We start from the raw sequence: 101,634 nt of genomic DNA, 5'->3' as shown, positions 1-101,634 counted from the left end.
CCGACGCACCAAAAAGCCACACCACCGCCCCATCAAGCATGACGGCCCACCCGCAGTGCACATCTTCAGCCCAACCAGCCTTAAGTAAGCGGCATTGCCCTTCGGGCAGGTCATACGGTGGGGAACACGGAGGCCCCTTGTGGCTGGGAGCCCAGCCGAAAAGCATGCCGCTGCGCGGCGAAGAGCGCCGCGTGCGGGAGCTACTCCGCGGCCAGTTCCTTGACGATCGGCGTGATGTCCGAAGCGATCACCCCGACCAGGAACACCGCCGCCACCCGGTGCTGCTTGTCCAACACGAACGTCGACGGCACGGCATTGGGCGGCAGCCCCTTGAACACCAGGATCGACCGGCCCGACTCGTCGTAGATCGACGGATAGGACAGCTGTCGGTTGGCGAGGAAATCGCGCGGTCCGTCCGGGGAGCTTTCCTTCACCGCCACGCCGAGCACCTGGACGACGTCCGCCCCCAGCTCGTCCTGCACCTTTTGCAGCTCCGGGGCCTCCGTCCGGCAGGGTGGGCACCACGATCCCCAGATGTTGACCACCACGACCTTGCCCGCGTAGTCGTCCAGGTTGACCGTCTTGGCGCCGTCCCGCACGTCCGGTCCGCTCAACCCCCGCACGACCTTCCGGTCGTCCGCGTCGTAGCGGATGCGGACCTGGCCCGCCGGGGCCACCAGTTGGAAGTCCGAGCCGGCTACCACCGCGTCGTCGCCGGTCGAGCAGCCCGTCAGCACCAGCAGCGCGACCAGGAGCAGGCGCCTCATGCCCCGGTCACCCTCGGGTTCGTCGCGCCCACCGGCTCGGTGTAGACGACCTTGACCAGTTCCTCGCCCTCGAACACCAGGCTCGTCAGGGACGCCAGGGAGCACTCCCGCCGACGCGGGTCGTGCCACATGCGCTTGCCCTCCAGGAACCTCCGCAAGGTCCAGATCGGCAACTGGTGGGACACGCAGACCGCCTCGTGGCCCTCCGCCGCCAAGCGCGCCCGTTGCACGGCGCCCAGCATCCGGTGCGCGATCTCCAGGTACGGCTCGCCCCACGACGGGCGGAACGGGTTGACCAGCTTGGGCCAGTGCTTCGGGGACTTCAGGGCGCCGTCACCCACGGCGACCTTCAGGCCCTCGAACTGGTTGTCCGCCTCGATCAGCCGGTCGTCGGTCGCCAGTTCCAACCGGTGCGAGTCGGCGATCGGGGCCGCGGTCTGCTGTGCGCGGTCCAAAGGGGACGCCGCGACGTGCGCGATGTCGTGGTCCCGCAGGTGTTCCGCCACGGTCAGGGCCTGCTTCTGGCCCCGTTCGGACAGCTTGAAGCCCGGCAGGCGGCCGTAGAGGATGCCGGTCGGGTTGTGCACCTCGCCGTGCCGGAGCAGGTGGACGACGGTGCGGCTCACTGCTTGGCCTCCGCTGCCGCGCGGGCGGCGTGGGGCAGGGCTTCCGCGATCACCGCGAAGTCCTCCTCGGTCATGGCGGCGTTGACGAACCACGCCTCGAACGCGCTGGGCGGCGGGTAGACGCCGCGGTCCAGCAGGGCGTGGAAGAACGGGGGGAAGCGCCAGGTCTGGGCGGCCTGGGCGCCGGCGTAGTCGGTGACCTCGTCCTCGGTGAAGAACACGCTCACCAGGTTCCCGGCGAACTGCACGCGGTGCGCGACGCCGGCCTCGCTGAGCGCGGTGGTGAACAGCGCGCCGAGGCGGGTCGCGTTGGCGTCCAGCCTCAGGTACACCTCGTCGGTCGCCGCGCGCAGCGTGGCCAGGCCGGCCGCCACCGCGACGGGGTTCCCGGACAGCGTCCCGGCCTGGTAGACCGGCCCGGACGGGGCCAACCGCCGCATGATCTCGGTCCGGCCGCCGAACGCCGCCGCGGGCAGCCCGCCGGACATGACCTTGCCGAACGTGTAGAGGTCGCCGGGCACGTTCTCCAGCCCGAACCAGCCCGAGCGCGACACGCGGAACCCGGTCATCACCTCGTCCATCACCAGCAGCGCGCCGTGCGCGTGGCACAGCTCCAGCAGCTCGGCGTTGTGCTTGGGCGCGACCGCGCCCATGTTGCCCGCCGCCGCCTCGGTGATCACGCAGGCGATCTCGTCCGGGTTGTCCGCGAACGCCGCCCGCACGGCCTCGATGTCGTTGTACGGCAGCACGATGGTGTCGGCGGCCTGGGCGCCGGTGACGCCCGGCGACGTGGGCAGGCCGAGCGTGGCCACGCCGGACCCGGCCTGGGCGAGCAGGGCGTCCACGTGGCCGTGGTAGCAGCCCGCGAACTTCACCACCTTGCGCCGGCCGGTGTAGCCGCGGGCCAGGCGGATGGCGCTCATCGTCGCCTCGGTGCCGGAGTTGACCAGCCGCACCTGGTTGACCGGCGCGACCCGGTCGACGATCTCCTCGGCCAGCTCGATCTCACCCTCGGTGGGCGTGCCGAACGACAGGCCGTGGACGGCCGCCGAGCGCACCGCGTCCACCACGGCGGGGTGGGCGTGGCCGAGGATCATGGGGCCCCACGAGGAGACCAGGTCGACGTACTTGTTGCCGTCGGCGTCCCACAGGTGCGGGCCCTCGCCGCGCACCATGAACCGGGGCGTGCCGCCCACCGAGTGGAAGGCCCGGACCGGCGAGTTGACGCCACCGGGGACAACCGCCGCCGCGCGCTCGAACAGCGCCTGGGATCGCGTCGAAGTCACGCCCCCCAGTCTCACACGTCCGGCGGATCGACCTGCTTCCGACCACGGGCACGCACCGCGAGCACCACCTGGCGGCCCGCGTCCAGCAGCAGCACGCCGGCCAGCGTGGCCAGGCCGATCGCCGCTCCGACCCAGTTGCCGAGGTACCGCGTGGACTCCAGGGGCGCGCCGTCGGCCACCGGGTAGCTGTAGCGCAGAACACCCCGGTTCCAGCACCACACGACCGCGAACGCGAGCGCCACCACCGCGACCACCTCGACGCCGGCGACGATCGCGCGCTTGGGCTGGTGCAGCCCGGGAACAGTCGTCACGGTGCGCAAGCCTCTCACGTCCGGTGCGACAGCAGGCGGTGGACGGCCCCGCGCAGCGCGTCGGGGTCGCGCGCCCACGCGGTGACCACGGTCCCGTCGGCGAGGCGGACGGGCACCTCGGTGGTGCCGCGCGGCACGGTCCACCCGCCGCCGAGCACCTTGGCGCCCGCGCGCGGCTCGACGCCCTCGACCTCGGCGATGTCGCGGACCGGCAGGTCCTCCTGGCCCAGGCGCAGCGCCACGGGCGTGAGCCGCACCCCGTAGACGCGCCGCCGCCCGGCCACCCACAGCGCGGCGCTGCACGTCAGCACGAACCCGACGACCGCCCACAGCGCGAACCACACGCCGCCGGTGACCGCCTCGACCAGCACGCCGACCAGCACGAACACCGGCCCCCACAGCAGCGGCCACCAGGACGCGCCGGGCTCGGAGTACAGGACGGGCTGCTCCACTAGCCCAGGTTCCCCGCGAACCAGTGCCGGGTGCCCGGCAGGAAGCTGACCACGGCCGCCACCGCGGGCAGCACGAGCCGCGCCACGATGACCACCCACGACAACGGTTCGTCCAGGCCGTCCCGGGCCGCGACCAGGGCCGCCGCCAGCGCCAGGACGCCGACCACCAGCGACCCGCCGCACAGCGCGATCCGGGCGTAGTAGCTGCCGCCGAAGAACGAGATCGCGCCCCACAGGCCCGCGAAGAACAGGCACCCGGACACGAACAGCGACATGATCGGGCCGAAGCCCTCGAACGTGCCCTCCTCGACACCGATCCGGACGATCGAGCCCAGCGGCCACGCCAGCGAGGCGAGCAGCCACAACCCGAACGCGACGACCACCACCCGGGGCCGCTCGACCCGGGTGGTGTGCTGGTCCACGCCGCGCATCGCGGGGAACCCGTGCTCGACCGGCGCGGCCTGCGGGTACTGCCGCGGGTCCCAGGGCTGGTGCCCGGGTCCGTGGGGCGGCTGGGTCATCGGGTGCTCACCGCTCTCACGTAGGCGTTGGCCGGCGGGACGAACATCGCCACTATGCCCAGCAGCACGGCCGCGAGGAACAGGAGTGCCCAGACCGTGCCCACGAGCCAGTTCACGTACGGCACCGAGCTGGTCGAGAACACCGCGAGCATGATCAGCCCGAACACCACTCCGGCCGCGCCGAGCACGGCGAGCAGCACGCGCGGCCAGTTCCGCCCGCCGCGCAGCTTGATCGCCGCGATGGCGTACGGGACGGCGAGCACGGCGAAGACCAGCACGAAGAACATCGGGGTGAGCTGGGCGACGACCTCGGACTCGGCCCGCGTCATCGGCTCGACCTCCGCCTGGGACTCCTCGTACAGCTCGTTGGCCAGCACGTCCGAGGACACCAGGAACATCCCGGGCAGCACGAGCACCACCAGCACGGTCGCCACCAGCCAGCTCCACGACGACACCAGCAGCGCGACCGGCCGCTCCAGCACCGACATGTGCACCGCGCTCGCCGACACGTACGGGTGCGCGACCGGCAGCCCGTAAGCCGGGGCCGCGTACGGGTCGGCGGCGTACGGGTTGGTGGCCGGGTACGGGTTCTCCGTCGCGTACGGGTTGCCGGTCGACTCGGGCGCGTCCGGCATCGGGCCGGGGAAGCCGTAGCCGGTGGTCGGCTCGGGCTCGCCGGGCAGCCGGACGTGGTGGAACGGCGAGGAGAACGGGTCGGGCTCGGGCATGGTCGGCTCCGGGGGCTAGTGCTGCCCCACCCACTCTGCCGTACCGCGCAGCCAGGTGAGCGCGGTTCCGACGGCTATGAGCAGCACCACCACCAGGTTCGCGCTCGCCGAGCCGGACAGCAGCAGCCACAGCACGTGCAGCAGGGCCACTCCGGTCAGCGCGCGCCGGGCCCAGCTCCGGCCCAGCCGCAGCATCCGCCCGAACGCCACGTACCCGGCCCCGAACACCACCGCGACCGCCGTGAGCTGCACCAACAGCGTCGTCACCGCGCCGGTGTCGAAGCCCTCGCGCGCCGCCGCCTCCTCCAAGGCCGCGCGCCGCACCCACAGGTAGGCGACGTTGACGACGCCGAACACGGCCAGCGCGTACCAGACCGCCACCGCGGCCCGGGCGGTCCCGGGCGGCTGGTCGCTCACCGGTTCCGCTTCACCGCGTCGAAGTAGGCCTTCGCGCCGGGCAGGTACAGCAGCACCACGGCCGCCACGCTGATCAGCGCGATGAGCAGCCCCCACGGCGACGGCCCGAACAGCACGAACAGCAGGACGACCGCCGTCAGCACGGCGAGCACGACCCGCGCCCAGCTCCTGCCCGCGCGTGCCTGGAACGCGAAGAGGACGAACAGCCCGGCCATCACCGCGCTGGCGATGATCGCGAGCATCCAGCTGGCGGTGACGGCGGCGTCGAACGCCTCGGGCGTGAGGTCCCGGGCCTCGGGCGTCTGCCGCACGGCCTCGACGAACTGGTCCCGCTGCGCCACCGCGACCACCGCGCTGACCACAAACATCGCCCCGACCGCGAGCCACAGGACGAACGAGATCCGGACCTCGTTCGGCAGCGGCGGCCGAGCGGCGAACGCGGCGCGGGCCAACTCGGACTCGCTCAACGGCGGCGGCGGGGGAACGTGCGGCGGCACGTTCGGCGCGGGCCGGCCCTCGTCGGGGTCCTCCGGGGTGGTCACGATTGAGAACGCTAGAACCACGAAAGGTCGCTGTCCACCGCGACAGGCGGTGGACAACGACCTTGTGACCGGGCGGCTGGGGTCAGCTCGCCTTGAAGTAGTGGTTGGCGTCCGGCTTGAACATGAACACCAGCGCGCCGATGGTCAGCGCCAGCTGGATGATGCCGAACAGGCCCTGGATGACGCCGAAGACGCCGAGGCTGAACAGCAGGCCGATGCCGATCAGGCCGATCAGGCCGAACAGGATGCCCAGGCCACCCAGGACGGTGAGGGTGATGCGCGCCCAGTTCTGGCCGTTGCGCATCTGGAAGACCACGGCGATCCACACGGCGAACAGGATCAGGCTGAAGATGGCGCCGCCGTAGGACGGCTCGACCGCCGCCGCCGACGTGTCGAAGCCCGCGTCGCGCAGCGGCTTGAGGGCCGCCTCCGCCGCTTCCTTCGCCGTGATGAAGCTGAAGATCGAGGACAGGATGCCGAGGCCCGCGCTGATCATGAAGAGCAGGAACGCGGTGTCCACGGACTTGGGGCGCGGCGGCCGGTGCATCTCGTGCGGGGCCAGCGGCGGCGCGGCCGGCGGGTAGCCGGGCTGCTGCGGGTACCCGCCGGGCTGCTGGGGGTGCCCGCCCTGCTGGGGGTAGCCGCCCTGCTGCGGGTAGCCACCCTGCTGGGGGTACCCGCCCTGCTGCGGGTAACCGCCCTGCTGGGGGTACCCGCCCGGCTGCTGCGGGCCGCCCGGCCCACCCTGGCCGTACGGGTTCTGAGGAGTGGTCATGCGCGGACCGTAGAAGCATGTGCGCGTCGCGTCGACCTGAAATCACAATCCGTTAGCTACCCGTGGTGCACCGCCGCTGACGGAACGCTGTGATCCGGAGGTCCCCCGAACTGTCGAACCAGACATTTCCCCCGGCGGCCCCGAGTGCAGGGACAATGGCCGCGGACCCGGCGGCCGGCGCCCGCGGGAGGCCCGCCGGGACCGGCCCGCGAGTGCGCCACGTCACGCCGGCCCGGTGGCCGGAACCTGCCGCGCGGTCAGCTCGGTTGGAGCTTGTGCCTGGGCGCGGTGAAGTGCGAGGACACCGACGGCAGGTACATCAGCACCAGCGCGACGCAGTCCAGCACCATCGTGATCACGCCGAACACGACGTCCTCCGGCCGGATGGCCAGCTGGAACGCCGCCGCCAACCCCGACGCCACCGCGACCAGCCGCACGACGCCGAAGAACACGCCGGCCGCGCCGAACACGGTCAGCACGATCCGCGCCCAGTTGCGGCCCTGCGCCATGCGGTTGGCCAGTAACGCGTAGACCAGCACCAACAGCCCGCCCAGGAGCAGGCCGAACATGACGCCGCCGCTGGCCGCCGCGTCCAGCTCGTCCTGGGACAGCGTGGGCTGCTGCTTGCGCAGCTCGCCGATCAGCATCTCCCGGTCGGCCAGCTGCACCAGGAACCGGCCGAGGCCGACGACGGCGCTGCCGATCCACAGCCACCGCGCGATGTCGACCAGCCGCGGCGGCGGGGTCACTCCCGGTCGAGCCACCGTGCCGCCTCCACCGCCCAGTAGGTGAGCACGATGTCCGCGCCCGCGCGGCGGATCGACGTCAGCGTCTCCAGCACGGTCCGCTCGCGGTCGATCCAGCCGTTGCGGGCGGCGGCCTCGACCATCGCGTACTCGCCGGAGATCTGGTACGCCGCGACCGGCACGGTCGAGACCTGCGCGACGGCCGCCAGCACGTCCAGGTACGGCAGGGCGGGCTTCACCATGACCATGTCCGCGCCCTCGGCCAGGTCCAGCTCGACCTCGCGCAGCGCCTCGCGGGCGTTGGCCGGGTCCTGCTGGTAGGTCTTGCGGTCGCCGGACAGCTGCGACTCCACCGCGTCCCGGAACGGCCCGTAGAGCGCGGAGGCGTACTTGGCGGAGTAGGCGAGGATGCCGGTGTCGGTGAACCCGGCCTCGTCCAGCGCGGACCGGATGAACCCGATCTGGCCGTCCATCATGCCGCTGGGGCCGACGACGTGGGCGCCGGCGCGGGCCTGGGCGACGGCCATCTCGCCGTAGACCTCCAGCGTGGCGTCGTTGTCGACCTCGCCGGTGGCGGTGAGCACGCCGCAGTGGCCGTGGTCGGTGAACTCGTCCAGGCAGCAGTCCGACATCAGCACGGTGCCGTCGCCCAGCTCCGAGCGCAGGTCGCGCAGGGCGGCGTTGAGGATGCCGTCGGGGTCGGTCGCGCCGGAGCCGACGGCGTCGCGCGTCGCGGGGACGCCGAACAGCATGATGCCGCCGACCCCCGCCTGGAAGGCCTCGACGGCGGCTTTGCGCAGCGACTCGCGGGTGTGCTGGACGACGCCCGGCATGGACGCGATCTCGGCCGGGGCCTCGGCGCCTTCCTTGACGAACATCGGCAGCACGAGCTGGCGCGGGCGCACGGTGGTCTCGCTGACCAGGCGGCGCATCGCCGGCGTGGTGCGCAGGCGGCGCGGGCGGTGGGCGGGGAACACGGGTGGCACTCCCTACGAAACAGGTCGGGGCCACCGGAAAGTGGCCCCGACCGAGCTGCTCTTACGAACGACGCAAACGCTTGGTCTTGCGAGGGGGCGGCAGTGCGCCCTCCGCGCGGAGACGGGCCGCGTGCTGGGCCAAGGCGTCGACCAGGGCCGGCACGTTGGCGTCCTCGGGCTGCACGTCCACCCTGAGACCGAACTCGCGCGCCGTCTCCGCCGTCTGCGGGCCGATGCAAGCGACGAGCGTCCGGGCGTGCGGCTTGCCCGCGATGCCGACCAGGTTCCGCACGGTGGACGACGAGGTGAAGCACACCGCGTCGAACCCGCCGGACTTGATCATCTCGCGGGTGTCGGCGGGCGGCGGGGCGGCGCGGACGGTCCGGTAGGCCGTCACGTCGTCGATCTCCCAGCCGCGCTCGCGCAGGCCCGCCGCGAGGGTCTCGGTGGCGATGTCGGCCCGGGGCAGCAGCACGCGGTCCACCGGGTCGAGGATGTCGTCGTAGGGCGGGAAGTCGGCCAGCAGGCCCTCGGAGGACTGCTCGCCGGAGGGCACCAGCTCGGGGATGATCCCGAACGAGCGCACCTTCGCCGCTGTCGACTCGCCGACGCACGCGATCTTCACGCCGGAGAACGCCCGCGCGTCCAGGCCGAACTCGCGGAACTTCTCCCACACCGCGCGCACGGCGTTGGTCGAGGTGAACACCACCCACTGGTAGCGGCCGTCGACCAGGCCCTTGACCGAGCGCTCCATCTGCGCGGGCGAGCGGGGCGGCTCGACCGAGATGGTCGGCACCTCCACCGGGATCGCGCCGTGCGAGTGCAGCCGGTCGCTCATCGCGCCCGCCTGCTCCTTGGTGCGCGGCACGAGCACCCGCCAGCCGTACAGGGCGCGCGACTCCCACCAGGACAGCTTCGAGCGGTTCGCGACGGCCGCACCGACGGTGACCACGAGCGGTCCGCCCAGGTCACCGGCGTCGGCGGCGAGCGAGGCCAGCGTGGTGTCCACGGTGCGCTGGCCGAAGCCGGTGCCGTCCGCGGTCACCGCGACCGGGGTCTGCGGGGCCAGGCCGTGCTCGACCAGCGAGGACGCGGCCTCGGCGAGGTGGCTGCCGGTGGCGTGCAGCACGAGCGTGCCGGGCGCGGCGGCCAGGCTCGCCCAGTCGGTGACGCCCCGGACGTCGGCCTCGGTGTGCACGGCGCCCAGCGCCACGCCCGCGTACGCGGGCACCGCCGTGCCCGCCGGGACGCCCGGGACCACGTCGAACGCGATGGTGGTCTTCGAGACGGCGTGCGCCTCCTTGACCACGGAGTCCAGGGTCAGCGGGTCGCCCGCCACCAGCCGGACCACGGCGTGGCCGTTCTTCGCCTCGGCGACCAGGTCCTTCGCCACGTCGGCCGGGTCGCCGACCGCCGGGCGGGTCTCGACGCCGTCCGGTACGAGGGCGACCACCTCGGCCGGCACGTCCGGGTCCGTCACCACCAGCTCGGCCTTGGCGAGCAGGTCACGGGCACGGACCGTGAGCAGGCCGGTGTCGCCGGGGCCGGAACCCACGAAGGCGACGCGGCCAGGGGTCTTGCGTGCGCGGGTCATCAGGGCACTCCCCATCAACTACGCCCTTCCGACCGCGCAGCGGCGAGGCCGGAAAGGTCGAGCAACTCGGCGGCCAGCGCGCGGCCGAGTTCCTCTGCTGCGGTCAAGTCACCGGTGGCGGACGCACGGAGGAGGTCGCCGTCCTCCGCCGCCATGACCCCGCGCAGGGACAGGCGGAGGACAACCGCTCCCTGCTCGTCGAGGTCTTCCACCACATCGGCCAGTGCGCCGACCGGCGCGCTGCAACCAGCTTCGAGCGCGGCCAGCAGCGCGCGCTCGGCGGCGACAGCGGCCCGACTGGCCGAATCGTCCAGAGTGGACCGGAGGAGGTGCTCGGTGTCGACGTCGTCGACCCGGCACTCCACCGCGAGCGCGCCCTGGGCGGGCGCGGGGAGCATCTGGATGGGCTCCAGCGTCTCGGTGATCTCGGCGGTGCGGCCCAGGCGCGCGATGCCCGCGCGGGCCAGCACGACGGCGTCCAGCTCGCCGTCGTTCACCTTGCGGATGCGGGTGTCCACGTTGCCGCGCAGCGCCACGACCTCCAGGCCGAGGCCGAGGGCTTCGAGCTGGGCGGCCCGGCGGGGCGAGCCGGTGCCGACGCGCGCGCCGGCGGGCAGCTCGCCCAGGGTCAGGCCGTCGCGGGCGACCAGCGCGTCGCGCGGGTCCTCGCGCGGGGGCACGGCGGCCAGCGACAGCCGGGGGTCGCGGGCGGTGGGCAGGTCCTTGTAGGAGTGGACGGCGACGTCGATCTCGCCGTTGGCCAGCGCGTCGCGCAGCGCCGAGGTGAACACCCCGATGCCGATCTCGGCGATCGGCGCGGACGACCGGTCGCCGGGGGTGGAGATGGTCACGATCTCCACTTCGGCGCCGGCGGCGCGCAACGCGTCGGCCACGTGACCGGTCTGCGCGAGTGCCAGGGCACTACCGCGCGTGCCGATCCTCAGGGTGCGGTTCACCGCTTCTCACCTTTGGTCTGCGTCGGGTTCTGCGTCGAGAGGGGGGTGCTGACGGCGGCCGGTTTCTGCGGGTCGAGGCCGAACAGCTCGCGCAGCGCGTCGGCGTAGCCCTCGCCGCCGGGCGCGGCGGCCAGCTCCTTGACCCGCACGGTGGGGGTGTGCAGGAGCTTGTCGACCACGCGGCGCACGGTCTTGGCCAGCTCGTCGCGGACCGCGCCGTCCAGCTGCGGCAGCCGGGAGTCCAGGCGCAGCAGTTCGGCGTCCACGACCTCGGCGGCCCGCTTGCGCAGCGCCGTCACGGTGGGGGTGACCTCGGCCTTGCGCTGGCCCGCGAGGTAGGAGCGGACCTCCTCGGCCACGATCTCGGCGGCGAGGCCGGCGCCCTGGCCCGCGGGTGCGTCGGACAGCCGGCGCTGGAGGGTCTCCAGGTCGACCACGCGGACGCCGGACAGCAGCGCGGCGGCCGGGTCCACGTCCTTGGGCAGGCCCAGGTCGCACACGACCAGCGGGCGGCCCGGCTCGCGGTCGCCGATCAGCTCCGCGCCGACCACGGTGTCCACCGAGCCGGTGCAGGCGAACAGCACGTCGGCGCGGGCGACCTCGTCGGCCAGGCCGGCCAGGCCGGTGGAGCGGGCGGGCACGCCGTCGGAGGTCAGCGACTCGGCCAGGCGCGCGCCGTTGACGGCGGTGCGGTTGGCGATCACGACCTCGCCGATGCCGGCGCGGCGCAGGTGCGCGGCGGCCAGGCCGCCCATCGAACCCGCGCCCACGATCAGCGCGCGCCGGCCTTCGAGGCCGCCCAGCGCCCGCGCGGCGTCGGTCAGGGCCTCGGAGACCACGGACGCGCCGGCCTGGTCGATGTCGGTGTCGGAGTGCACGCGCTTGCCGACCCGCAGCGCCTGCTGGACCAGCTCGTGCAGCGTGCGCCCGACCACACCGGCCTCGTCGGCGCGGTTGTAGGCGGTGCGCAGCTGGCCGAGGATCTGGGCCTCGCCGACGACCATGGAGTCCAGGCCGCCCGCGACGGAGAACAGGTGCTCGACGGCCGCGGCCGAGTAGTGCACGTAGAGGTGCTCGAACAGGTCGGCGGGCTCGGCGGCGGCCTGCCGCGCGAGGACCTCTACGACCTCGTTCATGCCGCCGTGGAAGGTCTCGACCACCGCGTACACCTCGACCCGGTTGCAGGTCGAGAGCAGCACGGCCTCGGACACGCTGGGCGCCTTGAGCAGCTGGTCGAGCACTTTGCCGAGGTCGGAGTCGGCGACGGCGGCGCGTTCCAGCACGGGAACGGGGGTGGTGCGATGCGAAAGACCGACGACGAGGACACTCATACCGGGACCCTGCCCGTGGTCGGTCCCGCCGACGTGTCCCGCAGAGCCGCCCGGCTCACAACCCGCACGATCACGGGCGAATCACCACCCCGTCCACACCGACACCGTTGACGACGTCACCGGCGGCTTCGTCAGCCCGTCGCGCGACGTGGAACGACAGGATCTGCATCTCGACCGCCAGGTCGACCTTGCGCACCTCGACGTAGTCCGGCACTTGGAGCACAACGGGTGCGAAGTTCAGGATGCACTGCACTCCGGCGGATACCAAACGGTCGCAGACGGCTTGAGCGGCCTGCGGCGGCGTCGCGATGACGCCGATCGAGACCTCGCGTTCGGCGCAGACGGACGTGATGTCGTCGATGTGGTTGACAGGTATGCCACCTACGGGCACTCCGGTCAGGTCCGGGTCGATGTCGAACAGCGCGGCGACCGGGAAACCGCGGCTCGGGAAGCCCCCGTAGTTGGCCAGCGCGTGACCAAGATTACCGATCCCGACGACCGCCACGGAGTGCTTCCGGGTCAGTCCGAGGATGCGCTCGATGTGGCTCACGAGCACCTCGACGTCGTAGCCGACGCCCCGCGTGCCGTACGAGCCGACGTAGGACAGGTCCTTGCGCAGCTTCGCCGAGTTGACCCCGGCGGCGCCCGCCAGCTCCTCGCTGGAGATGGTCGTCACGCCCTGCTCGGCCATGCCGGAGAGCACCCGCAGGTACACGGCCAGCCGGGCCACGGCGGCCTCCGGGATGGCCCGCGCGCGCTCGCGGACGTCGGCGGCGGACTCGGCCGCGTCGGCGGATCTCTTCGCGGCGGCGGTGGTCACAACCTCGTCACCCGCGCCCCGCCGATCCACCACGCTGGCTCTCCTCGACTTCCGACCGATTGACCCGCCGGGCACCGTCACCAGCGGGGTGATACGCCCACCGTACCGCTTGTGAACGGATGCACAAAGTTGATGGGCGGCGGCCGGCTCGACCGGCTGATCTCGGTCAACCCCCATGGAACATCCCCCCGCAACGAAAGGGGGCCGAGCGCGGGCGTGGATACGCGCCGCACTCGGCCCCGGGTGGTCAACGGGCGTTCTTCCAGCACCGTTCCACCATCGAGTGAACCTCGTACGAGGTCCGCTCAAGATCACGCCGCGGGAGGCGTGAGCACCTTGCCGATCACGAAGACGGTGGCGTTCTTGGTCGGGATGTTGCCGCACAGGACGGGAGCGCCGTTGACCGTCATGGTCTCGCCGGAGCCCTCGATCTTCAGGTCCTGACCGGTGAGCGCCTTCACGGTGCCGGCCTGGCGCAGGCCGTCGGCGTCGTAGCGCTTGCCGACCACGTGGAACTGGAGGATCTTGCCCAGCGTCTCCGGCTGGCCGGCCAGCTCGGTGAACTTGGCGTCACCCAGCTCGGCGAAGGCCGGGTCCGCGGGAGCGAACACGGTGATCGCGGACTGCGAGTTCAGCGTGTCCACCAGGTTGGCCGCCTTGACCGCCGCGACCAGCTTGGTCAGCAGCGGGTTGTTGCTCGCGGCGGTGGCCACCGGGTCGTCCACCATGCCCTGCAGCGAGCCCTCGTTCTGCGCGTCCTGGGGGACGCCGGCGCAGCCGGGGCCGAAGACGTCCGTGGTCTTGGTGACGCCGTCGGCCATCGCCTGGGTGGTGGTGGTCGTGGTCGTCGTCGTGGTGGTCGTGCCGGTCGCGGTGGACGCGGTGTCGTTGGCGCTGCACGCGGTGAGCGCGAAGGCGGCGACGGCGGCTCCGACCAGGGCGAGCTTGCTGTTCCGCACGGCGGATCACTCCTTGGTTTTACCGGGTTCGGTATTCACTGAGGTGTTCGAACCAGGACCGGATCCGGTTCGACCTATTTCGCGTGAATCACTCGACCGTGAAGAACAGGGAGTGCCAGCCGGTCGCGCCGTCGGGGACCGGGGCCACGCGGGCCTGCGGTTGGGTGAACCCGGACTTGTCCGTGGCGCGGCTCTCGACGGTGTGCCCGCCGGGCTTGAGGTCCAGCGGCAGCCGCCACATGCGCCAGGTGTCGTCGCCGGCGTCGGCGGACAGCTCGGCGACCCGCCACGGGCCGCCGTCCACCCGGACCTCGACCTTCGCGACGCCGGTCGGCTGCGCCCAGGCGACGCCGGCGACGGTGACCCGGCCGCCGGTCCTGGACAGGCCCTTCGGGGAATCGATGCGGGACATGGTTCTGATCGGGGCGCGCTCGGCCCAGCCGCGCTCCAGCCAGTAGGCGCGCTTGGCGGCGAAGGTCGTCAGTTCGAGGTCCACGACCCACTTGGTGGCGCTGACGTAGCCGTAGAGGCCGGGGACGACCAGGCGGGCGGGGAAGCCGTGCTCGACGGGCAGGGGTTCGCCGTTCATGCCCAGGGCGATCAGCGCGCCCCGGTCGGGGTCGAGGACGACGTCCACGGGCGTGCCGGCCGTCCAGCCGTCGGCGCTGGTGGAGAAGAGCTGGTCGGCTCCCGCCCGGACGCCGGCCTCGCGGAGGACCTGGTGGAGGGGGACGCCGATGAAGGTGGCGGTGGAGACGTACGGGCCGCCGACCTCGTTGGAGACGCAGGTCATGGTGATCGTGCGTTCGACCAGGTCACGGCCGCGCAAGTCGGCGTAGTCGAGGGTCAGCTCCCGGTCGACCAGGCCGTGGACGCGCAGCGCCCAGTCCTCCGCGCGCAGGCGCGGGACGCTCAGGGCGGTGTCGATCCGGTAGAAGTCGCGGTTGGGCGTGATGAACGACGGCGTGCCGTCCCGGGCGAAGTCCGCGCCGGCGGGGACGGCGGGCGCCTTCACGGCCGCCTCCAGCTTCCCCACGGCCGCCCGCGAGCCCTCGACGTCCGTGCGGGAGCCGAGGAACTGCCCGCCCAGGCCCGCGACCACACTGGCCCCGGCCGCGATCAGGAAGCTCCGCCGGCCCTCGACCCGCCGCTCGGCGAGCGCCTCCCGGTGCAGCCACCGGAACACGCCGATGCCGACCGCGCCGGCCGCGAGCGGGGCGAGGACGCCCAGTTGTCCCAGGTCGGGCCGGTAGAGCACCGCCGCGACCCCGACCACGCCGAGGACGGCGGCCAGCACCGTGCCGGGCGTGGGCGTGCGCCTGGACAGCAGCCCGGCGGCGACGGCCAGGCCCAGGAGCACCAGGGCCATGCCGATCAGCAGGACGAGCTTGTCGTAGGTGCCGAACGCGCGGACGGCGAAGTCCTTCAGCGGCGACGGGGTGAAGTCGATGAACGTGTTCCCGACCGCCAGGAAGGGCGAGGCGGAGGGCCCGACGAGCGCGGCGACGAGGTGCCCGGCGGCCAGGGCGGCGGCCACGCCGACGATCCCGACCAGGGCGGCGGTCCAACGGCTCATACCGGTGATTCGACACCCGCCGCGATCCGGTTCGGCGATTCCGTAAGAGGTCGGTAAGTCAGGCGAGCGCGGCCCGCAGCCGGTCCTCCTCGACCTTCCAGTACCCGTGCTCCTCGCCGTCCACGAGGATCACCGGCACGCGGTCCCCGTACTCGGCGCGCAGTTCGCGGTCGGTGTCGACGTCCTGCACGTCCCAGGTGACCCCGAGTTCCCCGCAGATCCGCTCCAGGTCGGCCTTGGCCTGCTCGCAGGCGTGGCAGTCGACCCGGCTCATCAGTGTCACGTGGTGGCTCACAACCGCGATTCTCGCAGCACGCGCGGGTGGGGCTCAGGTCGGCGGGAGGGGCGGGCGCGGGGTCGAGCCGGCTCAGGCCGGCGGGAGGCGCAGGCGGGCGCGGGGTCGAGCCGGCTCAGGTCAGCGGGAGGCGCAGGCGGGCGCGGGCGAGCTTGCCGGTGGGCGAGTGCGGCAGGGTCGGGGCGAACTCCACCACGGTCGGCACCTTGAACTTGGCCAGCCGGGCCGCGCAGTGCTCCTTCACGGCCTCCTCGGTCAGCGCCGCCCCGTCGGCGACGACGACCACGACCTTCACCGACTCCCCGGTCCGCTCGTCGGGCACCCCGACCGCCGCCGACTCCGCGACCCCCGCCAGCTCGGCCACCACCTGCTCGACCTCGTGCGGGTAGACGTTGAAGCCGTTGACGATGATCAGGTCGCCCGCCCGGTCCACCAGGTGCAGGTCGCCGTCCTCGTCGAAGAAGCCCACGTCACCGGTCCGGAACCAGCCCTCCGCGTCCGGGCCGTGCGCGCCGTCCGGCCAGTAGCCGCTGAACAGGTTCTCCCCGCGCGCGGCGACCAGGCCCGTCCCCGGCTCGTCCTCCTCCAGGTCCAGCGGCCGGCCGTCGGTGTCCACCAGGCGCACCTCGACGCCGGGCAGCGCCCGACCCACGGAACCGCCCTTCGGCACCCCGCCGACCAGCGTGGACGTCAGCACGGGACCGGTTTCGGTCAGCCCGTAGCCCTCGTAGACCGGCAGGCCCACGGCCTGGCGCACGGCGTCCAGCACCCCCGCGGCCAGCGGCGCGGCGCCGGAGGTGAACAGGCGCACGGTCGCCAGGTCCTCGCGCAGCCGCTCGACGGGCTGGTTCAGGATCGCCTGGTACATCGGCGGCACGCCGACCAGCGTCGTCACCCGGTGCTCGTGGATGGCGTCCAACGCCGCCGAAGCCTCGAACCGCTCCAGCAGCACCGCCGTCGCCCCGGCCCCGGCTACCTGCAACAGCCCCGGCCCCAGGCCGTAGACGTGGAACAGCGGCAGCGCCAGCAGCACCCGGTCGGCCGCCGTCACGGGAGCGGGCCGCAGGGACGCGCACTGGTCCACGTTGGCCAGCAGCGCCCGGTGCGACAGCATCGCCCCGCGCGGCTGGCCGGACGTGCCCGAGGTGTACCCGAGCACGGCGATGTCCTCGCCCGACCCGATCGCGGTGAACTCCTCGCCGGGCGCGAGCTCGGGCTCCGGCAGCGCCTCGACGTCCGTCCCGTCGGCGTCACCCACCAGCAGGCGGGCGCCGCAGTCCGCCAGGACGCGCTGCAACTCGCGCGCGGGGTGCCCCGGCCCGACCGGCACGGCGATCGCGCCGGCGCGCAGCGCCCCGAACACGGCGACGCAGAACCCGACCCCAGTGGGCAGCCGCACGACGACCCGGTCACCGGGCTCGACACCGGAGTCCACGAGCCGGTGAGCCTCGCGGTCCACGAAGGAGTCGACTTCGGCCCAGGTGTAACTGTTCGCAGTCGTGACATCCACCAGTGCGACGTGCTTGGGTCCACGGTGCGCGGAGGCGCGAACCAGGTCGGCGACGTTGCGAGCGGAAGCGGTCAAGGTGACCTCCTGGTGAACACTGCGGACCCTCCGCGCAGTCTGTCACGCACGGGCGGCGTCACGCAGTGCCTCCGGACGCGTCGCAGATTCGAGACCGGTTGCCGCTACCTACTACGGAGTAACAACACGTATGCTGCCCGAACGGCGACTCTGTGGAGGTGCCGCGAGCCGATGAGCGCAAGGGCGAGCGACAACACCATCAGGACCAACCGGACGCTCCGCTCGATGTGGAGCACTGGAGGGCAGTCCAGCACGATCGAGAGCGTGGGAACCGACCCGGCGGAAGAGCCGTGGGACCTCGTGCGTGCCGCCCAGGCGGGCGACACGGACGCGTTCGGGCTGCTCTACGACCGGTACGTGGACGTGGTCTACCGGTACGTGCTGTTCCGGGTGGGCGACCGCACGCTGGCCGAGGACGTGACCAGCGAGACGTTCCTGCGCGCGCTGCGCAGCATCGGGTCCATCAGCTACCAGGGCCGGGACGTCGGTGCGTGGTTCGTCACGATCGCGCGCAACATCGTGTTCGACCACGTGAAGTCCAGCCGCTACCGGCTGGAGGTCACCACTGCCGAGCCGGACGACAACCGCGAGGTCGCGAGCGGTCCCGAGCAGGAGGTGCTGACCGACGCGGCCAACGCCGAACTCCTCCGGTGCGTAGCCCAACTGGGTGACGATCAACGGGAATGCATCACTCTCCGTTTCATCCAGGGCTTGTCCGTGGCCGAGACCGCCGCGAAGATGGGCCGCAACGAAGGCGCGATCAAGGCCCTCCAGCACCGCGCGGTGCGCCGGCTCGCCCAGTTGCTGCCGAACTGGCTGCGCTGACCCGCCGCCGAGGTTCCCCCGATCGCCCGGTCGTGCCGCGTAACTCCGGAACCCCCGGCTTCGTTACTCGGGTCAGGTACTCCTCCACGAGTCGGTGCGGGATGGTGGGCAGAAGGATCACGCCGCTGGGGCGTCGCAGGCAGCACGAGCGCTTCGCTCGTGCGGTCGACGCGCAAGCCGAGCACGGACAGCCGGCCGACGCTCCGCCCGGGCCGGGACGACCGGCGCGGCCCGAGCCCGGCCGCCCCGCCGACGCGCGACCCCCGGCCACCGCCGACGCCGAGTTCGCCGACGAGCTGGCCGTCGTGGCGCTGCTGCGCGCGGCGGCGGCGACGAGCGGTCCGGACGACGCGGCCAGGGCGCGGATGCGGGAACGGGTGCTCGGCGCGAGCCCGTCCCCGCCGACCAAGCTCGACCGGCGCGGACCCCGGGGCGGGGCGCGGGGGCGATTAGCCGTCGCCCTGGCCGCCGCGTTGTGCCTGGTGCTGTCGCTGACCGGGATGAGCCTGCTGCTCTCCCGCGACGCGCTGCCCGGCGACGCGCTCTACGGCGTCAAGCGCACCGCCGAGTCGGCCTCGCTGGGCCTGACCTTCGGCGAGGAGTCCAAGGGGTACAAGCGGCTGGAGTTCGCGGCTGCCCGCGTGTCCGAGATGGAGACGCTGGCCGACCGCTACCGCGACTCCGGCGGCGGGCCGCTGGGCGGGTACCTGACCGCGCTGGCCGACTTCGACGCCGACGCCGCGGCCGGTTCCCGCGTGCTGGCCGCGTTCGGGTCGAACTCGGACCAGCGCGCCCTGACCGGGCTGCGCGACTGGGCGGTGTCCCAGACCACCCGACTGGGTGACTTGCGCGGTCGCCTGCCCACGCAGGCCGCCGACCGGGCCGGCACGTCCCTCGACCTGCTCGACCGCATCGCCCGGCGGGCCACCGACCTCGCCGCGCGGACCGCGTGCGCCACCGTGACCACCGGCCAGACCGACGACGTCGGCCCCGTGCCGGCGACCGGCGAGTGCGCGCCGCCGTCCACCGCGCCCAGCCCGTCCCCGACCGAGCAGCCGTCGGTCCTGGTGTCCACCCCGGGTGGCGGCCCGACGACGCCGGGCGGCGAGTCCCCCGCGCCGCCCGCTGCCACGCCCGGCACCCCGGGCACGCAGGACCCGTCGCTCCCGCTGCCGCTGCCGACCGTGACGACGACCGTCACGCCACCCGTCCAGCTGCCGACACTCTCGCTGCCCCAGCTACCGCTGCCCGGTCTCACCGGCTGATCGCTACCCTGTCCCCATCGGACCCCGGGAGGCGCTGACGTGGTGAAAAGGCGTGTGGTGGAGGGCTCTGCCGAGCGCGAACGGCTCGCCGAACTGGCCGGTGCGGCCTCGGCCGAGGCCGCGCTGGCCACCCCGCTCGCGCCGGAACCGTCCGGCGCGCCCACCGACCTGACCGCCGCCGCGTTCTTCGACGTGGACAACACGATGATGATGGGCGCGTCGATCTTCCACTTCGCCCGCGGCCTGGCGGCCCGCAAGTACTTCAAGAACTCCGACCTCATGGGGTTCGCCTGGCAGCAGATCAAGTTCCGGGTCGGCGGCCGGGAGGACCCGCAGAGCGTCAAGGCGTCGCGCGAGCAGGCCCTGAGCTTCGTCGCGGGCCGCTCGGTGGCGGAGCTGGTCAGCCTCGGCGAGGAGATCTACGACGAGCTGATGGCCGACAAGATCTGGACCGGCACGCAGGCGCTGGCCCAGATGCACCTGGACGCCGGGCAACGGGTGTGGCTGGTCACCGCGACCCCGGTGGAGCTGGCGCAGATCATCGCCCGGCGGCTGGGCCTGACCGGCGCGCTGGGGACGGTGTCGGAGAACGAGAACGGCATCTACACCGGCAAGCTCGTCGGCGACCTCCTGCACGGCCGGGCGAAGGCGCACGCGGTCCGCGCGCTGGCCGCGAAGGAGGGCCTGGACCTGCGGCGGTGCACGGCGTACTCGGACTCGGTCAACGACGTGCCGATGCTGTCGGTGGTGGGCACGGCGGTGGCGGTCAACCCGGACTCGGGCCTGCGCGAGACGGCCCGCAAGCGCGGCTGGGAGATCCGCGACTTCCGCACCGGCCGGAAGGCGGCGAAGATCGGCGTGCCGTCCGTGCTGGGCGCGGGCGCGGTGGCGGGCGCGATCGCGGCGGGCATGGCGTACCGACGGCGCGTGTAGGCCTCGCCCGGCGTCCGGCGAGGCGCGCCCCGGCGGCTACCCGTGACAGGCCCGACAACGCCGGATCCGCCGCCCCCCAACGACGGCAGCGGTCGCCGGGCTAGCCCAGGAAGACGTTGCGCCGCTGGGTCAGCAGCCGGTACAGGGTCTGCTGGATGGTCTCCCGCACCTGGTCGGTCAGGTTGAACACCAGCATCGGGTCGTCCGCCGCGCCCTCGCCGTGGACGTCGGTGCGGATCGGCTCGCCGAACTCGATGTACCACTTCGACGGCAGCGGGATCGCGCCCAGCGGGCCCAGCAGCGGGAAGAACGGGGTCACCGGGAAGTACGGGAAGCCGAACAGCCGCGCCAGCGCCTTGATGTCGCCGATCTTCGGGTAGATCTCCTCCGCGCCCACGATCGAGCACGGGATGATCGGCACCCCGGTCCGCAGCGCCGCCGACACGAAGCCGCCCCGGCCGAAGCGCTGCAGCTTGTACCGGTCCTTGAACGGCTTGCCGATGCCCTTGAAGCCCTCCGGCCACACGCCGACCAGCTCGCCGGACCGCAGCAGCCGCTCCGCGTCCGGGTTGCACGCCAGCGTCTGACCGGACTTGCGGGCCAGCGCGCCCAGGACCGGGGTCTTGAACACCAGGTCCGCGCCCAGCATGCGCAGGTGGCGGTGCGCCGGGTGCTCGGCCCGGATGCCGTAGGCGGTCATGGTGGCGTCCAGCGGCAGGGTGCCGGAGTGGTTGGCCACCAGGAGCGCGCCGCCGGTCGCGGGCACGTTGTGCAGGCCGATGGTCTCCACCCGGAACCACTTCTCGTACAGCGGCTTCAGCGGGGGCATCAGGACGTGGTCGGTCAGGTCCGGGTCGAAGCCGAACTCGTCCACCTCGTAGTCGCCCTGCACGCGCCGCCGGAGGAAGGCCAGGACGCCCGCCAGGCGCTCCTCCCACTCCGACGCCGCCGGCTGCGCCTCCCGGGCCTCCGGGCCCGGGTCGACGGGGTCCGGGACCCGCGCCAACCCGCCGCGCCGGTCCGGTGTCCGCAGGGGGATCACCCTCGCCTCTGCCACGTCCACCTCCTCAGCGGAGCTTCGCCGCCGCGTCGAGCACGCCGCGCTCGACCGACGCCACCAGCTCGGGGTCGATCAGGGGCCGCATGCCGCGACCGCTCACGTAGTCGTCGAAGGCCTGCTGCGTCGTCCAGCGCGGGGTGAAGCCGAACTCGCGCTTGAGCAGCGTGGTGTCCACGACGCGGCCCCAGTTCAGGAACCGCATCTGGTCCGGGGAGAAGTCCACCAGACGCGCGCTGCGGAACAGCCGGCCCACCGTCGGCACGGCGGCCGTGGGCACCGGGAGCGGCAGCTTGCCCGCGCGGCGGATCGCCTGGGACAGCAGCAGCACCCCGTCGCCGCCGACGTTGAACACGCCGGGCAGGTCGTGCAGGGTGGCGCGTTCCAGCACGGCCAGCGCGTCCTCGGAGTGCAGCAGCTGCACGCGGGCGTCGTAGCCGAGCACCGTGGGGACCACGGGCAGGGCGAAGTACCTGGTCAGGACGGTGTCGATGCGCGGGCCGATGAAGTTGGTGAACCGCAGCGCGGTCACGTCCACGTCCGGCCGGCGGCGGGCGAACCCGCGCACGTAGCCCTCGACCTCGACGGCGTCCTTGGCGTACCCGCTGGACGGCAGGTCCTTGGGTCCCATGTCCTCGGTGAACACCGCCGGGTCGCGCGAGGAGGACCCGTAGACGGCGCTGGTGGACTTCACGACGAGCTTGCGCACGTGCGGCGACTTCTGGCACGCGGCCAGCAGCTGCATCGTGCCGATGACGTTCATCTCCTTCATCACCGTCCGCCCGGTCGGCCCGGCCGGGTTGGCGGTCACCGAGGCGTGCACGACCGTGTCGACGTGCGCGGTGGCGATGACCTTGGCGATGAGCGGGTTGCGGATGTCCGCGCGGACGAACTCGGCGCGCCCCATGCGGCGCAGCAGGTCACGCGGCGGCGGCTCGGTGTCCACGCCGAGCACCCGGTCGATGTCCGGGTTGGCGGCGAAGCGCGCGGCGAGGTGGCCGCCGAGGTAGCGGCTGCATCCGGTGACGAGAACGACCTTGGGCGCCATGCGACTCCGAGACGGTTGCGACCTGCGCGGACGGCTGCGACGTGGACTCTACCCACGGATTCGGGTACCCGATCGTCTCGCGGTCACGCTCTTGACGCAGGTCACCGCGCCGTTCACCCGGATGGCCGCCGGACATGCCGGTGCCGGCGCCCCGCGGGGGGACGCCGGCACCGAAGACCAGGGCTTACTTGCCGCGCTTCCTGCGCTGGACGCGGGTCTTGCGCAGCAGCTTGCGGTGCTTCTTCTTCGACATGCGCTTGCGGCGCTTCTTGATGACCGAGCCCATGCGGGTTCCTCACTCACTAGACGAAGGTGTTTCTCCACGCGCCGGTGGAGACACCCGCCAAACTCGGGCGCGCCGACACCAGGCACGAACGGCCTGTCAGTTTACCCGGCTGCCGGCGCCCGCCCTCACCCGGCGTCGAAGTAGGCGTTCCGCAGGTACTCGTGGACCGCCTTCTCGGGCACCCGGAACGACTTGCCGACCCGCACCGCGGTCAGCTCGCCCGAGTGCACCAGCCGGTACACCGTCATCTTCGACACTCGCATCACCTGCGCCACCTCGGCGACGGTCAGGAACTTGACCTGGACCAGGGGTGCTCGATCGTTGTCCTCCGGCATGGATCACCGCGTCCTTCGACACGCGTCGTGCCGTCGGCTTCCCCACCGACGGTTCGACACGCACGTGCTCCTCCGAGAGTAACGGGACACGTGGGACTGGTGCGACGGCCAATGGCGGTATCAGTGGGCCTCGTGGGCCTGTCCCAGTTCCACCGAACGGTCCCGAGCAGCCTCGATGGCCGCCAGCATGGCCGCGCGGACCCCGTGCTTCTCCAGTTCGCGGATGGCCATGATGGTCGTGCCGGCGGGCGAGGTGACGGCCTCGCGGAGGATCACCGGGTGGGTGTCGTTCCGGCTGAGCATCTGCGCCGCCCCGACCGCGCTCTGGATGATCAACTGCGTGGCCAGGTCACGCGGGATGCCGAGCAGGATGCCCGCGTCGATCATGGCCTCGACCAGGAAGAAGAAGTAGGCGGGCCCCGACCCGGACAGGGCCGTGACGGCGTCCTGCTGGCTCTCGGGCACCCGCGCGACCTTGCCGACGGTGGCGAGCAGCTCCTCGACCAGGGCGAGGTGCTCGGCGGCGGCGTACCGGCCCGCGGAGATGGCGCTCATGGCCTCGCCGACCAGCATCGGGGTGTTGGGCATGACCCGGACGACCGGCGTCCCCTCGGGCAACCGGCGCTCGAACAGCGAGGTCGGCAGACCGGCGCACAGCGACACGACCAGCGTGCCGGGCTTGAGCACGGGCGCGAGCTCGTCCAGGAGCGGCTCGATGTCCTGCGGCTTGACCGCCACCACCAGCACGTCGGCCCGGCGGGCGGCCTCGGTGACGTCGAGCCCCTCGACGCCGTACTCCTCGGTGAGGGCGGCAGCCCGATCCGGGTGCTTCTCGGTGAACACCAACTCCTCGGGCGCCCGCCCACCGCGCAACAGCCCGGACAGCAAGGCCTCCCCGATCTTCCCCGCCCCCAGCACCGCGATCGTCGTCATGGCCTTAGCCTGCCACTCCCCCACCCAACCGCTCCCCAGGGGCGCGCTCCGCGCGAAGCGCGGCCAACGGGCTACCAGCACAGGAAGGGCCTCGGTTCGTCCCCGTACGGCCTGGGCGCAGCCCAACCACGGATCGCCGGGGTCGGCCTGAAAAAGTTTCGCGAGGAACGAGCGAAAGTTTTTTGGACGACCCCGGCGATCCGTGGTTGCCTCCGGCAGGCCGTGCGGGGGACGAACCGACGCCCTTCCACCCCCCCGGGGGCCTGCCCGCCGGCGAGGCGCTTTTGGCTTTCGCTCTGAATCTTTCACTCTTGATCTTGGTAGCGTTGGTGCCACAGCCCGAAGCAAGAAGCTCACGAAGATGCAGGAGTGAGCGCGAGCTGCCGAGCCTGACAGACCAACCGACCGGAAGCGTCGATGACAGTCGCGTCCTCGTCGAACCACTGCCCGTGCACAGCGGAACAAGCGACCCGCACCCGCAACCACCCACCCACCGGCCGAGCCCGCAGCAACGCCGTCAACTGCACGGTCGGCGACCACCCGAACCGCCCCAGGTTGAACGTCACCGGCATCGAGATGTCCCCGACCACCAGCGCGAAGTACGGGTCCGGCTCCTCGCCCGACGGCCGCGCCCACAGCGTCAGCACCAGCGGGTCGCCGACCCGGCCGGTCAGGAAGCCCGCACCCGCCCGGTCCAGGCGGACGTCGCACACCGCGCCCAGCTTGTAGACCCCGCCGGACCCCAACGTCGCCAGGTCGACGGCGTCCGGCGGCGGGGACGCGGCCACCAGCGGCAGGTCGGCGTAGTCCGGCTGTTGCGCGGGCATCCGGCCGACCGTCACCACCGCCTCGACGCACGCCCGCCCGCGCTGCTCCAGCACGACCGCCACCACGGTCGCCGTCCGCCCGGCCTTGCGCACGGACGTCCGCAACAGCACCGGCCCCACCTCGGGCGCGTGCAGGAACTGGGCGCTCACCGCCAACGGCTCCCGCTCGTCCCCCGGCATGGCGACCTGCGCGGCGTCGACCGCCGCCCGAGCCGCCAACGCCAGCAGGAACCCGCCATGCGGCTTGGGCCCGATGGTCCACTCGCCGGGCAACGACGCCGTGTACGTGCCGTCGCCCAACGGGCGCACCGCGTTGGCGACAGAGAAGACCACCGGAGAACTCACCGAACCCCTCACGAGCGGCTGACCAGGGACCGCAGGAAGAACGCCACGTTCGCGGGCCGCTCGGCCAGCCGCCGCATCAGGTAGCCGTACCACTGCTCGCCGAACGGCACGTACACCCGCACCACGTGCCCCTCCGCCGCCAGCCGCCGCTGCTCAGTCGGCCGCACGCCGTAGAGCATCTGGAACTCGAAGTCCTCCACCGAACGCCCGTACCACCGCGACCGCTCGCCGACGATCTCGACCAACCTCGGGTCGTGCGTGGCGAACATCGGGTAGCCGCCACCGCCGAGCAGGACGTTGGCGCACCGCACGTAGTTCAGGTCCACCTCGTGCGGGTCGACGAACGCCACCGACGCGGGCTCCGCGTACGCGCCCTTGCACAGCCGGACCCGGGTGCCGGCCAGCGCGACGCAGTCGTCCAGCGTCCGCCGCAGGTACGCCTGGAGCACCGCGCCCGTGTCCGGCCAAGCCCGGCGCAGCTCGGCCAGCACCCGCAGGGTCGAATCCGTGGTGGTGTGGTCCTCCATGTCGAGGGTGACCGTCGTGCCGCACTGCTCGGCCGCCGCGCACACGCGGGAGGCGTTGTCCAGCGCGAGCCGCTCGTCCAGGGCCTGGCCGACGGCGGACAGCTTGACGCTGACCTCGGCGTCGGCGGCCAGCCCCACGTCGTGCAGCCGGTCGAGCAGGGCGAGGTAGGCCTGCACGGTCCGCTCGGCCCGCGCGCGGTCCGTGGTGTCCTCGCCCAGGTAGTCCAGCGTGACCCGCAACCCGTCCTCGACCAGGTCACCGGTCACTTCCACCGCCGAGGCCACGGTCTCACCAGCGACGAACCGGCGCACGACGTCGCGGCTCACCGGCGCCGACGCGACCGCCCGCCGGACCGCTTCGTTGCCCGCGGCGGCGAGGATCAACGAGCGCAACGGATTCACGATCAAGACCCTAGTCGTTGGTCGGCGGGAAAGCTCGACTCAAGCGACGGGCGCTCACAGGTGCAGCCGGGCGAACAGCAGCGACTCGGCCAGCAGGTCCCGGCGGTCGGCGTCGGTCTTGGCCTTGCGGGTGTTGACCTCCAGCACCACCTGCCCGGTGAAGCCGGCCGGGGCGAGCGACTCCAGCAGCTCGGCGCACGGCTGCGTGCCGCGCCCCGGCACCAGGTGCTCGTCCTTGGGCAGGCCGCTGCCGTCGGCCAGGTGCACGTGGGTCAGCCCGTCGCCCATCCGCTTGGCCAGCTCCATCGCGTCCATGTGCGCGGCGGAGGCGTGGGACAGGTCGAGCGTGTAGTTGCGGTGCCCCACGTCGGTGGGGTCGATGGACGGCCGGAACGCCGTCACCGCGACCGACCGGCCGCGGCCGAGCTTGCGGCGCACCGGGAACATGTTCTCCACCGCGATGGCGACGCCGCTCTCGTCCTCCAGGCCCGCGACCAGGTCCGGGAACGTCTCGGCGTACCGGCGCTGCCACAGGAACGGCGGGTGCACGACGACGGTCCGCGCGCCCAGGTCCTGCGCGGCCCGGACGCTGCGGCGCAGCCGTTCCACCGGGTCCGGCGACCACACGCGCTGGCTGATCAGCAGGCACGGCGCGTGCACGGCCAGCACCGGCACGCCGCTGCGCTGCACCAACCGCTGCAACGCCCGCACGTCCTGGCTGACCGGGTCGGCCCACACCATGACCTCGACGCCGTCGTAGCCCAGTTCGGCGGCGGCCTCGAACGCCGCGCCGACCGGGCGCGGCCACACGGCGGCCGTGGACAGGCCGACCGGGATCAAGACTTCACCAGGAGCATCGCGGCCGGGGACACGGTGACGATCAGGCCGACCAGCACGGCCAGGACCGTGGTCTGGAGGTCGTCGGCGCGGCGGATGCGGCGCACCAGGAGCACCAGGCCCACGGTCACCGCCAGCGCCACCACCAGGGCGGCCGGCGCGAGGGTGCGCCACAGGAAGTTGAAGCCCAGCCACAGCGCCGCGCCGCCGAGCACGCCGACGGCGAGCTGGCCGATCATGACCAGCCACTCGCGGCCCGGTGAGCGGTCGCCCGCCTCCTCCTCCACCTCGTCGGCGTCGGCGAGGCCGGCCGGCTCGTCGTCCTCGGCGGCGACGGGGCGGCGGAAGTCGTCGTCGTCGTCGTCCTCGTCCAGGTCGACGTAGGGGTGGAACTGGGTGCTCTCCGGCTCGACCACCGGCATCTCACCGGAGTCGTCGCCGAACCAGTCCTCGGCGGTCTGGTCGGGCAGCGGGTCGGGCATGGGGCCCGGCGCCGGCGGCACGATCAGCACCGACTCGGTGGGCAGCGACTCCAGCGGCACGTTCGGGGTCAGCTTGTCGGCGATGCGCGGCAGCACCTCGGTGACCGGCTCCCGCGGCGGCACCGGGCGGGCCAGGCTCGCGCGGGACGACTCGGGGTCGGCCTGCGGCGGGCGGGGCCGACCGGCGTCCGGCGGCGCGCCCCGGCCTGCGTCCGGCGGCGCGAGACGACCCGCCTCCGCCCCTGCGAGCCGACCGGCATCCGGCGGCGCGAGGCGACCCGCCTCCGCCCCAGCGATGCGACCGGCATCCGCCCCAGCGAGACGACCGGCATCCGCTCCAGCGAGGCGACCTGCATCCGGCGCGGCGAGCCGAGCCGCGTCCGGCGGCGCGAGGCGGGCCGCGTCGGGCGCGGGCGTGAGCCGGGACGACGGGTCGGGCGGCGTCGGTCGCGGCGGCTCGGGGTAGTCGTCGGCGTAGTCGTCGACGATCGGCGGTACCTGCCGGGTCTCCTCGGCCTCGGTCGGCGCGGGCACGCCCCGGCGGGGCGGTTCGGCGGCCCGCGGCGGGGTCCGGGTGAAGGCGGCGTCCAGGCGGGACCGCGGCGGCTCCGGGGTGAAGGGCGGTTCGACCGCGGGCGGCGCGGGTCGGGCGGCACGTCCCTCGCCCGGCGCGAACGACTCGGCGGACCGGGACCCGCGGCGGGCGCCGCGGCCCTCGAACGGCGGCTCGGCGGGTTCGCGGCGAGCGTCGAACGGCGGCTCGGCCGGGTCGCGGCGGCCGTCGAACGGCGGCTCCGCGGGTTCGCGGCGCCCCTCGAACGGCGGCTCGAACGGCGGCTCGGCCGGCCGGGCGAACGGCTCGGGCGTCACCGGCGGGGTGTAGGCGGTCTGCTCGGGGGCCGCGCGGCGGCCGGTCGGCGGCGGGTCGTCGTCGCGCACCGGCAGCAGCCGGCCGCTGTCCGAGTTGACCCGGTCGATGATCGCCTGCGGAGCGGTGTCCGAGGCGTCCTCGGCACGGCGGCGTCGCCGACGCGGCGACACCTCGCCGGAGCCCCCGCCGTACTGGGCGAGCAACTCCGCGACCGTGCGCTGGGTCTGCTCCGACTCGCTCTCTCGACTCATCAACTCCACCGTGCCCCGTGGCGGCCAGTCCGTCCAGTGTCACCCGACCGGCGGGTGCGGGTCGCGGGGGTGTCCTGGTCTGCGCCATCAGTGTGGTCCAGGCGACGCAGGATGACACCTTCCCGCAGCGCCCAGGGGCAAATCTCCAGCTCACCGAGTGACAGGGCTCGCATGGTGGCCTCCGCCACGAGCGCGCCCGCCACGAGCTGGTGGGCCCGGCTCGCGCTGACCCCCTCCAACTCCGCGAGGTCGCTCGCCGACATCCGGGAGACGAACCCGATGAGCTGCCGCAGCCCGGCGTGGGTGAGCACCCGGCGGGCGCGCGGTCCGGCCGACGACGGGGCCGCGCCGGTCAGCCGGGCCAGCGTGCGGAACGTCTTGGAGGTGGCCACCACCCGGTCCGGCGCGCCGACCCGGCGCAGCTTCTTCGCGACCGGCGCGAGCTGGTCGTCCAGCCACTCGGTGGTCTCGGCGACCTCCTGGCGGCTCGGCGGGTCGTGGTGGAACCGGGTCCGGGTCAGCCGACCCGCGCCCAGCGGCACCGAGAACGCCTCCTCGGGCTCCTCGTCCACGCCGACCGCCAGCTCCAGCGAGCCGCCGCCGATGTCCAGGCACAGCAGGCGGCCCGCGGACCACCCGTACCAGCGGCGCACCGCCAGGAACGTGTAGCGGGCCTCGTCCTCGCCGGACAGGACCTTGAGGTCCACGCCGGTCTCGGTGCGGACCCGGTCCAGCACCTCGGCGGAGTTGCCCGCCTCGCGGACGGCCGAGGTGGCGAAGGCCATCAGGTCCTCGCAGCCCAGCCGGGCCGCGGAGGCCTTGGTGGCGGCGACCGCCCGGACCAGCCGGTCGGCGCCCGCCTTGGTGAGCAGGCCGTCGCCGTCGAGCTGCTCGGCCAGCCGCAGGACCGACTTCTCCGAACTCATCGGCGTGGGGTGGGCACCCCGATGAGCGTCCACCACCAACAGGTGGACGGTGTTGGACCCCACATCAAGGACCCCGAGGCGCACGGCGTGCACCGTACCCGGTCGGGGCGGTCAGGACTCGAACTTGTAGCCCAGTCCGCGCACCGTCACCAGGTGGCGCGGCGCCGACGGGTCCGGCTCGATCTTCGAGCGCAGCCGCTTGACGTGCACGTCCAGGGTTTTGGTGTCGCCGACGTAGTCCGCGCCCCACACCCGGTCGATGAGCTGGCCGCGGGTGAGCACCCGGCCGACGTTGCGCAGCAGGTACTCCAGGAGGTCGAACTCCTTCAGCGGCAGGTTCACCTCGGCGCCGTCGACGGTCACCACGTGCCGCTCGACGTCCATCCGCACCGGTCCGGCCTCCAGGACCTGCGGCAACAGCTCCTCGGACTCGCCGCCGCGGCGCAGCACCGCCCGGATGCGGGCGATCAGCTCGCGCGCCGAGTACGGCTTGGTGACGTAGTCGTCCGCGCCCAGTTCCAGGCCGACGACCTTGTCGATCTCGCTGTCCCGGGCCGTGACCATGATCACGGGGACGGCGGAGCGGGCGCGCAGCTGCTTGCACACGTCGGTGCCGCTCATGCCGGGCAGCATGAGGTCGAGCAGCACGATGTCGGCGCCGTTGCGGTCGAACTCCTCCAGCGCCTCCTGGCCGGTGGCCGCGAGCGCCGCGGTGAAGCCCTCCTTGCGCAGCAGGAAGGCGAGCGGATCGGCGAAGGACTCCTCGTCCTCCACGATGAGCACCCTGGTCACAGCTCTCCTCCGGGTTTGCCCGCGCTGGTCGGCACAGGGACAGCGAGTTCCGGCTTGGGTAGGTCGGTGGTCTGCTCTTCCCGGTCGGGGTGCGCCGGGATGCGCAGGGTGAAGGTCGAGCCGGTGCCGGGCAGGCTCCACAGCTTGACCTCGCCGCCGTGGTTCGCGGCGACGTGCTTGACGATCGCGAGGCCGAGACCGGTGCCGCCGGTTGCGCGCGAGCGGGCCTTGTCCACGCGGTAGAACCGCTCGAACACGCGGGTCTGCTGGTCCTCGGCGATGCCGATGCCGCGGTCGGTGACCGCGATCTCGACGAACCCGTTCACCAGCTTGCGGCTGACCGAGACGGGGCTGCCCGGCGGCGAGTAGGCGACGGCGTTGTCGAGCAGGTTGCTCAACGCGGTGACCAGGAGGGTCCGGTCGCCCTCGACCTCCAGGCCGCTGGGCTCGTCGGTGGTGATCTCGATGCCCGCGGACTCGGCGGCGAGCTTGGAGCGGCCCAGCGCCTCGCTGACCACGACGTCGATCCCGACCCGGTTCAGCTCGGGCAGCTTCTCCGCGCCCTGCAACCGGGACAGCGCGATCAGCTCGGTGACCAGGGTGCCCAGGCGGGTGGCCTCCTGCATGATCTTCGCGCTGAACCGGCGCACCTCCTCCTGGTCGTCGGAGGCGTCCAGGACGGCCTCGGCGAGCAGGGCGAGCGCGCCGACCGGGGTCTTGAGCTCGTGGCTGACGTTGGCGACGAAGTCGCGGCGGGTGGCCTCCAGCCGGACCGACTCCGACTCGTCGGAGGCCTCCACGACCACGAACCCGTCGGTCAGCACCTTGACGGTGGCGTGCACGGCTTCCGGCTGGCGGCCCTTGACCTCCAGCGGGGAGACGTCCACGTGGACGACCTCGCCGGTCTGGCGGGTGAGCTCGGCGGCGCGGCGGGCCCGGTCGTCGACCCGGTTGTTCCGGACGACGCCGAGCTCCTCGGCACGCGGGTTGTGCAGGACGACGTCGCCGAAGACGTTGAGGACGACGATCCCGTCGTGGGAGGACTGGACCACCATGGCCATGAGGTCGGCGACGGTGAGCCCGGCCGGCCGCTGCGCTTTGTTGGTCCCGGTCGCACGCCCCACGAGGAACGCCGCACCGCCGATCAGCAGAACGCCGATCGACAGGACGAGGTAACCCGTTGCGGTCACGGAGGCATCGTAAGCAGGTCAGGGCGGGTACGGCCTAGCCCGCAGGCGTGGTTCGTGACTCCTGCGACACCGTCTGGCACCGATGTTTTCTGGTAGGTCAGCCGCCGTTCACCCAATCGTGTCCAAGCGGGTGAGGTCCTGTTCGGACAGGCGCAGTTCCGCGGACGCCAGGTTCTCCTCAAGGTGTCGTTCGGACGACGTGCCGGGGATCAGCAGCACGGTGGGTGAGCGGTGCAGGAGCCACGCCAGGGCGACCTGGCGCGGGGTCGCGTCGTGGGCCGCCGCGACCTCGTCCAGGGCCTGGTCCTGAAGAGGCGTGAAGCCGCCGAGCGGGAAGAACGGGACGTAGGCGACGCCCCGGGCGGCGGCGGCTTCCAACGTCGGCTCGTCGTCGCGGTGGGCGATGTTGTAGTGGTTCTGGACGCAGACGACCGGGGTGATCGCCAGCGCCTCCTCCAGCCGCGTGGTGTTGCTGATGCCGAGGTCGCGGATCAGGCCCTCCTCGCGGAGCCCGGCGAGGGCGGTGAGGGGTTCTTCGAGGGGGACGTGAGAGCCGTCCACGCGCAGGTTGACCACGTCGAGGCGGTCCACCTTGAGGTTGCGCAGGTTGTCGTGGACGGCTTGGCGCAGGTCGTCGGCGGTGCGCGCGGGGACCCAGTCCTGGTCGGCGGTGCGGCGGTAGCCGACCTTGGTGACGATCGTCAGGCCGTCGTAGGGGTGCAGGGCTTCGCGGATCAGCTCGTTGACCACGTGCGGGCCGTAGTAGTCGCTGGTGTCGATGTGGTCGACGCCCAGCTCGACGGCCCTGCGCAGGACGCGCTTGGCGGCCTCGCGGTCCGGCGGCGGGCCGTAGACGCCGGGGCCGGTGAGCTGCATGGCGCCGTAGCCGACGCGGTTGAGGTTCAGCACGCGGTCCACTGTGGTCGGGCTCCGGAACCGCCGCCGGGATTGGCAACTAGCTGCCAAGCTGGACACGTGAGCGGTGTCGTGGTGGTGCGGGGCGAGGCGGAGCTGTACGCGCGTGCGGGGCATCTGTTCGAGGCGGCCACCGAGGAGTTGGCGTGCGCGGCCAACGCGCTGCGCACCTGGATGGGCACGCACCCGAAGATCCTGCCCCGGCAGCGGGCGGAACGAGTGCGCAAGCTGTTCCGGCTTTCGACCATGCTGGAGCCGACGTGGGCCGAGCACGCGCGGGTCATGGCCTCGCACGGCGCGGACGTGCGGATCAGCGCCCACGAGGTCAACGAGACGATCCTGCTGGACGACCGGGTCGCCATCCTGGCCGGCGACGAGTCCCGGGGCGCCCGCAGCTACAGCGTGATCACACAGGTCGAGGTGGTCCACGGCGTGCGGTCGCTGTTCGAGGCGGCGTGGCGCGGCGGGACGCCGTTGGCGGTGCACGAGGCGGACATGGCCGAGTTGCGGGCCGTCGTGCCCCGTGTGGTGGAGGCGCTCAGCGGCGGCGCGACCGACGCGGCGGCGGCACGCGCGCTCGGGATGTCCGTGCGCACGTACCGCCGCCGCGTGGCCGAGCTGATGTCCGCGCTGGGCGCGTCCTCGCGGTTCCAGGCCGGGGTCCGCGCCCGGGACCTGGGGCTGGTCTAGCGGCCCTGGTTGGCCACGGCCTTGATCGCGTCCGCGGCGGCGTCCGGGTCGAGGTAGGTGCCGCCGGGCGTGACCGGGCGCAGGTCCTCGTCCAGGTCGTAGCGCAGCGGGATGCCGGTGGGGATGTTCAGGCCCGCGATGGCCTCGTCGGAGATGCCGTCGAGGTGCTTGACCAGGGCCCGCAGCGAGTTGCCGTGGGCGGCGACCAGGACGGTCCTGCCCTCGCGCAGGTCCGGCACGATCGCGGACTCCCAGTACGGGACCATCCGCTTCACGACGTCGAGCAGGCACTCGGTGAGCGGCAGGTCCGGGCCGAGGCCGGCGTAGCGCGGGTCGGCGTCCTGGCTGAACTCCGTGCCCGGCTCGATCGGCGGCGGCGGGGTGTCGTAGGAGCGGCGCCAGAGCATGAACTGCTCCTCGCCGAACTCCTCCAGCGTCTGCTTCTTGTTCTTGCCCTGCAACGCGCCGTAGTGGCGCTCGTTGAGGCGCCAGTCGCGCTTGACCGGGATCCAGTGCCGGTCGGCCGCGTCCAGGGCCAGGTTGGCCGTGGAGATGGCACGGCGCAGCAGGGACGTGTGCACGACCTCCGGCAGCAGGTTCGCCTCGCGCAGCAGCACGCCGCCGCGCTGCGCCTCCCGCACGCCCTTCTCGGACAGGGGGACGTCCACCCAGCCGGTGAACAGGTTCTCCGCGTTCCAGACGCTCTCGCCGTGGCGGAGCAGCACCAGGGTTCCGACAGCCATGGCCGCAAGCCTGCCAGATGACCGGCCGCGGGTCGCATCCGCTGTGACAGCCGACGCTGGATCGTTGCAGTTGACCTCTAGTTTGGTGGAGATCCTAGCGTCGGGAGCATGACTTTTCTGGTGACCGGCGCGACCGGTAAGGCGGGCCGTGAGGTGGTCGCGCACCTGCGGCGCGGGGGACACCCGGTGCGCGCGCTGACGCGGGACGCCCGGCGGGCCGGGTTGACGGGGGTCGAGGTCGTCGAGGGGGACCTGACCCGGCCCGAGACGCTGGAGACGGCGTTCAAGGGCGTGACCGGCGTCCACCTGCTCACGGTCGGCGGCGACGACTACGCCACGCTGACCACCGGGCCGGAGATCGTCCGGTTGGCGACCGAGGCGGGCGTGCGGCGGATCTCGGTGCTGTGGAACGGGTTCTGGGGCCCGGTGGAGCAGGCGGTCGCGAATTCCGGTCTGGAGTGGACGGTTCTGGAGGCGACGGACTTCCACGCCAACACGTTCACCTGGGCCGAACGGCTGCGCGCGAGCGGCGTGCTGGACGAGCCGTTCGCGGACGTGCCGACCGCCGGGGTGGACGAGGCCGACGTCGGCGCGGTGTCGGCGGCCGTGCTGGCGTCCGGGGGCCACGGCGGTCGGCGCTACCCCGTCACGGGGCCGGAAGTGCTGTCGCCACGGGAGAAGCTGCGGATCCTCGGGGACGCCGTCGGGCAGCGGTTCGCCTTCCACGAACTGACCTACGAGCAGGCGCGGGACCGGTACGTCGCGGGCGGGATGTCGCCGGACATGGCCGAGTTCCTGCTGGACTGGCACGGCCACCCGCCCGCTGCGGCGACCCGCGTGTCACCGGTGGTCCAGGACGTGCTGGGCCGCCCGCCGCGGGACTTCGCCGCGTGGGCGGCCGAGAACGCGGCCTCCTTCCGCTAGCCCGCGCGCGCTTTGCGCTTCTTGGCCCGGTCGCCGCAACGCTCCATGGAGCACCACCTGCGCAGGCCGGGCCTCGACGCGTCCACGAACAGCAACCCGCAGTCCTCGGCCGCGCACACCCGGACGCGGTCGCGCAGCGGGGAGGAGAACAGGTCGATCGCGTCCCGGGCGAGCGTGGACAGGGCCTGCGGCAGCGTGCCCGGTGTGAGCACGACCCGGCCGTCCGCCAGGCGCGGGACGAGCGGCGGGGTCGCGGCCACGGTGTTGATCACGGCCACGTCGGCGTCCGAGGGCGGGATCCCCCGCGCCGCGCCGCGGGCGGCGTTGGTGAGGGCGGCGCGCAGCGGTTTCAGCGCGGCCACGTCCGCGTCCACCACGGACAACTCCACGTCGAGCAGCCCGCCCACGTACAGCGCCACGTCCTCGGGCGTGTGCAGCAACTCCCACACCGCGTAAGGGCCGTCGCCACCGGTGTGCGTGAAGTCCAGGCAGGGCCGCCCGGTGCGGAACCGGCGGCGCTGGTCGCGGGGGATCCGTTGACTCACCGACATGGCACCACTATAACTGGTGCCATGTCGAGCGTCACGCATCTCAACCCGCCCGCACTGCACGCCAACCCGGCCTTCAGCCAGGCGGTCAAGGTGGACGGTCCCGGTTCACTGCTCTTCGTCGGCGGCCAGAACGGGGTCGACCAGCACGGCCAGGTCGTCGGGGACGACGCCTTCACCCAGTCCGTCCAGGCGTTCCGCAACCTCGAAGCGGTCCTCGAAGCCGCCGGCGGCACGCTGGAGAACGTCGTGAAGTGGACGATCATCGCCACCGACCGCGCCCACATCGGTCCCGGCTTCGGCGCGTTCCAGCAGGTGTGGGGCGGACGCGCGAACCCGCCGGCGATCACGGTGCAGATCGTGTCCGGCCTCGCGAACCCGGCCTACCTGGTCGAGATCGAGGCCGTCGCCGCGCTCTAGCGCGGTTCGCCCAGACCGCGCTCGCTGCGCCGGACCTCGCGGTCCACCTCGGCCTGCTCGCGCTGGGCGCGCCGGGCGGAGGAGTCGAGGGCGGCGGCGGCGCGGTCCAGCCGGGCCTGGGAGCGGCCGATCGCGTCCTGGGCCAGCCGGAGGGCATCGGCGCTGCGGTCCAACTGGTCCCGCCCGCGGAGGGGCGAGAGCCGGGCGAAGTCGTCCGCCCGCCGCCGGAGCCGGTCCTCCCGCAGGTCGGCGCCCTCCTCGCGCCGGTCGGCCGCCCGGTCGCGCTCGTCGGCGGCCCGGTCCCGTTCATCGGCGACCCGGTCGCGCTCGTCGGCGGTTTGATCGCGCTCGTCGGCGGTTTGGTCCCGCTGGTCGGCGGTTTGGTCCCGCTGGTCGGCGACCCGGTCCCGCTCAGCCGCGGCGCGATCGCGCTCGTCGGCGACCCGGTTCCACTCGGCCGCGGCCCGGTCCCGCTCGTCGACCACCCGATGGCGTTCGTCGGTCACGCGCTCACCGTACGCCCGAACGCCGCGCCGCGGGACGGCCCGACGACGGAGCCCCTCGGACGGCTCATCCGCCCGAGGGGCTCGCGGTCGAGCGCGGTCAGGCGTTCTCGCGCGCCCGCAGGTCCTTCCGGAGGATCTTGCCGGACGCGGACTTCGGGATCGCCTCGATGAACTCCACCACCCGCACCTTCTTGTGCGGGGCGACCTGGGCGGCCACGAACTCCATCACGCCCGCCGCGTCCAGCGACGACCCCGGCTGGCGCACGACGAACGCCTTGGGCACCTCTTCGCCCTCCTCGTCGCGCACGCCCACGACGGCCGCGTCCGCGATCTCCTCATGGGTCAGCAGCAGCGCCTCCAGTTCCGCCGGCGGCACCTGGTAGCCCTTGTACTTGATCAGCTCCTTGACCCGGTCCACGATGCTGACCAGGCCGTTCTCGTCGATCACGCCGACGTCGCCGGTGTGCAGCCACCCCTCGTCGTCCAGGGTGACCGCGGTCGCGTCGGGGTTGTTCAGGTAGCCCTTCATGACGTTCGGGCCGCGGCACCACAGCTCGCCGCGCTCGCCGACGCCCACGTCCTGCCCGGTCGCCGGGTCCACGAACCGGCACTCCATGTTGGGCGCGATCACGCCGACCGTGCCCACGGAGATGTCGTCGCGGCCGTCCGGGATGGCGTGGCTGACCGGGCTCATCTCGGTCATGCCGTAGCCCTGCGACACCCGGCAGCCCAGCCGCTTGGCCACCGCGGCGGCGAGGTCGACGTCCAGCGGCGCGGCGCCGGAGAAGACGGTGTCGATCGCGGACAGGTCGTACTGGTCGACCAGCGGGTGCTTGGCCAGCGCCACGGCCACCGGCGGCGCGATGTAGACGCGGTTGGTGCGGTGGTCCTGGATGACCCGCAGGAACTCCGGCAGGTCGAACTTCGGCATGGTCACGACGGTCGCGCCGACGTACAGGCCGTTGTTCATCAGCACCTGCATGCCGTAGATGTGGAAGAACGGCAGCACGGCGAGGATGCGGGTCTGCCCGTCGACCTTGAGCAGCGGCTGGCACTGGACGATGTTGGCCACCAGGTTGCGGTGGGTCAGCATCACGCCCTTGGCCCTGCCGGTGGTGCCCGACGAGTACGGCAGGACGGCGAGGTCCTCGGGGTCCACCGCCACCTCGGGCACCGGGCCGGTCGAGGCGAGCAGCTCGGTGAGGTTGGGGTAGCCCTCGGCCTGGTCGAGCACGACGACGTCGGTCACGCCCGCCTTCTCCGCGCCCGGAGCGGCGTTCGGGAGCAGCACGGACACCGTGAACAGCATCTTCGCGCCCGCGTCGGCCAGCTGGTGCGCGACCTCGTCGGCGGTGTAGAGGGCGTTGATCGTGGTCGCGGTCGCGCCGGCGCGGAGGATGCCGTGGAAGACGACCGCGTAGTACGGGGTGTTGGGGCTGAGGATGCCGACCACGTCGCCCTTGCCGATGCCCCGCTCGGCGAGCGCCGCCGCGAGCCGGTCGACCGCACCCGCGAGCTGCCGGTAGGTGAGGGAGGCGCCCGACGAGCCGTCGACCAGGGCCACCCGGTCGGCGCGGTCGCCGAGGTCGGCGAACAACAGCTCGTGCAACGAGACGTCCGGGACCTCGACATCGGGGAATGGACTGCGGAAGACCATGCGGCGACCCCACTACTCGTAAGTAACTGCGATCCCGCCATCGTGAGCCACGGCACAGGCCGGGTCAAGGCACGCACCTGGTCACGGAGACGTTACTTAACCCGGCTAAGAACACTCGAATGGCGTAACGCGGGGTCTTGTGGTGATCGCCGGCGATCTGCCAAGTTGACAGGGCCCAACGGGTCGGCTCCCACGCACTCCGACGACTCGTTCGGCGCCACCGCGGTTCGCCATCCCCCCGTCGAACCGCGGCCCGCTGGGATCATCGGGCTCCCCCCGCCCGGATCCCCAGGTAGCGGGGACTGACGCGGGGCGGCTTGAGCTCGCGACTCCCCCTCTCTCCCAAGCCGCCCCGCGCTCCACGCGCATGCGCACTCTCCGTGGGCGTCGGGTCAGGAGACGCTCTTCCGGGTGACCACCGTCCGGCGCGAGCGCCGCCACGCCAGGTAGGCGACCACGGGCACGCCGAGCACCACGGCGAACGGCAGCACCGCGCCGAGCACGACCAGCAGCCACGACACCGCGCCGACCAGCGCGTCCCAACCGCCGCCGAACGCGCTGAGGAACGTCGGGTCCTCCTCCTCCGGCATCACCGGCGGTGCGGTCTTCTGGTTCACCGTGACGGTCAACGTCGACATGGCGACCTGGCCCTTGAGCGTGTCGTACCGGCGCTGGAGCGACTCCAGCTCGGACTGCCGCTTGGTCAGCTCCGCCTCGATCGTGGTGATCTCCGAGGTGCTGCCGGCCCGTTCGAGCAGGCCGCGCACCCGTTCGACGCTCGCCCGCTGGTTGGCCAGCCGCGCCTCGACGTCCACGACCTGCTCGGTGACGTCCTCGCTCTTCAGGTCGCGCCGCGCCACCTCGGTGTCGGGCAGGGTCTCGAAGTCCTGGAGCACGGCGTCGAGGCGGTCGCCGGGCACCCGCAGGGTCACGGTGCCCTGGGTCCTGGTGGCGTTCTCCTGCGCCGGGTAGCCGCCCTTGGCCAGGGCGGACTCCTTGACCTGGCGCAGGACGGCGGTCACGTCCCCGGTCCGCAGCTCCACCGAGGCGGTCCGCACCAGCTGCCGCTCCTGCTGCACCGCGCCGGTGTTCTGCACCTCGCCCTTGGCCGGCTCACCCGGCTTGCCCTGCTGCGGTGTCGGCGCGCCCTGCTGCGGCGTGAGCGCACCTTGTTGCGGCGTGGGCGCGGCCAACCTCGCGTCGGCGGCTTCCCCCGTGGTGCTGCCCGACTCGGCCGAACACCCGGCCAGCGCGAGCACCGCCAACGCCGCTATCGCCAACCCCGTGCGTCTGCCCATGTCCCCTCCCTGGATGGCTTGCGTCACCCGGCAGACGGAACACCGGCGAAGGTCAGTTGCGCCTCACGCGATCACGATTCGGACACCAGGTGCTGGAAGGCCTTCAGGTTCGCCAGGGACTCCCCGCGCGAGACCCGCCAGTCCCACTCCCGCTGGATCGCGCCCTTGAACCCGATCTCCAGCAACGTGTTGAAGTCGCCGTCCGCGGCCTCCACCACCTGCCCGAGCACCCGGTCCAGCTCCTCCGGCGTCACCGCGTGCAGGGCGATCCGCCCCACCAGGTAGATGTCGCCGCGGGTGTCGATCGTGTAGTGCACGCCGTAGAGCTTGGCGTTGCGGCGCAACAGGAAGCGGAACACGTCCTCGTGCGCCTCGTCGGGGTTGCGGCACACGAACGCCTCGACGACCAGGGCGTGCCGGCCGACGACCAGCCAGCAGTTGGTCTGGAGCTTCTTCGTGCCGGGCAGGGTCACGAAGAACTTGCCGGGCTGGTCGTGCCGGTAGACCAGTTCCCGGTCGTCCAAAGCGGACGCGATGGTCTCGTCCAGGCTCAAGCGAACACCTCCTCGCGGAACACGTCCCGGGCTTGGGCGTACCCCGCGAGAAGTGAATCAGTCGTGCGGTCCCAGGAGAACCGGCGGGCGTGGCCCACGGCGTTGCTCGCCAACTCCTCCCGGAACGCGGGGTGCAGCACGACCTGCGCCAGCGCCCGCCCCCACGCGGCCGGCTCGTGGCCCGCGACCAGCAACCCGGACACGCCGTCGCGCACGGCCACCGGCAGCCCGCCGACCGCCGCCGCGACCACGGGCGTGCCGCACGCCTGCGCCTCCAGCGCCACCAGCCCGAACGACTCGTTGTGGCTGGGCACGGCCACCACGTCCGCCGCCCGGTACACGCGGGCCAGCGCCGCGCCGCCCTGCGGCGGCAGGAACCGCACCACGTCCGAGATGCCCAGCTCACCGGCGAGCAGCTTGAGGTCCTCGGGGGTCTTCATGCCCGACCCGGACGGCCCGCCGACGACCAGCACGACCAGGCGGTCCCGGACGCCGGGCGCCCGCGCCAGGAGGTCCGCGGCGGCCTTGAGCAGCACGTCCGGGGCCTTCAACGGCTGGATGCGGCCCACGAACGCGAGCACCACGGCGTCCGGTCGCAGGCCCAGCGCCGCCCGCGCCGCCTCCCGGTCGCCGGGCGTGAACCGGTCGAGGTCCACGCCGGGCGGCACGACCGCGACCTTGGCCGAGTCGGCGTCGTAGAGCTTGATCAGCTCGCCCGCCTCGACGTCGGTGTTGGCGACCAGCAGGTCCGCCTCGGCGACCACCTGCTCCTCGCCGATCACCCGCATCCGGGGCTCGGGGGTGTCGTGGGAGGCCAGGTTCGCGTTCTTGACCTTGGCCAGGGTGTGCGCGGTGTGCACCAGCGGCACGCCCCAGCGCTCCCGGGCCAGCCACCCGACCTGGCCGGACAGCCAGTAGTGCGAGTGGACGACGTCGTAGTGGCCGGGGTCCTGGCGGGCCTCGGCGCGCAGCACGCCCGCCGTGAACGCGCACAGCTGGCCGGGCAGCTCCTCCTTGCCCAGGCCCTCGAACGGCCCGGCCACGACGTGCCGCACGGTCACGCCCGGCGCGAGTTCGGCGACCGGCGGCAGGTCCGAGGAGGTCGCGCGGGTGAAGATCTCGACCTCCACGCCGCGCCGGGCCATCCGGACGGCGGTCTGCACGATGTAGACGTTCATGCCGCCCGCGTCGCCCGTGCCCGGCTGCTCCAGCGGCGAGGTGTGCACCGACAGCACGGCGACCCGCTTCACGGCGCGACCCCGGCGTTCTCCGCGCCGCGCGCGGTGCGCGCCACGAAGGCGGTCAGGTCGGCGGCGAACCGCTCCGGCTGCTCCAGGAACGGCGCGTGCCCGGTGTTCTCGTAGTGCCGCAACTCGGCTCCGGGGATCGTGGCCGCCGCGTACTCCCCGGCGGCCGGGTCCACCACCTCGTCGGCGGTGCCGTGCACCACCAGTGTCGGCTTGTCCACGGCCCGCAGCACCTCGGCGGAGTCCACGTCGCGCCGGAACAGCGCCCCGCGCACCCGCGCGGGCACCCGCAGGGCCGTCCCGAGCATCCACTGCCGGGTCGGCCCGTCGAACCGCCCCTGGCGCTCGTAGAACTCCGCCAGCGCGGGCACCGCGACCGACGGGTCCTCCGCCAGCGCGGCGGGCAGCGCCGCGCGCATCGCGGGCCCGGTCGCGCCACCCGGTCGGCCGCGACCGATCTCGGTGACGGCGCCCACCAGCACCAGCCCCCGCACGCCGGCCGTGCCGTGCGCGCGCAGGTAGTCGGCGATCACCAGACCCCCGTACGACCAGCCGACCAGCACCGCCGGACCGGTGTGGTCCAGCACGGCCCGCAGGTCGGCCGCCCACGCCGCCGAGTCGCCGTAGCCGTCCGCCGGGACGTCCGACGCGCCGTGTCCGCGCAGGTCGGGGGCGTACGCGCGGAAGGACGGGTCGGCGAGCTGGTGCGACCACACCTCCCCGGACTGCGCCCAGCCGTGCACCAGCACCACCGCCGGGCCTTCGGTCCCGCCCTGCCGGACGGCGAGCCGCACGCCCTCGGCGGTGAGGAGAGAAGTCAGCACGACGTAGGACAACGCTGGGATGACCCCATCGCTTCCCAATGCGATCCGACGTCACAGCCGGCTCTGGTAGCGTGGCGGTGAAGTGGATCTTCGAGAGCCGAGGAGCTGGTGAATATGGCTGCCCGCAGCCGTGTTCAGCCTGCCCTCAGCCAGCGGACGCGCGCCTGAGCGCGCTCCTCTCGAAGAACCCGGAGCACATCCTTGATCACCACTGATCGCCTCGCCCTGCCCGCGTGGACCGACGCCGACCTGGCCGCCGTCGCGGCGGGCGACCACCCGGACCACTGGGCGGAGGACTTCCCCGCCGAGGGCGACCGCGTCATCGCGGGCCTGCTCGCCGACCGGCCGGCCGGGCGGGGCGGGTTCGGCCACCGCCTGCTCGTCGAACGCGCCACCGGCCTCGTCGTCGGCTCGATCGGGCTGTTCTGGCCGCCGGTCGACGGCCGCCTGGAGATCGGTTACGGGGTCGTTCCGTCACGCCGGGGCCTCGGGTACGCCACCGAGGCGACCCGGGCGCTGGCGGCGCACGCCCTGACCGCGCCGGGGGTGACCGTCGTCCACGCGGGCGTCGACCCGGCCAACCCGGCGTCGGTCCGCGTGCTGGTGAAGGCGGGCTTCACGCTCGTCGACGCCGGCGCGGAGGTCCACCGGTACGAGTTCACCGGGTGAGCGAAAGGCCCGGTGGCTCGTCGCTTGGGTTCCAGGAGTCGTGGGCCACCGGGCCTTCCCGGGCGTTCTAGAGCGCCGACATCGCGTTTTAGAGCGCCGACATCGTCTGCCACTGCGCCCACGGGATCTGCCAGTCGTACCAGTCGAACTGCGGGGGCAGCGTGGTGATCGAGCCGGTGACCTCCACCGGGTCGCCCACCAGGGCGCTGTCGTAGTACGCCTTGGCGTCGGCCTCCAGCAGGTTCGCGCAGCCGTGGGAGGTGTTCGCGCGGCCGATGTTGGCGGCGTTGTCGTTGTTCTCGTGGATGAACTCGCCGTGGTTGGAGAAGCGGACGGCCCACTTCTTCAGCACGTTGGTGTAGCCGTAGCGCGGGTTGTCGAAGCTGAACTGCGGGTCCTTCTGCATGACCACGAACGTGCCGTTCGGGGTGGTCAGCTCCGCGTCCGCGTCCCGGCCGAAGGAGGCCGGGTAGCTGGCCACCTGCTGCCCGTCGCGCTCCACCACGAGCTGGTGCGACGGCGTGTGGATCTTCACCACCTGGTGGCGGCCGATGGTGAAGTCGCTGGTCACGTCGGCCTTGCCGAACGCTCCGCCGCCGTAGGGCACGCCGTAGAGCTTGGCCTCGACGTGCACCTTGGTGTTCGCGGGCCAGTACGTCTCCGGCCGGTAGTGCACCTCGCGCGGGTTCAGCCAGGCCCAGCTGCCCTTGACGTTGGCGGAGTTGGTGACGGTCAGGGCCTTCTCGGCACTGGCGCGGTCGGTCACGTCCGCCTCGAACTTGACCATGATCGGGACGGCGACGCCGACGGTCTGGTCGTCGCCGGGGAACAGGGTGGCGCGGACCTGGGAGGCCGGGGTGAGCGTGGTGAACGCGCCCTTCAGCTCGACCTTCTTGCCGTCCGTGCCGGTGGCCCCGCCCGCGTAGGTGTAGCTCTTGCCGTAGCCCAGCGGCTCGGTGCTGGCCCAGGACTTCTTGTCCTCGGCGACCTTGCCCTCGACGGCCTCGCCCTCGGGGTTGGTCAGCGTGACCTGGTCGATGGTGCCCTCGGCGACGGTGACCTTGACCGGCTGGTTGACCGGCACGTCGGTCGCGCCGTCGGCGGGCGCGGTGGTGAACTTCGCCACCGGGGGCTTGTCGCCGCCCTCCGGCTTCGCCGACCCGGGCTCGACCTCGGCGGAGCACCCGGCCAGCACCAGACCCGCCAGCAGCAGGGCCGTGACTCTCTTGCGCACTTCGACCTCCCTAACGAAAGGACGCCCACCGCGGCTTTCGGTGCGGGTGACTCGCGTCACAGCCCTAGGATCACCGCTGTGACCCGTCCCATCGCAGTAGTCACCGGAGCCAGCGCGGGAATCGGCGAGGCCACCGCGCGCAGGCTCGCCGCCGAGGGCTTCCACGTCGTGCTGGGCGCCCGGCGACTCGACCTGCTCAAGACTATCGCGGACGACGTCGACGGCACGGCCCTGGAGCTGGACGTGACCTCCGCCGAGTCCGTCGCCGCCTTCCTGGACGCCGTCCCGTCCGCGCGGGTGCTCGTCAACAACGCCGGCGGCGCGCGCGGGCTGGACCCCGTGGCGTCGGCGGACGAGGACGACTGGCGCTGGATGTGGGAGACCAACGTCCTGGGCACCCTGCGGATCACCAAGGGCCTGCTGCCCAAGCTGATCGAGTCCGGTGACGGGCACATCGTCACGGTGACGTCGGTGGCCGCGTACGAGGCCTACGACAACGGCTCGGGGTACACGTCGGCGAAGCACGCCCAGTCGGCGCTGCACCGGACGTTGCGCGGCGAACTGCTCGGGCAGCCGGTGCGGATCACCGAGGTGCTGCCGGGCATGGTGGAGACGGACTTCTCGGTCAACCGGTTCGCGGGCGACGCGGAGCGGGCGGCGGCGGTGTACGCCGGGGTCGAGCCGCTGACGGCGGACGACGTGGCGGACGTGATCGCGTTCGCCGTGACCCGGCCGTCGCACGTGAACCTGGACCAGATCGTCATGAAGCCGCGGGCGCAGGCGTCCGCGACCCGGGTGCACCGGTCCTAAGAGGACCCTTTCGCGGGGTTCGGCGCGATCAGGTCCACGTCGAGCTGGTCGAGGACGTCGGCGATCGGGTTGGCGAAGCCGCGCTTCTCGCTGCCGCCGCAGTAGAGGCCGACCACCCGGTTGTCGTCGTCCAGCAGCACCGCGCCCGAGTCGCCGTGGTCGGCGAACGGTCCCTCCACGCGGATCTGGTGTTGCAGGGTCCGCACGCCCAGGCCCGCGCCGAAGTCGAGCGTGATCGTGGCGTCGGTGGAGGCGACCACGCCTTCCGTCAGGGCGGTGGTCCGGCCGCGCTTGCGCACCCGTTGGCCGACCTTCGCCTTGCCCGGCCCCGCGACCGGTCCGACGCCGAACACCTCGGGCCGCACGCGGGGTGTGGTGAGCAGGATCGCGGCGGCGTCCACGCTCCCGGCCAGCGCCGCGCGGGCGAGCACGCCGATCTGGTCGCGGTAGGGGTGGCCGCCGTCGACGCGGGAGGGGTGCACCATCGGGTCGCCGACCGCCCAGGCGTCGTCCACGCAGGCCACGTGGAAGGCGGTCAACGCCATGGTGCGCCGCCGGTTCCGGGGTGTGACCAGCGCGCCGAGGGTGCCCGCGACCAGGTAGTCGTCGGCCTCGGGCACGTCCGGCGGCACGAACCGGATCGCCCGGCTCGGTCCGATCCCGATGCCACCCGCCAACACGTCGTGCCGCTCGGCCCCGCTCACGCCTTCGGGGGAGGCGAGGGTGTGGTGCGGGTGGAACACGTCCTCTACGACATCCGTTGGCACGCCGAGGACTTCGGACGGGATGGTGAACTGCGCGGCGGCGTGCTTCTTGCGCACGAAGACGAGGACGGCGGGAACGCCCGTCCCGCGCCCGCCGACGACCTTCTCCCCGACATCCACCCCGACCACCCCGGGCCGACCGAGGAAGTCGCCCTCGACCAACCGCTTGATGGCCGACACCACCCCACGCCCGCCGCCCGCCATGACGACCTCCCACAGGGAAACCCTGCTTCCATGAAACGCGCGGGGTGAGGTTTCGTCACACTTGGTCACCCGTTCGGCCGTTCGGCGGCGACCGCGGCGGGTGCGGCTCGCCGGTGGATCAGAGGGTGCAGCCGACCAGGACCGGTTCCGGGTGGAGTTCAACGCCGAAGGCCGTTCGCACGCCGTCCCGCACCTCACGCGCCAGGTCCAGCAGGTCCTCGGTGGTCGCGCCGCCGCGGTTGGTCAGGGCCAGGGTGTGCTTGCCGGACAGCGCCACCCGGCCGCCCGGACCGCGGTGGCCCCTGGTGAAGCCCGCCCGCTCGATCAGCCACGCCGCCGACAGCTTGCTCGTGCCCGGCCCGCCCGGGTAGGTCGGCACGTCCACGTGCCTGCCCAGCCGCTCGGCGATCCGGATCAGCACCCCGCTCAGCGTCGAGCCGTCCAGCACCGGGTTGGTGAAGAACGACCCCGCGCTCCACGTGTCGTGGTCGGCCGGGTCGAGCACCATGCCCTTGCCGCGCCGCAGGTCCAGGACCGCCTTGCGGGCCGCGTCGGCGGGCACCCGGTCGCCCTGCGCCACGCCCAGGACGCGCGCCAGTTCCGCGTACCGGATCGGCGCGGACTGCCCGCCGGAGGTCAGGGCGAACCGCGCCCGCAGCACCACCGCCTGGTCGGTGCCCTTCAACACGCTCGTCCGGTACGCCAGCCCCAGGTCGTGCGCCGGGACCTGGTGGACGCGGCCGGTGCGGCGGTCCAGGAGGTCGACCGACGTCAGGACCTGCGAGATCTCCACGCCGTACGCGCCGACGTTCTGCACCGGCGTCGCCCCGACCAGGCCCGGGATGCCGGACAGGCACTCCAGCCCGCCCAGGCCCTGCGCCACGGCCTCGGCCACCACCGAGTCCCAGTCCTCGCCCGCCTCGACGGTGAGCTGCACGAGCCCGTCGCCCAACGGGTCCAGGCGGCGACCGCGGGTGGCCACCTGCACGACGGTGCCGGCGAAGCCCGCGTCGGACACCACCAGGTTCGAGCCGCCGCCGAGCAGCAGCAGCGGTTCGCCGGACGCGTCCAGCGCGCGCACGGCCTCGACCAGCTCGGCGGCCGTCGTGGCGCGCGCGAAACGGGCCGCGGGGCCGCCTAGCCGCAGCGTGGTGTGCTCGGCGAGCCGCACGTGGGTGCTGGACAGCGGGGTGGTCACGGGCGTCAACGGTAGCCTCCGCGGCATGGCACGCCGCATCGAGCACCTGACGACGTCCCGTTGGCCCGCTTCGGACGTCTACTCCGCCCTCGTGGACGAGACCTACCTGCGCGACCGGCTCGACGTCCTCGGCGGCACCGGTGCCGCGCTGCTCGCGTTCGACAAGGCCGAAGGCACCACGTCCTACCAGCTCAAGCAGGGTGTGCCGGCGGACAGGCTGCCCTCGGTGGCCCGTGGCGTGCTGGGCGGCGACCTCGTGATCACGCGGGCCGAGTCGTGGACCGACGCCGGTTACGCGGGCACGGTCGAGGTGACGCTCAACGGCGTCCCCGGCCGCCTGGACGGGACGATCACCGTGGCCGACGCCGCCGGCGGTGGGAGCGAACTCACCCTCGTGGGTCAGGTCAAGGTGAGCATCCCGCTCATGGGCGGCAAGCTGGAGTCGCTGATCGCCGAGCAGGTCGTCCTCCTGCTGGACAAGGAATCCGAGTTCACCGCCGAATGGCTCGCACACCGCGCCTAGCGGCGGGCCGGGCCCGCGCGCTCGGCCTGCCGACCCGGGGCACCACCAACCCGAACCGCCTCCGCCGCGTGGACCGCTGGGTTGAACACGCCTACGGTTCACTTGTTCAACAATCCAACGATCCCCTTGTAGTGGACCTCGGCTACGGCTCGTCCCCCGTGACCACGGTCGAGATGGCGACCCGGCTGCGCCACCTCAACCCGGACCTGCGCGTGCTGGGCCTGGAACTGGACGCCGAACGGGTCGCGGCGGGCGAGGCGGTGGCCGACCCGCCGCGGCTGGAGTTCCGCCGCGGCGGCTTCGAACTGGCCGGCCGCCGTCCGCTGCTGCTGCGCGCGTTCAACGTCCTGCGCCAGTACACGGAGGAGCAGGCGACCGAGGCGTGGGCCACGATGGTCGGCCGGCTGGCGCCGGGCGGCGTCCTGGTCGAGGGCACGTGCGACGAGATCGGCCGCCGCTGCTCGTGGGTGGCGCTGACCGCGGACGGGCCGCAGACGTTCACCCTGTCGTGCCTGCCGAAGGACATCGACACCCCGAGCGACCTGGCCGAACGCCTGCCCAAGGCGCTGATCCACCGCAACGTCCCCGGCGAACGCGTCCACGCGCTGCTCGCCGAACTGGACACGTGCTGGGCCACCGCCGCGACCTTCGCCCCGTTCGGCCCGCGCGCCCGGTGGGTGGAGGCGGTGCGCTTGCTCACCGCCCGGTGGCCGGTGCTGGACGACCGCAAGCGCTGGCGGCTGGGCGAGGTCACCGTGCCGTGGGAGTCGGTCCGCCCCTGATCCGGGGAACCGCCCCTGATCCCCGACCCCGACCCGACCCCGGAACGCCCTGAAACGCCCCGGAACGCCGGCGCATCACACGGCGGCCCACGCCCACCGAGGCACCCACCACGGCCCCCGCCTTCGACTGCCCGAGAGGCCGGCGGGCCCGCCACGGCCCTAGGCTCGGACGCGTGCAGCACCACGACTACCTCGCGCACGCCCGCGCCGAGTACCAGGCCCTGCGCGCCCTCGTCCTGGCCGTCGGCCCCGACGTGCCGGTGCCGACGTGCCCCGGCTGGACCGTCCGCAAGCTGGTCGACCACCTGGCGGGCGTCCACTCCTGGGCCCTGAACGCCCTGCACACCCCCGCCGACGGCACCCGTCCCAAGGCCACGCCCCGCCCTCAGGACTGGGACGACCTCCTCACCTGCTGGGACGACCGGTTCGGCGACCTGGAACGCCTCCTGACCAGCCTGGACCCGGCCACCCCGACCTGGACGTTCGTCGGCCCCCGGTCGGCCGGCTTCTGGGCCCGCCGCCAGGCCCACGAGATCGCCATCCACCGCCTGGACGCCGAGCACGCCGTCCACGGCCACGAGGTCCCCACCCTCCTCTGGGACACCGACTTCGCCGCCGACGGCGTGGACGAGTACCTGACCCGCCTGCTGGTCCGTGCCGCCGAGGTGCACCCGATCGAGCGCGCGGGCCGGCTGCTGTTCCACGCCGCCGACGCGGGCCGCACCTGGGAGCTGCGCATCGCCCCCGGCCAGGTGCCCGAGACCGGTCCGCCCACCGACTCCGCGACCGACGAGGACACCACCGTCGCGGGCACCGCCGACGCCGTCTACCGCGCGGTGTGGGGCCGGCCGAGCGGGGCCATCGTGTCGGGTGACAGGTCGCTGCTGGACTCCCTGCCGCGACCGTGAATACTTCTGGACCGTGGTAGAGCGACGCTATGTGATCACCTTCGGCTGCCCGGACCGCACCGGCATCGTGGCCCGGATCTCCTCGTTCCTCGCCGAGCACGGCGGCTGGATCGTCGAGGCCGCCTACCACACCGACCCGGCGACCAACTGGTTCTTCACCCGCCAGGAGGTCCGCGCCGACTCGCTGCCGTTCGGGGTCGACGAGCTGCGCGCCCGGTTCGGGCAGGTCGCGCGGGAGCTGGGCGCGAACGCCAACTGGCGGATCAGCGACACCGGCGAGCGCAAGCGCGTGGTCATCCTGGTCTCCAAGGAAGGCCACTGCCTGTACGACCTGCTGGGCCGGGTCGCGTCGCACGAGCTGGACGTGGACGTGACGGCGGTCATCGGCAACCACGCCGACCTGGCGGGCATCACGCGGGCGCACGGCATCCCGTTCCACCACGTGCCGTTCCCGGCCAACGACCCCGAGGGCAAGCAGGCGGCGTTCGCGCAGCTGCGCCAGCTGGTGGACGCGCACAAGCCGCACGCCGTGGTGCTGGCGCGGTTCATGCAGATCCTGCCCGCCGAGCTGTGCGCGGACTGGGCGGGCCGCGCGCTGAACATCCACCACAGCTTCCTGCCGTCGTTCGTCGGCGCGCGGCCGTACCACCAGGCGCACAGCCGGGGCGTGAAGCTGGTCGGCGCGACCTGCCACTACGTGACCGCGGACCTGGACCAGGGCCCGATCGTCGAGCAGGACGTGATCCGCGTGGACCACACCGACTCGGTCCCCGACATGGTCCGCAAGGGCCGGGACATCGAGAAGGTCGTGCTGGCGCGCGGGTTGCGCTGGCACCTGGAGGACCGCGTGCTGGTGCACGGAAACCAGACGGTGATCTTCTAGGCGGACGTAGGCTGCGCCCGTGCGCACCGCGATCACCACCGCCGAACACGCCGCCGCCGCAGCCGACCTGCGCGGAGCGGTCCTGGTCGGGCTGGACCTGGCGGACGTGGACCTGCGGGTGCCGCTGGACGGGGCGCTGTTCCTCGGCTGCACGCTGTCCGCGCCCACGCGGCGGCGGGCGGACGCGGCCGGGGCGCTGGTGTTCCCGGACATCCCCGACGTGCCGTACCAGGTGTACCGGTCGTCGCTCTACACGCCGGCGGAGCTGTTCGCCGGGTTCGACCCGGATCGGCCCGCGTCCTACGCCGACACCCCCGACGCCCGGATCTACCGGCACAGCAAGCAGCAGGGCCACCACCCGGACCCGTTGCACGCCCTCGCCGAGCGCCTGCACGACCACGCCATCACCGAGGCGCTGGCCGAGGTCCTCGACGGCGCGCCGGTCGCCGTGATGGGCGGCCACGCCCTGGGCCGCGACACCGCCGGCTACCGGCGGGCCGTCGAGCTGGGCGCGCGGCTGGGCGAAGCCGGGTTCACGGTGCTCACCGGCGGCGGTCCGGGCGCGATGGAGGCCGTGCCGCTCGGGGTCCGGGTCGGCGTGGACGAGGGCGTGCTCAAGGAGCTGTCCCGCGCGCCGAAGTTCGGCGGGGACGCCGAGTCGATCGGCCGCTGGGTCGCCGCGTGCCCGACCGACCTGCCGACGTCCGACCGGCCGCGCACGATCGGCATCCCGACCTGGTTCTACGGCCACGAGCCGCCCAACCCCGCGTGCGAGCTGCACGCCAAGTACTTCGCCAACTCGGTCCGCGAGGAGGGCCTGCTCACCGTCGCCACCGGCGGCATCGTCTACACGCCGGGCAGCGCGGGCACCGTGCAGGAGGTCTTCCAGGACTACACCCAGAACCACTACGGCTCGGTCGGCCCGGCCGCGCCGATGGTGTTCCTGGGCAAGGACTTCTGGGTCGACGAGGTCCCCGCCGCGCCGCTGGTGCGGCGGTTGGCGGCGGGTCGGGAGGCGGAGCGCTGGATCCTCGTCACCGACGACGTGGACGAGGCGGTGGAGTTCCTGCGCGGCTACCCGGCCTGACGCGCCAGGTCCGGCACCACCTCCGCGCCGGGCAGCTTGGCCAGCACCTCGCCGGGCACGAGCAGCTTGCTGCCCCGGATGCCGCTGCCGATCACCAGCTCGGGCGCGGCGGCGACCTCGGGCGACAGCAGGACCGGCCAGTCCGCGGGCAGCCCGACGGGCGTGATGCCGCCGTACTCCATGCCCGTGAGCCGCACGGCGTCGTCCATGGGCGCGAACGACGCCCGCCGCGCGTCCAGCCGACGCCGCACGACCCCGTTCACGTCGGCGCGGGTGGTGGCGAGCACGACGCACGCGGCGTACCGGACGGCGTCACCCCGCTTGCCCGCGACGATCACGCAGTTCGCCGAGGCTTCGAGCGGCGAGCCGTAGTGGGCGCAGAACTCGGCCGTGTCGGCCAGCCCGGGGTCGATCTCGCTGACCGCCAGCCGCGCGGCGTCGGCCAACGAGCGCAACGCGGCGGCCACGGGCTCGGCGACCAGGTCGAGCCGGTCGAGAGCGGGGACGGGGTTCAGGGTTCCGGCGATGGTCCACACCCGCCCCATCTTGCCCGCACCGGGAAAGTCCGTTTGACGTTGACGTTACGTCAACCCCTACCGTCGTTCCAGCAAGGGGAGGTGACGGGGATGGCCTGGTCGATCGCCGAGGTGGCGCGGATGTCGAAGGTGACGTCGCGGACGCTGCGGCACTACGACTCGATCGGTCTGCTCGAACCGGCGTGGACCGGCAGCAACGGCTACCGGTACTACGAGCGCGAGCAGCTCCTGCGGCTCCAGCAGATCCTGCTGCTGAAAGACCTGGGGCTCAACCTCGACACGGTCGCCGACGTCCTGGACGGCCGGCACAGCACGGTCGACGTGCTGCGCAACCACCAGCGGTGGTTGCGGACGGAGCAGGAACGGCTGGCCCGGTTGAGCGACACCGTCGCCAAGACCATCAGGGAACTGGAGGGGAGTGAGCACACGATGAAGATGGAAGAGCTGTTCGAGGGCTTCGACGCCGACCGCCAGGCCCGCTACGAGGCGGAACTGGTCGAACGCTTCGGCGAGGGCGCGCAGGAGCACATCGACGAGGGCAAGCGCCGGATGCAGGGCTGGACCAAGGCCGACGCCGACAACTTCATGGCGGAGTGGCAGTCCATCGCCAAGGCCTTCGGCGAGTTGTTCGACGCGGGCGCCGCGCCGGACTCGCCGGGGGTCCAGGAGGTGACCGACCGGCACTACCGGTGGATCCAGCTCAGCTGGACGCCAAACCGCGAGTCGTACACGGGCTTGGGCCAGCTGTACGTGGACGCCCCGGACTTCAAGGTCCAGTTCGACGCCCACGCGGAGGGCTTCGCGGAGTGGGTGCGCGACGCGATCGCAACCTACGCCCAAACCCGCCTCTAACGGCAAGCGCACTCCAGCACGCAGCGCCTGCCTCCGGGCGCGCAGCGCCTGCTTTTGGGCGCGCAGCGCCCCCGCTTTTGGGCTTTTCCGTCCTCCCCGTATGGCCTGCCCGAAGGGCTACCACACTTTCCCGGGGTCGGTCCAAAAAGTTTTGCGAGGAACGAGCAAAAGTTTTTCGACCGACCCCGGGAAAGTGTGGTCGGCTCCGCCAGGCCATACGGGGAGGACGGAAAAGCCCCCTCTTTTTCTTTTCCTCCCCCGGCGGCCTGCCCGCCGGCGAGGCTCTTTTACGCTTTGAACTGGACGCTCACGCTCTCAAGCCCACGCTTCGCGGGTCCTCACGGGACGCGCTCCGCTCTCTTGACCTCGAACGCGCTTCGCGCTTGGGAGCGCTTCGCGCGTTGAAGGACGCGCTGGCGCGCTCTAAAGACAAAAGCGGCTGGGGAGGCCTCCAGTGGGGGAAGGGCCTGCGTGTTCCCCACCGCATGACCTGGCGGAGCCAACCACAGATTTCCCGGGTGCCGCTAAATTTTTGCTCGTTCCTCACAAAAATTCGGCTGCACCCGGGAAATCTGTGGTAGCCCTTCGGGCAGGTCATACGGTGGGGAACACGAAGGCCCCTTGTGGCTGGGAGCCCAGCCCGCCGCTGCGCGGCGGGACGCCGCGCTTCGCGCGAGCGTGAAACGGTGAGCCGCGCGTCGCGCGAGCGGGGAAGCGGCGGGCCGTGCTTCGCGCGTGTTGGACGTGGCGGAGGCCGTGTGAGGGTCCGGCTAGAGGCCGAAAGCCTTCAACGCCTCGCGGTTGAACGCGGGCAGGTCGTCCGGCTTGCGGCTGGTCACCAGGTCCCACCCGTTCATGTGGCAGACCTGGACCTCCAGGTCGTCCCACTGCCCACCCGCGTTGCGGATGTCCGTGGCCAGGCTGGGGAACGACGTGAGCATCTTCCCCCGCACCACGTCCGCCTCGACCAGCAACCACGGACCGTGGCAGATCGCCGCGATCGGCTTGCCCGCCGCGACGTGCGCCTGCACGAACCGGACCGCGTCGCGGTCCATCCTCAGGAAGTCCGCGTTCGCGACGCCGCCCGGGATCACGATCCCGTCGTAGTCGGCGGGGTCGGCGTGGGCGAACGGCACGTCCACCTCGAACTCGTCGGCCGGGGTGAGGTGCTCGAAGGCCTTCACCTTGCCGAGTTTCGGCGCGAGCAGCCTGGGGACCGCGCCCGCCTTCTCGACGTGGGCCCAGGGATCGGTCAACTCGACCTGCTCGATGCCCTCCGTGTCGACCAGGAATGCGATCTTCTTCTGTTCGGCCATGCCGTTCGGCTACCCGTGCAGGAAGTCGACCAACCACGTGCGGACGTCGGCGCGGTGCGTCAGCCACGACGGGACCAGTTCGAGTCGCCCGTTCGGGAACGCGGCGGCCGTCTCCTTCGCGATGTTCTCCGGGTGCAACGGGTCTTGCGTCGCGCCCACGACCAGCACCGGGATCCGCACGTTCTCCAGCACCGTCCGATCGGCGACGGCGACCTTCCCGGGCAGTTCGGCCAGGGCGTCATCCAAGCGGGTGAAAGCCTGCCGACGCTCGGCCTGGTACTCCGGCGGTCCGCCGATCACGGTGATCGCGAATTCGCGGGCCAGCAACCGGCGTGGCTCGTCCAGGACGGCCGGGAGCAGCAGGGCGACCTTCTCGAACGCGTCCGGCTCCTCAGCCAGCAGGGCGACCAGCGCGGCCGAGGTCAGGGAGACGCCGATGGCCCGCGTGGCACCCGTCTCGCGGGCCACGGACTTCAGGTCGGCCGCGATGCGCCGGTAGTCCCAGTAGCCCGGCGGGGCGTCGGGGGTGTCTCCGTGCGACGGCAGGGTGACCACGACCTTCGTGCCGCGCAGGCCGGTCGTGGGCAGGCGCGCCTCACCGGGGGTGGCGCCGAGGCCGTGGCCGACGAGGGTGACCGGGGCGCCGGACCCGAAGGTCCGGTACGTCACCACCGCGGGCCGCGCTGGACCTCGATCAGGCGGGGCCGCACGTCCACCAGGTAGACGATCACCGCGACCAGCCCGGCGAGCCAGAACATCAGCCCGGGGCCGGCGAGGCTGAACAGCAGCAACGCGAACGTGCCGCCGCCGGTGATGCCCAGCCAGGCGGGTTTGGTGAGCCGTTCCGCCGCGGTGAAGGCGTCCGCCCGCTGCGACAACGCGTGCGCGAACGCGAAAACACCCGTGATCAGCCCGGCGTAGTACGCCAGGAACATGACCCAGACGTCGAGCAGCGACAGGTCCAGGGGCGGGATGGGGAACAACACGACTCCCAGGCTACGTGCTGCGCGGCGGCGGCGTACAGCCGAAACGGGGCGTCCCCTGCGGAACGCCCCGTGACCTCGGGTCTTACTTGGTGGTGCCGGGCTTCTTCGGCGTGGTGGCGCGGGTGGTCGCCGGCTTGCGGGCCGGCTGGGTGCGCGCGGCGGCGGTGCGGTTCGCGGCCTTGCGGGTGGTGCTGCGGACCTCGTGGGCCACGTCGCCGCCGACCTCCACGACCGCCTCGGCGAGCTTCTCGCTGGCGTCGTCCACGTCGCTCGCGACCTTCTCGCCGATCGACCGGGTGCGGCGGGTGACCTTGCCGAGCACGTCGTCGGCCAGCTCGCGGGCCTCGGTCGCGGCGGCGCCGGTGCGCTTCTGCGCGGTCTCGACGGCCTCCTCGACCTGGTGCAGGGCCTTCTGGACCTGCGGCTGCGACTTCAGCTTGTCCAGCGCCTCCTGGCCGTGCTCGGCCAGGAACTGGTACAGGTTGAGCGCGGACTGGGTGTAGGCGTCGACGACCTTGCGCAGCTCGGCCGGGTCGAACTTGTCCTTCAGGCCGGTGAAGTCGGTCGACTCGGCGGCGTTCTTGCCCGCCTCGACGCGCTCCTTCGCCTTGTTCAGCGCCTCGATGACGGCCTTGGCGGCCAGGTCACCGGCGCCCAGCGCGGCCAGCAGCGGCGTCCGGGCGGCGGCCACGGCCTGCTCGCCGGCCTTGCGCAGTTCCTCGGTGGTGGGCAGGTTCGGCATGGAGATCACTCACTCCTCGGTGTGGTCTGTGTTCTTCGCGGCGTTCTCCCGCCGGAACGACTCGTAGACGTCGAGCAGCACCTGCTTCTGCCGCTCGGTCAGGTCCGGGGCGGTGACGATGGCGTCGGCCAGCGCGCCGCCCTCGCGCTGTTCCAGGATCCCGGCCTCGACGTACAGCGCCTCCGCCGAGATCCGCAGCCCTTTGGCGATCTGCTGGAGGATCTCCGCGCTCGGCTTGCGCAGTCCCCGCTCGATCTGGCTGAGGTAAGGGTTGGACACCCCGGCGAGCTTCGCCAGTTGGCGCAACGAGATCTTGGCGGTGTTGCGCTGCTGGCGGATGTACTCGCCGATGTCGCGACCCAGGTCGGCGACCGCCTTGTCGATGGACTTGTCCACGTCTCGCGGCACCTCCTCGTCCCGCCTTCGACGGTACGCGCGGGTGCTAGCAGTTGCAAGCGCTCTGCTAGCGGACCGCACGTGGGCTCGCCCACAGCGCTACCGTGGGGCGGTGGACCCGGCCGTGAACCTCCGCGACGAGCTGGTCGATTCGCTCCTGGCCGCCGGCGTGCTCGCCGACCCGCGGTGGGTCTCGGCGTTTCGCGAGGTCCCGCGGCACGTCTTCCTGCCGGGGTTCTTCGCGCCCGGCCCCGGCGGCACCTGGCGGGCGGTTACCGCCGATGCGCCGGAGCACCTGGCGCTGGTCTACCGGAACCAGGTGCGCGTGACCCAGCTGGACGGGTCGGACGCGGCCTGGGAGCAAGCACTCCGCTCCGGCCCCGTGCACGGTGTACCCACCAGCTCGTCGAGCATGCCGACGATCATGGCGATCATGCTGGAGGCTCTGGACGTGCGGCGCGGGGACACCGTCCTGGAGATCGGGACGGGAACCGGCTACAACGCGGCCCTGCTGTGCCACGTGCTCGGCGACGACGCGGTGACGTCGGTGGACGTGGACCCGGGCGTGTCGGCGCGGGCCGTGGCGGCGCTGGCGGTCGCGGGCCACCGGCCGCACTGCTCCGCGTCCGACGGCGAACTGGGCTTCCCGGCGCGGGCGCCGTACTCGCGGGTGCTGGGGACGTGCGCGGTGTCGCGGGTGCCGGTGGCGTGGCTGGAGCAGGTGGAGCCGGGCGGGGTGATCGTGACGACGTTCAACCGGGCGCTGGGTGCGGGCCTGGTGCGCCTGGTGGTGCGCGACGGCGTGGCGACCGGCCGGGTGCTGCTGGACGACGGCCGTTTCATGCCGCTGCGGGCGCACAACCACGCCTGGGCGGACCAGGCGCTGGAGGACGCCCTGCACGCGCCGGCGGAAACCTCGCGCACCACACCGCTGCCCGCGCGGACCGTGGTGGACCCGGTGTCGGGCTTCGAGTTCTTCGCCGGCTTGGCGCTGCCGGGCGTGGTGGCCGCCGGCGACCCCGTCCGGCTGGTGCACCCGGACGGATCATGGGTGCGCCACAACGGGTCGGTCGTGGACCAGGGCGGTCCCCGAGAGCTGTGGACGGTGGCCGAGGAGGCCTACCGGACCTGGCGCGGCCTGGGCCGCCCCCGCCGCCAGCACTTCACGTTCACGGCGACGGGGGACGCCCAGTGGTTCGCCCTGGACGGTTCCACCCGGACCTGGCCGATCTAGTCGAACAGCTCCTCCAGGAAGCTGCGCCGGCGGCGGTGCGGTTGGTGCTGCGGCTGGTGCCGGTAGTCCTGGTAACCGCCCGGGTAGGCCGGGGGCGGCGCGCCGGCGGGCGTGCCCGGCGGCGGCTGGTAGGCGGGCGGCGTGCCCGGCTGGGCGGGCGGCACACCGGGCTGACCCGGGTACGGGGGCGGCGCCTGGTACGCCGGTGGCGCGCCGGGCGAACCCTGGTAGGCCGGAGGCGCGCCCTGGTGCGCCGGCGGCACGCCGGGCCCGTCCTGGTAGGTGGGTGGCGCGCCCGGTCCGTCCTGGTAGGCCGGGGGCTGGGCGTCGTAGTGCGCCTGCTCGGCCGCGATGATCTGTTCCAGCTCACCGCCGTCGAGGAAGACGCCCTTGCAGTTGTCGCACTGGTCGATGTGCACCGACCCGCGGGTGATGGTGCGCATCTCCTGCTGGCACTTGGGACAGGTCACACACCCGAGCGTACGCACGACACGAGGGTGACCGCGTCACCACCAGGGGTGACGGGTGGGTCATGATGCCTCCGTGTCCCGTTTTCGCCAACGCGCCGTGCTCGTGGGGTGTGTCCTGGCCGCCCTGCTCGCGGCGGCCGGGTTGTTCGTCACCGACTACGGCATCGACCCCGACCTGTGGCTGTCCGGGCTGGCGGTCGGGTTCCTCGCGTTCCTCGCCGCGTTCGACCCGTGGCTGCACCGCAGGCGCGCGGCCGGCCTGGCCACCGACGACAACCTCGACGCGGCGGTGGACGCGCTCGCGCGCGCCCTGCACGCCCAGTGGACCGAGGAGTGCCGCGCCCGCGGCCTCGGTGACGACCTGCTGGACCTGCACTGGAGTTCCGCGCGGGGCCGGCCGGGGCGCAGCGACGCCGTGGTGGGCGCGTTCGAGCGGGAACAGCGGATGGTGTTCCTCGGCGAGGCCGGGTCGGGCAAGAGCACCGTGGCGATGCTGCTGACCATCGGCCTGCTCGACCGCCACGCCGGCGGACCGGTGCCCGTGCTGCTGCCGCTGTCCACGTGGGACCCGGACGTCGAGGACGTGCGGACGTGGATGACCCACCGGCTCTACGAGGACCACCCGGCCCTGCGCAACACCGAGCTGTACGGCAGCTACGCGGCCGACCTGCTGGTCGAGCAGCGGCGCGTGTTCCCGGTGCTGGACGGCCTGGACCGCATCCCCCGCGACAAGCGGGCGGACGCGCTGGAGCGGATCAACCGGGCGTTCCCCAAGTCGTCGCCGCTGGTGCTGACCAGCCGGTTCGACGAGTTCGCCGAGCTGGGCGCGGTGGTGCCGGCGGCGGACGTGGTGGAGCTGCAACCGCTGGACCACGAGGAGATCGCGGGCTACCTGCGCGCCCGGGCCGACCCGCTGACGGCGGCCCGCTGGGAACCGATCTTCCTGCACCTGCGCGACGAACCGGACGGCCGGCTGGCCGACGCCCTGTCCACGCCGCTGGCGGTGTGGCTCGCGGGCGTCGTCTACGCGCACGGCGAACCCAGCGAACTGCTCGACCGGGGCCGCTTCCCGGACCGCCGCTCGATCGAGGACCACCTGGTGGACACGCTGGTGGACGGCGCGTTCGGCGACAAGGGCGTGGCGCACCAGGCGCGGGTGAGCCAGGTGTGGCCGCGCGCCAAGGCGCGGCGCTGGCTGGCGTTCCTGGCGCGGGAGGCCGGCATGGAGGACATCGCCTGGTGGCGGGTGCGGCGGTCGGTGCACGGCACGTGGCTGGCGCTGCTGGGCGCGGTGTCGCTGGGCACGATCGGCGGCGTCGGGGTGGCGTGGCTGATGGCGTACGCGAGTTCGCCGAAGTACGCCCCGTGGACGGGCCTGGCCGCCGGCCTGCTCGTGTCCGCCGCCGCCCTGCACGCCTCGGGGACGCGCGAACCCAAGCCGCGCTTGGGGGTGTGGCGGAGCCTGGTCGTGGTCAGCGGGGTGCTGGGCACGGCGCTGGGACTCGTCTTCGGCGCCCTGTACGGGTTGTCGGCGGGGCTGGTCGTCGGGCTGGGGTTGGCGGTGGCCGTGGCGCTGAGGTTCTCGTTGGCCGACAGCGCCGAGCTGACCCACCCGTCGAGTCCGAAGTGGACGATGGCCCGGGACCGGGTGGCGGTGTGGACGGGTTCGCTGGTGCTGGCGGTGGTCTTCGGCGCGGCGGCGGGTCTCGTGTTCGGGCCGCACCAGTCCGGGATGGTCGGGTTGGGGCTGGCCAGCGGGCTGATGCTGGGGTTCACGCTGTCCGTGCTGCACCTGCGCTGGTGGTGGTTCACCGTGGCCCGGATCTGGCTGGCGGTGCGCGGCAAGCTGCCGTGGGAGCTGATGGTCTTCCTGGAAGACGCCCGCAAGCTGGGCGTGCTGCGCCAGGCGGGCGCCTGCTACCAGTTCCGCCACGCGTTGGTGCAGGAACGGCTGGCAGGCGCCCGGGCGGAGGTGCGGTCGGACGCCTAGCGCCGGCGGTGCGCGGTCGGCGTTAGGCGCGGGCGGCGCGCGGTCGGCGTTAGGCGCGGGCGGCGCGCGGTCGGCGTTAGGCGCGGGCGGTGCGCGGTCGGACGCCCAGCGCGGTCGGACGCCCGGCGCCGTCAGGCGTTGAGCTTGTGCAGGCGGCGGATGGCTTCGTCGAGCACCTCGTCCTTCTTGCAGAACGCGAACCGGACCAGGTGCTGCCACTGCTCGGGGTGGTCGGTGAAGACCTGCACCGGCACCGCCGCGACGCCGATGCGCTCCGGCAGGGCGTGGCACAGTTCGAGCCCGTCGGTGAACCCGAGCGGCCGGACGTCGGCGGTGATGAAGTACGTGCCTTCGGAAGGCCGTACCGCGAAACCGGCCTCCGTCAGGCCCTCGGCCAGGCGCGAGCGCTTGTCCTGCAGCGACGTCCGCAGCTCCTCGACCCACTCCAGCTCGTTGCGCAGCGCGTGCGCCACGGCCGGCTGGAACGGCGCGCCGCCGACGAACGTCAGGAACTGCTTCGCCGCCCGCACCGCCCCGACCAGCGGCGCGGGCGCGCACACCCAACCGATCTTCCAGCCCGTGCAGTTGAACGACTTGCCGGCCGACGAGATCGCGACGGTCCGCTCGGCCATCCCCGGCAGGGACGCGAGCGGCACGTGCTCCAGGCCGTCGAAGACCAGGTGCTCGTAGACCTCGTCGGTGATCGCGACCAGGTCGTGCTCGACGCACAGCCGGGCGATCTCGGCCAGCTCGTCCCGGTTGAGCACGGTGCCGGTCGGGTTGTGCGGCGTGTTGACCAGGATCGTCCTCGTGCGCGGACCGATCGCCGCGCGCAGGCCCTCGACGTCCAGGCCCAGCCGACCGGTGCCCGGCTCCTCGACCAGGCCGACCGACCGGCGCGTCCCGCCCGCGAGCGCCACGCACGCCGCGTACGAGTCGTAGTACGGCTCGATCAGCACGACCTCGTCACCCGGCTCGACCAGCGCCAACAGCGACGCGGCGATGGCCTCGGTGGCGCCCACGGTGACCAGGATCTCGGTGTCCGGGTCGTACTGCGTGCCGTACCGCGCTCGGTGCTCGGCGATGGCCTGCCGCAGCACGGGCATGCCCGGACCGGGCGGGTACTGGTTGAGGCCGCCGTCGATGGACTCCTTGGCCACGGCCAGCATCGAGGCCGGCCCGTCGGTGTCCGGGAAGCCCTGCCCGAGGTTCACCGCCCCGGTGCGGACCGCCAACGCGGTCATCTCCGCGAAGATCGTCGAGGTGAACGGCCGCATCCTGGTGACAAGCGCTGGTTCCCGCACAACGCCGAATCTTCACGGACAATGGCGTCGTGGAGCAACTGACGGCCGCTGACCAGCTCAAGCGCGCGGGCCTGCGCCGGATGAAGCTCGTCGCCACCGGCTTCTTCCTCGCGGCGACGGTGATCTTCCTGGTGGCCCTGGTCTTCGAGGACGGCGGACCCGCGTGGATCGGGTACGTGCGCGCGGCGGCCGAGGCCGGGATGGTGGGCGCGCTGGCGGACTGGTTCGCCGTGACGGCGCTGTTCAGGCGGCCCCTCGGGCTGCCCATCCCGCACACGGCGATCATCCCGACCAGGAAGAACACCTTCGGCGACGCGCTCGGGTCGTTCGTCGGGACGAACTTCCTGGCCGAGGACGTCGTGAAGGACAAGCTGCGCCGGGTCGGCGTGGCGCACCGGGTCGGGGCGTGGGTGTCCGTGCCGGAGAACGCCGAGCGGGTGACGTCCGAGCTGGCCAACGTCATCAAGGGCGCGGTCACCGTGCTGCGGGACGACGACGTGCAGGCCATCGTGGAGCAGGCCGTGGTGCGGCGGCTGACCGACCAGCCGTGGGGCCCGCCGCTGGGCAAGCTGCTCGGTCAGGTGCTGACCGACGGGGCGCACCACAAGCTGGTGGACCTCATGTGCGACCGGGCCTACGACTGGGTGCGGGACAACTACGACCGGGTCATGACCGTGGTGTCGGACCGCGCGCCGACGTGGTCGCCGAAGTTCGTGGACTCGTTGCTGGCGGACAAGGTGTACTCGGAGCTGCTCAACTTCGCGTGGGCGGTGAAGACCGACGTCAACCACCCGATGCGGCAGGCGGTGGACCACTTCCTGATCGAGTTCTCGGCGGACCTCCAGCACGACCCGGCCACCATGCAGCGCGCGGAGAACGTGAAACAGCAGGTCATCGATCACCCGGACGTGCAACGCCTGATCGGGTCAGCCTGGGGCACGGCCAAGGGCATGCTCCTGACCGCCGCCGAGGACCCGTCGTCCGAGCTGCGCAAACGCGTGCGCGAAGGCCTGATGTCCTTCGGCCGGCGGTTGGTGGAGGACGAGACGATGCGCGCCAAGGTCGACGGCTGGCTGGAGGGCGCGGCGGGGCACGTGGTGTCGAACTACCGGCACGAGATCACCACGTTGATCACGGACACGGTCGAGCGGTGGGACGCCGAGGAGACCTCGCGCAAGATCGAGCTGCAGGTGGGGCGGGACCTCCAGTTCATCCGGATCAACGGCACGGTGGTGGGCGCGTTGGCCGGGTTGGTGATCTACACGGTGGGCCGGCTCGTGGTGTGAGGCCCCGCCGGGCAGGCACCAGCGCAGCGCCCACCCACGCACGAGCCCCGGCAGCACGCCGCCGCCCGGCCCGCCGCGCCTCCGGCCCAGCCCTCCAGCCTCGACCCCAGCCCCAGCCCGGCCCAGCCCCTCAGCCCAGCCCCTCAGCCCAGCCCGGCCCAGCCCGGCCCAGCCCCAGCCCGGCTCGGCCTACGAAACGCTGAGCGCGCGCCGTTCTCGCCAGTTGCGGGCCTTCTCGCGGTTGCCGCACACCTGCATCGAGCACCACATGCGCGAACGGTTCCGGGAGCGGTCGAAGAAGGCCCACAGGCAGCCGTCCGCCTGGCAGATCTTGAACCGCTCCCACGACCCGAGCACCGCGAGCCGCGCCGCCGCGCCCAGGACCGCGCCCAGCGCGTCCTCGCTCGACATCATCGGCACGCCGTGACTCAGGTCCACCCGGATCAGGCCCGCCGCGGGAGCGGGGTCGGGGCCGTCGAGGCGTTCGGACCGCTCGCCCAGCGAGGCCCGCAGCGAGGTTCGGACGGCGCGGGCCTGCGCCAGGTCGCCCACGTCTCCCAGGCCGCGATCGGCGACCCACCTGCGCCAGGCCGCGACGTCGTCGAGGACGTCCGTGCCCAGTTCGACGTCTCGGGTGTTGAGGAAAGCGAGCAGCAGCTCCACATCGTGTTCCGCATCGCCGGCTCGACCCTGCGCGAGAGCCGCGTGGTCCCAGCCGGCCGCCAGACCAGTCACCCCTCCACTGTAGGCGTCGACGCGTCCCGATGTGGCGAAGTAACCGTCAACTGATTTTCGCTGGTTAGCCATTTTGCCCGACCGGGTGACCGCCGATCAGGCTATGCACCCCGTGTATACATCGTGTGTATAGTCGGCCCCATGTCGATCGGACACACCCTGCTGGGCCTGCTGGAGAAGGGTCCCTCGCACGGATACGACCTCAAGAAGGCCTACGACGAGCGCTTCGGCCACGACCGGCCGCTGCACTACGGGCAGGTCTACACGACCCTGTCCCGGCTGCTGCGCAACGGCCTCGTCGAGGAGGCCGGGGTGGAGGCCGGGGAGGGTCCCGAGCGCAAGCGGTACGCCATCACCGACGCGGGCGTCACGGACGTGGAGCAGTGGCTGGGCACACCGGAGAAGCCCGAGCCCTACCTGCAGAACACGCTGTACGCCAAGGTCGTGCTGGCGCTGCTGTCCGGTCGCAGCGCGGACGAGGTGCTCGACGTGCAGCGGTCCGCCCACCTGCGCACCATGCGCGAGCTGACCCGGCGCAAGGCCGAGGGCGACCTGGCCGACCAGCTCATCTGCGACCACGCCCTGTTCCACCTGGAGGCCGACCTCCGGTGGCTCGAACTGACCGCCGCCCGGCTGGGCCAGCTCTCGGAGGTGGTCCGGTGAGCGCGCTGCTGGAGGCGGTCGACCTGCGCAAGTCGTTCGGGCCCACGCCCGCGCTGGACGGCGCGGGGCTGAGCGTCCACCCGGGCGAGGTGGTGGCCGTGATGGGGCCGTCCGGGTCGGGCAAGTCCACGCTGCTGCACTGCCTGGCGGGCATCCTCACGCCCGACTCGGGCGTGGTCCGGTACCGGGACGTCGAGCTGAGCGCGATGGCCGACGGGGAGCGCAGCGAGCTGCGGCGCACGGACTTCGGGTTCGTGTTCCAGTTCGGGCAGCTCGTGCCGGAGCTGAGCTGCCTGGAGAACGTGGCGCTGCCGCTGCGGTTGGGCGGCGTGAAGCGCAAGGAGGCGGAGTCGCGGGCGCGGTCGTGGCTGGAGCGCCTGGAGGTCGCCGACGTGGCCGACAAGCGCCCGGGCGAGACGTCCGGCGGGCAGGGGCAGCGGGTGGCCGTGGCGCGGGCGCTGGTCACCGGGCCGCGGGTGGTGTTCGCCGACGAGCCGACGGGTGCGCTGGACTCGCTCAACGGCGAGCGCGTGATGCAGCTGCTCACCACGGCGGCGAAGGAGACCAACGCGGCGGTCGTGCTGGTCACCCACGAGGCGCGGGTCGCCGCGTACTCGGACCGCGAGGTCGTGGTGCGCGACGGGCGGTCCCGGGAAGTGGAGCCGGTCCGATGACGTCACCGCTGCGCTCCCGGCTGTCCGGCCGCATCCGCGTGGCCGTGCTGAAGCGCGTCACCGCGGCCCTCCCGGGTCGGCCGCGGGCCGCCTGCGGGAGGTCGTGGTGAAGCTCTGGTTCACCGACCTGCTGCTGGGCGTGCGGCTCGCCCTGGGCGGCGGGCGCACGTCGTGGGTCCGGCTCGCCCTGACCGGCGCGGGCATCGGCATCGGGGTCGCGGTGCTGCTCACGGCGTCGGCCGTGCCGTCCATGCTGGAGTCGCGCGAGGAGCGCGACGCGGCGTCCACGCCGGTGCTGGGCAAGCCCCGGCCGGGGCAGGACGCCCTGTACGAGCAGCGCTGGTTCACCGAGTTCCGCGGGCGCGGGATCGACGGCCGGTTCGTCGTGGCCACCGGACCGGGCGCGCCGGTCCCGCCGGGCGTGTCGAGGGTGCCCGGCGACGGCGAACTGCTGGTGTCCCCGGAGCTGGCGAAGCTGCTCGACTCGCCCGCCGGCGAGCTGCTGCGCGAGCGGTTCCCGCAGGAACGCATCGGGCTGTTGGGCCAGGACGCGTTGAACGCGCCGCACGACCTGGTGTTCATCGCGGGCGACGCGTCGGTGCCGCGCGAATCCGAACGGGCGATCCTGGCGTTCGGCGGCGAGGGGCAGATCCGGGAGCTGGACCCGATCCTGTCGCTGCTGATCATGATCGGCGTGGTGGCGCTGCTGTTCCCGGTGCTGGTGTTCGTCGGGATCAGCACCCGGCTCGCGGGCGCCGAGCGGGACCGCAGGCTCGCCGCGCTGCGGCTGGTCGGGGCGGGTGCGCACCGGGTGCGGCGGATCGCGGCCGGGGAGGCGCTGCTCGGCGCGTTCACCGGGTTGGCGGTCGGCGCGGTGCTGTTCCTGGTGGCGCGGCAGTTCGTCGAGGAGCTGCGACTGATGGGCGTCAGCGTGTTCGTCAGCGACGTCGCGCCGACGCCGTGGCTGGCCGTGCTGATCGGGGTGCTGGTCCCGGTGCTGGCGGTGGTCACGTCGATCGTCGCCATGCGCCGCACGGTGATCGAGCCGCTCGGCGTGGTGCGGCGGACCAAGCCGGTGCGGCGGGTGATGTGGTGGCGCACGATCCCGATCTTCGTCGGGACGGTGGCGCTGCTCAGCCAGTCCGAGGCGCTGGGCGGTTCGGAGCAGAACGGCAGCACGACCATCGTGGTCGGCGGCATCCTGTCGCTGCTGCTGAGCATCCCGCTGCTGTTGCCGTGGGTGGTGGAGTGCGCGGTCGGGCGGTTGCGCGGCGGTGCGCCGTCGTGGCAGCTCGCGATCCGCCGGCTCCAGCTGGAGAGCGGCACGGCGGCGCGCGTGGTCGGCGGGGTGGCGGTCGTGCTGGCGGGCGGGATCGCGTTGCAGTCCGTGCTGGCGAGCGCGGAGAGCAAGATCCTGGAGCGGCCGATCGAAGAGGCCGACCGCACGCGGCTCATGGTGAACCTGGCGGACTCGCCGCCGGAAGGCGCCCACAGCGCCATCGAGCGGATCGAACGGGCCGCGGGCGTGGAGCGCGTGCACCCGATGTGGTCGCTGCAGTACAAGTTCGTCGGGGACGACCGCTACCAGTCCGCGACCGTCGCGTCGTGCGAGGCGTTGACCACGCAGGCCACGCTGCCGAGCTGCAAGGACGGCGACGTGTTCTACATGGTGGACGACCAGGGCCACCGCGACCCGGCCGACGCGCAGCCGGAACTGCCGGGCACCAAGGTGAACCTGGTCGACGGCTTCGGCCGCGAGGAACGGCTTGGTCCACAGTGGACGATCCCGGCGTACACCCGCGTCGGCCCGCCCGCGGAGTTCAAGGAACACGTCGGCGGTGGCCTGCTCCTGACCCCGGCGGCAGTGCGGGACCTGGGGCTGCCGTTGTCCCGCTTGACCGTCCTGGTGAAGGTGGACCCGAACCAGCAGGACATCGCGGAACACGTGCGCAACGCGATGGCGTCGATGACGTGGCGGTCGTACGCGTACTACTTCGGCGCGTCGGACCCGACCGAGCGGATCAAGCAGTTCCAGAGCATCCGCCAGGGCTTGCTGGCCGGTTCCCTGGTGACCCTCCTCCTGGCCGGCGCGAGCCTGTTGGTGCTGGCCCTGGAACAGGTGCGCGAACGCCGCCGGCCGCTGGCGGTGCTGGCGGCGAGCGGTGTGCCGAGGGGCGCGTTGGGCCGGTCCTTGCTGTGGCAGAACGCGGTGCCGTTGGCGCTGGCGTTGGTGGTGTCGATCGCCATCGGGAGCGGCTTGGCGGTGCTGCTGCTGCGGATCGTGGCGCAACCGATCGTGCTGGACTGGACGGGCATGGCCATCCTCACCGCTGCCGCCGCCACACTGGTGGCAGCGGTGACCGCCCTGACTCTGCCCTCCCTACGCCGAGCCACCGGCGCTCTGGGCCTGCGCTCGGAATAACCACCCACCGCCCGCCGACAGCCCACCGACCTCGGCGAACACGGCAGAACGCCGCGCCCGGGCAACGGCGGGGAACTGCGGCGGGCGGCAGGGCGGCGGGCGGCAGGGCGGCGATTCGGCGGCGCTGCTCAGCGGTGTGGGGCTCAGCGGCGCGGCGTAGTGCTCGGCGGCGCGGGACCGGCGACAGCGGGACCGGCGACAGCGGGACCGGCGGCAGCGCCCCACGCGGTGAGGCGGCGGTGTGCGGCTGTGGCCCGCCGGGGCCGAGGGAGGCGTGCAGCGGAATCGGGGGCGTGTGCGTCTTGAGTGGGGTGCCGGGCGGCGGGATGTGTGCCGCCGTGTGCCACCTGATCGGGGTTTGGTGCGTCTTCATCAGTGTGGGGGTTGGGTGTTGGTCGCCGGAGCTGGTCGTCCGCGTTGGGCGGCTCGGGTGAGGTGGGTCGCCGATCTGGTGCTCGGGGTCCGGTTGGCTGTCGGGGGCAGCCGGACCTCGTGGGCCAGGTTGGCGCTCACCGCCGCCGGGGTCGGGCTCGGCGTGGTCGTGTTGTTGCTCGCCGCCTCCGTCGGGCCGGCTCGGGAGGCCAAGTCCGAGCGGGTTCGGGCTGCCGCGCCGGTCGCCTCCGGGGACGGGGCTCCGCTGCGCGCCCGGGACGTCGTCGTGTCCTGGCAGGGGCGGCACATCGTCGGGGTCGAGGTCGCCGCCACCCGGGACGGGGCGCCCACCCCGCCCGGTGTGGGGCGGCTGCCGCAGCCCGGGGAGGTGGTGGTGTCGCCGGAACTCCTGCACCTCATCCAGACCGACTACTCGGTGCGCGCCCGCTTCCCGGAACGGGTCATCGGCGTCATCGCCGACGCCGGCCTGCCGCGCCCCAAGTCGCTGCTCTTCTACGCGGGCCTCGCGGACGTCCACGCCGCCGACGCCACCCCCGTCGACGGGTTCGGCGGCGACCGGCCCGGCCCGACCCTCCTGCCCGCCTACCGCCTGCTGATGGTCACGGCGATCGGCGCGCTGCTCGTCCCGCTCGGCATCTTCGTGCTCGTCGCCACCCGCCTCGGCGCGACCGGCCGCGACCGCCGCCTCGCCGCGATCCGGCTGGTCGGGGCCAGCCGCGCCCAGGTCCGGCGCATCGCCAGCGGCGAGACGCTGACCGGGGCCGTGCTCGGGCTGTTCGTCGGGGTCGCGTTGTTCTTCGCCGCCCGTCCCCTGGCGCGGTTCATCGAGGTCGAGGGGGTCGGGTTCTTCCCGACCGACCTGCTGCCCGACCCGGTGCTCGGCGCGCTCATCGCGGTCGGGGTGCCGGTGGTCGCGGTGGTGTCGGCGCTGCTCGCCCTGCGCACCGTGGACATCGGACCGCTCGGGCTGCACCGCGCCACGCAGACGCCCGCCCGCCGCGCCTGGTGGCGGTTCGCGCTGCTCGGCGCGGGTGCGGCGGTGCTGCTGACGGTGTCGGCGGTCGGGTCGTTCCACGAGGTCTGGGCCGACTCGGCGACCGCGGTCGGCCTCGGCGCGGGCATCGGGCTCGTCCTCGCGGGCACCGGGGCCGTCCTGCCGTGGCTCGTCGGACTGGTCGCGCACCGCCTGCACCCCGAAGCCGTCGCGCCGATGCTCGCCGTGCGCGGCCTGCGGTTCGACGCGGGCACACCGCGCGTGCTGGCCGGGGTCGTGGTCGTCCTCACCGGCTCGCTCACGCTCCAGGTCCTGCTCGGCGTCGCCGCCCAGGTCACCGCCGCCGCCGAACTGGAGTCCCGCGCCGAACCCCACCGGTGGCTGCTCGACGTCGGCGAGCACACCCCGGTCCGCTCGCTGGAGGAGGCGATCGCGCTGGTCGGCGGCGTGCGGCGGGTCAGCGAGGTGCGCACGCTCGAACCGCGCGGCGAACTGCCCGCTGTCGTCATCAGCACCGACTGCGCCGAACTCGCCGACCGCCTCAAGGTCACCGACTGCGCCCCCGGCGCGGCCTACCGCACCGCCGGCACCACGGGCGTCCCCGCGCCGGGCACGCGGCTGACCGTCGGCGCGCACACGTGGATCGTGCCGCAGCACCGCGAAGTCCCCGGCTCGACGCAGGCGCTGTTCGTCGCGAGCGGCGCGGACCCGGTGCTGGACGCCGTGCCGCCGACGAGCCTGGTCGTGGTCGGCCCGCCGGACCGGGCGTTCGGCGACAACCTGCTCGCCGCGACCGGCCGCGTCGACCGGGCGGTGGTGCTGCGGGTGACCGCGCGGGCCGGCCAGGTCGAGCTGTTCACGTCCCTGCGCAGCGGCGTCATCGGCGGCTCGGTGCTGCTCGTCCTGCTGGCCGTGGTCGGCCTCGCGGCGGCGGCCGTGGACCAGGTGTGGGAACGCCGCCGGCACGCCGCGGTCCTCGCCGCCAACGGCGTCCCGCGCCGCACGCTCGCCGAGGCCGCGCTGTGGCAGTCCGCGATCCCGACCGCGCTGGGCATCGTCCTCGCCATCCCGGTCGGCCTGGGCGCGGCGTGGCTGGTCGTCCCCACGGCCCTGTTCCGCGTCGACTGGGCGGAACTGGGCGTCACGGTCACCAGCGCGGCGGCGGTCGTGCTCGTCGTGTCGCTGTGCACGATGCCCGCGCTGCGCCACGCGATCCGCCCGGCGAGCCTGCGGACCGAGTGAGAACCGCCCATAGACGCCCGCACCGGGCACCCAGTTCCAAGATCCACACCTTCGTGCGGCACCGGGTATCCCGGGGCTGCGAGCGTTCCTCACGTGGAACATGCGAGATCGAACCAACGCCGCGCTGCTGGCCCTGGCCCACCTCGGCGACCGGGAGGCGTGGCACGAACTGGTCCGCCGCCACCTGCGCCTGGTGTGGGCGGTGGCGCGGTCGTTCCGCCTGACCCGCGACGACGCCGCCGACGTCACCCAGGCCACCTGGCTGATCCTGGCCGAGAACCTGACCACCATCCGCCGCCCCGAGCGCCTCACGGCGTGGCTGGTCACCACCGCCCGCCGCGAGTGCCTGGCCGTCCTGCGCACGAGATCGCGCGAGGAGCCGGCCGACCTGCACCTGCCCGACGGGTCGCCGACGCCCGAGGACGCGGCCGAGGCCGCCGACACCGGCACCCGCCTGTGGCGCGCCTACCGCACCCTGCCCGCCCGGTGCCGCGAGCTGCTGCACCTGATCGCCCACGCACCCGAACTGACCTTCACCCGGTTGGCCGAAGCGACGGGAATCCCGAAGAACAGCCTCGGCCCCACCCGCCACCGCTGCCTGGCCGTCCTGCGCCGCCGCCTCGCCCAGGAGACCGCCCGATGACCCCCGACACCGCCGAGCCGCCCCGCACCACCGCCGAGCCAAGCACCCTGTCCGACCACGACCTGCTCCTCCGACTGTCCGACCTGCTCGTCCGCCTGGACCCGACGCCGCGAACCGTTGCCGCACAGGCCCGAGCGGCGCTCACCCGGCGCACCACCGCGGTCCTCACGCGACTGATCACCGACTCCGCACACACCACCGACCACGGCACCGCCGACCACCCCACCGCCCGCACCCTGCGCTTCACCGCCCTGGACGTCGTCCTCGAACCCACCCCCAGCGGCCTGCACGCCACTGGCTTCGCGCACACGGGCACCACGCTCCTCACCCGCTGGCCCACCGGCGCGCACACCACCCCGCTCGGCCCCGGCGGCTACTTCCACGTCGACAACGTCCCCAGCGGCCCGCTGAAGTTCGTGCTGCGCCGGAAAGGCGCACCCGACACCGCCACCCGGTGGTTCGTCGCGTGACACGGTCCGAACGCGAGGGTCGTTCGCCTCTCCGTCCACTCCGGACATCGGCGGTCACTCGATCCGTTGAACACGACGGACTGTGTTCACGGACGGGCGCGACAACCCGGACAGCCGCACGGCACCGCCCTTCCGAGTGGGTTCCGTGGCATATCGTTCGAAAAAGCGGTGACCAGTGCTAGACATAGCAGAACGTCGACCTCGAACGGTCCGACCCGTTCGCCGCAACCGGAACGGTGGTGATCTCCAGTGGCAGTCCCCGACGCGGCGCGCCGCAGCGGATCGCTGCTGCTCCGAGCGCTCGCCGTGGGCGGCTTCGCGACGGTCGCCTGGCTGCTCTCAGGCGGGGTCGCGGCGGCGGACGAGCAGGACCACTCGGACGTGGTGACGAACCCACTCGACGCGGTGAACCTGGCGGTGGACCCGCAGCACACGGCCACGGCCGCGCTCCTGGCGGCGCTCACCGAGCGCGCCCCCGTCGAACTGCCCGACCACGCCGCGCTGACCGCGCACACCGCGCCGATCGTCCTGCCGGTACACACCGCGCCGATCGACCTGCCGGTACACACCGCGCCGATCGACCTGCTGGCGTACACCGCGCCCGCCCTCGGCGGACCGGACGAGGACGACGGCGGGGACGACGGCGAGGACCCGGACGTCCCGGTCTACCAGGACGAGGACGACCGCCAGTACAGCCACACCGGCGGCTCGCACAGCGCCGTCGCGCCGCGGTCGATCTCCAACACCATGCCCGCCGAGCAGTACGAGGCGAAGGTCGCGGCCAAGGCCGCCGCCCGCCAGGCCGCGCTCGCGCCCACGCCGCCGGCGGACGAACCGCCCGCACCCCCGGTCGAGGTCCCGCAGGACCCCGAACCGGCCCAGCCCACCTACCGGCAGCCGGTCACCGAACCGACCGCCACCACTCCCACCTGGGAGAACCCGCAGCCCTTCACGCCGACGCCCGCTCCCCAGCAGGCGCCCGCGCCCACCGCCCCGACCTCGGCGTCGGCGGGCGGTCTCGACGGGTCCGGCGGTCACCGCGGCGGCGTCATCGCGTCGGTCACCGGTCAGGACAGGTTCGCGCCGCCCACCGTCTGGCGGGTCGAGCAGCGGGACGACCGGCGCGCCCCCGGCAGCATCCCCGGCCTGCCGAGCACGTCGCCCGACTGAGTTACGCGGGACCCGTCTGCCCTCGGCCCGGCCGAAGGCCCGCCCGGCGAACCCGCGACCGGCACGTCACACGCCGAACGCACCCGCCCGGAAGCGCGCCGAAGCACGCCGGCAGCACGTCCGCCGCGGACGCCTGCGCCAGGGCAGCACACCGGGCAGTCCGCTCGCGCCACCTCCCCCACCGCACCACCCCAGGCTTCCCGTCCTGCCGACCGCGCCCCGGCAGGAACGGGCACGATCCCGTCGTCGCACTGCCCCTGCGGCGGACGGGGTCCCAGAGGAACCTGCGGCCGGGGACGCCATCCCTGGAGCGTCCCCGCCGCAGGTCCACGGCTCCCGCCGTCGGGTTCCCGGCCCACCGAGGGGCTGCGCCGGGAACCCGACGGCGGCGACACCACCCAGGCGACACCACCCAGGCGACACACCAGGCGACGCGAACCGGGCGACACACCCGGCAGACGCGAACCGGGCGACACGCCGGGTGGCACAACACCACAGCGGTCAGGCGACGGGCATGGTGGCGTCGGCCTCCCCGGCCACGCTCGTCCCCGCGACGGACGCCGCGACCAGGCCCAGCCGCCGCACGGACTCCCGCAGCACGTCGGCCGGCTGGACGTACGGCAGCCGCAGCCACCGCTCGAACCCGCCGTGCGCGCCGAACCGCGAGCCCGGGGCGAGCCGGATCCCGTGGTTCTGCGCCACCACCGCGACCCGCGTGCTGATCGGGGCGTCCAGCTCGCACCACACGCTGAGCCCGCCCGACGGCCGCCGGAACCGCCACTGCGGGCAGTGCTCGCGCAGACCCGCCATCAGCACGTCCCGCTGGGTCGCGAGCAGCGCGCGGCGCTGCGCCAGCACCTGGTCCGGCGCCGCCAGCAGTTCGGCCAGCACCATCTGCTCGACCACCGCGGACCCCAGGTCCAGCGCGGTGCGGGTGGACACGAGCCGGTGCACGACCTCGGGTGACGCCCGGATCCAGCCGACCCGCAGACCGCCCCAGAACGCCTTGCTCGCCGACCCCAGCGTGATCACCAGGTCCTCGGCGTGGGCGGCCATCGGCGGCGGGCCGGCCAGGGGGTCGCCGTCGAGGTCCAGCTCGACCACGGTCTCGTCGATCACCAGCGGCGTGCGGGCGCGGCGGGCGATGTCGGCCAGCTCCGCGCGGCCCTCGGCGTCGAGCCGGTGCGCGGTCGGGTTCTGGAAGTCGAGCACCAGGTACGCCATGCGCGGCGCGGCCTGGCGCAGGGCCGCGGCGATGCCGGGCAGGTCCCAGCCGGTCGACGTCATCGCCACCGGCACGGGGATCGCGGACACCGACTTGATCGCGTCCAGCGCGTTGGGGTAGCTGGGCTGCTCGACCAGCACCCGGTCACCCGGCCCGGTGAGCAGGCGCAACGCCAGCGCGAAGGCGTGCTGCGCGCCGCTGGTGACGATGATCTGGTCCGGCGAGGTGGGCAGGCCGCGGGCGGCGTACCGGTCGGCGATGGCGCGCCGCAGGTCGGGCAGGCCGTGCTCGTAGTAGCCGTGGTCGGCGAGCTGCTCGGGCAGCCGCAGCCGGACCGAGTCGAACGCGGCGAGCAGGCCCGGGATCGCGGGCGGCGCGGCGCGGGCGAAGTCGACCATGCTGTGCCCGAGCAGCGGGGTGTCCGGGACGATGCCCAGCGAGCCGGTGGCCGTGGGCAGGCTGATCCACGACCCGGCCCCGCGCCTGCTGGCGACCAGGCCCTCCTCGCGCAGCTGGTCGAGCGCCGCGGTGATCATCGTGCGGCTGACCGGGAGCGCCTCGGCCAGCTCGCGTTCGGCGGGCAGCCGGGTGCCGGCGGGGAGCCGACCGTCGAGGACGAGCATCCGGATGGCCGCCGCGAGGTCGGCGGACCCCTGGCGGGCACCGCGTCGCCGCCACTCGCCGAGCAGGCGGGCCAGTCGAAAGCCGGATATACGTCCACCCGGTGGGACGTCGTGGTTCATAAGGCCAATTATTGGTCATTGGCTCTGGAAGGCAAGGCCAATCGAAGCTCAGGATGGCCACATGCTCGCCGCCCTTACTCCGGTTCCCGCGACCGTCGCTCCTCTTCGCCGCGTCCCCCAGCTCTTCGCGGGCCTCTGGCTCTACGGGGCGAGCATGGCGCTCCAGATCCGCGCGACCCTCGGCCTGGACCCGTGGGACGTGCTGCACGAAGGCCTGGCCAAGCGCAGCGGCCTGTCGTTCGGCACGGTGACCATGGTCGTCGGCGCGCTGGTGCTGCTCGCGTGGATCCCGCTGCGGCAGCGGCCCGGGGTCGGCACGGTGAGCAACGTGGTGCTGATCGGCGTCGCGGTGGACGTCACCCTGTGGCTCCTGCCGACCCCGTCGGACCTGGTGGTCCGGGCCGTGTTCCTGGTCGCGGGCATCGTGCTGAACGGCCTGGCCGCCGCCGTCTACATCGGGGCGCGGCTGGGGCCGGGTCCGCGCGACGGCGTGACCACCGGGTTCTGCCGGCGGACCGGGGCGTCGTTGCGCCTGGTCCGGACGGTGGTCGAGGTGGCCGTCCTGGGCGCCGGCTGGCTGCTCGGCGGCACGGTCGGCCTGGGCACCGTCCTGTACGCGGTGACCATCGGCCCGCTGACCCAGCTGTTCCTGCCGCTGGTCACGTGGGTCGAGCCGAAGGTCACCGCGGTGCGCTGACGACCCGCTTGCGCACCTCGGTGTAGCTGACGCCCTTCGCGTTCAACACCTCGGCCACGAGGCCCCTGCCGGACAGCAGCGCCAGCACCAGGTGCTCCTTGCCGAGGGTCCCGTGACCGAGGTCGCGGGCCTCGGCGAGGCTGCGCGCGAGCGTGTTCCTGGCCGCCGGCGCGAACGGCAGGTGGCCGCGGAACCACCGCCTGCGCCGGGGCGCGCCGGCCGCCAGCGCCCCCTCGCCCAGCGACCGCTCGACCGACGCCACCACCTGGTCGACGTCGATGCCCAGGCCGCGCAGCGCCGCGGCGTCGGCGTCACTGAGCCCGCCCTTGCGCCGGGCGTCCCGCAGCGCGGCCTCGACCTCGCCGCGCGGCACGTCGAACGACGCCAGCACCGGCGTGTCGAGGAGCGCGAGCAGCAGGTGCTCGGGCCCGATGGCGTCGGCGGAGGCCCGTTCGGCCTCCTTGACCGCGTCCTGCACCGCCTGCCGGGCGTCCCTGGTGAACCGTTCCCCGATCATCGCCCGCCCCCGTGCTTCTTGTGGACGGCCTGCCGGCTGACGCCGAGCTCGGCCGCGATCTCCTGCCACGACCAGCCCCGGTTGCGGGCGTTGCGCACCTGGACGGCTTCGAGCTGTTCGAGCAGCCGGCGCAGTGCGCTGACCGCCCGCAGCCCGACCCGCGGGTCCTGGTCGCCGGCCGCCGAGGCGAGGTCCGTTGCCTCCGTCATGGCGTCAACTCTGGTTGACAGTCGGCCGGTTGTCAACCCAGGTTGACACTAGGCTCGGTGGTGATGCCCGAGATCATCACCGCCGAACGAGCCGGCGTGGGGCTGGACGGCCGGCCGCGCCCCACCGAGGACCGGATCGTCGTGCTGCCCAACGCCGTGGTGGTGCTGGACGGGGCCACCTCGCCCACGCCGGCCGAACGCGACGGCGGCTGGCACTCCCGCGCCCTGGCCGCGGAACTGACCTCCTTGGACGGTGACCTGGCCGACGACCTCGCGCGGGCGATCGGGCGCCTGGCCGACCGGTTCGGCCTGGTGCCCGGCGACTCGCCGTCCAGCACGGTCGCCATCGCCCGCTGGACCGACGAGACCGTGGACGCGCTGGTGCTGGCGGACAGCCCGGTGGTGGCTTTCGGCGCGCGCACGGACGTGCTCGCCGACCACCGGCTGCGCGACCTGCGCGGAAAGGTGAGCCGGATCACGGACTGGCGCAATCGCGAAGGCGGGTTCTGGGTCGCGGAAGCCGATCCGGCCGCGGCGTACCGGGCGGTGCGGCGGACCTGGCGGCGTGACGAGGCGCACACCGTTCTGCTCGCGACCGACGGGGTCTCTTGTGGAGTGGACGACTACGGCTTGTTCGCCGATTGGCGGGAAGTGTTGGACATCACGCTCGCAAAAGGACCGGAAGCGGTCCTGGACGAGATCCGCGCGGCGGAGGCGGGTGATCCGGAGCGCACCCGGTGGCGTCGCTCGAAAGTGCACGACGACCAGGCGCTGGCGGTGGTCCGGTTCTGAAAAGCGAAAAACCCACTCGGGATCGAGTGGGTTTTTCGCGAATGGTGGCCAGGGGCGGGGTCGAACCGCCGACCTACCGCTTTTCAGGCGGTCGCTCGTACCAACTGAGCTACCTGGCCAGGTATGCGGCTCGGCCGAACAGCCGAACAGCCTTGCGACCCAGACGGGACTTGAACCCGCGACCTTCGCCGTGACAGGGCGACGCGCTAACCAACTGCGCCACTGGGCCTTGCTTTTCCTACTGTACTACGTGCCCCCAACGGGATTCGAACCCGCGCTACCGCCTTGAAAGGGCGGGGTCCTAGGCCGCTAGACGATGGGGACCAGTTCCTCCGGCAGCCCTTGGGCCACCTTCTTCCCAGGCCCTCCACGCTGTCCGGTGGAAGCATCGTAAGCATAGGGCACGAGTCCCCCCTACTCCAAAACGGGGGTCCCCCAAGTCGTTGACCTGCGATTCCACCGCCCGCCGGCCGGGTCGTCACGGCTCTTGCGGGGCGGCGAGCACCTCCAGCGCGGGCGGGCACCACTCGTCCGTGGCGAGACCGGGCAGGACCAACCGCCACACCTCCCGCATCCGTTCGGGGAAGTCGGCGCAGCGGCACGTGGCGCTGGAGATCAGGCGGGCGCCGAGCGCGGCGGAGGTGAGGGTGCGGGCGGCGGCCTCCGGATCGACCCCGGGCCGCAGCTGGCCCGCGTCCCGGGCGGCGAGCAGCAGGTCGCCCAGGACCTTCTCCCACCGCAGGTGCGCCGAGGACAGGCCGGGGTAGCCGACGTCCCGGTCGGCGGCGAGCCGGACGCCCGCGCGCAGCACGACGTCGCGGGACAGCAGCGAGACGGCTTCCTCGAACAGCCCGATCAGCGTGCGCAGGGGGTCGAGGCCCCGGTCGCGCCACTGCCCGGTCAGGCGCGGCCAGGTGTCGTCCTGGACCTGGACGATCGCCGACGCCAGAGCTTCTTTGGACGGGAAGTGGAAGTAGAACGCGCCTTTGGTGACGCCGCTGCGCTCCAGGATGGCGCTCAACGGCGCCGCGTCGTAGCCGAGGCGGTCGAACTCCTCGGCCGCCGCGCGGAGGATGGCCTCCCGGGTGGCCAGCGCACGGTGCTGCGGGGACATCACGGGGCTCCGAGTGGGTCGGTGCGGTGCGGTGCGTGCACAGCCTCGGGCGCGCGTGCGACGGGCGCAAGCAGCGGGCGGCGCGGATTGCCCCGAAATAGACCGCTCGGTATGTTTCGAAGCGGCCCACCCGAGACGCGCTTCCGGGGGGTGTGCGTCTCGGGTGGGCCGCTCGGCTCACCGCTGAACGGGCGGCGGGCCGCCGTCCTCGCCCGGTGACAGCCCGAGCATGTCGAGCAGCAGTCGGCAGTCCTCGGCGCTGGTCGCGCCTCGTGCCACCGACAACCGCGCGCGGTGGACCTGCTCGTCCGAGATCCGCGAGGGTTCACCGGTCCGCTGCGCGGGCACCCCACCGCCCGGCCTCGACATGATGTCGTCCTGGTTCCACAGGAACTGACGCACTTCTAGGGACCCGCTCATGACGCCTCCCCGACTTGAGGTTGGCGCGAGGCTAAGCGAGCCCGTCGAACCACCGCAGCCCCCCGCAGAGTGATTCCAAGGCAACGGAGGGTCACTTTCCGTGTAAACCACTTGGTGTCAAGCGGCCCGTGATGTGCTTGGCGCGAACAAGCGAGAGGGTGAACCCATGACCGAGCCGAACCCGCGGCCGACCGACCCCGAGACCACACCGGAGCCCGCGGAGGCAGCCAAGACCGCTGCACCGACCGCCGCGGGCGAGGCCGCCGAACCGACGCCGGCGGAAGCCGAGGAGCCGACCGCCGCCGCCGAGCCGGCCGGCGCTGAAGCCGCCACCGGGGCTGAACCCGCCGAGCCCGCCGCCGCCGAGCCCGCCGCCGCGGCTGGGCCCGGAGCGCCGGCCATCGACGCCACGGTCACCGAGGCCTTCAGCGCCGGACCCGCGGTCGATCCGCAACTCCTCTTCGGCAGCCTCAACCTCGCCGCCATCGAGGCCGACATCGAGGCGATGATGAGCGACAAGATGTCCGAGCTGGACGGCATGCTCGCCGGCCTCGAAGAGCTGGTCGTCAGGCTGGAGAGCGAGATCACCGGCCTCGAAACCCCGCCCGACGACACCACTACCCCCTAGGGGTATATCCTCGGACCGAGCACCCCGGTCGAGAGGATGGGAACCATGTCCGTCACCACCTACACCGTCAGCGGCATGACCTGCGGCCACTGCGTCAGCTCCGTCACCGAGGAGCTGACCGCCGTGGAGGGCGTGACCGGCGTGGACGTCCAGCTCGCCACCGGCGCGGTCACCGTGACCAGCACCCGCGAGCTCAGCCGCGACGAGGTGGAGGCCGCGGTCACCGAGGCCGGGTACGCGCTCGTCGGCTGAACCGACACCCCCGTCGTGGGGGATTTTCCGGACCACCGCACGAAGTCGTGGCGGGTTGGCTTGCATCGACTAGCTGAAGATTCTGGCCCAACCCACTCCCCAGGCCACGGTGCACGTGCAACAATCCGAATTGCTGACACACCCCCGGTCAGCGCCTGTGGAGATCCCCTCCGGCCCCCGCGTTCCTCCCCCTGGCGCGGGGGCCTCTCCATGCACACGACTGTGACCCATGCCACACTTTGCGGCGTTCCGCAACTCAACCGTTATCGTGGCGCGGTGCCTCTTGGATCCCTAGGACGCTCGAAGTCAGGTCGGCATCGCCCTCCGCAGAAGGAGCAGGAGGAGATCCTGCCGGACGAGGAGCTGACCTCGTACCTCGCGGCGCTGGCCCCCGACACCGACGCGGAGACCACCGCCTCGGGCGGCAGCTTCGGCAACGCGCAGGTCTACCAGCTCCGCCTCCAGCTCATGGCCAACGAGCAGCTCAAGGAGCTGGCCGCCGAGCGGCAGACGTCGCCGCAGGCGCTGGCCACCGAGTGGGTCATGCAGCGCCTGGAGTGGGAAGCCCGCCAGCGCGGCTTCTAGCGACCCCGATCAACGCCGAGAGGCCCCCGACCGCAACCGGTCGGGGGCCTCTCGTGCGAAAGCGATCAGACCTTGCGGACGTTCTGGGCCTGCGGACCCTTCGTGCCCTGGCCGATCTCGAACTCGACGCGCTGGTTCTCCTCCAGGGTGCGGAAGCCGCCGCCCTGGATCTCCGAGTAGTGCACGAAGACGTCGGGACCGCCGTTCTCCTGGGCGATGAACCCGAAGCCCTTCTCGGCGTTGAACCACTTGACCGTGCCCAGTGCCATGAACCTGCCTCCATCGCAGGAAAGCTTGGGGCTGCACCGTGCAACCCCGGCCGTCCCGGGGCGTCCCCCCACCGCCTGCGGCGGGGACGGCACGCCCGCGTGTCGTTCCGCGAGCGTGTGACACGAACACAGAAACCACGGCCTGCGCACGCGAGCGTATCGGTTGACCACCCGCAGCACTACCACTGAACGAGGAGCTACTTCTCGGTGACCTGCGGGGGATCGGGCAGCTCCACGCCGGCCTGGCCGATGTTGCGCTCCAACGCCTTGCGCCACTCGCCGCTGCCGACCATCTGCTCGATCGCCGAGCTGACCGCGGCGCGGCCGGCGGCGTCGTCCTTGGCCAGGCCGACGCCGTAGCGCTCGGTGGTGAAGGTGTCGCCGACCAGCTTGAGCAGCTCGGGGTTCTCGGCGACGTACCCGGCGAGGATGACCTCGTCGGTGGTGACGGCGTCGACGTTGCCCGCGAGCAGCGCGGTCACGCAGTCCGAGTACTGGCCGTACTCCACCAGTTCCACGTCCTGCGCGAACTCCGAGGCGACCTTCTGCGCCGACGTGGACCCGGTCACCGAGCACAGCCGCTTGCCGTTGAGCGTCTCCGGGCCGGTGATGTCGTTCTCCGTGTAGCGCACCAGGACGCCCTGGCCGGTCTGGAAGTACGGGCCCGCGAAGGACACCTTCTCCTTGCGCTTGTCGGTGATCGAGTAGGTCGCGACGACGAAGTCCACCGCGCCGTCGGCGATCAGCTTCTCGCGGTCGGCGGAGCGGGCTTCCTTCCAGGTGATGCCGGACTCGGGCACGCCGAGCTTCCCGGCCACGTACTTGGCGACCTCGACGTCGAAGCCGACGAACTTGCCGTCCAGGCGGCGCTGCCCGAGGCCCGGCTGGTCGAACCGGATGCCGATGGTCAGCGTGCCGTCCTCGGCCTTGCCCTTGAGCGTGTCGTCGCTCGCGCCGCCGCAGGCGGACGTGAGGAGGAGGGCGGCCACCGCCGCGGTCGCGGGCAGCAGTCGTCGGAACAGCATGGGCTGCGAACCTTCCGGGTGCTTGGGTACGCGGTGCGGATCTACGCACCAGACGTTGTTCATGCTAAGCACCGGTATTGAAGATCCTTATGCGACGAAGGTCTCATCAGCGCAATCCGCTGGACCGTTCGGAGCACGAATTGGTGTGACGTCGAACAAATCCCTATGGCAGCAGGGAGCGGCGCGGCACCGCGCCCAGCCCGAGGCGTCGCACGGCCCGGTTCACGTGGCCCTCCGGGACGCCCCAGCGGATCGGCGGCGGCACCAGCAGGGCGGCGGTCCGGGCGGCGCGGAGCACGGCCGTGGCGACGGGTTCGGGGTACGGGCGGTGGCCGTGCAGGGCGATCGCCCACGGCGGCAGCACGGAGTACGCGAGGTGGCCCAGCAGCGGCTCGTAGGCGTCGAGGCCGAGGCGGAGCAGGCCGTTGACCGGCGGGCGGTGCAGGAACCGGTAGACCACCTCGGAGTCCTCGGTCCGGCGCAACTCCGGGAGGGTCGCGGCGAAGTAGTCGGCCATGTCGGCGGCGGTGCCGGGGACCTCGTCCGCGTGCAGCCCGACCAGTTCGGCGGTGCGGCGCTGCTCGTCGTAGTACTTGTCGACCTGGGCGTCGGTGAGCCGGTAGCCCGCGCGGCGCACGACGGTGACGAACGAGTGGACCTCCGCGCAGTGCACCCACAGCAGCAGTTCGGGGTCGTCGATGCGGAACCGCCGGCCGGACTCGTCCTTGCCGCGCAGCATCCGGTGCACCATGCGCACCTTCGCGGCGGCCTCCTCGACTTCCTTCGTGGTGCCGTAGCTGACGGTGCCGACGAAGTTCGCCGTCCGCATCAAGCGGCCCAGCGGGTCCTCGCGGAAGTTGGAGTTCTGCACCACCCCGGCGACCGCGCGCGGGTGCAGGGCCTGGAGGTAGAGGCTGGAGATGCCCGCGACCCACATCGCCGGGTCGGCGTGCAGCTGCCACGTCACCGTGCCCGGTCCGAGGATCCCGACGTCCACCGGCATGGTCCCGATCGTGTCACAGCCGGCGCGCGCGGCCGAGGGTCGAGCGGTGATCGGCACCCGGGAGGCCGCGTGCGAGGTGCGCCGGCTCCCCGACCGCATCGGGTGACCCGCGCGCCCCACCCGTAACGCGGTAGGCCACAAGAGCGATTCCACGTGGCACCGTGGAGTGCCGTCTGGAGCGGGTACTGGGATGAGCAGACGACTGGTCTTCGCCGGCGCGATGGGCGTGCTGGCGTCCGGCGCGCTGTTGACCCTGGCGATCGCCGTGGACCAGCCGCGCCCGGTCGACGTCCGCAGGGTGGACCTGAGCCCCGTGCAACCGGGCATGCTCAGCGCCACCCACACGACCACGCTCGCCGTGCACCCGCCGGACCGCCGGGAACCGACCACCGGTCCGGTGGAGCCGCGGCCGGTGGTCCCGGTGACCGCCACGCCCGTCCCGGACCCGCCCGGCAGCACCACCCGGCCGACGCCGCCGGGCAGGAAGCCGCCGGGGAAGCAACCGCCGGGGAAGCAACCGCCGGGGAAGCAGCCGCCGCACCGCAACAACTGCGACCGCTCCTACCTGACCGACGGCCCGTGCGTGCCGTGGTTCTTCCCACTGGACCCCCGCGCGGCCTGCGAGTGGCTGCGCGCGCAGGGGCTGACGAAGATCGAGGTCAAGGGGCGCGACCGGCACCACCTCGACCTCGACCTCGACGGCGTCGCCTGCGAGTGGGACGACGACCGGCCCACCGGTCGCGGGCTGCGCGTGGACCGCTGACCGCGCCCTAGTGGTCGCGGTCCGCCAGCCGGTCGATCGCCCCGCCCACCCGGTCGGCGAGCAGGCCGACGGCGCCGACCGCGCGGCTCACCGGGTCGTCGTCCGCGCCGCCCAGGGCCTGCGCCCGCAGGTAGGCGGCCTTGACCTCCGTCCACCGCCGGGCCTGCTCGGCGGTCAGGGTCCCGCGCAGCTCGGCCAGCTTGAGCAGGTTGGCCTCGGCGCCCGAGGTCAGGGTCTGCGCCTCGCCCAGGTAGTGGTCGTCGATCACGGCCATCAGCTCGGCGTCGTTCATCACCGGGACGACCTTCTCCGCCAGCTTGTTCATGTTCCGGTACGAGCCCTGGAGCTGGAACGGCGGCTCGACCCGTGCGGCGTCCGACTGCGCCGCCGACGCGATGTAGGCCTGGTTGTTGGCCAGCACCACCTCCTGCACGCGCAACAGCTTGCGCAGCACGGACAGCACCTGCTCCAGCTCGACCGACGTGTACGGGTGGCTGAGCTGGTCCGACCGGACCTCCTCGCCCCGCGCCATCCGGACCAGCAGGTCCACGTCCCCGCGGTCCCTGGTGGACAGCGGGGCCAGCACGGCGTTGGAGGTCAGCGCGTTCTCGATGTAGCTCAACGCGAACAGGTCCTCGCGCCCGGACAGCACGTCGCCCAGGTTCCACACGTCCGCGCGGTTCGCGAGCATGTCCGGGATGCGGAACCGCTGCCCCGACTCGGTGTACGGGTTGCCGGCCATGCACACCGCGAACCGCTTGCCGCGCAGGTCGTACGTGCGCGTCCGGCTGTCCCACACGCCTTCCATCCGCCGCTGGGCGTCGCACAGCGAGATGAACTTCTGGAGCAGCTCCGGGGACGTGTGCTGGATGTCGTCCAGGTACAGCAGCACGTTGTTGCCCGCCTCCAGCGCGAAGGAGATCTTCTCGACCTCCTGCCGGGCCGTCGCGTTCGGGGCGTCGGCCGGGTCCACGCTGGTCACGTCGTGGCCCAGGGACGGGCCGTTGACCTTGACGAAGACCAGGCCCAGCCGGTTGGCCACGTACTCCATGAGGGTCGTCTTGCCGTAGCCCGGCGGGGAGATGAGCAGCAGCAGGCCCATCTGGTCGGTGCGCTTGTCCTCGCCCGCCGCGCCGAGCTGCTTGGCCAGGTTGTCGCCGATCAGCGGCAGGTAGACCTCGTCCAGCAGGCGGTTGCGGACGAACGCGCTCATCACCTTCGGCTGGTACTCCTCCAGCCGCAGCCGCCGCTTCTCCGCCGCCACGACCTCGTTGCGGTGCCGCTGGTAGGCGCGGAAGGCGGGCACGCGCTCGGCGCGGAACCGGCGGGTCCGGGCCAGCAGCTCGTCCAACCGGAAGTCCAGCTCGCGGTCCACGATCCGCGGGTGCGTGCCGAGCAGTCCGTCCACAGTGGACTTGAGCTGGGCGGACGACTCGTGGCGCGGCAGGTCGCGGCACAGCTCCAGGGCGACCGCCTCGGGCAGGTCGGGGTCGTCCCGGCCCGCCAGGAACGCCCCGTACCAGCCCTCCACCAGCGCTTTCCGGTCCGCCGGGTCGGTGAGGGCGCGCAGGTCGTCCTCGAACTCCTTGCGGTTGCCCAGCGCCCGGTGGAACGCCTCGGTCAGCGCCCGCGCGCCGGCGCTGGTGGCGAACCCGAACGGCGCGCTGCACAGCTCCTCGAACAGGTACTCGCCGGCCAGCGGGTCGCCGGGCTGTGCACCACCGATCCGAGCAGCCAGTTCCGCGCACAGCTCGTCGATCGCGGACGTGTGCCCGAACACCGACCGCGCCCGTCCCAGCGACGACGCCCGCCGCGTCCACCGGTTGCGGGACTCCTCGTCGGCCGCCGCCCAGTACAGCTGGGCCGCCGCACGGGCGGACGGCGGGTAGCGCAGCACCCCGGCGCCGGCGTGCAGGCGCAGCACCGCGTCGAGGATCCTGGCGGCGTCGTGGTCGTGCACGCCGCGCTCGTAACCCTCGTCCAGCCGGGTCTCGGCGACCTCGCGGACCAGGTCGAGCAGGCGGCCGTCGGTGACGGCGGCGTGCAGGCCGTCGACCGGCTGCTCGGCGAGGATCGACGCGGCCAGGTGCTCGCCGCGGTAGACCTCGGCCGTCTCGGAGACCAGGAGCTGGTCCCAGAACGGTTTCGTGGCCGCGAAGGACTCGTCGCGCACCGGGGCGCGGTAGTCGGTGCCGGTGATGGCGAACGACAGCGCGCCGTCCTTGGGCACCAGGGTCAGGTCCACCGGCTGGGTGTTCACCGCGAACCGGTGCCGACCCAGCCTGATCGTCTCGCCGTCGAACAGGTCCAGCCGGTCGCGCAGCGCGCGCCCCGCCTCCTGCCGCGCGGCGAGCACCCGCCCGTCCAGCTCCTCGGCGCGGACGGTGTCGCCCAGGTCGCGCAGCTCCGCCGCGATGGACCGGATCTTGGCCACCATCGGGTCGGACGCGAAGTAGGTGTTGACCTCGTCCAGCGACCCGAGCCCGGCCACCCGTCGCGCGACGCCGGTCAGGATGCGCTCCGCCGAGTCGGCCAGCCGGTCGGCGCGCCGGGACCGCTCGTCCAGCAGCGCCTGCTTGCGCGAGGAGAACGCCTCGTAGACGTCGGTCCGCTTGGCGCCCAGCTGGGCCAGGAAGTCGTCGAACTCGCCGAACCGCGTCTCCAGGTTCTCCAGTTGCAGCAGCAGCCGGCCGAGCTGCTCGTCGCAGGCGGCGGGCGTGTCCGCGACCGCGAGCGCGCCGGTGATGGCCTGCCCGAGCAGCGCGAACTCGGCCGCGAACTCGGCCCGGCCTTCCGTGGCCAGCAGTTCGCGCCGACGACCGTCCACGGTGGCCCGCGCGCGGTTCAGCCCGCCGAGGACCTCGCCGATGCGTTCGAGGATCGAGGTCCGGACCGTGGCGTCGGCGATCTCCAGCGACCCGACGACCTCGGTCAGCACCTCCAGCCCGCGCCGGCGCTCCGCGAGTTCGTCGGTGACCGGCTTGGCCTCGGCGACCGTCCGCACCGCCTCCGCCTTGGCCACCAGCTCCTCGACCTGCTCGTGGTAGCCGGTGAACGCGTCGTCGCGGCGCAGGTGCTCGACCGCGCGCTGGGCGGTGGACCCCAGCTCCTCGTCCAGCTGCGCGGACAGCTCCTCGATCCGCCGGAGGTCGACGTACCGCAGCTCTTTCAGGGTCACCAGGTGGCCCTGCGCGCCGCGCAGGTCGGCGAGCTGGCGCACCCACGCGTCCGCGCTCACCGGCACCTCGCCGCGGGTGCGCCGGACCATCGACGCGACGCCGTCGGCGGCCTCGGCCAGCGCCGCCGCGGCCTGGTCGGTCAGCGCCTGCACGGTCTCGAACTCGTCCAGCACCTGCTCGGCCGTCGCCCGGACCTCGGTCAACGGCGTGCGCAGGTCGCCCAGCTCCGGGTCGCCCAGCCAGTGGTAGGAGTCGAACACCCTGGTGCAGGAGGCGATCAGGTCCTCGAAAACCGCCACCGACGGCGCCATCTCGCCGACCATCCGGCTCACCGACAGGCAGTCGGAGATGCCGCGCACCAGGTCCGCGTTGCCGACCCGCTCCAGCGGACCGGTGCCGGCCGGCTGCGCGGCGGCGTAGGTGTCGGACAGGTACGGCGTCTGCCACACCTGCATCGGGTGCACGCGGGTCGGTTCCTCGCTCAACGCCCGGAAGACGACCAGCGTGCCGTCGTCGAACAGCGAGTACCCGTGGCACGGCAGCGGGTTCGCCACTTCCTTGCGGATCACGTTGTAGGGCAGCAACAGCGAGCGGCCGTCGCGGCGGGCGTGGAAGACGTAGAGCACGTCCTCGCCGTTGGTGGACCGGATGACCCGTTCGAACTCCAGCTCGTCCACGGCGGTGTCGAACGTCTTGCTGACACCGGTGGCGAGGTAGTAGCCGCCGGGGAAGATCAGGCCCTGGTCCTCCGGGAGCCGTTGGCACGCCTGGCCGACGCCGTCCAGCCGCACGACGCTCTTGGTGCGGGTGTTGAACACCAGGTGCCGCCACGCGGTCTCTTTGTACGGGCGCACGCGCAGGAGGATCTGCGACCCGACCCGCGCGTACTCGACGTCCGCGTCGGCCAGCGACTGCAAGGGCTCGTCCACCGGCTCGCGGTAGATGCCCTCGCCGGTCTCGGTGTTGTTCTCCACCTTGATGGTGAGGTCGCCGCCGACGGTCTCCACGAAGACCTCGTCCTCGATGGAGATGTGCGGGTGGCGGCCCAGCACGTGGTGCTCGCGCGCGGTGGGCGTCCACTCGAAGTCGTGCGACGGCGGGAAGACGTGGTCGCGCTCGCCCCGGTTGTCCAGGTACTTCACCGTGCCGTCGGTGCCGACCTGCCAGCGCAGCACCCGGATGTCCTCGGTGCGGGCGCCGGTCTGGAAGACGGCGAGCAGCTTGCCCTCGACGCGGCGCAGCTGCATGAGCCGGGTGTCGCGGTAGTACCGGTACAGCTCGGCGAAGTCGCGTTCGAACTGCGGGTCGTCCAGCAGGCCGGGCAGCTCGGCGCGGTCCGCGTCCTCGAACCGGAACGCGTCGCCGTCGCGGGTGAACCGGTGCAGCGAGAAGACGTCGTCGATCGTGGTCTCCGGCTTGAGGCCGATGAACACGTTGTAGCCGAACAACATCAGCCCGGCTACTTGGACGACGTCGCGTGGCACGCAGTTGTTCTCGGTGCGGATGCGCTCGGTGCCCAGCAGCGCCAGCTCGGCGCTGCCGAACACCTCCAGCCGGCGCGCGTTGAGCGCCTCGGCCCGGCGGGCGAGCCCGGCGGCCTGGTCGGCCAGCCGGGCCCGCAGCACCTCGTACGTGCCGGCGTCCAGGGTCGCGGTCGGCGATGCGTCCCGCGTCACGACTGGGTTGGTCATGACCGGGTCGGTCACGACTGGCCGGCGAGCGCGGCCACCGGCCGTTCCGCGACACCCAGGCGCTGGGCCGTGGCCAGCAGCTCGCGCATCGCGGGGGCGTCCGGACCACCGGAGTTGATCAGCTTGAGCAGCAGGGCGGACACGGTGACGTTCTTCAGGTCCTCGGTGCCGAACGAGCCGAGCACGCGGCCGATGTCCTGGGTGAAGTCGGACTTCCCGTTGAGCCACGACGCGCCGAGCGTCCTGGCCACGTCGGAGTGCTCCACGAACCCGTCGACGCTCTTGCCGGCCGTGACCGCGCCGACCACCCGGTCGAAGAACATGGTCTCGCCGCCGACGATGTCGATGTCGGCCTTCTCCAGGCCCGCGGCCAGCACCATCGCCTGGGACTCGGCGATCTGCCGCTGCACGTCGATGCCGGCGAGCCGGACCTCCTTCTCGGTCTCCAGGCGCAGGCGGTACTCCTCGTGCTCGCGGGTGGCGCCGTCCAGCGCGGCCATCGCGTTCGCCTTGTCCGCCAGGCCCTCGGCCTCGCCCTTGAGCTTCTCGCGGATCGCCTCGGCGGCCACCAGGGCCTTCTCGCGCTCCACCACGGCCTCGGCGCGGCCGACCTTCTCCAACGCCTCGGCGTCGCGCTCCCGGACCTGCACGTCGGCCATCTTGACCTGCACGTCGGCCAGGCCCGTCGCGGCGGCCTCGGCCTGCCGGCCCTCGGCGAGCCGGATCATGGCGCGGGTGTCCAGCTCGGCGGCCTGCTGGCGCGCCTCGGCGAGCAGGAGCTCCTCGCGGGCCTTGAACTTCGCGGCGGCCTCCGCGGCCTCGGCCGCCTTGATGTCCTTGACCAGGTTCTCCTGGGCCTCGGCCTCGGCGGCGATGATCGTGGTCTGGCGCAGCCGCTCCGCCTCTTCCAGGGCGCGCAGCTTCTTGATGTTCTCTTCCTGCTCCGCCACGGTCTTCTCGACGGCGATCCGCTCGCGGACGACCTCGGCGATGGCCCGCTTCTCGCCCTCCAGCTCCTTGTCCTTGGCGATGCGGGTCAGCTCGGTCTCGCGCTCGCGGCCGATGACCTCCAGCTGGCGGTCCTTCTCGATGCGCTCGCTCTCGATGGCGATGACGCGCTCGCGGTTCTTCTCCGCCACCGCGATCTCGCGGTTCTTGTTCTCGTGCTGGATGCCGAGCTGCTCCTCGGTGCGGATGTGGGCGGTGCTGGCCTTGAGCCGCTCCTCCGCCTGCACCTTGGCGATCTCGGCCTCCTCGCGGGCGCGCATGGTCTCGACCTCGCGCTTCTGCTTGATCTCCGCGTCGGCCTTGCGCCGCTCCAGCTCCAGGATCGCCTCGCGCGCCTCGACGTTCTGGCGCGTGATCTCCTTCTCCTCGCCGCGCTGGTACTCGTTGGTGCGGACGTGCTCGATCGCGGTCAGCTCGGTGATCTTGCGGATGCCCTGCGCGTCGAGGATGTTGCTCGGGTTGAGGTGCTCCATCGGCGTCTGTTCGAGGTAGTCGATCGCCGCGTCCTCCAGGCTGTAGCCGTTGAGGTCGGTGCCGATCACCTCGATGATCCGGTCGCGGAACTCGTTGCGGTGGGTGTAGAGGTCCACGAAGTCGAGCTGCTTGCCGACGGTCTTGAGCGCCTCGGAGAACTTGGCGTTGAACAGCTCCTGGAGGGTCTGCTCGTCGCTGGCGCGGGCGGTGCCGATGGCCTGGGCGACCTTGATGACGTCCTCGACGGTCTTGTTGACCCGCACGAAGAACGTGATCCGGATGTCCGCGCGGATGTTGTCCTTGCAGATGAGGCCCTCGTGGCCGGCGCGGCGGATCTCGATGGTCTTCACCGAGATGTCCATGATCTCCGCGCGGTGCAGCACGGGCAGGACGACCGCGCCGGTGAACGTCACGTCCACCTTGCGCACCTTGGAGATGATCAGCGCCTTGCCCTGGTCGATCTTGCGGAACAGGCGGCTGATCATGATCAGCAGCGCGATCAGGACGACCAGGGCGACGGCGATGAGGACGCCGAAGCCGGTGGTGATGACTCCCATCAGTGCTCCCCCAACGGGTAAGTAGGGATCGGGGCGACCCAGAAGAACTCGCCGTCCTGGTCGTAGTCGAAGATCAGCGCGGACATGCCCGCGCGCAGGTCGTCCGCGCCCGCCTGGCGCACCTGGACGATCGCCGAGGAACCGTCGGCGGCGGTCACCTCGGCCTGGCCGAACGCGGTGGTCACGGTGCCGGTCCGGATCACGCAGACCCGGCCCACGAAGTCGGCGCGGGACGCGTCGGGCAGCACCGGGAACAGGCGGCGCAACGGGATCACCGCCACCCGGGCGGTCCCGAACCCGACCACCAGCGACCCGAGCAGGACGGCCACGTCGTACCCGTCCACCAGGGCCGCGCCGGCGAGGCAGGTGAACCACGCGACCGGCACCAGGAGGGAGAACACGACGCTGGACGGCACGCCACCCAGCCCGTAGGCCAGTTCCACGCCGCCGTCGAGGTCCACCCCGAACGCCGCGAACACCCAGAACAGCACGACGGCGGCGAGCAGGATGGTGAGCAGGACGGTCGGGAAGGCGAGCGCGGCTGCGAAGAACTCCCCCATGCACCCCCCTCTGTTGGCGGGACTGTATCCCGCCAATTGCGGCTACGGAGGGTGAATCACGCAACGCGTTCGAACGGATACGCAGCACTTATCCCAGCAACAGACCGGAAACTCTCGTGTCGGGGTTGCCGCCGTAGCTGACGACCGCGCCGGCTTCGTGGGGCATGGTGCGGATGCTCATGCCGGCGAAGCCCTCCTCCGTCACGAACCAGCCCCACGTGGTGAGCCAGCCGCGGTCGTCGTCGGGCATCGGGTCCAGGACCGGCCGGACCCGTTCCTGCACCACGTGCGGTTTGTGCGCGCACTCGTCCAGCAGGGCGTTCCACTCGCGGTCGTCGTGCAGCCAGCCGGCGTGGACGCCGGTTCCCGCGAACTCGCCCGACGCTTTGAGGAGGAGGTTCTCGCGGTTCGCCCGGACGTGGTCCCGGTCGACGTCCTCCAGTTTGCGGGTCCAGGGCAGGAGGCGGTCCACCAGGGCCTGTTCGTCACGGTCGAGGTCGGCGGTGGAGAGCAGGGCCAGCGTGGACTTGTAGCCGTAGAGGTAGCTCGACAACGGCGTGAACACTTCGGTCTTCGTGCCTTTGAGGAAGGCTTCCGCTTTGCCGACGGCTTGTTCCGGGTTGAAGTAGCGGACGACCACGTCCAGCTTCGTCCCGTTCAGGTACAGGTAACCGTTGCGTTCGGTGAGGTCTTCCAGTTCTCCCAACAGGATTTCCCGGCCCAGTCGCCGGCAGGACTCCTGGAGCGACGCGAAACCCTTGGCGTACTTGGCGAGCATGCCGCCCGCTTCCAGGAAGGCCGTGGTGCCGGGTTTGATGGCGCGCAGGAGTTTCTCGACCGGGTGCACGTAGTCCAGGTCGCGCGCGAAGTCCCGCATGGTCGGGCTTTCCTTGATGGCGCGGGCGATGTCGCCGAGGTCGGTGCCGCCCAGTTGGCTGCCGGAGTTGAACTCCAGCAGCTTGAAGCCGTCGGTGGTCCGGTAGAGGTCGGCCCGGCCGTGGAACGGGGGCGGGTCGGCGGACATGAGCGCGGCTTGTTCCGGCGGCACGCCCAGGGCATCGGCGCACCGGGTCAGGCTGCCGCCGAACAGCCTGCGCGGCAGGGAGAGCAGGAGGTCGTGGAAGCGGCGCACGTCCTCGGTCACGCGGTCGGCTTCCGCGCGGTCCAGGAAGAACGGGCGGGGCGCCAGGCGGTGGCCGTACACGGCGTCGAGGGCGGGTGGCAGGTCGAGGTCCGCCATCACCCCGTGCAGGCTCTTGTCGGCCAGGAACGCCCGCGTCAGGTCCACGCGGCACATGATGTCGGCTCGCGGGCGGGGTGTCGCTGCGGGGCCCCGCTGTCAGGCCACGATGCCGCGCAGCACCACGTGGAAGGCGCGGGCGGGCCGGAAGTCCGGCCGCGGGTTGGCCAGCTGGTTGGTGAGCAGGCCGTCGACCGTGGCGAGCAGGAGCGCCAGGTCGGCGGCGGGGTCCTTCGAGCCGACCGCGCTGATGATCGGCACGGCCCACTCGGCGATCCGCTGGTGGGCCTCGGCGATCCGCCTGCCCAGCTCGGGGCGGACCGCGGCGTCCACGAAGACGGCGTGCCGGGCGAGGGTGAGGACGCGTTCGGCGGCCAGCTCCTCGACCACGCGGCCGAGTGCGTCGGCGAGCTTCTCCGGCGTGGAGACGTCGCCGGACAGGGTCTGCCACAGCTCCCGTTCGCGTTCGAGGAGGCGTTCGACGACCCCGCCGACCAGCGCGTCCCGGGTGCGGAAGAGGTTGGAGGTGGAGCCCTCCGGCAGGCCGGCCCCGGCGTCGACGGCGCGGTGGGTGAGGGCGCGGGGGCCGGCGGTGCCGAGCACGCGGATGGCCGCGTCCAGCACCTGCTGCCGTCTCGTCACGAGTCGTGACACTACACCCGTAGTCAGCCTGACTACATCCGTAGTACGGTCCCCGGCATGAGAGCAGCGGTGATCGGCGGAGGGGTGGGCGGCCTGGCCGCGGCCATCGGGCTGCGCCGGGCGGGCTGGGACGTGACCGTGTTCGAGCGGTCCGCCGGCCTGCCGGCGACCGGGACGGGGCTCGGGATCTGGCGGGACGCGATGGCGGCGCTGGACCGGCTCGGCGTCGGCGACCGGGCCCGCCGGGCGGGGCGTCGGCAGCCGGAGGGGACCGTTCGCAGGCCCGACGGGACCGTGCTGGGCCGGTTGGGCGCGGACGTGCACCTGCTCACCCGGCCGGCGCTGCTCGGGGTGCTCGCGGACGCCCTGCCGGCCGGGGTGGTCCGGTTCGGCGAGGCCGTGACGTGGCAGGGGTGCGACCACGACCTGGTGGTGGGGGCGGACGGCATCGGCAGCGGGGTGCGGCGGTCGCTGTTCGGCGTCGAACCGCGGCCGTCGGGCTCGGTCGGGTGGCGCGGGACGGTCGACTTCGCGGTGCCGGCGGGCGGCGAGACGTGGGGCCGCGGGGTGAAGTTCGGCCTGACGCCCCAGGCCGACGGCCGCACGAACTGGTACGCGCTGACCGCGCCGGACGGTGACCTGACGGCGTTCTCGACGTGGCACGACCCGATCCCGAGGGTGCTCGCCGAGAGCCGGGACGTGCTGCGGCACAGCCTCGACTACCTGCCGCCGCTGCGGACGTACGTGCGCGACCGGGTGGCGCTGATCGGCGACGCGGCGCACGCCATGACGCCCGACCTGGGGCAGGGGGCGTGCCAGGCGATCATCGACGGCCTGGCGCTGGCGACGGCGTTGGCCGCGGGTGACGTCGCGTCGGGCCTGCGCGAGTACGACCGCGTTCGGCGACGGACGACCCAACGCCTGGTGAAACGCTCCCTGCTGCTCAACCGCCTGGCCCGGGTCCGCCGTCTCGTGCCCGTCCGCGACACGGCCCTGCGGATCGCCCTGGCCCTGGCCCCCGCCCCGTCGTGGAGCGCGGACCTGGAACCCGACGAACTGGCCGGCTAGTTCCCTTCCTGCGGGAGCTACCCGGGTCGGCGGAAGTTCGTTCGGCCTGCGGGACCTACTTGGCCTGCGGGAGCTTCTTGGTCTTCCGGGGCGCGGAGGGCGGCGGGACGACGGGTCCGATGTCCCCGTCGGGTGCCGTGTCGAGGTCCACGATGACCGGGGCGTGGTCGCTGGGCCCGGTGCCCTTGCGGGCGTGGCGGTCCACCCAGGCGGCCTTGGTGCGGGCGGCCACCGGTGCGGAGGCGAGGACCAGGTCGATGCGCATGCCGAGGTCCTGGTGGAACATACCGGCCCGGTAGTCCCAGTAGGTGAAAACGCGTTGCCCGGGCCACCGGTCCCGCACGACGTCCTTGAGCCCCAGCGCTTCGAGCTGTCGCAGCGCTTCGCGTTCGGGGCCGGTGACGTGGGTGTGGCCCACGTAGGCGGCGGGGTCGAACACGTCCTCGTCCGCGGGCGCGATGTTGACGTCCCCGCACACCATCACCTGGTCCCCGGACTCCCGCACCACGTCCCGCAGGGCCGCCAGCCACTCCAGCTTGTACCGGTAGTGGTCGGAGTCGGGCTCGCGACCGTTGGGCACGTAGACGGAGAAGACCCGCACACCCCCGCACGTGGCGGCCACCACCCGCGCCTCCGGCTGCGGAAACCCGGGCCCGTCCGCCATCCCGGCCACGACGTCGGCCAACCCGACCCGGGACAACACCGCGACCCCGTTCCACCGCCCTTCCCCGTGCGCGGCGAACTCGTACCCGAGCCCGGCCAACGGCTCGCCCAACAGCTCGGCGAAGGCGTCGTCGGCGAGCTTGGTCTCCTGCAGGCACACCACATCGGGCCGCCGCTGCTCCAACCAGGGCAACAACCGAGGCACCCGCTGCTTGACCGAGTTGACGTTCCACGTGGCCACCCGCATCCCCCCAAGGTAGTGCGCAAGTGACCCCACCCACACCCCGGACCCACCCACACCCACCACGTGCGAGGACCTCGGTAAGCTGTCCCACGGGCCGCTAGCTCAATTGGCAGAGCAGGAGACTTTTAATCTTCGGGTTCAGGGTTCGAGTCCCTGGCGGCCCACCAGTTCTCCCTGCCCCGCTCGATTCAGTCGAACCCCTCGGGCGAATGCGGAGCGATGCGGCGCGGGTCTCTGGCCGCCGGGTCTCGTGTGGACGCCAGGCGGGCGGTGTCGGGTTGACCGGCGTGGCGAGTGCGGGTTGGTGATCAGCCACGTTCACCCAGGCGGTCTGTGGGTTGTGGTGTGGGTCATCGGGGGGTCAAGGGGGCGGCAGGATTCGGTGGGGGTGTGTCAAAGGGGCGTTGTCGAGGCGTGTTCGGCGCGGCGGGTGGGGGTCTGCTTGCCGTATGACGCTTTCCGACATCTTGCCCACGTTGGCCCATTCCCTGCACCCCGCGCCCGATCCACGGTTGTGGCCCTCGGTGGACGATCGGTTGTTGCGGTGGATCGCCGCCACGTTCGGCACGCCCACCTACGTGATCGACGAGAACGAAGTGCGGCTACGGTGCCGGCGGGTTCGGGAGGTGTTGGGCGGGGTTCGGGTGGTCTACGCCAGCAAAGCGCTTTCGTGCAAAGCGGTTCTGCGGTGGGTTCATGAGGAAGGGTTGTGGTTGGACGTCTGTTCCGCCGGGGAGCTGGCCGTGGCGCGGGCCGCCGGGGTGCCGGACGAGAAGATCCTCTTCCACGGCAACGCCAAGACACCCGAAGACTTGAAGGCAGCCCATGGCGTCGGACGGATCGTGGTCGATTCCGTGGACGAGTTGGAGCGGATCGCCGACGCCAAGGTGTTGCTGCGCGTCCTGCCGGGGATCGCCGCCGACACGCACCCCGCGCTCGCCACCGGCGACACCGGGCAGAAGTTCGGGTTGGGTGAGCACGACCTCGGACGAGCGCTGGAGGTCCTCGACGGGCGTCCGGACCTCGAACTGGTCGGCCTGCACTGCCACATCGGCTCGCAGATCCGGCACGTCGCCACCTACGAGCAGGCCGCCCGCCGCATGGTCGCGCTGATCGCCCGGCTCGGTCGCCCGATCCGCGAACTCGACCTGGGCGGCGGGTTCGGGGTGGCTTACACGAGCAGCGAAACGGACTTCGACCTCGTCGGGTTCGCCGACCGCGTCACCCGGGCCATCCGCTACGAGTGCGCCCGCCACCGCGTCGAACCGCCCCAACTGATCGTCGAACCCGGCCGTTCGATCGTCGCCAAAGCCGGGATCACCCTCTACCGGGTGACTTCCGTGAAGCACCCGTTCGTGGCGGTCGACGGTGGCATGGGCGACAACGCCCGCCCGGCCCTCTACGGCGCTCGCTACCAGCCACGACTGCTCCGCGACGGCGGCCCGACGACGCGGGTGACGCTCGTCGGACGGCACTGCGAGGCCGGTGACGTGATCGGCGATCTAGACCTCCCGAGGGACGTTCACCCGGGTGACGTGATCGCGGTCCCGGTCACCGGCGCGTACCACCACTCGCTCGCCTCGAACTACAACCAGGTGTGCCGCCCCGCACTGGTCGGCGTGTGGGACGGCACGACGCGCGTCCTGGTCCGGGCGGAGACCGAGGAGGACCTGCTCCGCCGCGACCTCGGCTAGCGGGTCACGCTCGGCGCGTCCACGGCCCAGTACCAGTTGTTCCCGGCGTCATAAAGGCGCCACGACACGAGCATGCGCTGCGCACCGCTCGGCACGGCAACGTTCAGCGACACGGTCCCGGCAATCACATCGGCGGTCCCGGAGCCGTAAGACAGCACCGTGCGCTCCGCGCCACCGTCGAACGCCACGGTCACCGATGCGCGCTGCGGGTTCTCATGACGGTAGTGGGAGCCGAACTTCACCGTCACCGAGGACGCGCCGGCCACGTCGTACCCCGGCGAGGACAGCGTCGAGTCGAACCGGCCCAACGTGGACGGCGCGCCCTTGTCGTCCCACTCGTCCGGGTCGGCCACGGCGAACACGCCGCGCGCCCGCACGTTGGCCTCGCGGTGCTGGCCGGGCGCGATGCGGGTCCAGAAGTCGTCCGTGGTGAACGACCAGCCCTGCCACTCCGCGACACCCTGCGGCGCGGTGGTGCGGACGGTCCAGCCCGCCGGGGCGTCGTGCGTCCACCCCAGGACCGACGCGGGCACGCCCGTCTCGTCCTGGCGCGGCTTGAGGGTCACCGACTCGAACGGGTCGGCGGGCGCGGCGCCCAGGGCGTGCCCGTCGAGGGCCGCGGTGACGCCCAGGTGCCGCAGGGCGGTGGCCGCGACGTCCACGATCTTCGGCTGCGCGGTCGGCGTGCCCAGCGGGACGCCGCCGCCGGCCGCGATCACGAACGTCATGCGCTCCTCGGGGCTGTCACCGCCGTGGCCGCCGGTCGGGGTGTGGCCGTGGTCGGTGGTGAGCAGGATCAGCCAGTCCTCGTCGGCGTAGTCGGGACGGCTTTCCACGGCTCGCAGCAGGCGGCCGACGTGGGCGTCGTCCGCGCGCAGGGACGCTTGGTACTGCGCGGAGTCCGCGCCGTGGTTGTGGCCCGCGATGTCGGTCTTGCCGAAGTAGACGAACGACGCGTCGGCGGCGTTCTGGGCGAGGTGCTTCTCGGCGTCGGCGGCGACCTTCTCGTCGGAGCCCTCGTAGCCCAGCGCGTCGCCGTCGAGGACGAACTTGCGGTCCTGGCCGGTGCGCAGGATGTGGTCGGAGATGGGCTTCCAGTCCACGGCGGCGTACGTGTCGAGCGTGGGCTTGGCGGTGTTGGCGCGGGCGAGCCAGCTCGGGAAGCCGCTCAGGGCGTTGCCGGCGAACGAGTTGTCCTTGACCTTGTGCCGGTCCGGCCAGACGCCGGTCAGGATGGTCGACCAGCCCGGACCGCTGACGGTGGGCGCCATGCCCGTGCCGTAGAGGACGCTGCGGGACGAGTAGCCGCGCTGGGCGAGCGCGTGGACGTTCGGGGTGTCGGCGGCGAGCAGCTTGTCGTACCGGGCTCCGTCGAGGCCGATGACCAGCACCTTCGGTGTCTTCGGAGCGGCGTCCGCGGTCGGGACGGCGACCACGGCGGCGACCAGCGCCAGAGCCAACGCGAGTTTCCCTCGCACCCTGCCTCCTTGGTAACAGGTATAGACCGGTTCCGGTCCGGGGCTCGACGCTAGGGGCGGGCGGTGAACGCGGCGGGAACGTGCGCCGAAGCGTGGACAGCGATCGTCCGGCGGGCGCTTGGCCAACCCCTGTGAACGCGCTCTGACCTGCGGTGATCGCGAGATTGTCGTACCCCGCCGGCACCCTGGTGCCATGACCGTCCACCTGGAGGCCTGGTCGGAAGAGGACCTCGGCCTGCTGCACCGGCTCAACGCGCCGGAGATGACGGCCCACCTCGGCGGGCCGGAGTCCGACGAGCGCGTGGCCGACCGGCACCGGCGCTACCTGGCGCCGGGTTCGGGCATGTTCCGGGTGGTGCTCGACGGGGTCCCGGCGGGGGCGGCGGGGTTCTGGCCGAGGCAGTGGCAGGGGGCGGCGGTCCACGAGGTGGGGTGGAGCGTCGTGCCGGAGTGCCAGGGGCGCGGGGTGGCCGTGGCGGCCGCGGCGGCGGTCGTGGAGCGCGTGCGGGCGACCGGCGGGCCGCGGTGGGTGCACGCGTTCCCGGCGGTGGGGAACGCGGCGTCCAACGCCGTGTGCCGGAAGGTGGGGTTCACGTTGTTCGGGGAGGTGTCGTTCGAGTACCCGCCGGGGAGCTTCATGCGGTGCAACGACTGGGGGTTGGAGCTGTGATTGCGCTCAGGGACGAACGAGGACCGCCCGATCGGGGAGCCGTGCCACGCTCGGTGCCTGATCGAGGTGGTGGTGGGTGACATCACGCGAGCCCGGGCGGACGCGATCGTCACCGCGGCCGACGAGTCGCCGATGGGCGGGCGTTCGGCCCGGCCGGCGAGGGCGTGACCGGGTCGACGTGCGGGATTCGGGGCGTATGGCGTCCGCCACTCCCGTCGCTGGGTGACAATGGCCTGGATGTCCACCGCACTCCAGACCTCGACAGACCTCCGGATCGGCCCGTACGCGGTCGACCCGGCCGTCGTGCTCGCGCCGATGGCCGGCATCACCAACGTGGCGTTCCGGCAGCTCTGCCGGGAGTTCGGCAGCCCCACGTCGCTGTACGTCTGCGAGATGATCACGGCCCGCGCCATCGTCGAACGCGACTCCAAGACGATGGAGATGATCACGTTCGGCGCCGCCGAGCACCCGCGGTCGTTGCAGCTCTACGGCGTGGACCCGGTGTCCATGAGCGAGGCCGCGAAGATCATCGTCGGTGAGGACCGGGCGGACCACATCGACATGAACTTCGGCTGCCCGGTGCCCAAGGTCACCCGCAAGGGCGGCGGGGCGGCGCTGCCGTACAAGCGGCGGTTGTTCCGGGACATCGTGCGGGCCGCGGTGCGGGCCGCCGAGCCGGCCGGGGTGCCGGTCACCGTGAAGTTCCGCATCGGCATCGACGACGACCACCACACGTTCCTGGACGCGGGCCGCATCGCCGAGGACGAGGGCGCGCAAGCGGTTGCGCTGCACGCCCGGACCGCCGCCCAGCGGTACTCCGGCCAGGCCGACTGGACCGCCATCGCGCGCCTCAAGGAGGCCGTGACCAGCATTCCCGTCCTGGGCAACGGCGACATCTTCAGCGCCCGGGACGCCCTGGACATGGTCGCCAGGACCGGCTGCGACGGCGTCGTCGTCGGACGCGGCTGCCTGGGCCGCCCGTGGCTGTTCGGCGAACTCCAGGCCGCGATGAACGGCGAACCGGTCCCCGCCGCCCCCGGGCTGGGCAAGGTCGCCGAGATCATCGCCCGTCACGGCCGCCTGCTCGCCGCGCACCTGGGCGAGGACAAGGGCATCCGCGACCTGCGCAAGCACATGGCCTGGTACCTCAAGGGGTTCCCGGTCGGCGCGGACCTGCGGCGCAGCCTCGCGATGGTGTCCACCACCGCCGAGCTGGACGACCTGCTCGGCCGGCTCGACCCGGACGCCGAGACGCTCGACGCCGAGGGCCCGCGCGGCCGGCAGGGGTCGCCGGCGAAGGTCGTGCTGCCCGAGGGGTGGCTGGACGACCCCGAGGACGGCATGGTCCCCGCAGCGGAAGACATGCACTCCGGTGGGTGACCGGGCGCTGCGGGCCGCCTTGTTCGCCGCCTGCGCGCTGCTGCTCGCGGCCTGCGGCTCGACCGTGGCCGGGACGCCCCGACCGCTGCGCGTCACCGACGTGGAACGCGAACTGGTCACCAGCTACTTCGCCGCGCTCAACGAGGCCGCCGGCCGCGGCGTGTCCGAGCAGCACGAGCTGCTCGCCGACACCCAGCACCCGGACTTCCGCGACGAGGACTGCGAGTTGCCGAAGGGCACCATCAAGGTGCAGCCGACCATGTCCACGCTGCGCCTGGACCCCGACTGGACGCCGCCGGGCGAGGACGAGCACCCGCGCGGGGTCGTGCTGGTGGTCGCCGTGACGCTCACCGCGTTCCAGGAGGGCACCGAGATCGGCAGTCAGATCGGCTCCCAGCACATCGTCCTGCTCAACGGCAAGGCGTACGGCTTCGCGCCCTGCGCCGCTTGACCACGCTGGGCACACGTTCCGGGTAGTTGATCACCGAACGTCACCAGTTCGGAGCAGTGCACGGTCAACCGGTAGAGGGAATTCCTCCTGTGACGCGTCCCGCCGGCTCAAGCACCGCGTTGCAACAGACGACACCTTGGCAAGTAGGGAGGTGAGCGCGATGACCGCACTGCGACCCGAAGTCGCCGACTTCGACAGCGACGACAGGTCCGAGGAGGACCGGGCCGCCTCGGAGGGTACCGGGCTGGTGCAGTTGCACGAGTCGATCGCCGCGCTGCTCGCCTCCCGCGGCCAGTGGCGGCAGGCGTACCAGCACCTGCGGTCGGCGTTCGACCTGGTCTACGCCGACCAGGACGAGCAGCCGCACGTCCCCGAGCAACTGCGCCGCGAGGTGGACCGGCTGCGCCGCGAGCACGCGGAAGCCCGCGAGCAGAGCCTGAGAGACAGCCTCACCGACAGTTACAACCGGCGGTACCTGGACGAGCGGCTGCTCGGCATGGTCACGGACCGGGCCACCGCCGACGGGCTCGCCATCGCGTTGATCGACCTCGACTGGTTCAAGCAGGTGAATGACACGTTTGGTCACCTTCTGGGTGATCGGGTGTTGCAGCGCGTGGTCGAGCTGTTGCAGGAGGAGTTGCCGGAGGACGGGTTCTGCGCCCGGTACGGCGGTGAGGAGTTCGTTCTCGTGCTGCCGGGTGTGGACGCCGCCGCCGGGGTGGAGATCGCGGAGTCGGCCCGCATGCGTGTCGAGCGTCACGCCTGGGCTTCGCTGGCCCCCGGTTTGCGAGTGACCGTCAGCATCGGGTTGGCTTATGAGCCTCCCGCGGGGGACCCGTCGACACGTCCGCCGGTCGCGCCCGAGCAACAGCTGCTGCGGGCGGACAGCCTGCTCTACACCGCCAAGCAGTCAGGACGGAACGCGGTCGCCTACCGGGAGGGCGGTCGGGTGCGCCTGGCCGGGGCCGCGGCGGGGCGGCGCGGGATCGCCGAACCGAGGGTCGCCGGTTACTGAGTCTTTGCGGCAGCTCACCCGTTCGGACGTAGCCTGCTGAGCGCAACTGACTACACACGACCCCTGTATCACCGGGAGTGGTCGTCAGGACTGGCGGTCATCCGTAGTATCGCCAAGGCAAGTGACACGCCGTTGGTGCAACCAATGTGTCCTTGATGTCGTCAACTCGTGATGACGACCCCGTATTGACCGCTGTTGCTGAAGGGAGACCGGGTGCCCGACGAGCCCCGCCGTGGCGGCCCCGGACCTCGTGGTGACCAGCCCGTTCCCGACGACCAGCCGACCGGCCGCCGACGCCGGTCGATGGAGGGCAGCGGGGGGCTGAGCGTCTCCGAACTGCTGGAGCAGCACAGCCGCACGAACATCCCGCGCCCCGTCCCGCCGACCGACGGCCGCAGACCGGAGTCGGCCGGCCGGCGGGCGGCACCCGAGGCCGAGTCGACCGGCCGCCGCGCGATGCCCGAGCCCGAGGTGACCGGCCGCCGCGCGGCAGTCGCGCCCGAAGTCACCGGCCGCCGTGCGGTACCCGAGCCCGAACCGACCGGCCGGCGCGCGGTACCCGACCCGGAGGCCGCCCGGCGGGCGGTGCCCGAGGCCGGCAGGCGCGCGGTGCCCGAGCCGCCGCAGACGGGACGTCGGGTCGCACCCGAGCCGACCGGCCGCCGGCCCCTCCCGGACGACCTCGCTCCCGCTCGCCCCGAGGACACCGGCCGCCGCCGCAGGCCCACCCCGGAGGACGCCCCGCCGAGCCACTTCGGCCCGGAGTCGACCGGCCGCCGCGCCCGCCCGGACCTGTCCGCCGAACACGCCGCACCCCGCCGCGCCGCCGAACAGGCCCCGCCACGCCGCCCGGCCGACCCGGAACCCCCGCGCCGCGCCGCAGCCCCGAACCTCCCGCGCGACACCGCGCCCAGCGCGCCCAGCGCTCCCGGCGCTCCCGGCCTGCCCCGCGACACCGCGCCCGGCGCTCCCGGTTCGCCCCGTGAAGCCGCGCCCCGTGAGCCGAGCCTGCCGCGCGACCCCGGTCCGCGCGACTCGGGCCTGCCGCGCGACCCCGCCGCCCCGCGTGTCGCACGCCGCGACCTGGCCGCCACCCCGCACGACGCGAGCCAGACCCCGCCCCGCGACCTCGCCACCGGCGGCCCCCGCGACCGAGCACTCCGCGACCCCGGCCGCCCGGCCCCGCGCGACGTGCCCCCGAACGGCCGCCCCGCCCCCGCCGGCCCGGGCGTCGCCCCCCGCGACACCGCACCCGCCGGCCCGCGCGAAGCCGCTCCCCGCGACTTCGTCGGCGGCGGCCCCCGCGACACCGGCCCCCGCAACACTCCCGGCGGCCCGCGCGAAACCGGGTCCCACAGCATCCCCGGCGGCCCGCGCGAAACCGGGGCGCACAAGATCCCCGGCGGCCCGCGAGAGACCGGGGCCCACAAGATTCCCGGCGGTCCGCGCGAAACGGGGGCGCACCAGGTTCCCGGCGGTCCGCGCGAAACCGGGGCCTACGACATTCCCGGCCGTGGCCCGCGTGAGGCTGCCCGCGACCTCGCCGGCGGAGGTCGGCGTGACGGCGCGCCCGCTGGGCCGCGTGATCTCGCGGACGGGAGCGGTCCTCGGCGGCTTGCCGAGGCCGGTCCGTCCGACACCGGTCGCCGGCCGGTGGATCCGCGTCGTGCCAATGGGGCCGACCCGCGTGGGTTCGCGGGACGTCCCGGTGGCCCGGACGGCAGCGGACCGCGACGCCTGACCGAAGGTGGGCCGGACGGCAGCGGCCCTCGCCGACTCGCCGAAGGCGGACCCGACGGCAGCGGGCCACGACGCCTGGCCGAAGGCGGACCCGACGGCAGCGGGCCGCGTCGACTCGCCGAAGGTGGGCCGCGCAGGCTCGCGGGCGGCGGGTCCGACGTGGCGGCCGAAGGTGGGGACATCGCGGGCAGGCTCGGTGGTGCCCCCGCGCCCACACCGCCCGCGCCGCCCGCCCCGACGCCGCGTGACCAGATCGACCCGTTGAGCCTCACCACCGAGATGGAGGCCATCAGCGACGACGTCAAGAAGCGTCGCGAGGTCGACCACACGCTCGCC

Annotated in this window: 106 protein-coding genes and 4 tRNA genes (1 of these 110 only partly in view); 39 read left to right on the top strand and 71 right to left on the bottom strand. The window is 72.7% G+C overall.

Annotation, left to right across the window (positions count from 1 at the left end):
* Window positions 1–200: 200 nt before the first annotated feature.
* The 20 genes from ABD126_RS13975 to ABD126_RS13880 all read right to left on the bottom strand — a co-directional run bounded on the left by ABD126_RS13975 (window position 201) and on the right by ABD126_RS13880 (window position 17,264).
* The gene (locus ABD126_RS13975; protein WP_343934206.1) at window positions 201–767 is read right to left on the bottom strand and encodes a TlpA disulfide reductase family protein; all 567 of its coding nucleotides are present in this window, start codon (window positions 765–767) and stop codon (window positions 201–203) included.
* Window positions 764–1,393, bottom strand: a complete 630-nt coding sequence (locus tag ABD126_RS13970) for a histidine phosphatase family protein (RefSeq protein WP_343934205.1) — start codon at window positions 1,391–1,393, stop codon at window positions 764–766. The genes ABD126_RS13975 and ABD126_RS13970 overlap by 4 nt, the downstream gene beginning before the upstream one ends.
* A complete protein-coding gene (hemL, locus tag ABD126_RS13965) occupies window positions 1,390–2,679 on the bottom strand; it encodes a glutamate-1-semialdehyde 2,1-aminomutase (RefSeq protein ID WP_343934204.1) in 1,290 nt (429 codons plus the stop codon). Before hemL ends, ABD126_RS13970 begins: the two co-directional genes overlap by 4 nt.
* Before the next feature lie 11 nt (window positions 2,680–2,690).
* Entirely contained in the window at window positions 2,691–2,990 is a 300-nt protein-coding gene (locus tag ABD126_RS13960; RefSeq protein WP_343934203.1) for a hypothetical protein, read from the bottom strand.
* Window positions 2,991–3,004: 14 nt separating this feature from the next.
* A complete protein-coding gene (locus ABD126_RS13955; protein ID WP_343934201.1) occupies window positions 3,005–3,442 on the bottom strand; it encodes a DUF3093 family protein in 438 nt (145 codons plus the stop codon).
* Window positions 3,442–3,963, bottom strand: a complete 522-nt coding sequence (locus ABD126_RS13950) for a hypothetical protein (protein ID WP_343934200.1) — start codon at window positions 3,961–3,963, stop codon at window positions 3,442–3,444. The genes ABD126_RS13955 and ABD126_RS13950 overlap by 1 nt, the downstream gene beginning before the upstream one ends.
* On the bottom strand, window positions 3,960–4,691 hold the full coding sequence (locus ABD126_RS13945; RefSeq protein WP_343934199.1) for a hypothetical protein: 732 nt from the start codon (window positions 4,689–4,691) through the stop codon (window positions 3,960–3,962). Before ABD126_RS13945 ends, ABD126_RS13950 begins: the two co-directional genes overlap by 4 nt.
* 15 nt (window positions 4,692–4,706) lie before the next feature.
* The gene (locus tag ABD126_RS13940) at window positions 4,707–5,108 is read right to left on the bottom strand and encodes a hypothetical protein (protein ID WP_343934198.1); all 402 of its coding nucleotides are present in this window, start codon (window positions 5,106–5,108) and stop codon (window positions 4,707–4,709) included.
* Window positions 5,105–5,650 carry a hypothetical protein gene (locus ABD126_RS13935; RefSeq protein ID WP_343934197.1) on the bottom strand — a complete coding sequence of 182 codons (546 nt, stop codon included), beginning with the start codon at window positions 5,648–5,650 and terminating at the stop codon, window positions 5,105–5,107. Before ABD126_RS13935 ends, ABD126_RS13940 begins: the two co-directional genes overlap by 4 nt.
* A gap of 82 nt (window positions 5,651–5,732) precedes the next feature.
* Window positions 5,733–6,425: a hypothetical protein gene (locus ABD126_RS13930; protein WP_343934196.1), complete on the bottom strand. Its 693-nt coding sequence runs from the start codon at window positions 6,423–6,425 to the stop codon at window positions 5,733–5,735.
* Window positions 6,426–6,682: 257 nt separating this feature from the next.
* Window positions 6,683–7,189, bottom strand: a complete 507-nt coding sequence (locus tag ABD126_RS13925) for a hypothetical protein (RefSeq protein ID WP_343934195.1) — start codon at window positions 7,187–7,189, stop codon at window positions 6,683–6,685.
* Window positions 7,171–8,148: a porphobilinogen synthase gene (gene hemB, locus ABD126_RS13920; RefSeq protein WP_343934194.1), complete on the bottom strand. Its 978-nt coding sequence runs from the start codon at window positions 8,146–8,148 to the stop codon at window positions 7,171–7,173. Before hemB ends, ABD126_RS13925 begins: the two co-directional genes overlap by 19 nt.
* Before the next feature lie 61 nt (window positions 8,149–8,209).
* The gene (locus ABD126_RS13915) at window positions 8,210–9,742 is read right to left on the bottom strand and encodes a bifunctional uroporphyrinogen-III C-methyltransferase/uroporphyrinogen-III synthase (RefSeq protein WP_343934193.1); all 1,533 of its coding nucleotides are present in this window, start codon (window positions 9,740–9,742) and stop codon (window positions 8,210–8,212) included.
* Between the two features lie 14 nt (window positions 9,743–9,756).
* Complete coding sequence (gene hemC / locus ABD126_RS13910) at window positions 9,757–10,698, bottom strand: hydroxymethylbilane synthase (protein ID WP_343934192.1); 942 nt, start codon at window positions 10,696–10,698, stop codon at window positions 9,757–9,759.
* Complete coding sequence (locus ABD126_RS13905) at window positions 10,695–12,029, bottom strand: glutamyl-tRNA reductase (RefSeq protein ID WP_343934191.1); 1,335 nt, start codon at window positions 12,027–12,029, stop codon at window positions 10,695–10,697. The genes hemC and ABD126_RS13905 overlap by 4 nt, the downstream gene beginning before the upstream one ends.
* Before the next feature lie 70 nt (window positions 12,030–12,099).
* Complete coding sequence (locus tag ABD126_RS13900) at window positions 12,100–12,882, bottom strand: redox-sensing transcriptional repressor Rex (RefSeq protein ID WP_343934190.1); 783 nt, start codon at window positions 12,880–12,882, stop codon at window positions 12,100–12,102.
* Between the two features lie 278 nt (window positions 12,883–13,160).
* The gene (locus tag ABD126_RS13895; protein WP_343934189.1) at window positions 13,161–13,808 is read right to left on the bottom strand and encodes a fasciclin domain-containing protein; all 648 of its coding nucleotides are present in this window, start codon (window positions 13,806–13,808) and stop codon (window positions 13,161–13,163) included.
* 88 nt (window positions 13,809–13,896) lie between these two features.
* Window positions 13,897–15,384, bottom strand: a complete 1,488-nt coding sequence (locus ABD126_RS13890) for a molybdopterin-dependent oxidoreductase (protein ID WP_343934188.1) — start codon at window positions 15,382–15,384, stop codon at window positions 13,897–13,899.
* A gap of 58 nt (window positions 15,385–15,442) precedes the next feature.
* The gene (locus ABD126_RS13885; RefSeq protein WP_343934187.1) at window positions 15,443–15,679 is read right to left on the bottom strand and encodes a glutaredoxin family protein; all 237 of its coding nucleotides are present in this window, start codon (window positions 15,677–15,679) and stop codon (window positions 15,443–15,445) included.
* A 115-nt stretch (window positions 15,680–15,794) separates the two neighbouring features.
* Window positions 15,795–17,264: an AMP-binding protein gene (locus tag ABD126_RS13880; protein ID WP_343934186.1), complete on the bottom strand. Its 1,470-nt coding sequence runs from the start codon at window positions 17,262–17,264 to the stop codon at window positions 15,795–15,797.
* A gap of 225 nt (window positions 17,265–17,489) precedes the next feature.
* Here ABD126_RS13880 and ABD126_RS13875 point away from each other — a divergent pair, with 225 nt between their 5' ends.
* From ABD126_RS13875 to ABD126_RS13865, 3 genes are all read left to right on the top strand, one after another.
* Complete coding sequence (locus ABD126_RS13875) at window positions 17,490–18,089, top strand: sigma-70 family RNA polymerase sigma factor (protein WP_343934185.1); 600 nt, start codon at window positions 17,490–17,492, stop codon at window positions 18,087–18,089.
* A gap of 101 nt (window positions 18,090–18,190) precedes the next feature.
* Window positions 18,191–19,354 carry a DUF5667 domain-containing protein gene (locus tag ABD126_RS13870; protein WP_343934184.1) on the top strand — a complete coding sequence of 388 codons (1,164 nt, stop codon included), beginning with the start codon at window positions 18,191–18,193 and terminating at the stop codon, window positions 19,352–19,354.
* 39 nt (window positions 19,355–19,393) lie between these two features.
* Window positions 19,394–20,287: an HAD family hydrolase gene (locus tag ABD126_RS13865; protein ID WP_343934183.1), complete on the top strand. Its 894-nt coding sequence runs from the start codon at window positions 19,394–19,396 to the stop codon at window positions 20,285–20,287.
* A 100-nt stretch (window positions 20,288–20,387) separates the two neighbouring features.
* Here ABD126_RS13865 and ABD126_RS13860 read toward each other — a convergent pair whose 3' ends face one another.
* The 13 genes from ABD126_RS13860 to ABD126_RS13800 form a co-directional block, all read right to left on the bottom strand.
* Window positions 20,388–21,344, bottom strand: coding sequence for a lysophospholipid acyltransferase family protein (locus tag ABD126_RS13860; RefSeq protein ID WP_343934182.1), 957 nt, complete (start codon window positions 21,342–21,344; stop codon window positions 20,388–20,390).
* A 10-nt stretch (window positions 21,345–21,354) separates the two neighbouring features.
* Complete coding sequence (locus tag ABD126_RS13855) at window positions 21,355–22,392, bottom strand: NAD-dependent epimerase/dehydratase family protein (protein WP_343934181.1); 1,038 nt, start codon at window positions 22,390–22,392, stop codon at window positions 21,355–21,357.
* A gap of 184 nt (window positions 22,393–22,576) precedes the next feature.
* Window positions 22,577–22,678 (bottom strand): 30S ribosomal protein bS22, encoded by a 102-nt coding sequence (locus ABD126_RS13850; RefSeq protein WP_015105422.1) that lies wholly within the window; start codon window positions 22,676–22,678, stop codon window positions 22,577–22,579.
* Window positions 22,679–22,803: 125 nt separating this feature from the next.
* Entirely contained in the window at window positions 22,804–23,013 is a 210-nt protein-coding gene (locus tag ABD126_RS13845) for a helix-turn-helix domain-containing protein (RefSeq protein WP_343934180.1), read from the bottom strand.
* Between the two features lie 120 nt (window positions 23,014–23,133).
* Window positions 23,134–23,946: a pyrroline-5-carboxylate reductase gene (gene proC, locus ABD126_RS13840; RefSeq protein ID WP_343934179.1), complete on the bottom strand. Its 813-nt coding sequence runs from the start codon at window positions 23,944–23,946 to the stop codon at window positions 23,134–23,136.
* Between the two features lie 353 nt (window positions 23,947–24,299).
* The gene (locus ABD126_RS13835) at window positions 24,300–25,106 is read right to left on the bottom strand and encodes a thioesterase family protein (RefSeq protein ID WP_343934178.1); all 807 of its coding nucleotides are present in this window, start codon (window positions 25,104–25,106) and stop codon (window positions 24,300–24,302) included.
* Window positions 25,107–25,126: 20 nt separating this feature from the next.
* Window positions 25,127–26,047, bottom strand: a complete 921-nt coding sequence (locus ABD126_RS13830; RefSeq protein ID WP_343934177.1) for a proline dehydrogenase family protein — start codon at window positions 26,045–26,047, stop codon at window positions 25,127–25,129.
* Window positions 26,048–26,101: 54 nt separating this feature from the next.
* Window positions 26,102–26,887 (bottom strand): sugar phosphate isomerase/epimerase family protein, encoded by a 786-nt coding sequence (locus tag ABD126_RS13825; protein WP_343934176.1) that lies wholly within the window; start codon window positions 26,885–26,887, stop codon window positions 26,102–26,104.
* Entirely contained in the window at window positions 26,884–28,488 is a 1,605-nt protein-coding gene (locus ABD126_RS13820) for a hypothetical protein (RefSeq protein WP_343934175.1), read from the bottom strand. The genes ABD126_RS13825 and ABD126_RS13820 overlap by 4 nt, the downstream gene beginning before the upstream one ends.
* Window positions 28,488–29,498, bottom strand: coding sequence for a Ppx/GppA family phosphatase (locus ABD126_RS13815; protein WP_343934174.1), 1,011 nt, complete (start codon window positions 29,496–29,498; stop codon window positions 28,488–28,490). Before ABD126_RS13815 ends, ABD126_RS13820 begins: the two co-directional genes overlap by 1 nt.
* A 27-nt stretch (window positions 29,499–29,525) precedes the next feature.
* Entirely contained in the window at window positions 29,526–30,206 is a 681-nt protein-coding gene (locus ABD126_RS13810) for a response regulator (RefSeq protein WP_343934173.1), read from the bottom strand.
* The gene (locus ABD126_RS13805; RefSeq protein ID WP_343934172.1) at window positions 30,203–31,396 is read right to left on the bottom strand and encodes a sensor histidine kinase; all 1,194 of its coding nucleotides are present in this window, start codon (window positions 31,394–31,396) and stop codon (window positions 30,203–30,205) included. Before ABD126_RS13805 ends, ABD126_RS13810 begins: the two co-directional genes overlap by 4 nt.
* Before the next feature lie 108 nt (window positions 31,397–31,504).
* Complete coding sequence (locus tag ABD126_RS13800; protein ID WP_343934171.1) at window positions 31,505–32,305, bottom strand: oxidoreductase; 801 nt, start codon at window positions 32,303–32,305, stop codon at window positions 31,505–31,507.
* 66 nt (window positions 32,306–32,371) lie between these two features.
* Between ABD126_RS13800 and ABD126_RS13795 the strand changes: the two genes are divergently transcribed.
* Window positions 32,372–33,001: a DNA-binding response regulator gene (locus ABD126_RS13795; RefSeq protein WP_343934170.1), complete on the top strand. Its 630-nt coding sequence runs from the start codon at window positions 32,372–32,374 to the stop codon at window positions 32,999–33,001.
* On the opposite strand, the gene ABD126_RS13790 is transcribed toward ABD126_RS13795, so the two are convergent.
* A complete protein-coding gene (locus tag ABD126_RS13790; RefSeq protein ID WP_343934169.1) occupies window positions 32,998–33,744 on the bottom strand; it encodes a phosphoglyceromutase in 747 nt (248 codons plus the stop codon). The genes ABD126_RS13795 and ABD126_RS13790 overlap by 4 nt on opposite strands.
* Window positions 33,745–33,852: 108 nt before the next feature.
* Between ABD126_RS13790 and ABD126_RS13785 the strand changes: the two genes are divergently transcribed.
* Window positions 33,853–34,668, top strand: coding sequence for an SDR family oxidoreductase (locus ABD126_RS13785; protein ID WP_343934168.1), 816 nt, complete (start codon window positions 33,853–33,855; stop codon window positions 34,666–34,668).
* On the opposite strand, the gene ABD126_RS13780 is transcribed toward ABD126_RS13785, so the two are convergent.
* The gene (locus tag ABD126_RS13780; protein WP_343934167.1) at window positions 34,665–35,219 is read right to left on the bottom strand and encodes a CGNR zinc finger domain-containing protein; all 555 of its coding nucleotides are present in this window, start codon (window positions 35,217–35,219) and stop codon (window positions 34,665–34,667) included. The genes ABD126_RS13785 and ABD126_RS13780 overlap by 4 nt on opposite strands.
* Before the next feature lie 21 nt (window positions 35,220–35,240).
* Here ABD126_RS13780 and ABD126_RS13775 point away from each other — a divergent pair, with 21 nt between their 5' ends.
* Window positions 35,241–35,636, top strand: coding sequence for a RidA family protein (locus tag ABD126_RS13775; protein ID WP_343934166.1), 396 nt, complete (start codon window positions 35,241–35,243; stop codon window positions 35,634–35,636).
* Here the strand turns inward: ABD126_RS13775 and ABD126_RS13770 are convergent.
* The 6 genes from ABD126_RS13770 to ABD126_RS13745 form a co-directional block, all read right to left on the bottom strand.
* Window positions 35,633–36,142: a hypothetical protein gene (locus ABD126_RS13770; protein WP_343934165.1), complete on the bottom strand. Its 510-nt coding sequence runs from the start codon at window positions 36,140–36,142 to the stop codon at window positions 35,633–35,635. The genes ABD126_RS13775 and ABD126_RS13770 overlap by 4 nt on opposite strands.
* A gap of 97 nt (window positions 36,143–36,239) precedes the next feature.
* Window positions 36,240–37,799, bottom strand: coding sequence for a 4-coumarate--CoA ligase family protein (locus ABD126_RS13765; RefSeq protein ID WP_343934164.1), 1,560 nt, complete (start codon window positions 37,797–37,799; stop codon window positions 36,240–36,242).
* Window positions 37,800–38,191: 392 nt separating this feature from the next.
* Entirely contained in the window at window positions 38,192–39,097 is a 906-nt protein-coding gene (locus ABD126_RS13760) for a DUF4349 domain-containing protein (protein ID WP_343934163.1), read from the bottom strand.
* 71 nt (window positions 39,098–39,168) lie between these two features.
* Window positions 39,169–39,651: a type III secretion system chaperone family protein gene (locus ABD126_RS13755; protein ID WP_343934162.1), complete on the bottom strand. Its 483-nt coding sequence runs from the start codon at window positions 39,649–39,651 to the stop codon at window positions 39,169–39,171.
* Window positions 39,648–40,901 (bottom strand): D-inositol-3-phosphate glycosyltransferase, encoded by a 1,254-nt coding sequence (mshA, locus tag ABD126_RS13750; protein WP_343934161.1) that lies wholly within the window; start codon window positions 40,899–40,901, stop codon window positions 39,648–39,650. Before mshA ends, ABD126_RS13755 begins: the two co-directional genes overlap by 4 nt.
* Window positions 40,898–41,722, bottom strand: coding sequence for an alpha/beta fold hydrolase (locus ABD126_RS13745; RefSeq protein WP_425542803.1), 825 nt, complete (start codon window positions 41,720–41,722; stop codon window positions 40,898–40,900). Before ABD126_RS13745 ends, mshA begins: the two co-directional genes overlap by 4 nt.
* A 201-nt stretch (window positions 41,723–41,923) precedes the next feature.
* Between ABD126_RS13745 and ABD126_RS13740 the strand changes: the two genes are divergently transcribed.
* Window positions 41,924–42,391 carry a GNAT family N-acetyltransferase gene (locus tag ABD126_RS13740; RefSeq protein WP_343934159.1) on the top strand — a complete coding sequence of 156 codons (468 nt, stop codon included), beginning with the start codon at window positions 41,924–41,926 and terminating at the stop codon, window positions 42,389–42,391.
* 88 nt (window positions 42,392–42,479) lie between these two features.
* Here the strand turns inward: ABD126_RS13740 and ABD126_RS13735 are convergent, their stop codons facing one another.
* Window positions 42,480–43,625: a L,D-transpeptidase gene (locus ABD126_RS13735; RefSeq protein WP_343934158.1), complete on the bottom strand. Its 1,146-nt coding sequence runs from the start codon at window positions 43,623–43,625 to the stop codon at window positions 42,480–42,482.
* A 78-nt stretch (window positions 43,626–43,703) separates the two neighbouring features.
* On the opposite strand from ABD126_RS13735, the gene ABD126_RS13730 reads away from it, so the two are divergent.
* Window positions 43,704–44,435, top strand: a complete 732-nt coding sequence (locus ABD126_RS13730; protein ID WP_343934157.1) for an SDR family NAD(P)-dependent oxidoreductase — start codon at window positions 43,704–43,706, stop codon at window positions 44,433–44,435.
* On the opposite strand, the gene ABD126_RS13725 is transcribed toward ABD126_RS13730, so the two are convergent.
* Window positions 44,432–45,403, bottom strand: coding sequence for a chymotrypsin family serine protease (locus ABD126_RS13725; RefSeq protein WP_343934156.1), 972 nt, complete (start codon window positions 45,401–45,403; stop codon window positions 44,432–44,434). The two genes, ABD126_RS13730 and ABD126_RS13725, sit on opposite strands and share 4 nt — an antisense overlap.
* A gap of 118 nt (window positions 45,404–45,521) precedes the next feature.
* The gene (locus ABD126_RS13720; RefSeq protein WP_343934155.1) at window positions 45,522–46,628 is read right to left on the bottom strand and encodes a UDP-N-acetylmuramate dehydrogenase; all 1,107 of its coding nucleotides are present in this window, start codon (window positions 46,626–46,628) and stop codon (window positions 45,522–45,524) included.
* On the opposite strand from ABD126_RS13720, the gene ABD126_RS13715 reads away from it, so the two are divergent.
* From ABD126_RS13715 to ABD126_RS13695, 5 genes are all read left to right on the top strand, one after another.
* On the top strand, window positions 46,627–47,124 hold the full coding sequence (locus tag ABD126_RS13715; RefSeq protein WP_343934154.1) for a DUF2505 domain-containing protein: 498 nt from the start codon (window positions 46,627–46,629) through the stop codon (window positions 47,122–47,124). The genes ABD126_RS13720 and ABD126_RS13715 overlap by 2 nt on opposite strands.
* Window positions 47,103–47,906 (top strand): class I SAM-dependent methyltransferase, encoded by an 804-nt coding sequence (locus tag ABD126_RS13710; RefSeq protein ID WP_343934153.1) that lies wholly within the window; start codon window positions 47,103–47,105, stop codon window positions 47,904–47,906. The genes ABD126_RS13715 and ABD126_RS13710 overlap by 22 nt, the downstream gene beginning before the upstream one ends.
* Window positions 47,907–48,079: 173 nt before the next feature.
* The gene (locus tag ABD126_RS13705; RefSeq protein WP_343934152.1) at window positions 48,080–48,814 is read left to right on the top strand and encodes a maleylpyruvate isomerase family mycothiol-dependent enzyme; all 735 of its coding nucleotides are present in this window, start codon (window positions 48,080–48,082) and stop codon (window positions 48,812–48,814) included.
* 31 nt (window positions 48,815–48,845) lie between these two features.
* Window positions 48,846–49,697, top strand: coding sequence for a formyltetrahydrofolate deformylase (gene purU / locus ABD126_RS13700; protein ID WP_343934228.1), 852 nt, complete (start codon window positions 48,846–48,848; stop codon window positions 49,695–49,697).
* A gap of 19 nt (window positions 49,698–49,716) precedes the next feature.
* Window positions 49,717–50,784, top strand: a complete 1,068-nt coding sequence (locus tag ABD126_RS13695) for an LOG family protein (RefSeq protein WP_343934151.1) — start codon at window positions 49,717–49,719, stop codon at window positions 50,782–50,784.
* Here ABD126_RS13695 and ABD126_RS13690 read toward each other — a convergent pair.
* Entirely contained in the window at window positions 50,772–51,329 is a 558-nt protein-coding gene (locus tag ABD126_RS13690) for a YbaK/EbsC family protein (RefSeq protein WP_343934150.1), read from the bottom strand. The genes ABD126_RS13695 and ABD126_RS13690 overlap by 13 nt on opposite strands.
* Before the next feature lie 81 nt (window positions 51,330–51,410).
* Between ABD126_RS13690 and ABD126_RS13685 the strand changes: the two genes are divergently transcribed.
* Window positions 51,411–52,172 carry a MerR family transcriptional regulator gene (locus ABD126_RS13685; RefSeq protein WP_343934149.1) on the top strand — a complete coding sequence of 254 codons (762 nt, stop codon included), beginning with the start codon at window positions 51,411–51,413 and terminating at the stop codon, window positions 52,170–52,172.
* 770 nt (window positions 52,173–52,942) lie between these two features.
* Here the strand turns inward: ABD126_RS13685 and ABD126_RS13680 are convergent.
* The 5 genes from ABD126_RS13680 to ABD126_RS13660 all read right to left on the bottom strand — a co-directional run bounded on the left by ABD126_RS13680 (window position 52,943) and on the right by ABD126_RS13660 (window position 55,612).
* Window positions 52,943–53,488 carry a type 1 glutamine amidotransferase domain-containing protein gene (locus ABD126_RS13680; protein WP_343934148.1) on the bottom strand — a complete coding sequence of 182 codons (546 nt, stop codon included), beginning with the start codon at window positions 53,486–53,488 and terminating at the stop codon, window positions 52,943–52,945.
* A 9-nt stretch (window positions 53,489–53,497) separates the two neighbouring features.
* Complete coding sequence (locus ABD126_RS13675) at window positions 53,498–54,157, bottom strand: alpha/beta fold hydrolase (RefSeq protein ID WP_343934147.1); 660 nt, start codon at window positions 54,155–54,157, stop codon at window positions 53,498–53,500.
* Window positions 54,154–54,447, bottom strand: coding sequence for a DUF2516 family protein (locus ABD126_RS13670; RefSeq protein WP_380567200.1), 294 nt, complete (start codon window positions 54,445–54,447; stop codon window positions 54,154–54,156). The genes ABD126_RS13675 and ABD126_RS13670 overlap by 4 nt, the downstream gene beginning before the upstream one ends.
* A 109-nt stretch (window positions 54,448–54,556) precedes the next feature.
* On the bottom strand, window positions 54,557–55,216 hold the full coding sequence (locus ABD126_RS13665) for a hypothetical protein (protein WP_343934145.1): 660 nt from the start codon (window positions 55,214–55,216) through the stop codon (window positions 54,557–54,559).
* Window positions 55,217–55,225: 9 nt separating this feature from the next.
* Window positions 55,226–55,612 carry a helix-turn-helix domain-containing protein gene (locus tag ABD126_RS13660; protein ID WP_343934144.1) on the bottom strand — a complete coding sequence of 129 codons (387 nt, stop codon included), beginning with the start codon at window positions 55,610–55,612 and terminating at the stop codon, window positions 55,226–55,228.
* A gap of 112 nt (window positions 55,613–55,724) precedes the next feature.
* Here ABD126_RS13660 and ABD126_RS13655 point away from each other — a divergent pair, with 112 nt between their 5' ends.
* Complete coding sequence (locus ABD126_RS13655; RefSeq protein ID WP_343934143.1) at window positions 55,725–56,846, top strand: methyltransferase domain-containing protein; 1,122 nt, start codon at window positions 55,725–55,727, stop codon at window positions 56,844–56,846.
* On the opposite strand, the gene ABD126_RS13650 is transcribed toward ABD126_RS13655, so the two are convergent.
* Window positions 56,843–57,316: a TFIIB-type zinc ribbon-containing protein gene (locus ABD126_RS13650; RefSeq protein ID WP_343934142.1), complete on the bottom strand. Its 474-nt coding sequence runs from the start codon at window positions 57,314–57,316 to the stop codon at window positions 56,843–56,845. The two genes, ABD126_RS13655 and ABD126_RS13650, sit on opposite strands and share 4 nt — an antisense overlap.
* 73 nt (window positions 57,317–57,389) lie before the next feature.
* On the opposite strand from ABD126_RS13650, the gene ABD126_RS13645 reads away from it, so the two are divergent.
* Window positions 57,390–59,306, top strand: a complete 1,917-nt coding sequence (locus tag ABD126_RS13645) for an NACHT domain-containing protein (protein ID WP_343934141.1) — start codon at window positions 57,390–57,392, stop codon at window positions 59,304–59,306.
* 131 nt (window positions 59,307–59,437) lie between these two features.
* Here the strand turns inward: ABD126_RS13645 and ABD126_RS13640 are convergent, their stop codons facing one another.
* Complete coding sequence (locus ABD126_RS13640) at window positions 59,438–60,610, bottom strand: pyridoxal phosphate-dependent aminotransferase (protein ID WP_343934140.1); 1,173 nt, start codon at window positions 60,608–60,610, stop codon at window positions 59,438–59,440.
* Between the two features lie 80 nt (window positions 60,611–60,690).
* Between ABD126_RS13640 and ABD126_RS13635 the strand changes: the two genes are divergently transcribed.
* Complete coding sequence (locus ABD126_RS13635; RefSeq protein ID WP_343934227.1) at window positions 60,691–61,896, top strand: DUF445 domain-containing protein; 1,206 nt, start codon at window positions 60,691–60,693, stop codon at window positions 61,894–61,896.
* Between the two features lie 189 nt (window positions 61,897–62,085).
* Here the strand turns inward: ABD126_RS13635 and ABD126_RS13630 are convergent, their stop codons facing one another.
* Entirely contained in the window at window positions 62,086–62,631 is a 546-nt protein-coding gene (locus ABD126_RS13630; protein WP_343934139.1) for a CGNR zinc finger domain-containing protein, read from the bottom strand.
* A 141-nt stretch (window positions 62,632–62,772) separates the two neighbouring features.
* Here ABD126_RS13630 and ABD126_RS13625 point away from each other — a divergent pair, with 141 nt between their 5' ends.
* From ABD126_RS13625 to ABD126_RS13595, 7 genes are all read left to right on the top strand, one after another.
* A complete protein-coding gene (locus ABD126_RS13625; protein ID WP_343934138.1) occupies window positions 62,773–63,294 on the top strand; it encodes a PadR family transcriptional regulator in 522 nt (173 codons plus the stop codon).
* Window positions 63,291–63,968 (top strand): ABC transporter ATP-binding protein, encoded by a 678-nt coding sequence (locus ABD126_RS13620; RefSeq protein WP_343934137.1) that lies wholly within the window; start codon window positions 63,291–63,293, stop codon window positions 63,966–63,968. The genes ABD126_RS13625 and ABD126_RS13620 overlap by 4 nt, the downstream gene beginning before the upstream one ends.
* A gap of 106 nt (window positions 63,969–64,074) precedes the next feature.
* The gene (locus ABD126_RS13615) at window positions 64,075–66,390 is read left to right on the top strand and encodes an ABC transporter permease (protein ID WP_343934136.1); all 2,316 of its coding nucleotides are present in this window, start codon (window positions 64,075–64,077) and stop codon (window positions 66,388–66,390) included.
* A gap of 430 nt (window positions 66,391–66,820) precedes the next feature.
* Window positions 66,821–69,019 carry an FtsX-like permease family protein gene (locus ABD126_RS13610; RefSeq protein WP_343934135.1) on the top strand — a complete coding sequence of 733 codons (2,199 nt, stop codon included), beginning with the start codon at window positions 66,821–66,823 and terminating at the stop codon, window positions 69,017–69,019.
* A 100-nt stretch (window positions 69,020–69,119) separates the two neighbouring features.
* Window positions 69,120–69,662: an RNA polymerase sigma factor gene (locus tag ABD126_RS13605; RefSeq protein WP_343934134.1), complete on the top strand. Its 543-nt coding sequence runs from the start codon at window positions 69,120–69,122 to the stop codon at window positions 69,660–69,662.
* Entirely contained in the window at window positions 69,659–70,132 is a 474-nt protein-coding gene (locus ABD126_RS13600) for a hypothetical protein (RefSeq protein ID WP_343934133.1), read from the top strand. The genes ABD126_RS13605 and ABD126_RS13600 overlap by 4 nt, the downstream gene beginning before the upstream one ends.
* 249 nt (window positions 70,133–70,381) lie before the next feature.
* Complete coding sequence (locus ABD126_RS13595) at window positions 70,382–71,302, top strand: hypothetical protein (RefSeq protein ID WP_343934132.1); 921 nt, start codon at window positions 70,382–70,384, stop codon at window positions 71,300–71,302.
* A 501-nt stretch (window positions 71,303–71,803) separates the two neighbouring features.
* Here the strand turns inward: ABD126_RS13595 and yczR are convergent.
* Window positions 71,804–73,270 carry a MocR-like transcription factor YczR gene (yczR, locus tag ABD126_RS13590; protein ID WP_343934131.1) on the bottom strand — a complete coding sequence of 489 codons (1,467 nt, stop codon included), beginning with the start codon at window positions 73,268–73,270 and terminating at the stop codon, window positions 71,804–71,806.
* 61 nt (window positions 73,271–73,331) lie between these two features.
* Here yczR and yczE point away from each other — a divergent pair, with 61 nt between their 5' ends.
* The gene (gene yczE / locus ABD126_RS13585; RefSeq protein WP_343934130.1) at window positions 73,332–73,967 is read left to right on the top strand and encodes a membrane protein YczE; all 636 of its coding nucleotides are present in this window, start codon (window positions 73,332–73,334) and stop codon (window positions 73,965–73,967) included.
* Here yczE and ABD126_RS13580 read toward each other — a convergent pair.
* Window positions 73,951–74,484: a Clp protease N-terminal domain-containing protein gene (locus ABD126_RS13580; protein ID WP_343934129.1), complete on the bottom strand. Its 534-nt coding sequence runs from the start codon at window positions 74,482–74,484 to the stop codon at window positions 73,951–73,953. The two genes, yczE and ABD126_RS13580, sit on opposite strands and share 17 nt — an antisense overlap.
* Window positions 74,481–74,693 (bottom strand): helix-turn-helix domain-containing protein, encoded by a 213-nt coding sequence (locus ABD126_RS13575; RefSeq protein ID WP_343934128.1) that lies wholly within the window; start codon window positions 74,691–74,693, stop codon window positions 74,481–74,483. The genes ABD126_RS13580 and ABD126_RS13575 overlap by 4 nt, the downstream gene beginning before the upstream one ends.
* Before the next feature lie 63 nt (window positions 74,694–74,756).
* Here ABD126_RS13575 and ABD126_RS13570 point away from each other — a divergent pair, with 63 nt between their 5' ends.
* Entirely contained in the window at window positions 74,757–75,485 is a 729-nt protein-coding gene (locus ABD126_RS13570) for a PP2C family serine/threonine-protein phosphatase (protein ID WP_343934127.1), read from the top strand.
* Between the two features lie 42 nt (window positions 75,486–75,527).
* On the opposite strand, the gene ABD126_RS13565 is transcribed toward ABD126_RS13570, so the two are convergent.
* The 5 genes from ABD126_RS13565 to ABD126_RS13545 all read right to left on the bottom strand — a co-directional run bounded on the left by ABD126_RS13565 (window position 75,528) and on the right by ABD126_RS13545 (window position 77,019).
* Window positions 75,528–75,604: transfer RNA gene (locus ABD126_RS13565), tRNA-Phe, on the bottom strand.
* A 36-nt stretch (window positions 75,605–75,640) separates the two neighbouring features.
* Window positions 75,641–75,714 (bottom strand) — tRNA-Asp (locus tag ABD126_RS13560).
* A gap of 22 nt (window positions 75,715–75,736) precedes the next feature.
* Window positions 75,737–75,809, bottom strand: a tRNA-Glu gene (locus ABD126_RS13555).
* Between the two features lie 154 nt (window positions 75,810–75,963).
* A complete protein-coding gene (locus tag ABD126_RS13550) occupies window positions 75,964–76,599 on the bottom strand; it encodes a ScbR family autoregulator-binding transcription factor (protein ID WP_343934125.1) in 636 nt (211 codons plus the stop codon).
* A 177-nt stretch (window positions 76,600–76,776) separates the two neighbouring features.
* Window positions 76,777–77,019, bottom strand: a complete 243-nt coding sequence (locus ABD126_RS13545) for a hypothetical protein (protein WP_121224536.1) — start codon at window positions 77,017–77,019, stop codon at window positions 76,777–76,779.
* A gap of 166 nt (window positions 77,020–77,185) precedes the next feature.
* On the opposite strand from ABD126_RS13545, the gene ABD126_RS13540 reads away from it, so the two are divergent.
* From ABD126_RS13540 to ABD126_RS13530, 3 genes are all read left to right on the top strand, one after another.
* Window positions 77,186–77,647 (top strand): hypothetical protein, encoded by a 462-nt coding sequence (locus ABD126_RS13540; RefSeq protein ID WP_343934124.1) that lies wholly within the window; start codon window positions 77,186–77,188, stop codon window positions 77,645–77,647.
* A 45-nt stretch (window positions 77,648–77,692) separates the two neighbouring features.
* Window positions 77,693–77,899, top strand: coding sequence for a heavy-metal-associated domain-containing protein (locus tag ABD126_RS13535; RefSeq protein WP_343934123.1), 207 nt, complete (start codon window positions 77,693–77,695; stop codon window positions 77,897–77,899).
* A gap of 276 nt (window positions 77,900–78,175) precedes the next feature.
* Window positions 78,176–78,484, top strand: coding sequence for a hypothetical protein (locus ABD126_RS13530; protein ID WP_343934122.1), 309 nt, complete (start codon window positions 78,176–78,178; stop codon window positions 78,482–78,484).
* 65 nt (window positions 78,485–78,549) lie between these two features.
* Here the strand turns inward: ABD126_RS13530 and ABD126_RS13525 are convergent, their stop codons facing one another.
* From ABD126_RS13525 to ABD126_RS13515, 3 genes are all read right to left on the bottom strand, one after another.
* Entirely contained in the window at window positions 78,550–78,753 is a 204-nt protein-coding gene (locus tag ABD126_RS13525; protein ID WP_121224525.1) for a cold-shock protein, read from the bottom strand.
* 197 nt (window positions 78,754–78,950) lie between these two features.
* Window positions 78,951–79,778: a glutamate ABC transporter substrate-binding protein gene (locus ABD126_RS13520; protein ID WP_343934121.1), complete on the bottom strand. Its 828-nt coding sequence runs from the start codon at window positions 79,776–79,778 to the stop codon at window positions 78,951–78,953.
* A 163-nt stretch (window positions 79,779–79,941) separates the two neighbouring features.
* On the bottom strand, window positions 79,942–80,781 hold the full coding sequence (locus ABD126_RS13515; RefSeq protein ID WP_343934120.1) for an oxygenase MpaB family protein: 840 nt from the start codon (window positions 80,779–80,781) through the stop codon (window positions 79,942–79,944).
* Window positions 80,782–80,971: 190 nt separating this feature from the next.
* Here ABD126_RS13515 and ABD126_RS13510 point away from each other — a divergent pair, with 190 nt between their 5' ends.
* Complete coding sequence (locus ABD126_RS13510) at window positions 80,972–81,544, top strand: hypothetical protein (RefSeq protein WP_343934119.1); 573 nt, start codon at window positions 80,972–80,974, stop codon at window positions 81,542–81,544.
* Window positions 81,545–81,551: 7 nt separating this feature from the next.
* On the opposite strand, the gene ABD126_RS13505 is transcribed toward ABD126_RS13510, so the two are convergent.
* The 5 genes from ABD126_RS13505 to ABD126_RS13485 all read right to left on the bottom strand — a co-directional run bounded on the left by ABD126_RS13505 (window position 81,552) and on the right by ABD126_RS13485 (window position 90,895).
* Entirely contained in the window at window positions 81,552–86,414 is a 4,863-nt protein-coding gene (locus ABD126_RS13505; RefSeq protein ID WP_343934118.1) for a DNA repair ATPase, read from the bottom strand.
* A gap of 11 nt (window positions 86,415–86,425) precedes the next feature.
* Window positions 86,426–88,453: an SPFH domain-containing protein gene (locus ABD126_RS13500; protein WP_343934117.1), complete on the bottom strand. Its 2,028-nt coding sequence runs from the start codon at window positions 88,451–88,453 to the stop codon at window positions 86,426–86,428.
* Window positions 88,453–89,013: a hypothetical protein gene (locus tag ABD126_RS13495; protein ID WP_343934116.1), complete on the bottom strand. Its 561-nt coding sequence runs from the start codon at window positions 89,011–89,013 to the stop codon at window positions 88,453–88,455. Before ABD126_RS13495 ends, ABD126_RS13500 begins: the two co-directional genes overlap by 1 nt.
* Window positions 89,014–89,101: 88 nt before the next feature.
* Window positions 89,102–90,301 (bottom strand): hypothetical protein, encoded by a 1,200-nt coding sequence (locus ABD126_RS13490; RefSeq protein ID WP_343934115.1) that lies wholly within the window; start codon window positions 90,299–90,301, stop codon window positions 89,102–89,104.
* Window positions 90,302–90,352: 51 nt separating this feature from the next.
* The gene (locus tag ABD126_RS13485; RefSeq protein WP_343934114.1) at window positions 90,353–90,895 is read right to left on the bottom strand and encodes a TetR/AcrR family transcriptional regulator; all 543 of its coding nucleotides are present in this window, start codon (window positions 90,893–90,895) and stop codon (window positions 90,353–90,355) included.
* A 57-nt stretch (window positions 90,896–90,952) separates the two neighbouring features.
* Here ABD126_RS13485 and ABD126_RS13480 point away from each other — a divergent pair, with 57 nt between their 5' ends.
* Window positions 90,953–91,963 (top strand): FAD-dependent monooxygenase, encoded by a 1,011-nt coding sequence (locus tag ABD126_RS13480; protein WP_343934113.1) that lies wholly within the window; start codon window positions 90,953–90,955, stop codon window positions 91,961–91,963.
* A gap of 55 nt (window positions 91,964–92,018) precedes the next feature.
* Here ABD126_RS13480 and ABD126_RS13475 read toward each other — a convergent pair whose 3' ends face one another.
* Complete coding sequence (locus ABD126_RS13475) at window positions 92,019–92,873, bottom strand: exodeoxyribonuclease III (RefSeq protein WP_343934112.1); 855 nt, start codon at window positions 92,871–92,873, stop codon at window positions 92,019–92,021.
* Window positions 92,874–92,961: 88 nt separating this feature from the next.
* On the opposite strand from ABD126_RS13475, the gene ABD126_RS13470 reads away from it, so the two are divergent.
* Together ABD126_RS13470 and lysA are read left to right on the top strand one after the other, a co-directional pair.
* Window positions 92,962–93,037, top strand: a tRNA-Lys gene (locus tag ABD126_RS13470).
* A 282-nt stretch (window positions 93,038–93,319) separates the two neighbouring features.
* Window positions 93,320–94,564: a diaminopimelate decarboxylase gene (gene lysA, locus ABD126_RS13465; RefSeq protein ID WP_343934111.1), complete on the top strand. Its 1,245-nt coding sequence runs from the start codon at window positions 93,320–93,322 to the stop codon at window positions 94,562–94,564.
* On the opposite strand, the gene ABD126_RS13460 is transcribed toward lysA, so the two are convergent.
* A complete protein-coding gene (locus ABD126_RS13460) occupies window positions 94,561–96,042 on the bottom strand; it encodes an alkaline phosphatase family protein (protein WP_343934110.1) in 1,482 nt (493 codons plus the stop codon). The genes lysA and ABD126_RS13460 overlap by 4 nt on opposite strands.
* Window positions 96,043–96,235: 193 nt before the next feature.
* Here ABD126_RS13460 and ABD126_RS13455 point away from each other — a divergent pair, with 193 nt between their 5' ends.
* The 6 genes from ABD126_RS13455 to ABD126_RS13430 all read left to right on the top strand — a co-directional run.
* Entirely contained in the window at window positions 96,236–96,712 is a 477-nt protein-coding gene (locus ABD126_RS13455) for a GNAT family N-acetyltransferase (protein WP_343934109.1), read from the top strand.
* Window positions 96,713–96,880, top strand: a complete 168-nt coding sequence (locus ABD126_RS13450) for a hypothetical protein (protein ID WP_343934108.1) — start codon at window positions 96,713–96,715, stop codon at window positions 96,878–96,880.
* A 69-nt stretch (window positions 96,881–96,949) separates the two neighbouring features.
* Entirely contained in the window at window positions 96,950–98,092 is a 1,143-nt protein-coding gene (gene dusB / locus ABD126_RS13445) for a tRNA dihydrouridine synthase DusB (RefSeq protein WP_343934107.1), read from the top strand.
* Window positions 98,085–98,543 (top strand): hypothetical protein, encoded by a 459-nt coding sequence (locus tag ABD126_RS13440; protein WP_343934106.1) that lies wholly within the window; start codon window positions 98,085–98,087, stop codon window positions 98,541–98,543. Before dusB ends, ABD126_RS13440 begins: the two co-directional genes overlap by 8 nt.
* A 160-nt stretch (window positions 98,544–98,703) precedes the next feature.
* The gene (locus tag ABD126_RS13435; RefSeq protein WP_343934105.1) at window positions 98,704–99,558 is read left to right on the top strand and encodes a GGDEF domain-containing protein; all 855 of its coding nucleotides are present in this window, start codon (window positions 98,704–98,706) and stop codon (window positions 99,556–99,558) included.
* A 213-nt stretch (window positions 99,559–99,771) separates the two neighbouring features.
* On the top strand, window positions 99,772–101,634 hold the 5' portion of the coding sequence (locus ABD126_RS13430; RefSeq protein ID WP_343934104.1) for an LCP family protein. The gene runs 1,671 nt beyond the window's last position; only the first 1,863 of its 3,534 coding nucleotides appear in the window; the start codon lies at window positions 99,772–99,774; its stop codon lies off the right edge, out of view.

The organism is Saccharothrix mutabilis subsp. mutabilis, assembly GCF_039521145.1.
Lineage (GTDB): Bacteria > Actinomycetota > Actinomycetes > Mycobacteriales > Pseudonocardiaceae > Actinosynnema > Actinosynnema mutabilis.
This window is presented reverse-complemented; position numbering and strand designations above follow the sequence as displayed.

What these genes read in the sequence shown, in the direction of transcription:
- ABD126_RS13845 (WP_343934180.1), bottom strand. Translation starts at nt 23,013, where the DNA reads ATGCCGGAGGACAACGATCGAGCACCCCTGGTCCAGGTCAAGTTCCTG.
- ABD126_RS13540 (WP_343934124.1), top strand. Translation starts at nt 77,186, where the DNA reads ATGACCGAGCCGAACCCGCGGCCGACCGACCCCGAGACCACACCGGAG.
- ABD126_RS13500 (WP_343934117.1), bottom strand. Translation starts at nt 88,453, where the DNA reads ATGGGAGTCATCACCACCGGCTTCGGCGTCCTCATCGCCGTCGCCCTG.
- ABD126_RS13605 (WP_343934134.1), top strand. Translation starts at nt 69,120, where the DNA reads ATGCGAGATCGAACCAACGCCGCGCTGCTGGCCCTGGCCCACCTCGGC.
- yczE (WP_343934130.1), top strand. Translation starts at nt 73,332, where the DNA reads ATGCTCGCCGCCCTTACTCCGGTTCCCGCGACCGTCGCTCCTCTTCGC.
- ABD126_RS13775 (WP_343934166.1), top strand. Translation starts at nt 35,241, where the DNA reads ATGTCGAGCGTCACGCATCTCAACCCGCCCGCACTGCACGCCAACCCG.
- ABD126_RS13520 (WP_343934121.1), bottom strand. Translation starts at nt 79,778, where the DNA reads ATGCTGTTCCGACGACTGCTGCCCGCGACCGCGGCGGTGGCCGCCCTC.
- ABD126_RS13535 (WP_343934123.1), top strand. Translation starts at nt 77,693, where the DNA reads ATGTCCGTCACCACCTACACCGTCAGCGGCATGACCTGCGGCCACTGC.
- ABD126_RS13875 (WP_343934185.1), top strand. Translation starts at nt 17,490, where the DNA reads ATGTGGAGCACTGGAGGGCAGTCCAGCACGATCGAGAGCGTGGGAACC.
- ABD126_RS13950 (WP_343934200.1), bottom strand. Translation starts at nt 3,963, where the DNA reads ATGACCCAGCCGCCCCACGGACCCGGGCACCAGCCCTGGGACCCGCGG.
- ABD126_RS13455 (WP_343934109.1), top strand. Translation starts at nt 96,236, where the DNA reads ATGACCGTCCACCTGGAGGCCTGGTCGGAAGAGGACCTCGGCCTGCTG.
- ABD126_RS13635 (WP_343934227.1), top strand. Translation starts at nt 60,691, where the DNA reads ATGAAGCTCGTCGCCACCGGCTTCTTCCTCGCGGCGACGGTGATCTTC.
- ABD126_RS13765 (WP_343934164.1), bottom strand. Translation starts at nt 37,799, where the DNA reads ATGGTCTTCCGCAGTCCATTCCCCGATGTCGAGGTCCCGGACGTCTCG.
- ABD126_RS13820 (WP_343934175.1), bottom strand. Translation starts at nt 28,488, where the DNA reads ATGAGTCGAGAGAGCGAGTCGGAGCAGACCCAGCGCACGGTCGCGGAG.
- ABD126_RS13905 (WP_343934191.1), bottom strand. Translation starts at nt 12,029, where the DNA reads ATGAGTGTCCTCGTCGTCGGTCTTTCGCATCGCACCACCCCCGTTCCC.
- ABD126_RS13725 (WP_343934156.1), bottom strand. Translation starts at nt 45,403, where the DNA reads ATGGCGGGCGGCGGGCGTGGGGTGGTGTCGGCCATCAAGCGGTTGGTC.
- ABD126_RS13580 (WP_343934129.1), bottom strand. Translation starts at nt 74,484, where the DNA reads ATGATCGGGGAACGGTTCACCAGGGACGCCCGGCAGGCGGTGCAGGAC.
- ABD126_RS13915 (WP_343934193.1), bottom strand. Translation starts at nt 9,742, where the DNA reads ATGACCCGCGCACGCAAGACCCCTGGCCGCGTCGCCTTCGTGGGTTCC.
- ABD126_RS13975 (WP_343934206.1), bottom strand. Translation starts at nt 767, where the DNA reads ATGAGGCGCCTGCTCCTGGTCGCGCTGCTGGTGCTGACGGGCTGCTCG.
- ABD126_RS13945 (WP_343934199.1), bottom strand. Translation starts at nt 4,691, where the DNA reads ATGCCCGAGCCCGACCCGTTCTCCTCGCCGTTCCACCACGTCCGGCTG.
- lysA (WP_343934111.1), top strand. Translation starts at nt 93,320, where the DNA reads ATGACGCTTTCCGACATCTTGCCCACGTTGGCCCATTCCCTGCACCCC.
- ABD126_RS13570 (WP_343934127.1), top strand. Translation starts at nt 74,757, where the DNA reads ATGCCCGAGATCATCACCGCCGAACGAGCCGGCGTGGGGCTGGACGGC.
- ABD126_RS13575 (WP_343934128.1), bottom strand. Translation starts at nt 74,693, where the DNA reads ATGACGGAGGCAACGGACCTCGCCTCGGCGGCCGGCGACCAGGACCCG.
- ABD126_RS13850 (WP_015105422.1), bottom strand. Translation starts at nt 22,678, where the DNA reads ATGGGCTCGGTCATCAAGAAGCGCCGCAAGCGCATGTCGAAGAAGAAG.
- yczR (WP_343934131.1), bottom strand. Translation starts at nt 73,270, where the DNA reads ATGAACCACGACGTCCCACCGGGTGGACGTATATCCGGCTTTCGACTG.
- ABD126_RS13785 (WP_343934168.1), top strand. Translation starts at nt 33,853, where the DNA reads ATGACTTTTCTGGTGACCGGCGCGACCGGTAAGGCGGGCCGTGAGGTG.
- ABD126_RS13600 (WP_343934133.1), top strand. Translation starts at nt 69,659, where the DNA reads ATGACCCCCGACACCGCCGAGCCGCCCCGCACCACCGCCGAGCCAAGC.
- ABD126_RS13685 (WP_343934149.1), top strand. Translation starts at nt 51,411, where the DNA reads ATGGCCTGGTCGATCGCCGAGGTGGCGCGGATGTCGAAGGTGACGTCG.
- dusB (WP_343934107.1), top strand. Translation starts at nt 96,950, where the DNA reads ATGTCCACCGCACTCCAGACCTCGACAGACCTCCGGATCGGCCCGTAC.
- ABD126_RS13545 (WP_121224536.1), bottom strand. Translation starts at nt 77,019, where the DNA reads ATGAGCGGGTCCCTAGAAGTGCGTCAGTTCCTGTGGAACCAGGACGAC.
- ABD126_RS13760 (WP_343934163.1), bottom strand. Translation starts at nt 39,097, where the DNA reads ATGGGCAGACGCACGGGGTTGGCGATAGCGGCGTTGGCGGTGCTCGCG.
- ABD126_RS13720 (WP_343934155.1), bottom strand. Translation starts at nt 46,628, where the DNA reads ATGCCGCGGAGGCTACCGTTGACGCCCGTGACCACCCCGCTGTCCAGC.
- ABD126_RS13510 (WP_343934119.1), top strand. Translation starts at nt 80,972, where the DNA reads ATGAGCAGACGACTGGTCTTCGCCGGCGCGATGGGCGTGCTGGCGTCC.
- ABD126_RS13930 (WP_343934196.1), bottom strand. Translation starts at nt 6,425, where the DNA reads ATGACCACTCCTCAGAACCCGTACGGCCAGGGTGGGCCGGGCGGCCCG.
- ABD126_RS13435 (WP_343934105.1), top strand. Translation starts at nt 98,704, where the DNA reads ATGACCGCACTGCGACCCGAAGTCGCCGACTTCGACAGCGACGACAGG.
- ABD126_RS13475 (WP_343934112.1), bottom strand. Translation starts at nt 92,873, where the DNA reads ATGCGGGTGGCCACGTGGAACGTCAACTCGGTCAAGCAGCGGGTGCCT.
- ABD126_RS13680 (WP_343934148.1), bottom strand. Translation starts at nt 53,488, where the DNA reads ATGGCCGAACAGAAGAAGATCGCATTCCTGGTCGACACGGAGGGCATC.
- ABD126_RS13625 (WP_343934138.1), top strand. Translation starts at nt 62,773, where the DNA reads ATGTCGATCGGACACACCCTGCTGGGCCTGCTGGAGAAGGGTCCCTCG.
- ABD126_RS13665 (WP_343934145.1), bottom strand. Translation starts at nt 55,216, where the DNA reads ATGCCGAACCTGCCCACCACCGAGGAACTGCGCAAGGCCGGCGAGCAG.
- ABD126_RS13495 (WP_343934116.1), bottom strand. Translation starts at nt 89,013, where the DNA reads ATGGGGGAGTTCTTCGCAGCCGCGCTCGCCTTCCCGACCGTCCTGCTC.
- ABD126_RS13870 (WP_343934184.1), top strand. Translation starts at nt 18,191, where the DNA reads ATGGTGGGCAGAAGGATCACGCCGCTGGGGCGTCGCAGGCAGCACGAG.
- ABD126_RS13690 (WP_343934150.1), bottom strand. Translation starts at nt 51,329, where the DNA reads ATGGGGCGGGTGTGGACCATCGCCGGAACCCTGAACCCCGTCCCCGCT.
- ABD126_RS13525 (WP_121224525.1), bottom strand. Translation starts at nt 78,753, where the DNA reads ATGGCACTGGGCACGGTCAAGTGGTTCAACGCCGAGAAGGGCTTCGGG.
- proC (WP_343934179.1), bottom strand. Translation starts at nt 23,946, where the DNA reads ATGACGACGATCGCGGTGCTGGGGGCGGGGAAGATCGGGGAGGCCTTG.
- ABD126_RS13780 (WP_343934167.1), bottom strand. Translation starts at nt 35,219, where the DNA reads ATGTCGGTGAGTCAACGGATCCCCCGCGACCAGCGCCGCCGGTTCCGC.
- ABD126_RS13550 (WP_343934125.1), bottom strand. Translation starts at nt 76,599, where the DNA reads ATGTCCCCGCAGCACCGTGCGCTGGCCACCCGGGAGGCCATCCTCCGC.
- ABD126_RS13710 (WP_343934153.1), top strand. Translation starts at nt 47,103, where the DNA reads ATGGCTCGCACACCGCGCCTAGCGGCGGGCCGGGCCCGCGCGCTCGGC.
- ABD126_RS13890 (WP_343934188.1), bottom strand. Translation starts at nt 15,384, where the DNA reads ATGAGCCGTTGGACCGCCGCCCTGGTCGGGATCGTCGGCGTGGCCGCC.
- ABD126_RS13505 (WP_343934118.1), bottom strand. Translation starts at nt 86,414, where the DNA reads ATGACCAACCCAGTCGTGACGCGGGACGCATCGCCGACCGCGACCCTG.
- ABD126_RS13790 (WP_343934169.1), bottom strand. Translation starts at nt 33,744, where the DNA reads ATGGCTGTCGGAACCCTGGTGCTGCTCCGCCACGGCGAGAGCGTCTGG.
- ABD126_RS13715 (WP_343934154.1), top strand. Translation starts at nt 46,627, where the DNA reads ATGGCACGCCGCATCGAGCACCTGACGACGTCCCGTTGGCCCGCTTCG.
- ABD126_RS13515 (WP_343934120.1), bottom strand. Translation starts at nt 80,781, where the DNA reads ATGCCGGTGGACGTCGGGATCCTCGGACCGGGCACGGTGACGTGGCAG.
- ABD126_RS13480 (WP_343934113.1), top strand. Translation starts at nt 90,953, where the DNA reads ATGAGAGCAGCGGTGATCGGCGGAGGGGTGGGCGGCCTGGCCGCGGCC.
- ABD126_RS13855 (WP_343934181.1), bottom strand. Translation starts at nt 22,392, where the DNA reads ATGGCGCCCAAGGTCGTTCTCGTCACCGGATGCAGCCGCTACCTCGGC.